Origin of the sequence: Eubacterium callanderi, from assembly GCF_900142645.1 — a bacterium.
GTDB classification, from domain to species: domain Bacteria; phylum Bacillota; class Clostridia; order Eubacteriales; family Eubacteriaceae; genus Eubacterium; species Eubacterium callanderi.
The window spans coordinates 114157-228740 of the sequence record NZ_FRBP01000008.1; the positions used below are offsets into that span (position 1 = coordinate 114157).

Sequence of the window (114584 nt, forward strand, 5' to 3'; positions counted from 1 at the left end):
TATAGTTGTTGAAAATAGTAAAAAGTTAATACGGGATCTGTATTTGTTATTAAAAGATAATAAGGATTTGAATCTGGAAGAACCTGCAGATCAGGAAGAAGAACAGAAAATCAGACGTAAAAAGTATTCACTTTACAAGGAGATGAATAAAAGCGTTAAAGATTTTTTAGTGAATTTGGTAAATTTTGAGGACAAAAAAGATGAAGAAAAACAGGAGGAAAAAATGGAATATAATCAGAATGTTTCAGTGAAGCAGACGATGTTACTAGAAAATGTCAATGATAATCTGGAAAAGAATATCGAGGCTTGTAAGGTGATCAATCAAAATATAAAAGAGTTGATCGAGTCGCTTCCAGACTGTGAGATCGAAAAATCCATTCAATCACTCAATGATACATTCGGCATTGTTAAAGAGAATATGAAGGAGAATAAAATGGATTTTAAAGAGGTTTTGACAGATCTTAAGAATCAGAATAAGGAAATGGAAGCTGTTTCAAACCGGATCAGAGAAGAGGCGGCGGATACAATCCGTAGAGAAGGCTGGAAACAGACACTAGTGTATGGCGGCTCAATAATATCATTGATCAACTTGATTTTACTTTTAATCGTGCTCTTTTTACGATGAGAGAGGTGGAAAATGATTCTATATATTTGTGGAAATAAAAAAAACGCCCATGATATGGACTTCCTAAATGATTTTGATAAAGTAGACTGTAAAACTACATCTGAGTTTTCAGTGCGACGCTTTTTAGATGAAGCAAATACATATGTGAACCTTGAATATTTAATTTTGGATATCATGGTCGTTCATGACACACAGGAGGAATTAATCAACAGCTTAATTAATCTGCATTCATTTTGTGGCACCACGCCGGTTGTTTATCTGCCGAGCGCAAATGATAAAGACCTATCGGGTACCCTGGCAGAGATAAAGAAGCACGGTATTGATGTATTTAGTAAAAAAGACTATAAAGGAAAACTCACCAAAATTATAAATTCACACTATATGAAAACAGCAAAGCCCGCTCATGAGAACGCGGATGCGAAGCCGATCCGCACAGTGTCACAGGAAAATAATAAGGAAAGCTTATTAACACGAGAAGATCAGATGATTATTGATAAACTTAGAAAGACAATATTACATGAGGTTCAAAATGAACGATAAAAAAGCAATAATACTGTACAGCATCCTTGGCTTAATCGTCATATTTTCTACGCTTGTAACGAGTGCTTTGTTAATGAACAAGGACTCTGATCATTCTGAAGACACGAGTAAGGCAGCAATTACGACTGAAGTTCAGGGAAATGTCACCTTTACTTTTATGAATAACGGCGAAGGCATGGCGTCCGTGATCGAGACTTCAAAGGGAGGAATTGCGGTTATTGACACTGGGACTGGAGAGAATCCTTTTTTGCAGGACTACATACAAGGGAGGAAAGTCGATATTCTTTTACTAACCAGTCTGGACGTTGGCCATATTGGCGGATTGACATCCTTGCTGGACACTTGCCCGGTCGAAAAATGCTTCTTTCCCGGTAGCAGTGGTCTTGCCGCATATGATGATGTTTCAGCGTTAATTTCAGCGCATGAGATTTCGATCTCAAATGATGAGCAATATGAAATGGATGATGTGGTCATAAAACCCATTGATTTTACAGAAAATAACATTGCATATATGGTTGTTCACGGAAGTGACCGCTTAATTTACCAGGGGGATCAAACGCCTGAGAATGCAACGAAAATGCTGCTCTCTGATGACTTGAAGTATTCAAGTATTACAGGGATCGTTGCAGCTAAGAATGGCGAAAATGCTTATTTTTGCAGCGATTTATTGCGAAAACATCCAAAGTTTGTCGTTGCTAATATTACAGAAAACAATGATGGAAATAATCAATTAACCACATATTGTAAAGAAAATAATACCGATCTTTATACCTTCGTGGCAAATCCGATGATACCACTTCATTTTTCATCATCAGGAAATGAAATGAGGTTAGTTGGATTTGAATAAGAATGGAGCAGACACACTAATTTCTTGACTATTCTATTCTAATCGATATAATAGGATCATAAAGTAATTGACAAGCTGAGAGCAAGTGGTTTCACAAAAGCAAACCACAGTTTGAATGGAGGCTAAAATATGGATGAACACATTCCCTACACTTACGAAGAAAAACATGAAAGCTATGATACCTGTGAAAAACAGCTTTATTGGGATGTTGCAATTGGGTTGAATCAAGTGGATGCCTTAAAACCATCACAATACTTAAAGAAACTCATTCCTAAAAATATTTATGGCGCAGCATCAAATAAGGAAGTCGAAGATTCTTTAAAAGCCTATTACCGTGAAAAGAGCATTGTCAATCATGACGAAATGGAATGTGATTTAGTTTCTGCGAGAATCGTTTCATTGCTGGAAACAGGCGGTTTTTCGTTTTCGCCCGCAGCCCTTAAGAGTATACACAGAATTTTATTTGATAGTATTTATGATTTCAATGGCATTTTTAGGGATACAAATATCTGGAAAAAAGAGCCAATCCTCGGTGGAGAATCCGTAACCTATGGAGATTTCCGTATGCTTGAGGATACCTTGGATTATGATTTTGCACAGGAAAAAAAGCAAAATTACGTATCAATGGACAACGAATCGGCCATCCGCCGTATTTCGGAATTTATAAATTCGATCTGGCAGGTGCACCCCTTCAGGGAGGGAAACACGCGGACTATCGCAGTTTTTTTAATACAATATTTAAACCATTTAGGTTTTTCTGTGAACAACGAGCCCTTCAAAGAAGGTTCCCTGTATTTTAGAAATGCCTTGGTGAGGGCAAACTATTATAATATGGATGAAGGGATTCAGCCAACAAGCGAGTACCTTGAAAAATTTCTCACAACGGTTCTTTCCGGCGATACGGTCAAAGATTTAGACAGTTGGGAAATGGCTGTAGACATCGGAGAAAACAAAGAAAAAGCCGAGTATGAAGCTGATCGTTGATCAAAATAATATTTTACAGAAATAAGCCATTAGAGTTATCTAGTGGCTTTTTTATATTGGAAAACGGAAGATGTTTTTGAGTAAAAATAATGAATGGAGAGTGCAATGGAAAATTTTAATCCTGCATTAATGACGACTAAACAGTTTATTGAATATCTTGGTATTAAAGAAAGAATGGGAAGACTTTGCATTTTTCCTCAACTGGTAATGGCTTAAAATTAGTTGGTTACAAATAAGGTAAAAGCTATGAATCGAAATAATGATAGACAAACTTGTGAAAATACTAAACTTCAAAACAACATGTTTAAAGATCTTGATGATGTTGTAAATGTTAAAGATATACAAAAAATGCTTCATAATGTAAGCAGACAATATGTATGTAAATTAATAAGAACTGGCAGGATTCCAGGTAAAAAAATTGGCAAGGGATACTTGGTTCCCAAAATATATGTTATTAAATATATCTTAGAAAACGAAGAAAATGCATAGACAAATAGACCATATTCATATAAAATTTTAGATATTAACAAGTATCTGTTTGTCCATGAGTTGGAGGTAATTTCATGGTAGCAGGACATTTAGAAGAAAAAAACGGATTGTATTATTGTGTTATTAGTTATTATGAGCGACCAGGTAAAAGGATCAGAAAGTGGATACCAACTGGTTTAAGAGTAAAGGGGAATAAGAAAAAGGCAGAAAAGAAGCTACTGGAAGTAAGAAGTAAATACATTATTCCAAATGCGGCGAATGATCTCAATACGGAGATGCTTTTTGGTGACTATTTAAGAAAGTGGCTGGAATACAGAAAATCGGCTATTGCGATTACAACTTACCACGCGTATAAAACTAGGATCGAAAGAAAAATTGCCCCGTATTTTGATGAGCGCAAGATGAAACTGGGGTCTTTAAAAGCTGCGCATGTGCAGGAGTTTTATATTCATTTAGAAAATGAAAAATTGAAACCTTGTACAATTAAGTGTTATCATGAATTAATGAATACCGCACTAAATTACGCAGTTCGTTCTGAGCTGATTTTGGCTAACCCGCTTCGTCTGGTATATAGACCTGCTGTTAGAAAAGCAATTGAACCACATAGCTGTTATAATGAGCTTGAACTTGAAAAATTATTCAAAGTAAGTGAAGGTACATTACTGGAGATACCGATATTATTAGGTGCATTTTATGGCCTGAGAAGATCAGAAATTATAGGGTTAAAATGGAGTGCAGTTGACTTTGAGAATAACTTAATTAATATTAACCATACGATTGTTCCGGTATATAGTGAGTCAAGTTATATCTACGTCAAGGAAAACAGGACAAAAACGATTAGCAGTAGAAGGACACTTCCTTTGATTGATCCTGTAAAGGGAAAGTTGATTAAGCTAAAAACGATCCAAATGAATAATCGATTGGTGTGTGGAAATGCTTATGAAGATACGGAAGGATATATATGCGTAAATGAAGTAGGAAAATTGTATACTCCAAACTGGCTTACGACCTCTTTTGGAAAACTTTTAAAAAAACATGGATTACGTCACATTCGGTTTCATGATCTCAGGCATAGTTGTGCAAGTATTCTTTTAAGAAAAGGTGTTCAAATGAAATACATACAGGAATGGCTTGGGCACAGCAATATCGCAACAACAGCAGATATTTATTCGCATTTGGAAGTATCCGATATGATCCCACTGGCATCAACGATTGAAAAAGCGATGCAGGTTCCGGATAATCCAGAAAGCAGTAACCTGTTATCATTTGTTTGATAAAAACAGGAAAAGATGTTAGAATATATGAAATAAATATTTGGGCAGAAATCTTGGGCAGAAAAAGATTGATATCGCTTGAAACTTTCAGTCAAGGCTAGTTGATTTTAAAATGTAGCAAAAGAAAAATAGAAAATAAAATATCAAAAAACCCTAAAAAAATCAAGCTTTTTTAAATATGATTGCATCTGCAACATACATTTTCGTTGCAGATGGGTATACTTGATAACAAGTCAAAGAAATAAGTTATCAAGGAGGAATACAAATGTCCATGTTTTGTTTTCAATGCGAACAGACTGCTTTAGGAAAGGGCTGTACCAAGCACCAGGGAGTTTGCGGCAAGAAGGATCACACCGCGCATCTGCAGGATGAGCTGACAGGCGCTATGATCGGTCTGGCGCGGGTGATGGAAAAGGAAGAAGCACCCAATGATGAAGTCAGCAGGCTGGTGATGAAGGGGTTATTTACCACTGTGACCAATGTTAATTTTAACGATCCCACCATTAAAAAACAGGTGGAGGACCTGCACAATCTGCAAAAGGCCATTGGCGGTGAGATCTGTGATTTTGATATGCAGGAGCTTTGGAGCGCCAATGAAGATATCCGTTCCTTAAAATCGCTGATCCTGTTTGGTCTGCGCGGTATGGCAGCCTACGCCTATCACGCCGATGTACTGGGGTATCACAATGAGGATGTCAACGCTTTTTTCCTGACTGCGCTGCGCGCCATTGGCGGTGAAGAGGATATGGACATGCTGCTGGCGCTGGTCATGGATACTGGCAATGTCAATCTGCAGTGTATGGCCATGCTGGACAAAGCCAACACAGAAACCTACGGGACACCTGAGCCCACAGAGGTTTCCATGACCATTGAGAAGGGGCCGTTTATCATCATCACAGGCCATGACCTGCATGATCTTTATCTGCTTCTGGAACAGACAAAGGACAAGGGAATCAACATTTATACTCACGGTGAAATGCTGCCCACCCATGCATATCCCAAGCTCAAGGCTTACGCACACCTTAAGGGAAACTTTGGTACCGCATGGCAGAATCAGCAAAAGGAATTTGACGGTGTACCAGCGCCCATTCTCTACACGACCAACTGTCTGATGCCAGTCAAGGATTCCTACAGTGATCGTGTTTTCACCACCGAAGTGGTTTCTTATCCTGAAATGGTGCACATCGGACCAGATAAAGATTTTACACCTGTTATTGAAAAGGCACTGGAGCTTGGCGGTTATCCGGAAGATCACAAAATGACCGGCATCAACGGCGGCTCTGTATTGACAACGGGCTTTGCAAGGGGAACTGTGCTGTCTGTGGCCGATAAGGTTGTGGAGGCTGTAAAAAGTGGCAGCATCTCCCATTTCTTCCTGGTTGGCGGCTGTGACGGTGCGAAGCCAGGACGGAACTACTACACAGAGTTTGTTAAGCAGACACCGGATGATTCCATTGTCCTGACACTGGCCTGCGGCAAATACCGGTTCAACGATTTAGATCTTGGAACCATCGCTGGCCTGCCAAGAATCATGGATGTTGGACAGTGCAATGACGCTTACTCGGCCATCCAGATCGCTCTAGCCCTGGCAGATGCCTTTGACTGCACCGTCAACGAGCTTCCGCTTACACTGGTATTGTCCTGGTACGAACAGAAGGCTGTCTGTGTGCTGCTGACGCTGTTGTCCCTTGGCATCAAAAATATCTACCTTGGACCAACACTGCCGGCTTTTGTATCTCCGAATGTATTAAATGTGCTCGTTGAGCGTTTTGGCCTGACACCAATCTCCACGCCGGAAGAAGACCTGAAAAAAATTCTTGAAAAATAAGTGGCACGTCTAAAGCCCGGATATTCATCCGGGTTTCAGGCGGTCAAAGAAGTGGCGCAGGCCAAGACTGCGCCTTTTATCCAGATAAGAAAAAGGTTCAGGCGCTGCGGTAAACGGCGGGGAATCATGCCTCTTTACCGGAAATGCCGGACACAGGAGAGATCAAAAATCATTTTTATTGAAGAAGATACAAATGTTAAGGCAGTGCCCGCAGAACACTTTTTTCTTCCTTAGGTAAAAGACTCCGTCTCTTGAGGTTTTTTTGACACACTGAAGCCCGGATATTTATCCGGGTTTTCCTTTGTGGGCTGGCAATGTCATGACATATGGACATTTTGTAAAAAATGCGCTATACTAGATGGTAATGACATAGGAAAGGCGATTATAATATGGGATTATTTGATCATCAACTCGATAAAAATATACCGGTGCCGCTCTATTACCAGCTCAAAACATTGCTGGAGGAGTATATTGAAAAGGAACATACCAGCTATGAAGAACCCATTCCAACAGAAATGGAGATCAGTGAGGCTTTTGGAATCAGCCGTCCAACGGTACGTCAGGCGATCAACTCGCTGGTGGTGGAGGGAAGGCTCTACCGCAAAAAGAGCAAGGGCACTTTTGTGACCCGGCCTAAGATTCACCAGAATTTTCTGGAGTCGATCCAGAGCTTTAATGAGGAAATGGAGGAAAAGGGCCTGACGCCTAAAACTGAAGTGCTCGGCCTGGAAGTAGTGGCCTGTGACGAAGAGGTGGGGCGCGCTCTGCAGCTGGAGGTGGGGACAGAGGTCGTGCGGCTTGAGCGCCTGCGCTACGCCAACGATGAGCCCATCGTCCATGTGGTCAGCCATCTGCCGCACAGCCTGTGCAGTGAAATGCTGGAAAAAGACTTTACCAGGGTTTCCATGTATCATGTGATGGAGACAGAGCTGGGGTTGACCATTGATTATGCCACCAGGAGGCTTGAAGCCATACTGGCTGACAGCACTACAGCTAAAACCTTGAGCATCAGCAAGGGCTCCGCGATCCAGTATATTCAGACCATCGCCTACCTGACTGACGAGACGCCGGTAGAGTACTCCAAAGCCCATTACCGCGGGGACAGGAGCCATTTTACGTTTAGATTAAAACGCAAGTAACCTTAAAAAGACCAGCATCCGCTGGTTTTTTCTTTTTTGCTCTTGACACTTATACAATAGGATGTTATTATGTAAATACATAAGAACAATAAATGAAGTGAGGATTTACATGAAAACACTAACTGTTAAAGAACTGGCAGGCTATTTTGATCATACACTCTTAAAGGCCTTTGTCACTAATGAGGATTTTAAGAAGCTGTGTGATGATGCCGATAAGTACGGCTTTAAGATGGTTGCCATCAACTCGGCTCCGGTAGCGCTGTGTAAGGAGTACCTGAAGGATTCACCTGTGCATGTGGGCGCAGCCATCAGCTTCCCCCTCGGACAGACAACCATTGAAACCAAGGTTTTTGAGACTAAAAATGCCATTGAAAACGGCGCGGACGAAATTGATTATGTCATCAATATCGTGGAGCTGAAAAACAAGAATTATGATTATATAAAACGTGAAATGGAAGCCATTGTGGCAGTCTGCCGTGAAAACGGCGTGCTGTCAAAGGTTATTTTTGAAAACTGCTATCTGACAAAGGATGAAATTGCAAAGGTAGCCGAGATCGCCAGAGAAGTGAAGCCGGATTTTATCAAGACTTCAACAGGCTTTGGTACAGGCGGAGCGACTGTGGAGGATGTAAAGCTCATGAAATCCATTGTCGGCGACGACGTGAAGGTCAAAGCCGCTGGCGGCATCCGCGATCTTGAAACCTGCCTGGCCATGATCGAAGCCGGCGCAGAACGGATCGGCAGCAGCAGCAGTATTGAAATTACAGAAGCTTACGCAAAAACATTATAACAATCATTTTTGAGGAGAGGTTAAAATGAAAAAATATTTACTGGCACACGATTTGGGAACATCTGGAAACAAGGCGACGCTGTACAGCACAGAAGGGGAACTGGTCAAAAGCTGTGTTCACAGCTATGACATGCTTGTCAGCAATAACAACTGGGTTGAACAGCGTCCGGAGGATTTTTGGAACGCTGTCTGCATCTCCACAAAAGAGCTGGTACAGGACATCGACGTGAATGACATTGCCGCCATATCCTTCAGCGGCCAGATGATGGGGTGCATCTGTGTGGATAAAGAGGGCAGGGCGCTTAGAAACGCTTTGATCTGGGCAGACATGCGCGCTACTAGAGAAGAAGAAATGATCCGTGAGCGCATCAGCGAGGAAGATTTTTATCATCTCACAGGCCATAAGATCAGCCCGTCCTACGGCGGACAGAAGCTAATGTGGGTTAAAAATAACGAGCCTGAAATTTATGAAAATACCTATAAAATGCTCAACTGCAAGGATTATATCATCCTGAAGCTTACCGGTGAATTCGTCACGGAGTATACCGACGCTTCTTCCACCAACCTGTTGGATTTAAACAAGCTGGAATGGTCTGACCGCCTTCTGGAAGTCATGGGGATTGACCGTGAAAAAATGCCGGCACTATTAAAATCCACAGACGTTGCGGGGACCGTCACAGACGAAGCGGCAAAGGCCTGCGGACTGGTTTCAGGAATTCCTGTTGTCTGCGGCGGTGGCGACGGTGTCTGCGCGGCCGTTGGCACGGGCTGTACCAAGGAAGGCATTGCCCACAGCTGTATGGGTACATCCTCATGGATTTCCATCACAACAGAAAAACCAATCTACGATGAAGAAATGCGCACCTTTACCTGGGCGCACATTGTGCCAGGCTATGTACTGCCAACAGGAACCATGCAGTGCGGAGGCGGCTCCTACAGCTGGTTTACAAAGGAGCTGTGTAAGTACGAAAGCCTGCTGGGCGAACAGCAGGGGGTCAGCAAATATGACCTTCTGGAACAGGAAATTGGCGATTCTAAGCCAGGAGCCAATGGACTGCTGTTCTTACCTTACTTGATCGGCGAGAGAAGCCCGCGCTGGAATCCAAAGGCAAAGGGCGCCTTTATCGGTCTTAAAATGGAAACCGAAAAGAAGGATATGGTGCGCGCGGTGCAGGAAGGCGTTGCCTTTAACCTGGGCGTGGTCATGGATGTTTTCAAGGGTAAGGGCGTTGCGATTGACGACATGATCGTCATTGGCGGCGGTGCACAGAGCGATGCATGGCTCCAGATTTTAGCGGATGTTTACAACATCAATATCCAGAAACCAAACTACCTGGAAGAGGCGACCTCCATGGGTGCAGCCATTACGGCAGGTGTGGGCGTCGGCGTCTTTGAAAACTTTGACGTCATTGATAAATTCCTGAAAATTGAAGAGACAAAGACACCAAATACAGATAATCAACCGGTTTACAGTGCCATGAAACCAATTTTCGACGAAGCTTATTTTGCGCTGACCGGGGTATTTGACAAGCTTTCTGAATTCACGAAATAAATAAAGAGAAATATAAAGCAGCACACAGGCAAAGCCGTGCTGCTTTTTTGTGTGCAGAGACATGATACCGCTTGCATTTGAGATGAATTCGCGGTAAACTGGTAGAGTATTATGAGGATTGGAGTAAAGAAAATGGCAGTAGATAAGGTAAAGGCATATTTTAAACAGTACGGTATGGAGGAACAGGTTAAGGAGCTGACCGCTTCAACTGCGACCGTTGAGCTGGCCGCAGAGGCTGTAGGTGTGATCCCTGCCCGCATCGCAAAAACACTGTCCTTTAAACGGTATGACGAGTGCGTTCTCGTCGTGGCGGCAGGCGACACAAAGATTGATAATCGAAAATTCAAGGAAGCGTTTGGCGTAAAAGCAAAAATGCTGTCGCCGGATGAGGTTTTGGAATTTACAGGCCACGCAGTTGGCGGTGTATGCCCCTTTGGCATTGAAAACCCGGATGTGGAGGTCTATCTGGACGACTCCCTCAAGCGCTTCGATACAGTATTTCCGGCCGCTGGCAGCAGCAATTCCATGATCGAGCTTTCCTGTGACGACCTGTTTCAGTATTCCGGCGCACTGAGCTGGGTGGATGTGTGCAGGCTTAAGGAGTGAGCATGAAAGAAAATAAATACGATGATGATGTGTTTTTTAAAAAATACAGCGAAATGAACCGCTCCCGTCAGGGCTTGGCAGGCGCAGGGGAATGGTCTGAGCTGCAAAAGCTTTTGCCGGATTTTAAGGATAAGCGCGTGCTGGACTTAGGCTGTGGCTATGGCTGGCACTGTCTGTATGCCGCAGAGCACGGCGCAGCCAGCGTGATGGGCGTGGACATTTCTGAGAAGATGCTGAATACAGCTAGGGAAAAGAACAGCCACGAGCGAATCTGCTACAGACAGTGTGCTATGGAGGATCTGGATTTTGCAGAAAACTCCTTTGATGTGGTGCTCAGCTCGCTGGCGTTTCATTATATACAGGATTTTTCTGCGCTGGCGGAGAAAATAAGCCGTTTTACGGCCCCGGGCGGCGATTTTATCTTTTCGGTGGAGCACCCGGTGTTTACCGCTTACGGCACACAGGACTGGTATTATGATGACGCGGGTGAAATTTTACATTTTCCGGTAGACAATTATTATTATGAAGGTAAGAGGAAGGCTGTTTTTCTGGGGGAAGAGGTGACCAAATACCATCGGACACTCACCACCTATCTTGATACATTGCTGCGAAATGGCTTTGAGCTGCAGCACATTGTCGAACCCCAGCCTCCGGCGGAAATGCTTGATTTACCGGGTATGAAGGATGAAATGCGGCGCCCTATGATGCTGTTGGTGTCCGCAAAAAGAAATAAGCTGCCAATGTGCTGAACCTTCTGCCAACCGTTCTTTATATCGGCCCGGAAGGAAGCCGTTCTTTACATTGATTTGGGCAAATGCCCAAAAAGTAGTTAACAAAACCTGAAAGATATGTTATAATAAGGCTCAAATGAGTTTAACCATTGCCGTCAGGAAGCTCTTTCTGACGGCGATGTCATTTTATAAGATTTTGTTTGAAGGAGTGAATGAAATGGTTGATGAAGAAAACTGCACCCATGACTGCAGCACCTGCGGATCAGACTGTGCTGACCGCGAAGGCGGGGCACCGGACTTTTCAGTCAAGGCGCATCCCTGGAGTCAGGTTAAAAAAGTAATCGGCGTTGTCAGCGGTAAGGGGGGCGTTGGTAAATCCCTCGTAACCTCCACAATGGCGGTACTGCTCAGACGCAGAGGCCTGTCCACCGGTATTCTGGACGCCGATATCACAGGCCCGTCCATTCCCAAGGCTTTTGGAATTACCCAGAAGGCCCAGGGGAGCGACAAGGGTATTTATCCGGTTAAGACAAAAACCGGCATTGATTTAATGTCTATGAACCTGCTTTTGGAAAACGACACCGATCCTGTTGTTTGGAGAGGCCCGGTAATCGCCGGCGCGGTAAAGCAGTTCTGGAGTGATGTTATCTGGGAATACGAAGATTATCTGTTTGTGGATATGCCGCCAGGAACAGGCGATGTGCCGCTCACGGTATTTCAGTCACTGCCCATCAATGGAATCATCATTGTGACATCTCCGCAGGAGCTGGTATCCATGATCGTTGAAAAGGCTGTAAACATGGCAAACATGATGGACATTCCTATTTTAGGCGTTGTTGAAAACATGAGCTATGTGGAATGCCCGGACTGTGGTAAAAAGATTGCTGTTTTTGGCGATAGCCATATTGACGAAGTCGCAGCGGAAAAGGGCCTGAAGGTTCTGGCCAAGCTGCCAATCGACCCGGAAACCGCCTCACTGGTGGATGCCGGAAAAATCGAAGACTTTAAGGGAAACTGGCTGGACAGCGCCGCAGACGTTGTCGCAGCTTTATAAAAACATCTGAGCAACGGGGCCTGAGGGTCTCGTTGTTTTTCTCTATCCTGAAAAATGCGGAGGGCATATGAAAAAAACACTTGAAAGCGCCTTTGTCACCACCCTTCCTGTCCTGTTTGGCTATCTGTTTACCGGCATTGCCTTTGGTCTGCTTTTAAGTAAGGCCGGCTACGGCGTGCTGTGGGCAGCGCTCATCAGCACGGTGGTATACGCGGGCTCCATGCAGTTTGTACTGGTAACCTTTTTTGACGGCGGTCTGAGCCTGTTCACCATGGCCATGATGACTTTTGCCATCAATATCCGCCATTCCTTTTACGGGCTGTCCTTTATTCAGAAGTTTAAGGAAATGGGGAAAAAACGCCTGTACATGATCTTTTCACTGACCGACGAAACCTATTCGCTGCTTTGTTCGGCAAAGACACCGGAGGGGGTGGATGAAAAGCGGTATTACATGGCCATCGCTCTGATGGACCAGATTTACTGGATTATCGGCAGTGTGCTGGGCTCGGTGGCTGGCGCGCTCATCACCTTTGACACCACAGGGATCGACTTTGCCATGACCGCCCTGTTCATTGTTATTTTTGTTGAGCAGTGGCTGGAGGCGAGAAACCATCTCCCGGCCCTGGTCGGCCTGGCAGCTGGGATTATCTGCCTTTTGATCTTTGGCCCCGGCAATTTTATTCTGCCTTCTCTTTTGAGCTCAGTGCTTTTGCTGATGCTGCTCAAGGCGCGGCTGGATGTAACAGAGGAAGCCGATAAGGCAGATAAAGAACAGGAGGATGTGCAATGATTGGAACCTCACAGGCTTTTTTGATCATGGCGGTGGTGGCAGTCTGCACCTTTATCACCAGAGTGCTGCCCTTTGCGCTTTTTGGGCGTAAGGACCCGCCGGAGTGGGTGCTGTACCTTGGCAGGATTCTGCCGCCGGCAGTCATTGCGATTCTGGTGGTATACTGTTACCGCAACGTCACCCTGAACGTGTGGCCCTTCGGACTGCCCGAGTTTATTGCCATGGCAGCCGTGGTGGCGCTGCATGTCTGGAAGCGGAATAATCTTATCAGCATTGGTGTGGGAACCGTTTTGTATATGGTTTTAATTCAGGCTGTTTTTGTATAATAAGGAAAACAGCGATAAGGGGTAGAATAAATGAGAAAATTTGTCGAATTTAACGATGTATATAAACGCTATAAAATGGGCGAGGTGACCATCAACGCTGCCAATGGCATTTCCTTTGGCATCGAGGAGGGGGAGTTCGCTATTGTGGTTGGCCCCAGCGGCGCCGGAAAGACAACCGTGCTCAACATATTGGGCGGTATGTCCGGGTGTGACGAGGGCCAGGTGTTTGTGGGCGATAAGGAGGTCTCATCGCTGAGCGCCAGAGAGCTGGCAACCTACAGGCGCTATGATACCGGCTTTGTCTTTCAGTTTTATAACCTAATCCAGAATCTGACGGCTGTGGAAAATGTTGAGCTGGCAACCCAGATCTGCAAGGACCCAATGGACGCGCGGGAAACGCTGGCGAGTGTTGGGCTTGAGGACCGTATGGATAATTTTCCATCTCAGCTGTCCGGCGGGGAACAGCAGCGTGTGGCCATTGCGAGGGCGCTGGCAAAGCGGCCAAAGCTGCTGCTCTGTGATGAACCCACCGGAGCCCTGGATTACAACACTGGTAAAAATATTCTGAAGCTTTTGCAGGATACCTGCCGGCGGGAAAAAATGACCGTTGCCCTTATTACACATAATCAGGCCATCACCCCCATGGCAGACCGGGTTATTAAGATGAAAAACGGCAAGGTTGAGGACATGTACCTGAATGCTGAGCCTATGCCGGTGGAACGGATCGAATGGTAAAAAACAAGGTACGTCGAAACGACGTACCTTGTTTTTTTAGTCTTCCTCTGTATTCTTAATGTCGATGGCTTTTTGCACCTCGGTCACAAAATCCTCAATAAAGCTCATATGGGTGAGCATGGCGCGGGCGGCGGCATCAGGGTCGTGCTTACGGATACTGGCGACGATGTCGCGGTGCTGTTTGTTGATGGCCGAGGCGCTCACTTCCTCCATGAGGATAAGGGTGCGCATGTCCTTGATCAGCTCTTCGATCAGGGTAGAGGCTGAGTTTAAGACATCTTTGATGAGCTTGTTGCGGGAGTACAGTGCAATGGAGTCATGGAGCTTTTTATCCAGCTCAGCGCTTTTAGCTTCGTTTGGCTCACTCTCGATGGCAGCGCAGATTTCCTCCAGGCGCAGGATATCCTCCTTGGTGGCGTGGAGGGCAGCCAGCTTGGCAGCCTCGGTTTCCAGAGAGCGCCTGAGCTCGTGGATTTCTGTGACCTTTCCGTCGTTCAGCCAGAACATAATGGATAAGGGCTGGGTGAGGGTGTTGTCAAAATCCTCAGTGATAAAGTTGCCCTCGCCCTGGCGGCAGTGTACCAGGCCGATCATTTCCAGAGCGCGGATGGCCTCCCGCACAGTTGCGCGGGAAACACCCAGTTGTTCGGACAGCTGGCGTTCGGAGGGGAGGCGGTCGCCACTTTTTAACTGCTTTGTGACGATGTTATTTTTTATCTGCTCTAAAATCTGCAAATATATTTTTTTCTGTGGTATCTCAGTATACATCATTCATTCTCCTAAGTTTATCAATTTATTCTATCATAGGAGCAATTATTTTACAAATATTAAAAGAAAATAAAAATGCCTGAAAACGGCTAAATCATGGGGATTTTTGTGATTTTATTTCGTAAAAACAAAAGATTGTTAAAAAATAAACATGAAAACGAGTAAAAAAGTCTTGACATTCCTTTACAAAGATCCTATAATGAAATCAACTTAAGTGGTCAGACCACTTACCATTAAAAGTTTAAAAAGGAGTAATTAAGGAGTCATTATGAAAACTTTAGTGTGTATCAAACAGGTGCCGGGCACTTCCAATGTCGAAGTCGATCCGGAAACAGGTGTATTAATCCGTGATGGTATTGAATCAAAAATGAATCCCTATGATTTGTACGCTTTGGAAACAGCGCTGCGTCTGCGTGAAGACCTTGGGGGGACAATCACCACATTGTCCATGGGACCCATGCAGACAAAAGAAGTGATTTATGAATCCTTCTACATGGGCGCCGATGATGGCTGCCTCTTGTCAGACCGTAAATTCGGCGGCGCCGATGTGGTAGCCACCAGCTATACACTGGCCCAGGGAGCCAAGAAGCTGGGCGATTTTGACCTGATCATCTGCGGTAAGCAGACAACGGATGGCGACACTGCACAGGTTGGCCCGGAAATGGCTGAGTTCCTGAGCATCCCGCATGTTACCAACGTTGGTAAAATACTACAGGCCGATGAAAAGGGCCTGACGGTTCAGATGAACATGGAGGACACGGTTGAGATCCAGCATGTGCCGTATCCTTGCCTGATCACCGTTGACAAAGACATTTATACACCAAGACTGCCCTCCTACAAGCGCAAGCTTGATCTTGAAAAAACACAGGAAATCAAGGTTCTGACCCTTAAAGATATGTATGACACCGATGAAAAGAACTATGGCTTAAACGGCTCCGCCACCCAGGTTGAACGGATTTTCCCACCGGAAAGCAATGTGGAAAAAACAACCTATGAGGGTGCTGGAAAAGAAGTTGCCAAGGCGCTGTATGGCATTTTGGCTGAAAAGAAATACGTATAAAAGGGGAGAGATAAAATGGCTGGAATTAAAGTAATCAATGAAAACTGCGGACAGGAGATTTTCGATCAGTTTAATGAAATCTGTCCCTTCGGCGCCTTTACTTTTGAAAATAACAAGATGGAAGTAACCGCTGCCTGTAAAATGTGTAAGCTATGCCTGAAAAAAGGCCCTGAAGGCTATGTAGAGCTGGAAGAGGATGAAAAGGAAGAGATTGACAAAAGCAAATACCGCGGCGTTACCGTCTATGTAGATCATGTGGAAGGCAAGATTCATCCGGTAACCCTGGAGCTGATCGGAAAAGCCAAGGAGCTGGCTTCTGTCATCGACCATCCGGTATATGCCCTGTTCATCGGCCATAATATCGGTGAAAAGGCCAAAGAGCTGTTACACTACGGCGTGGACAAGGTTTTTGTGTACGACGACGCCCGGCTGGCCCATTTTTCCATCGAGCCGTACACCAATGCTTTTGAGGACTTCATCCGCAAGGAAAACCCATCCTCCATCCTGGTGGGCGCTACCAACGTTGGCCGTTCGCTGGCCCCACGTGTCGCGGCCCGCTTCCGCACGGGCTTAACCGCAGACTGTACCATCCTGGAAATGAAGGAAAATACCGATTTGGTCCAGATAAGACCTGCTTTCGGCGGGAATATCATGGCTCAGATCGTCACCGAAAACAACCGCCCGCAGTTCTGCACAGTGCGCTACAAGATTTTCTCAGCGCCAGAACGCTCTGAAGAGGCCAAGGGTGAGATTGTGAATATGGCATTAGAAGAAAAACGTTTTGCCTCAGCCATCGAGGTTCTTGAAATCATCAAGAAGGAAAAAGGCTTTGACATCTCCGAGGCCGATGTCATCGTCGCTGTTGGCCGTGGGGTCAAGAGTGAAAAAGACCTGCCGATGGTGCAGGAATTCGCGGACGCCATCGGCGCGAAAATGGCCTGTACCCGCCCGAACATTGAAAACGGCTGGTTTGACCCGCGCCTGCAGATCGGCCTGAGCGGCCGTACCGTTAAGCCTAAGCTGATTATCGCAGTGGGTGTGTCCGGCTCAGTCCAGTTCGCCGCTGGTATGCAGAACTCCGAATACATTGTGGCCATTAATAATGATAAGAACGCATCCATCTTTAATATTGCCCACTGTGGTATTGTCGGGGATTTGTACGAAGTCATCCCTGAGCTGATGGAAGAAATACGAAACAATAAAAATGTGAACGAAACCCTGGAAAGTGAGGCTGTATAACCATGGATTACAAAAAAGTTGATGAAAAGGACGTTGAATATTTAAGAACCCTGGTGGACGCGGACCGCATCCTGGTAGGGGATGAAATCTCTGAGGATTACAGCCATGACGAGCTGGGCACTGTCGCCAATTATCCGGAAGTGCTGATGCGCGTGCTCTCCACCGAGGAGGTTTCCGCCATCATGAAATATGCTTATGAACAGAATATTCCTGTGGTGGTCAGAGGCTCCGGCACTGGTCTGGTGGGCGCGTGCGTGCCGATCTATGGCGGCATCATGCTGGAAACCACACTGATGAACCATATCCTTGAGCTGGATACTGAAAACCTGACAGTGACCGTCGAACCCGGCGTTCTGCTCATGGAGCTTTCCAAATTTGTGGAAGAAAACGACCTGTTCTACCCACCGGACCCAGGTGAAAAATCAGCGACCATTGCGGGCAATATCTCCACCAACGCCGGCGGTATGCGCGCGGTAAAATACGGCGTCACCCGTGATTATGTCCGCGGGCTTACGGTGGTCATGCCAAATGGGGAAGTGCTGGAGCTTGGCGGCAAGATTGTTAAAAACAGCTCTGGCTACAGCTTGAAGGATCTGGTCATCGGCTCTGAGGGAACCCTGTGTGTGATTACCAGGGCTGTGCTCAAGCTGCTGCCCCTGCCTAAAAAAACCCTGAGCCTTCTAGTGCCCTTCGATACCTTTACAGAAGCGGCTGCCGTAGTGCCAAAGATCATCAAATCCAAGGCTATTCCAACAGCCATTGAGTTCATGGAACGCCAGACCATTCTCTTTGCCGAAGACTTCTTGGGCAAGAAATTCCCAGATACCAAGAGCAATGCCTACATCCTGCTTACTTTTGACGGCAACACCAAAGAACAGGTGGAAGCAGAGTACGAAGTGGTGGCAGACCTCTGTCTGAGTGAAGGGGCAAAGGATGTATATATTGTCGATACTGACGAGCGTAAGGACTCTGTCTGGAGCGCCCGCGGCGCTTTCCTAGAAGCCATCAAGGCATCTACCACTGAAATGGACGAATGTGACGTGGTGGTCCCGAGAAACCGTGTGGCAGAATTTATCAACTACACCCACGACCTTGAAAAGGAACTGAATATCCGAATCCCGAGCTTTGGCCATGCCGGCGACGGCAACCTGCACCTCTACATCTGCCGTGATGAGCTGGGCCAGAAGGAATGGGAAGAAATGCTGGATACTGCCATGGATAAGCTCTACGCTAAATCCCTTGAGTTTGACGGGCTTGTCTCGGGCGAGCACGGCATCGGCTATGCTAAACGAAAATACCTCTTTAACGATTATGGCGAATATGAAATGGGTCTGATGGACGGCATCAAGCATGCCTTTGACCCGAAGAATATTCTGAACCCTAAAAAAGTCTGCCAGATGTAAGGGGGTATGGAGATGGACAACATTTATGTTCTTTTCATATTGGCGCTCATCCCCATCATTTGGTTAATTGTTTCACTGGGTGTGATGAAAATACCAGGGCATAAGGCCTGTCCCGTGGCCCTGGTGATCACTCTGGCTCTCAGTATAATTGTCTGGAAAATGCCGGCGCTTGACAGCTTTACCGGTGCCCTTGAGGGCATCGTCATGGGGCTTTGGCCCATTGTCTACATCATCATTGCGGCGGTGTTTACCTACAACCTTACCACTTATTCGGGAAGTATGGAAACCATTAAAAACATGATGACCGGCGTATCCTCAGATAAACGCATCCTCGTACTCATACTGGCCTGGGGCTTCGGCGGCTTTCTGGAAGCCATTGCAGGCTTTGGCACTGCGGTGGCCATCCCTGCCGGCATTATGGCATCCCTTGGCTTTAACCCGGTCTCGGCAGCGGTCATGTGCCTGATTGCGAATACCACGCCGACTGCCTTTGGGGCCATCGGCCTGCCAGTCACCACGCTGGCCCAGGTAACAGACCTGAACGTTATGCAGCTGTCCTATACGGTTTCCATTCAGCTTTTTGTGCTCATACTCATCATCCCGTTTGTGCTGGTCATGCTTACCGGCGGGGGATTCAAGGCCATTAAGGGTGTGTTCGGCATCACGCTGATCTCCGGCCTGTCCTTTGCGGTTCCTCAGATTTTTGTGGCGAAGTTCCTTGGAGCAGAGCTTCCTGCCATTGTGGGATCGCTGATCTGTATGGGCGTGACCGTACTGGTCGCCAAAAAATTCTATAACAGAGAGGAAGCTGCCGGGGCTGTGAAGGTCCCCCTGAAAACTGCCTTCATGGCCTGGCTGCCCTTTATTCTGGTTTTTCTTTTTATCATTCTCTGCTCATCGCTGTTCCCGTTTATCAGTGAGCCGCTGGGCAGCATTAAAACTTCAATCCCCATTTATACCGGAGAGGGCGCGAAGCCCAACACCTTTGCATGGATCGCCTGTCCGGGAACCCTGATCATCCTCGCCACCTATCTGGGCGGCCTGCTGCAGGGGTTAAAATTCAGAGAAATTTCCGTTGTGTTTGGTAAAACCATCAAGCAGATGGGAAAGACAGCGATCACAGTTTGTTCCATTGTAGGCCTGGCCAAGGTTATGGGCTACAGCGGAATGATTACTTCCATCGCCATGGTACTGGTGGCCGTGACAGGCAGTTTTTATCCCCTTATCGCGCCCATCATCGGTGCGCTCGGTACCTTTGTGACAGGGAGTGATACCTCAGCCAACGTCCTTTTCGGCGAGCTGCAGGTACAGGCTGCGGGTTCCATTGGGGCAGACCCCTTCTGGATCGCGGCAGCCAATATGGCTGGCGCCACAGCCGGAAAAATGATTTCACCCCAGAGTATCGCTGTTGCTACAGCGGCCACTGGGTTAATTGGTCAGGAGGGCAAGATCCTAACCTCGACCATGAAGTTCTGCGCGGTGTATGTCGTGATTATCGGCATCGTAGCATTCTTCGGAGGCCCACTCTTAGGCTTCTGATAAAATCGTATGACAAATTTTACCTGAGAGAAGGAACCGTCAAGCGCAACTGACGGTTCCTTTTCTTTTTAGAACTTTTTAATGCGGCGCCCCAGATTTTAATCCCATCTTTACAGAGAAGACCCTATAATAAGAAACAACAAAAATCTTATCAAAGTGAGGAAGTATCAAGTTGAAAACAAGCGTGAAGAAAACAGCTGTCATTGTGGGGTGCAGCCAGATGGGCGCCCGCCTGGCAATGTCTTTATCGGACAAAGGCTATAAGGTTGTGATCATGGACAAGGATTACCACGCCTTTGAAAGGATTGACCGGCATTTTCTGGGAACAGAGTTCCTGGGCGATGGCCAGGATCTGGCAGCGCTTCGTTCTTTAGGGGTTGACAATATTAAGCTTTTCGTGGCCGCGACCGGAAACGATGCCGACAACCTTACCTTGTCACGCAAGGCCGAAAAGCTTTATCACCTGGGCCGCGTCTACGCAAGGCTGAGTGGAAACCAGAGCCGTGAACAGCTGAAACGCTGTTCCGCAGACCATGCTTCGGCAATATAGCCCAGTGGACGATAAGAGGAAAAATCATGAAAGCTAAAATTTTTAAGGGGGCAGCCACCGCGCTGGTAACCCCGATGAAGCCCGACGGGTCCATTTCCTACGAGACCCTGTCAGGACTGATCGACTACCAGCTTAAGCACCATGCCGACGCGGTGGTTATCGGTGGTACCACGGGTGAGTCCGCATCTCTTTCGGAAAGGGAACTGCTTGAACTGACGGCGTTTACCGTTAAGGCGGTGAGAGGGCATATCCCTGTCATTGCCAATATGGGCAGCAACAATACTGCCCACAGCGTGGAGCTGGCCGGCAAAATGGAAAAGCTCGGAGCCGATGCTCTGCTTTCGGTAACACCCTACTACAACAAGGCGTCACAGCAGGGACTTTACGAGCATTTTAAGGCAGGGGCCACGGCTACCGGACTGCCCATCATTCTCTACAATGTGCCCTCCCGCACTGGCGTCAATATCGCTGTGGATACCTATAAGCGTTTGTCTGAGATTGACAACATTGCCGCGGTCAAGGAAGCCAGCGGCAATTTCAATCAGATGGCGCAGATCGCTGCTGAGTGCGGCGATGCCCTGGACATTTATTCCGGCAATGACGACCAGATTGTCCCGGCGCTGGCGCTGGGAGCAGCGGGCGTCATCTCGGTGCTGTCCAACCTGATCCCCGGCCAGGTTCATCAAATCTGCGCCAGCTATTTTGAGGGTAATGTGGGTAAAAGCCGTTATTTCCAGCTTTACTATCTGGAGCTGGCAGAGGCGCTGTTTTCAGACATCAATCCCATTCCGGTCAAGCAGGCCTTGAACTTTATGGGGCTGGATGTGGGAGGCTGCCGTCTGCCGCTGTGCGACATGGCCCCCGCCGAGGCGGCCAGGCTGCTAAAGTGCATACAGAAGTATGGGCTCTGCCGCTTTCCGGAAAGGCCAAAAGAAAAGCGCTTCCATGCGAATCGGCGTTTATCTCTAATATCTGATGTGTTTTAAAAACGAGCGCTCCGGGGTATAATAGAGGCATTAAATAATGCCAAGCCGGAGGATAAAACAATGAACGCAATAGATGGCTACATCGACCAGTTTACAGGTGATAAGCGAAAAAAGCTGGAGGAAATCCGCGCGCTCATCAGAGAGAACGCGCCAGAGGCCAGTGAAAAAATCAGCTGGAATATGCCTACCTTTTTCCTGAACGGTAACCTGGTGCACTTTGCCATGAACAAAGCGCACCTTGGCTTTTATCCCACACCCAGCGGGGTAGAGAACTTTGAGAAAGAGCTGAAGGACTACCGGCATTCCAGGGGAGCGATCCAGTTTCCGCTGGACAAACCCTTACCAAAGGATCTGATCGCAGCGATTGTCCAGTTCAGGGTAGCGGAAAACACAAAGAAAAAATAAGATAAAAAACGCCCGCTGCTGTGAAGGCAGCGGGCGTTTTTATTATATTATGAAGGGTTGGCCGGCTTTTTCTTTTTACCGGCGGAAAGGTTTTTAACGGCCAAGACAACCAAAATGGCTGCGATTATTAACATCAGGCTTGCGATAAAATTGGCACGGACAAAGCCGATGATATAGCCGATAATGGGGATATGGCCGCGGACTACACCGATGACCGCCGCTGCCGGAACATTGGTGTCCACCGTGTCTGCGGCGTCACCTTTTGTGCTGAAAACAGTCTGGCCTTCGGAGTCTGTGGTTTTATCCACCACGCGGTGTGTGACGACTGTTGTGCCATCGGGACTGACGGCGTATGTGACAATGTCGCCAACCGCGATGTCCTGAGGCGGGATGATTTGAACCAGTGCCAGTTCGCCGGTGCGTAAGGCGGGTGTCATGCTGCCAGAGAGCACTTCATACATGCGGTAGCCAAAAATAGATTTGGCAGGGCTTGGATTTAATGCAAAGGCCAGGGCGCCGCCAAGGATGATAATCATGGACAGAAGCCATATGGTAGTGCCGAGACCTTTTTTAACGCTTGCTTTCATGAAGGGGTTCCTTTCATTTTTGATGTTTTTTTCTGCTTACCAGCCATAGCGGCAGTGATAATATCAGAGCCAGCGCGGCGATCAGCAGGGGATAGCCCATTTTGGAAAGGCCAGTGTCAGGGCTTTTACCGTTAGAATTCAGAAGGTTAGCAGGCCCGGAGGTATTGTCGGGAGCAGTATCATCTTTTCCATTTGGCGCTTCGGCTCTTCTGGCTGTAAAAATCCAGCGAACCTGTGCGCGGGCTTTCTGATGCCTCGTGTCAAGATCAACACCTGTGAGTGTAAACATCGCATCTAAACGATGCGCGCTTTCAGAAGTGATCCGGCCAAGGTAAATATCCTTTCCCATGCTTCGGTTTTTGCTGTCTGTTTCGCCAGCGGCGGTGCCATTGTACAGCTCGTGCCCATCCAGCGACAGATGGAGCCGGATATGGCGGATCAGATCAAGATCGGGTGGATTGCTTTCAGGACTTTCTGCCCTGAGCCACAAGTCATAGTAATTGAGGGATCGGTTGGTCACGTTGTAAGAACGCTTGAGTGTGTCTCCTGGAATGAGCTGCTCCTCATGGATAAAGGCGCGGTCAGTGTCGGATTGGACAAAAAATCCTGAGGGATTCCCCTCAATGCTGAAATCCGAATAGTCAAATTCCCGGGCCAGGACGGGTTGGCCTGACGCCAGTAAAACCAGCGCCAGGAGGGTTATGAGGATTCTTGTTTTGATATGAATCCCTCCCTTTCTGTGTGCGAGTGATTAAACGCCTAAAATAGTACCGAACAATTTAGCTTTTGCATCGGAGGCGGAGGTTTTGTCAGGGGTGAAGCCCCAGCCGCCAAAGTTAGCGTCAAGGCTTCCTTCTGCGTAATCATTATGGGTTACGGCTACAGCGTCTTTATCAGCCTGGATAGCTTCCATATAAGGCGTAACAGTGTAGGTGGAGCCAGTAACGCTTAATGGAAGATTTTTGGCGAAGGAAATCGAGCTTAGCAAATCAGCAGTTTGTCCGCCGGTCAGCTTGGCGCCATAGTAAAACCAGCCTGTTGTGGAGTCGTAATACCAGGTGTTGGGGGCGACGGCTGCTGTTGTGTTTAATGTCTTGATGTTTGCCGGTGTGGCAAAATTAAATTTTGAAAAGCAGCCAGTCATGGTGTTGTCTGATGGAGCAGCGGCAGAAAAGCCATAGGTTGCGTGGCTGGCAGGGTAATGAAAAGGGGTTGAGCTGGCTGTAGAAGCTTCTGGTGTGTTTCCATTCCCGGTGCCGGGTATAAATTTGATCTGATCACTGCCGAAAGCAGTATTGTTGCTCTGGCCTGCTGTTATGGAAGCTGGCGCATTTTGTGCCAGATAGCCCTGCACATTGGTGCCATCCTGGCTGTAAGCATAGGTAACGGTGTAAACTGTTGGCACTAATGGCCCGATATAGGTTTCCGTCACGCGGATTTCTTCATTAATGCCTCCGTTGATATAGTAACCGGCAATGGTGGAGCCGTTTGAGAACAGTTTCAGTTTGCTGGACAGACCACCATTAATATTCAGTGTTTTACCATTTACAATAAGATTAAGGTTGTTTAACAGGTCGCCGCTGATTGTGAGAGGGGACCATGGAGCGCTTTCATACTGCGCTTTCACACTGTCTTTAATCGGTACAATGGTGGTTGAAGGGAGATTGGCCTGTAAAAGTGTGCCATACTGCACCACATTGCCGCCGCTTAATTTTTTAGTGTTTAGCTTTTCATCAAAACGGACACGGATAAGCATATCAGCGTCCCCGTTGTTGACGACACTTACATTTTTTTCAAGGGTCTGGCCAGGTGTAATGGCTGGATTAGGAAGCTCATCTACCAGATCGACAGAGGTAACGCCCATCATAAAAACATTTTTAACCTGTTTTTGGAAAGTAAACCATGCCCAGGTACTGAGAAGGATAAGGGCTGCTGCAACAAGTAAAATAATACCAGTTGCTTTTTTCTTGTTAAACGCTTTTTTGCCGGAATCGGATTCTTTTTGTGCTTTCATAATATTCTCCTTAAGGCTGCTCTATATTGTGAGCAGATGTTGTTTGTGCTTCTGAGTCTGTAATCAAAGCTCTAAGCGAAACGGGCAGATCTGCGCCCCATAGGGTTTTGATCCGCTCTGGGTCCGAAAGGGGTAAGGCCTCTGCGTCAAGATCAAGATTAAGGCTTGGGTTTTTACCTAAGGTCTCGACCATGGAAGGGTCAGCCTGGATTCGGTCGAAAAGGACCGCGGTGCTTTCTCCGGGAGCTAAAATTTTGGTGGCATAAAACCATCCGATGCGGGGAATATCCGGCTCGTTTTCATATTGCCAGGAAGTCTGTCCTTTAACAAAGGCATCAGAAGTACCATTATTCCAAAGAGAGGAAAGGGGCAGAAAATTCGTATTATCACCAGCAGCGTTTAAGGAAAAACGAACCGCTCCCAGGTCGTAAGCCTCTGGTGTGTCATCAGTGAACTGCCATCTTTCAGTCACACGGATACGGACTGCTACAGGTATTGTTCCGGTGTTTGTAACAGATGGCTGTTGTTGTTCGCCGTTCCAGGCCAAAGTGATGACAGGTGCTTTCGTCTCCGTTGTAGGAGCCGGGCTGGGAACAGCAGGGGCCAGGGCTGGCGTATCAAGGGCCAGCGTCTTGTCTGTTTTAATATGGTAAGGCATTTGTAAAACGTTTTTGCGGGACAGCTGTTTTGTATAAACCGCCAGAGTGCCTGAACTGCACAGGATAAAGCTGATAAGCACTAATAGAGCGGTCAGTGTTTTTTTGAATGTCATGCAATCACCGCCTTATTCAGAAGCAGGCTTTGAAACTGGCAGCGTGTAGGAAATGGATACGCCGTTATCAGAAAGGCCTTCGGCTGATAAAGTGAGCTTGTACTGGGTACCGGCAGATAAATCAATGGCTTGCCCGCTGTCTGTTTTTTCAGGCAGACTGCTGGGTTCAGGACTTTCCTGTGCCAGCACCATTGTTTTAATCTGAAGCCCAAAGGCAGGTTCTTTGTATATGCGGTAGGTTCCAGGCTTCAGACTGAGTTTAAGCGTCTGTCCATCTAAGGGTAATGGGATTCTGCGCACAGACACAGCACCTGAAGCGTCTTTACCAATAAGACTGACCAGTACGCGTTTAGGCTTTTGTTTTAAAAGAAGATCATCCATCTCAAGAACGATGGAAATCCGCGCTTCAGAATCATTAGGTCTGTTCTGTGTTTCCGAAGAAGTAGAGGATGCGGAATCCTCGCTTTTTGACGAATCGTTTACAGGATTGGTTAGGGAATTATTTTCATTTGGATTTTCTGTGGGATTTTTGTCAGGGGTTTGGGTGGATAGGGTAGTGGGAGATGGATCAGGTGGGCTGGCGGGCAGAGTACCAGAGATGGGACCCTCCGCAAAAACAACGGCAGAAGATGAAAACAAAAGAACAGAAGATAAGAACAGAACTGCCGATAACAGAAGAATACTTCCAAATTTCTTTAAGGGTATCAAAATAAATGCACCCCTTTCGTAAGGTTTCTTTTCTTAAAATATAAACTCAATACGCAATCCGTATTTTAACTTAGCTAAAGTATACCCGGTGTTAATCCAAGATAACCAGCCTTAAAAGTTACTTAAATAAAATTCACACATGTGTCACATTGTAAATCGAAGCAATCTTGGGGATTAGAAAGCTATGATCTGGAAATACGATTGATGAAAAACCAGGGTTGTCTCTTGGATAATCGGGCAAAATATTGGAAGGAAAAGAATAGCGAAGAAAGAGATATTTTAACGTTTTTAAATTTATTTTGAGAGGTGCTTTTTTGATTAGAAAAATTTAAAAAGACTCGCAGACTATTCATGGTCTGCGAGTCTTTTTGACTTCCAAATTCTTTTATAATTTAACTGCGTTACCTATTATAACATTGCCTAATGAAAAAAGCATCAACTTTTTTATAAAAAATTAAATATTTTTCTTCAAAGGCAATTTATAATTATATTTTACCAATAAATCAAATTTTCGTCAAACAAATCTTCTTAATTATATAAGAGTAAATTTGGTCTGAAATCTGGTCAAATTTGTTTATAAAACCGCTATTTTACTGGACTTTTTTTACTTTTGGCTGCATCTTAATGTGATTGTAATCTGGTCATCAAAATGGTCAGAATGTGTTTATACTTATGGTAAATTCTAACCTTTCAGGCTCCTACTCGCAGACCATGAATAGTCTGCGAAGAACAGAGGAGCTAAAAATGAAAGCCGGATACGCCATCACGACGTACAAAATACAGCTGAATTACAAGCATTTAGACTGGTTTAAGCAAACCCAGTCTCTCTTTGACGCTGTTCTGGCATTCTACTATAAACTGCTCGAGAAGCAGCCCGAAATCCTCGAACTGTCCAATCAGAATTTACTGCGCCATTTAGAGCTACAGACAATAAAACAGCGTGATGGCACCAAGCCAGAAATACCGCTGCCCTTTGAAAAAATACCTCTGTATTTTAGACGTGCTGCCATCAACGCAGCCATCAGTATGTACAGAAGTTATATGGGCAAGCTAAAAACCTGGGCAGAAAAACAAATTAAAAATGAAAAGCCAAGCCCGCCAAAGCGCCTGCACATGTCCATGCTCTACTACAAAGGCATGTATAAGGACTTTGACGAGAAAAGCATTCTGCTCAAGCTCTACACTGGCAGAGCCTGGGTCTGGGCCAAGCACTGGTATACGGGAAGGCCTTTTCCTGAAAATGCCGAGCTTATGAGCCCGACTGTTGTCATCAAGAAGAAAAAAGTCATGCTCCATATCCCCGTCAAGGAGATCGTGGAGGATGGCCGAACCGCCAAAGAGCGCGTAAAACAGCACGAAAGCTTTGTCGCTGTGGCACTCACCACCTCCGACACCCTTGCCGTTTGTACCACCATACAAGCTGACGGTAGCGCTAGTCACCCTTATTTTATCAAGGGGGGAAAAGAACTGGCACACCGTAGGAAGCAGCTTCTGGGATATACCAAACGCAGCAGCGCACCAGAGAATGTGAATGGCCGCCCAAACGCGAAATATTATCAGAAAATCACCCGCGTCACCGACCACTATGCCCATGAGGTCTCAAGGAAAATCGTTGACTACGCCGTCCGTCAGGGCGCCAAACTCATCGTCATGCCCGGCTACAGCAATAGCTTCGCCAAAGGCACACTGCCATACCTCAAGACAAACGTCATGGACTTCATCGGCCGTCGGATCATCCGCTACACCAGTTATAAAGCCTGGCAGGCTGGCATTGTCGTCACCTTTAACAGTGTGGGGAATGCCAAAAAAGAATGCTACCACTGCGGCAGCGTGATCTATAAATACAATACCGAGTACCAGCCGCCCAGCCAGAACTTTTATGGCGGCAAGAACTTCCGGTGTAAGGAAGGCCATAAGGGCAGCACCGCCCTGAACACTGCCAGAAATATCGGCAAAAGTTTTTATGGGGCTTTTTATGAAAAAGCTGGTTGATGGTCTTATTTATATAAATAGATGAGTATTGTTTTAATAATGAAATATTAGTTGTTGTTTAAATCCTGTGGAGAAATTCATGGGTGTACTTGTCGCCTATAAGGCCAAAAGTACGGGTTTAGCATCGCCTGTTTTTATTTCGCACCGCATTGTGTTTTCTTTACATATAAATGAAAGAAAACACAATGCGATGAAAGTAAAGGCTAAAGGATCAAATTTTGATCATGAGTGCTACGAGTTTTAAATTAAATGAAAAGTAATGATGTAATTTAGGGAACGGTGTCCTCACCGTTCTGCAAAAAGGAACAACTATGGAAAAAGAAGAAAAGAAAGAAGAGAGAGCATGGGAAGATGAACTGGAAGAAGACCCAGAATACAGCTTTGAAATAGGAGTGTAAAATGATCTATCAAAAATTTATCAAGCGTATCCTGGACTTTTCACTATCCACCGTTGGACTGGTCATTCTTTCACCCATCTACGGCATCCTCGTGATTGCTATCAAAGCCGATTCCAAAGGTCCGATCCTTTTCAAACAAAAACGTGTTGGAATCCATAAGCAGCACTTTAATATTTATAAATTCCGGACCATGTCCATTGACACCCCAAAGGATACCCCCACTCATATGCTTAAGAACCCCGATCAGTACATTACAAAGGTCGGCAGGTTTTTGAGAAAGACCAGCCTCGATGAGCTGCCACAGATTTTCAACATCATCAAAGGCGAGATGAGCATCATCGGCCCACGCCCGGCACTCTGGAATCAGGAAGATTTGATTGCCGAGCGGGACCAGTACGGTGCCAATGACGTGCGGCCTGGTCTCACCGGTCTGGCACAGATCAGCGGCCGGGATGAGCTGGAAATCCCAATCAAAGCCAAGCTGGATGGACAATATGTAAAAAACATCAGCTTTCCCTTTGACTGCAAAATGTTCTTTAAAACCATCACCTCCGTCTTGAAAAACGAAGGCGTACAGGAAGGCGGCACTGGGGCCATGGGCATTAAGGAGGATTTGAAATGAAGCGGATTTTAATCACCGGAAAAGACAGCTATATCGGCACCTCCTTTGAGAAATGGGTGCGTCAGTGGCCGAATGACTATCAAATCGATACCCTTGATACCAAGGGGGACTGGCAGTCCTATGATTTCAGCCCATACGACGTTGTCTTTCACGTCGCCGGTATTGCCCATGTGGACGCCAAAGCCAACATGGAGGATCTATATTATCGGGTTAACCGTGATCTGACCATCGAAGCCGCACAAAAAGCTAAAGCCGAGGGCGTGAAGCAGTTCATCTTCATGAGCAGCATCATTGTCTACGGCGACAGCAGCAAGCTGGGAGAAAAGCGTGTGATCACAAAAGACACCATTCCCATACCGACAAATTTCTACGGCAACAGCAAGCTGCAGGCCGAACAGGGCATCCTGCCCCTTCAGGATGAGCACTTTAAGGTTGTGATCCTCAGACCACCCATGATCTACGGCAAAGGCTCCAAAGGGAATTACCCAAAGCTTGCCCGATTAGCACAGAAAATACCGATCTTTCCCGATATCGAGAACGAGCGAAGCATGCTCTACATTGAGAATCTTTGCGAATTTATTCGCCTGATGATCGACAATGAGGAGAAAGGCATTTTCTTTCCAGAAAACAAGGAATACGTCAAAACAAGAGATATTGTTTCAGAAATTGCAGAGACTTATGAAAAAAAGATAGTATTGATAAAAGTTTTCAATCCGCTAATTCGTTTTTTATCGAATAAATTTTTTAAAATTAATAAACTATTTGGATCATTGACATATGATAAAGAAATTTCTGATATTAGTAAAGAAATTTATAATGTAATTGATTTTAAAACTTCAATTAAATTAACAGAGATGAGATAAATTGATGACAGATATAACTGTAATAATCTTAACTAAAAATGAAGAAAAAAATATTGGTGATTGTATAGAATCGATTAATAGTTTTGCTAAAAGAATTGTACTAATCGATAGTGGTAGTGAAGATAAGACGATTGAAATAGCACAAAAATATAGTGTGGATATTTTTTCGCATCCTTTTGAGAATTATGCTAAACAATTTAATTGGGGAATAGATAACACTAATATTACCACAAAATGGATTTTACGTTTAGATGCAGATGAAAGATTTACACCATTACTGTGCAAAGAGATAGAAAAACTAACAAAAGATCATATGAATGATAATGTCAATGGGATAACATTAGAGGCCGAATTTTACTTTTTAGGAAAGAAAATAAAGTATGGTGGAAGTAAAAAAAGAAAACTAATGGTATTCAAAACAGGTATTGGAAGAATCGAAAATAGAAAAATGGATGAACATACTATTTTATCAAAGGGATGTACAATATCTGCAAAAAATCGTTTTATTCATTATGATTTTAGAAACATAAATTATTTTATTAACAAGTTAAACTGGTACGCTACACGGGAAATGCAAGATTATTTTGAAATAAGTTGTCAAAATTCGGCTGAAGTTAATTATGATGAAAAAATTGCGAAAACACGAAAACGAAAGTTTGAATTTTATTATAAATTACCAATGTTTTTCCGTAGTTGGCTTTTATTTATCTATTTTTATATTTTTAAGTTAGGGTTTTTAGATGGAAAAGAAGGATTTATATATCATTATATGTACCAACGATGGTACCGTTGTTTAGTAGATGCAAAAATATACGAACATTTAAAGACAAATGCATCATTTGAAAAAACAGGAGATTTGAAATCATATTAATAGATTTTGGAGATTTTATGCTGAAAATTTTAATAGTAACCACAACACCTATAAATTTAAATGGTATAACTAATGTTATTTTCAATCTTATACAGAATATCGACCATAAAAAAATGATATTTGATCTTGTAACCCCCAAATGGTTATTAGATAAAAGTCCAGAAAAAATCGAAATTTTTAGAAAGGTGTATGAAATACCGTGGAGAAATAAAAATCCATTGGCATATATACAACAATTAAAAAAAATACTAAAAAAAAATAATTATGAAATTATCCATGCTAATGGTAATAGTAGCACACTTTTTTTAGAAATGTATGCTGCATCTACTATTCAAATTCCAGTAAGAATCGCTCATTCGCATGCTAGTTTTAGTAAGCATCATTTAGTGCATAAACTATTGAAAAAAAAATTTAACACTATGTACACGGCAGCTCTCGCCTGTAGTGAAGCAGCTGGAAAATGGATGTTTGATAATAATTGTTTTGAAATAATAAGCAATGGAATAGATATAGAAAAATATAGGTTTAGTGAAAGTACAAGGGAAGAATATAGAAAAAAGTTAAAATTAGAAGACAAATATGTTATAGGTCATGTTGGTTATTTCGCAGATCCTAAAAATCAAAAATTTTTAGTTGAAGTATTTAATGAAATCATTAATATTGAAGAGAAAGCCTTTTTGCTTCTTGTAGGAGATGGTCCCCAGCGAAAAGAAGTTGTCAACACCATCAAAAATTTAGGTATAACTGAAAAAGTATTACTAACAGGTGACAGAAATGATGTTGCTAATATACTACAGGCAATGGATGTTTTTGTTTTTCCATCTTTATATGAAGGATTGGGATTAGTAACAATAGAATCCCAAGCCGCAGGTTTAAAAACAATATGTTCAGAAAATATACCTAGCGAAGTAAAAATTACCGATCTGGTTGAATTTTTACCATTAGATGCAGATATTAATATTTGGGCAAATAGAATACTAAGAAAAACAAAAAGAAAAGATGAAATGGAAAAAATAAAATCTTCTGAGTATAATATAAAAAACTCAGCAAAAAAATTAGAATTGTTTTATGAAAATATGTATATGAAAAGTTTTACAGGAGAAACATGAAAAGCATTTTAACTCACAAAAAGTATTCAATAGATTTTATGTTAATAGAAATACTTATGGCTTTAATATTCCTTTCTATTTTTAATCAAATTAATGTCGGTATTCATATAGTGATTTTTGTTTTGATTGTTTTTTTATCTTCTAACTATATTCCGATAAAACAGATTATTCCAATTTTAATAATTGATCTAGTTGTAGGAGTAATGTTTATTTCTGCTGGAAATTATGGAACAGGTTTTAATGATCCACTTATCAATTTTCTAAAGTTTTATAATTACACACAAGCTTATACTATTTATTTAATTATGTGTAATATGGATCTTCAATTAAAGAAAGTAGTGCTTGAAAGCATAATCTTTTGTGTAGTGGTTACAGCATTAATATCAATGTTTTACAATGTTTTTGTAAGTGATATTGCAATAAGATTTCGACCACCAGAAATGAAATTTATATGTACTTTTGGGCAATATTATGTAACGATGTTTATAATTGCAGCTTTATCTTGTAAATTATTAAGAGAACAAGAGTATGCAGTTAACAGAACTCTTATCATTATAATCGGAATAGTATTACTTTTATTAAATATTATCGGAAATTTAGTTACAGGTTTAGTCTTATGCGTATGTGGAATTCTTTTTGCTCTTGTATTTACTCGTACTAAAAACATTAAAAAGAGTATTGTCTTAGTAATACTGATTTTTCTATTAGGATTAATGTTCAAGTCATGGATAGCCTTTGTGGTTTATCGGATTTCAGATTTAGGAATTTTTAATGAAATTACTTCAAATAAAATAGAAGCAATCGGAAATATTTTGATAGGTAATGGTCAAGTTGATACTTTGAATTCTAGAGAAAAGTTATCAGAATTTTCTATGAATAGTTTTTATAATAGCCCTTATATTGGAATAGGATATAAGAATTATAAATTTGGAACAGTTGGATGCCATCAAGAATGGTCCGATTTTCTTGCTGTTTTTGGGATAATCGGGTCATTAATATTTCTTTTGGTAATAATAAAAAATAGTATCAACATTTATAAACATCTTGATGATCAGGTTGATAAAGATAGCTTTATTATAGCTTTGATATTACTTATTATGCTTGGATTTTTTAATCCAGCTTTAATGGAAGAAACATTAATTGGAGTTTTTGTTGTAGCTCCTAATATATCACTTATATTTAACGAAAGGAATTTATCAAAGATATAAAACAAATATATCTTTGAATTATTAGGATGAAAAATATACTTTTATATGCACATGGTGGAAGTGGTAATCATGGTTGTGAAGCATTGGCAAAAACAATACATAGTTTTTTACCATATAATTATAATAAGATCTTATGTACTTTTAATAAAAAAGAAGATGATTATTATAAAACAACAAATCTGTTTGATTGCGTTATAGAACAAACTTCCTTTCCTAAAGGGTCATTACGATATTATATTGATGGTGTTCAAAGAAAAATATTTAAAAGCAAAGGAATAGCTTTGAATCAAACATTTAAAATTTTGAAAAATAAAATGTCAAAAGGAGATTATGCAATTTCTATTGGAGGAGATAATTATTGTTATAAAAATACGCAGTGGTTAGAAAAATATAATTCTTTCTTCCAAGAAAATAAAATAAAAACGATTTTATTAGGATGTTCAATTGAACCTTCAATATTAAAAAAAGAGAATATTATTAATGATTTAAAAAAATATTCAGTAATTATAGCTCGTGAGTCAATTACTTATAATGCTTTAAAAGAAGCAAAGATAAAAAATATATATTTAATTCCAGACCCCGCTTTTACTTTAGAAAAGAGAGAATGTAAATTACCAGATAAGTTTTTAGAAAATAATACAGTAGGAATAAATATTAGCCCTTTAATAGAAAGTTGTGAAAATAGACCCAATATTACATTTAAAAATTATGTTAAATTAATAGAGAAATTAATAGAGAATACTGAGATGCAGATTGCATTAATACCGCATGTAATATGGGAAAAAGACAATGATCTTAAAGTACTAAAAAAATTATACGAGATGTTTAAAAATACAAATAGGGTGATGTTAATACAAGATAAAGGATGTGAAGAACTAAAATATATAATATCAAAGTGTCGTTTTATGATAGCAGCTAGAACACATGCTAGTATAGCTGCTTATTCTTCATTTGTACCAACTCTAGTAATAGGATACTCAGTTAAAGCTGAAGGTATAGCTAAAGATATTTTTGGTGAAGCTTATCACTATGTTTTACCAGTACAAAAATTGGCGGGCGAAGAAGATCTATTTGATGCTTTTAAATGGTTGTTTAAACATGAAAATAAAATCACGAAAAAATTATACAATGTGGTTCCTGTTTATATCCAAGAAGCAAATAATACAACTGCCCTTTTCAAGGAGATATTTATTAATGATAAATAAAATACAGATAAAAGAATGCTGTGGATGTACAGCATGTAAAAGTATTTGTCCTCAAAATGCTATACAAATGAAACAAAATAAAGAAGGTTTTTTTTATCCTGTTATCAATGAAAATAATTGTATTGAATGTGGTTTTTGTACAAAAGTTTGTCAAAAAACTATTAAGACTTCTTCAAATTATCCAATAGAAACATATGCTGCTTTTAGTAAAAACGAAAAAATAAGGTCGATTTCTTCTTCGGGTGGGATATTTGGTTCAATTGCTGATTATTATTTAAAAAATGGTTATTTAGTATATGGAGCACGGTTTAATGAATCATTTGAAGTTATACATGCAAAAGTAAACAAAGATGTTGAGTCTTTTTATGGATCAAAATATGTCCAGAGTAATTTAGAAAATGTTTATATAAGTATAAAAAATGAGCTTAAAGATGGAAAGAAGATTTTATTTATAGGTACACCTTGTCAAGTTTTGGGATTAAATAATTTTTTGAAACAAAAAAATTGCAATAAAGAAAATTTGCTTTTATTAGATTTTATCTGTCATGGAGTTCCCTCTCCTCTTATTTTAAAAAATTATTTACTAGAATTAGAAAAAAAATATAATTCAAAAATAAGAAAAGTTTCGTTTAGAAACAAAACTTATGGATGGAATTTGTTCTCTTTAAAAATAGAATTTTATAACAATAATACATATATTAAGAATTTAAAAGAAGATGCATATTTACAGGGATTTTTAAAAAATTTAACATTAGGAGAATCCTGTTATAAATGCAAAGCTAATAACTTTAGAAGCAACAGCGACATTACTTTAGGTGATTATTGGGGAGTAGAAAAATTTTTAAAGGACTATAATTATAATGATGATAAAGGTGTTTCATTGCTTTTAATAAATACATTGAAAGGAAAAAAATTAATAAATATTCTATCAAATAAAATAGTAAAAAAAGATATAAACTTACAGGATGCAATTAAATACAACCCTTGCATTATAAAATCAGTAAAAAGAAATAAGAAACGTAATAAATTTTTTAACGATATAAATAATAAAAAAATTAGTGTCACTTCACTAATGAAATTTTATACCCAAATAACATTTAAAGAAAAAATAACTAAACATATGAAACAAACAATAAAAAATATGTTAGAAGGTTAAAAAATGCAATCTAGTAAAAAAGATCAAATACTATTTTCTGTAATAATCTTGACTTATAATAATACTGAATATCTTTTTGGATTGTTGGATTCTTTGTTTAAACAGACTTATAATAACATCGAACTAATTATTTCAGATGATGCTTCTACCTCTTTTGATATGAATAAAATAGATAATTATATCAAGAGCAATAAAAAAAATAATATAGTAAGTTATCAAATAATTATAAGAAAAAAAAATGGGGGAACGGTAAAAAATATTAACGGTGCATTAAAAAGATGTAATGGAGAAATAATTAAGCTTATTGCAGCCGATGATGCATTTTATAATGATAATGTTATAGAAAATTTTGTTGAGTACTATAAAGAAAACTCAGCTTTAATTTATATTACTAGAATAGAAATATGTGATATAGCTTTAAATATAATAAATAAAAATAATGCTTTTTCCTATGATGAAATAAAAAAATTATTAATAGTAAATAAATATGAAAGATTTGATTACGCATGTCGTTTTGAAGTTCAACCACCATTTCCGGGACTTTTTTTTACAAAAAAGTTTTTTGATTTAAATGGATATTTGGATGAAGAATATATATTGTCGGATGGTGCTGCATTATGGTACAAATTGATTAGAGAAAATTATGATATTGATTATTGTGATATTGTAAGTGTCAGGTATAGAACCGGATCGGGTATATCAACGCAAAAGAAAAAAAATCCGAGGATGGAAAAAGATTTGAAACTTTTATATGAAAAAGAAATTCTAAAATACAAAAAAATGTTAAGTAAAAAAACTTTGAAAAAATGTATGTTCACTTATTGTAGACGGTATCAGTTTGAAAATTATACATTTGTAAATAAAATAGAATTTATTATAAAAAATTTCAACTTTTATTTTGTTTTAATATTTAAAATTTTGAAAAATAAATTATTAACGTTATGAAAAATAGAATAAAATTATTTTTAGAAAATTTTTTTGCCTATGGTTTTATTAATATATTAAACAAAATTGTACCCCTTTTAATGTTACCCATCGTTACACGGATGCTTCCAAATACTAGTGATTTCGGGCGTTTTGATTTGTTTAACATGATTATCAACTTCGGCTCATCCTTTGCCGTCCTAGGTATTTATGACGCCATCTTCCGCGAATACTTCGAAAAAGACGACCTACAATACAAAATGAAAGTCACCTCAACTGGTATGCAGATTGTGCTTCTGTCCTCCTTTGTGGTCATGCTCATTCTGATCATCTTTAACAAAGCATTTTCACAAATCTTTTTGGGAGATGCAAACAGCACCTTTATCATTGTGACAGCAGCGATCGGCGTCTTTTTATCCGCCAACCGGAACATTATTTCAGCGCCCACACGCATGCAAAACCGCCGCACCATCTACGTGGTCTCAGGTTTATCCAATTCGATTGCATACTACGGGCTTGCGATTTTATTAGTCTATATTGGTTTAGGTTATCAAGGATTAATCTACGGCAATTTAATTGCCAGTCTGGGCATCCTGCTATTCTTCTGGATCCTCAACAAAAAAGAGTTTCACTTTAAATTGTATGATAAAGAGATCGCTAAAACTTTATTGAAAATTGGTCTGCCACTTTTACCGGTTTTTGTTATCTACTGGGCCTTCAACTCAACAGACAAAATTATGATTACCCATATGCTGGATGTGGCACAGGTTGGCATTTATTCTATTGGCGCCCGAGTGGCTTCCATTAGCCAGTTTATCTACCAGGCCTTCGCAGGCGGCTGGCAGTACTTTGCTTTTTCAACCATGCGGGATGATGATCAGGTGCAGTTAACCTCTAAGATATTTGAGTACTTAGGTATTATTTCATTTTTGGCGTTTATTATTTTAATCCCTTTTAACCAGTGGATATTCAACCTATTGTTTACCGGAGATTATACCAAAGGTGCAGAAGTATTCCCTTACTTATTTCTATCACCTTTGCTGCTGATGCTTGTTCAAACCGCTGGCAACCAGTTTTTAGTGGTTAAAAAAAGTTTCTACATGACATTAGCCCTTGCTGTTGGCGTTATTGTCAATATCATCATGAACTTTTTCATGATACGTGCTTACGGTATTGTCGGCTGTTCACTTTCAACCTTAGTCGGTTATGCCGTCTCTGTTTTGATGGTGGTGATTGTCACCTCAAAAATGAAGCTGCTCAAGCTCAGTAAAAAGTTTGTGATCCTTTCGGTTTTAATGACGACTGTTGTTTTAAGTTTGTTTTTCAAACTTTATTGGGCTTTGTGCATTTTAGTCATACTGGCACTTGGTCTGATCCTTATCGGTTACGGTAAAGACGTCCTTCGCCTATTAAAGAGCTTTAAAAAGAAAAGGTAGGTTTTTAAATGATCAATACAAAAATCATTGAATTCAATGACATCATCGATGCAAAAAATATTGAGCGTCCTATGGGGCATCTCACCCCTATTGAAGGGTTTAAAGATGTCCCCTTTGACATCAAACGCATCTACTACTTGACAAGGGTGCCAGAAAACACCATCCGGGGCTTTCACTCCCATAAAGAACTTCAGCAGGTGTTGGTTTGCCTGAACGGCAGTGTGCAGATCAGCGTGAGCACGCCCTACGAAAAAGAATTTATTACTTTAGATGATCCAGCTAAAGGGCTTTATATTGGGCCGATGATTTGGCGGGAAATGTATAATTTTTCCCCCGGAAGTGTTCTGATGGTTATTGCTTCCGAGTATTATGATGAAGGGGATTATATTCGAGATTACCGGACATACTGTGAGGAAGCGCAGGATTTTTTTAAAAATAATATTGGGGAAAGTTAAAATGAAACAAAAGGGGATTGACAGGAGAGATGGAGAAAAACATAATCATTACAGACAGACAGACAGACAGACAGACAGACAGACAGACAGACAGACAGACAGACAGACAGACAGACAGACAGACAGACAGACTTTATGGTCTTGATCTATTAAGAATTTTAGCAGCGTTGTTTATTTTCTTTTTTCATTCTAATGTGCATATGAAATTGACCTATGGATGGCTGACGCCTTTTATAAAAAATGGAGCAATTTTTATGATAGCTTTTTTTGAGCTGTCGGGGTTTACGCTTTACTATTTATATGCCCAAAATAAAATGGAAACACTTGATACTATTAAAATATTTTATAAAAAACGCTTTGCGAATATCTACCCTTTGTACATTGTCATCTATATTCTATATTTGATTGTGTATAATCAACTAACGCTAAAAGAAAATATCATACTCGCACCGATAGAACTAACTCTCACACAAACATTTTTTGGAAGTCTGTTTACGATATCACATAATGATGGAACTTGGTTTATTTCATGTATTGCTTTTTGTTATTTGTTATTTCCATACTTTAGCAAACTTTTTTCTCAAATAAAAAGCAAGAACCTAATTATTATTGCATTGATGATGTATGGTCTTGACAGCATTGCACCTTTTGTTGCCCATATGTTTAAATTAAATAATGTTTACTCCAATCCGTTTTTTCGGTTGATGGAATTTTTATTGGGATTAATGATTGCACATTATTTTATGAATACCTCAAAAAAAGAATGTAAACAAGGAATATTATTTTTCAGTATCGTAGCACTTATTAGCGGTATTTCTTTAATGAGTTATCTAGGAATAGGAAATTACAGTTATTATGGCTTTTGGACAATCCCTTTTTTTACAATTATTATTTTTTATATGGGAACACTCAAAAACAAAACGTTTATTAAAATTTTAGGATCAAAATTGATTCAATATTTAAGCAAAATATCCTATGCTTTCTTCTTAGCTCAATTTTTTGTTTGGGATATTTTAAGATTTGCACAAAAGTATTTGGAAATACTTAAAATAAATAGTATGGCAATTGTTTTTTCGTTGTTTGTGTGTAGTTTAATTGCGATTATTTTGTATGAAATCATAGAAAAACCCTGTAAAAAATGGCTTTTAAATAAAATATTATGACCCTCTTTAGAAATAAAAAGTATGTCATGTTTACTTGAAAGGAAATTAAAAAATGAACATACCCTTTAGTACCTTCACCCCCATGCACAATGAAATCAAAGCAGACATGCAGGCATGCTTCGAGCGTGTATATGATAAAAGCTGGTTTATTGACGGGGAAGAGTGCTGTCAATTTGAAAAAGAATTTGCGGAATATTGCGAGACGGAATACTGCGTCGGATGCGGCAATGGTTTAGAAGGACTCTACCTTTTGTTAAGAGCCTTTGACATTGGAGAAGGGGATGAAGTCATCGTCCCGTCCAACACATTTATTGCGACCGCTTTAGCCATTTCCTATACAGGAGCGACACCTGTTTTTGTCGAGCCGGAGCTCAAAACCTATAATATTAATCCGGATGAAATTGAAAAGGTTATTACAAAGCAGACGAAAGCGATTATCGCGGTCCATCTTTATGGACAGTGCGCTGATATGGATCCCATTCTTGGGATTGCAAAAAAATATGACTTAAAGGTGATTGAAGACGCCGCCCAGTCCCATGGCGCAACCTATAAAGGAAAAAAAGCAGGTTCTCTGGGTCATGCCGCGGCCTTCAGTTTTTATCCCGGAAAAAATTTAGGATGCCTCGGTGATGGGGGATGCATCACCACCAATGATCCAGAAATCGCTGGAAAGGCAAGAGCCATCGGGAATTATGGGTCTGATCAGAAATACCATCATATTTACAAAGGAATCAATTCACGCCTCGATGAATTACAGGCGGGATTTTTAAGAATAAAGCTCCAGGAATTAGACCGATGGACCAAAGAACGGCAGAGGATCAGCCAGCGGTATTTGAATGAAATCAAGAACTCGAAAATCACTTTGCCCTCTGTGGATGATAAAAACATCCATGTCTGGCATATTTTTCCAATTCTTATTGAGAAACGAGAAGATTTCAAAAATTATCTTCAGGAAAATGGCATCAGAACGGTTATTCATTATCCCCTTGCCATCCATTTGCAGGAGGCTTATGAAGATTTAGGTTACAAAAAGGGTGCTTATCCCATTGCAGAAAAAATTGCGAGAAGGGAATTGAGCCTGCCTTTATATTATGGGATGGAAGAGGATGAGATTGATTATGTCATTGAAATGATCAATCGGTTTTAAAAAGTAAGATTTAGAATATTATAGGAGAAGATATTATGGTTATGATACCAAAGGAAATAAATATCGGTAAAAATGTAACGATCAAGGAGAGTGTTAGTATTGGCAACAATGTAACGATTGAAGATAATGTTTATATTGATGATGGCTGTATTATTCGAGATAATGTTACGATTAAAAAAAACAGCACGATTGGAGCCCGCTGTATTTTAGGAGAATACTTAGTTGATTTTTATGAAAATCACACAGAACAAAACCATCCACTCACTATCGGTGAAAATGCGCTGATTCGAAGTGAAACCATTATTTATGGAAATAATGAAATTGGAGATCATTTTCAAACTGGCCATCGGGTTACAATAAGAGAAGGAGCAAAAATTGGAGATCATGTCCGAATTGGGACATTGAGCGATATACAGGGACACTGTGAAATTGGGAACTATGTCAATATGCACAGCAATGTGCATATTGGACAAAAGAGTATTATTAAAGATTATGTATGGATATTTCCATATGTTGTATTGACCAATGACCCTACACCACCATCTGAAAATTTAGTGGGCGTTATCATTGAATCCTTTGCGATCATTTCGACTGGAAGCATCATTTTGCCTGGTGTTCATATTGGTGAGGATGCACTTATTGGAGCAGGCGCGATTGTCAATAAAGACGTCGAAAATGAAAAGGTAGTGGTTGGTAATCCAGCAAAACCGATTAGCGATGTAAGGAAAATAAAAAACAAAGTAACGGGAGAATCAATTTATCCATGGCGGTATACTTTTGATCGGGGAATGCCGTGGGAAGGAGAAGGTTATACAAGTTGGCATGAAAAGTGTACCAACCAGCATCAAGAAAGTGAATGATTAAAGATAGTAAAGAAATGTTAAATTGGATGAAAGATAAAAAATCATCCGATTTTTCAATGTAATAAGGTCAAGTTACAATAGTATTGAGAAAAAAGCAGGCCAAATCGCGAATATCGTGAAAAAACAGCACACGATAACGACACTGCTTACATAGCAACAAAAACAATTTAAAAGTATTTTTCTGAATCGAAACTGGAAAAGGTCTATCTGAATGTTCTTTTTAATAATAAAAAAGTTATAAACTTTTATCAAGAATTTGGTTTTCAGTTTTTAGATGAAGTGAAAAATAATATGAAAATAAGAAATCAATATTTTAATTTGCCGTAGTATAAAATGCTAAGTCCATTATCTGATCAGTATTAAGTTAAGACAGGATATTTTTAATCAATTACCCGGCAGGCGGCATCTCCCGCCTGCCGGTTTTTTCATCATATGTAAACCGTTTACCCCACAGGGTTTTCAGGTTTCAAATAAATATTATATTTTTGGAGGATCAAAAAATGTACAATTACAGCAATCTTAACTGCTTTCCGGGCATTGATCTGGAGCATGCGGCTTTTGGGCTGGGGGACGGGCAGTTTTACCTGACGGAGGAGCAGCTGGAGCGTTTGGTGCGCGATCCACAGCTTGGGCTGCCCGTGGCGTATATCAACCTCAGCAGTCTCACCGAGCCCATGACGGGCATTGTGTACATGAACGGCTCGGTCACGCTCTGGCCCTGTACGCCCAGGCGTCTGATTAACCTTGTCGGGCGTCTTTTTAAGAAGGATATGGGGGCCTGCGGACGGGCCAACGCCAAACGTTTTAACACAAAGCGGAACCTCTGCTTTTATATTGGCAAAAACCTTCAGGTCATGCCTGCTCACACGAGTCTCCCCGGTGACGGAACGGGAAACAGTTACGTCGACCGGATTTTTTTTAATTAAAGAGCACGACCGAGAGCGTGGGTGTGTTGTGGCTGAGAGCGGAATGGCGGTCTGTTATGCCGGCACCAGTATGGCCATGGAGAGGAAGATCGAGCAGGGTTCTGCGCTGTGCAGAGCGCTTTTGCCAGCCCAGGTCCTGCTGACAGGCAGTGGGTTTTCCGTTGTGCGAGACAGGGAATGCCTGCGGTGTGAGTATTTTAATGTTTGCCTTCAGGAAGAGAAAAAGCTCAAAAAGACCGCTTTTTAGACAAAATAATATCTTTTCAAAGCAAAAAAGTCTCAGAAATGGGGCTTTTTTGTGTTTTAGAGGCCTTTTTGGGGGCTGAATGAAAGGTGACGGCGGAGGAGCAATTTCGTATAATGATCTCAACCTCAGCGGTGAGCGCTGAAGAAATATTTTAAGGAGGTTCTGATATGAACCAAAACAAACCATCATCCACCACGGCAGCTGCGAGCGAAGGGAAAAAGACCCATATACCAGCCAGAGAGCTGACACCGCTTCCGAGCTTTTTAAAGTACCTGGGTCTTTCGAGTACAGAGGAAGTACCGGGCTTTATCCCGCCGGTCTTTTCGGTGGACAACCCCAGGGTCTGCCGTCCGGAGGGCTGGAAGCCTGAGGCGACGCCGCCGTTTTTAGAGGGGATGAACCTGGTGCGGGAAATCTCAAAGGTTCGCATGTTTGTGAGCAGCAATCCTTATGATTTATATGTGACGGCCCCTGGCGGCGGGTGTGTTCTGGAAACCGTAAAGCCTGACGGCAGCCGGGAGTGCTGTACGGTTACCGAGGTGCCGGGCACAGAGACAAATCATCTTTTTGAAAAGGACTGGGAGGCGCTTCGAAACCCTGCTCTGCGGGCCACCACCGACGTAGAGCTGCTGCTGGACAGCGTCGAAATGGGGCGCATGGTATTTAAGACAATCCTCGACCATGAGGAGCAGTATTTTGTCATGATCGAAAAGGAGGAAATGTAAAATGGCCGCGGCAATCTTTACCCAGACCTTTGAGAGCGCCCTTTTCGGAAAAATCCGCACGCTGGTGGAGCGGGAGGCTGCAGACGGCGCGGAGGCCCGGGAATGGCTGGTGGCCGCGGATGTGTGCGCTGCCCTGGGCTACAGCAAAGACGCTTCAAGCATTGTAAAGCGCCATGTCAACCCGGCAGATACGTCGAAACGGCGTATCTGCGACGCCAACGGGCATCATCAGAGCATGCTGGTCGTCAACGAGAGCGGCCTGTACGCGTTGATCTTTGGTAGCACAAGACCGGAAGCCCAGACCTTCAAGCGCTATGTGACCGCGGTCATTCTGCCCAGCATCCGCAGGCACGGGGCCTATATGGAGGATGACGTGATGGACCGGGTGCAGGACGACCCCGGGGCCATGCGGGAGCTGATGGACATGCTGAGGGCGGAGACCGCTAAAAACAAGGCTTTGGGCGCAAAAGTGGACAAGCTGGAGATGCGGATAAAGGCGCTTACGCCAAACGCCGTATTCGGCGAGGCCATCACAGCCTCAGAGGGCAGCATCTCCATGGGAGATATGGCTAAGCTCCTGCGCCAGAACGGCGTGAACATCGGGCGGAACCGCCTATTTACAAAGCTGCGCGAAGGCGGTTTTTTAAGCACCCAGAAAGGCAGCTGGAACAAGCCGCTTCAATGGACCATGGAGCAGGGCTATTTTGAGATTGAGGAGGGTTTCTTTGACAGGCCCCTGGGCGGGGAGGGCAAAATGCTCTGGTCGGTGACCCGTGTCACACCTGTGGGCCAGGCCTGCCTGGTAGACTGGTTTGTAGCCCAGGACAGGGAGGCGGCGTTATAAACTATTTCACAGAGCTCGACGCCTTTTATGAATGGCACGCCAGTCTGCCCGACGAGAAAAAGCTGTCGCCCGGGGCCATTGCTCTGTGGCATTACCTGCTGTACCGCTGCAATGCCTGCGCGCTGCCGTCCTTAGACGGGCGGTGGCTGTGGCGGGTGGCATTCTGGGTGCGGCCTGAGCAGCTGGAAAGGGTATTAAAATGCTCTGAACGCCATATCCGCCGCTATCGCAGTGAGCTGGAGGCCTCGGGCCGTCTGAAATACCAGCGGGCCGTTAAAAACAAACAGGTAGGATTTTATACCCTGATTCCCTTTGCCGACAACGTGGCCCCTGTAATCCTTGAAAATCTTTCCGGTGAGCAGGTGTCCGTTTATGGGCATGTGGATAAGTCGGGCTGAAAATTTCACAAAACAGGATTCGGGGACATTTATGTCCGCAATATTGTTAAAAAAGCAAAAGTGGCGGCAGAATCACGGACGCCCGTGTCCGCCATTAATAATATATTAAATAATATACTATATTAATCTTTTATTATTCAGGAGGTGCAGTTTGTCCACAAATCGTTACGGTATCGGAGGAAGTCTGGTGAGGCGGAAAAGAGACTACGTGGTCACAGCAGAGTGCCGTGTCCGGGTTGGCTTTCACGCCAGAGATGCGGAGGACGCGGAGGATCAGTTCAACGATTACCTGGCCGCCCTGCAGGGCACCCATCCCGAGGTGGTGTTTGCCATACAGGATGTCCGGGAGGATGACGTGCTGTTTTAAACGAACAGCCCAAAAGGGGGAATTACTTGAAGGATGAAAAATACAGCGCCCTGGACGAGTGGGTGCGCATGGCCGGCGAGGGCGACCAGACCGCCAGGGAAATGCTGCTCATGAGCTTTAAGCCGCTGATTTATAAGCAGGCCGCCAAATACAGGCACCATCACGACAGCCTGGAGGACGCTGTGCAGTACGGGGGTGTGATCCTGCTGGAAGCCACAGCCGATTACCGGGCCGGGAGCAGCCAGCCCTTTCCGGCCTTTTTAAGCGCCCGCCTGCGTTACCGCTTTGCCGACGCGGGCCGCAGAGCGGCCAGAAGCGGCAGGATGGAGACAAGGCCGCTTCTGCCGGAGGACGAAGCCATCCCAGACCCGGGCCCCACGCCCGAGGAATGCCTGCTTGACAAGGCGTCTGACCGCAGCGCCCGGCTTCGGGCCATGGTGGACGCCCTGCCGCCAGAGCGGGCTGAGGTGCTGCGCCTGCACTACTATGGCGGCAAAAGCCTGAAGGCCATCGCCGGTATTCAGGGTGTTGCGCCCGCCACCGTCAAAACCCGGCTTCACCGTGGGCTTCAGGCTCTTCGGCGGCAGCGGGATGCGCTGGAATAGCTGAAAAAGCCGGAGCGTGTGGCTCCGGCTTTTTCAGCGGATTTTGATTCGTGTAAAATAGTCTGTCGAATTGTGGTGGTGGATGGTAGCACCATTCTTGAGCATAACCCTCAGGGAGGCCGTGTTGTCGAGATAGCAGGACAGGTAGATTTCATCCTCCCCGGGAGGCAGCAGGCCCTTACAGACCTCCACTGCCAGTGCCAGACCCTTTGTGCCATAGCCCCGGCCCCTGTATTCTGGCAGAATGGCATAAGCGAGGTGTCCCCAGTCTTTTTTTAAAAAATCATTCAGGTAATGGCGGATTTTAAACAAACCGACGATTTGTGTATCCTCCCACAGAAAGAAATAAGTGTCCGGGACAAGGCCTTCGGCCACACCAATGCCTCTGGAGGCATCAATGCGCTCTGGAACCGCCTGATGGACAAAATCGCTGTAGGAAATGCCGTGGTATGGGTTTAAAAAGCCGCTTTCACTCTGGATTTCCTGAAAAAACTGGTATTCCTGCCGGGTATCTGCTGTGTTCAGTGCCTTTAAATAGAGCATGACTGCTGCCTCCAATTCATAGCGTTTGTATTTATTTTTAATCATACCACAGATTTATAAAAAGAATATAAAAAAACAATGGTATTCTTCGTGTTGAGCAGAATTTTTAAATTTTTTTTAAAATCCGGGAACCTTTTTGATTTTTGAGCGATTGTATTAAGTGTAAGGCAAAAACGCCAAATCAAAAATCAGGAGGTACAGCAAATGGCAACCATTGAAAAAAACATTGAATCTGTAGGGATGAAGATCACCGTGAACCACGGCGAAAGGGAAGGAAAGATCGTCAAGTCCTCAAAGACCTATGGGGATATTGATCCCGCCGTCACCGATGCGTCCTTTGTGGGCACTGCCAAAGCCATCGCCGACATGCAGGAGCCCATCCGGGAAAAGCAGGTGAAGGTGACCGCGGAAGAGATGGTTGAAATCGCATAGCGATTTCAACAATGGAGAATGAAGAATTGAGAATTGAGAATTAAAGGGCCAAACCGGCAGAGCCGGTTTGATTTTCATTAAAATCGCATCGCGATTTTGTTCCGAAATTCTCCATTCTGCATTCTCAATTCTCCATTAAAAAAGAATACAGGTAAACCAGAACCCCAAAATTAAAAATAAGAAGGAGACTACAAAAATGCCAACAACCAACAAAGATTTAACCATCTATTTTCAGCGCGCGGACGGGAAGGAGTTTAAAATCACCATTCCCGATTATAAGGAGGGCATCACCGATGCCGAGATCAGGACAGGGGCGAAAGCTGTTTTAGACCAGGGCGCTTTTCTGCCCGACGGCTTTGGTCTGGTCAAGGTGACCGGAGCCGTGAAGGTCGACACCATCAAAACCGATGTGGCCATTGAGGAAACAGCGTAAAAAAGGGGCGAAAGCCCCTTTTCAGGCTGTCGACAAAGTTGAAAGTCTGCGGCAAAGCTAAAGCAGGAAACAGTTTCAGGTGGAGGGTTGAAGGTGGAAGGTTCATGACCCCTTTGGCTGATGCCAAAGCGATTAAAAACGCGGCCGCAGGCCGCATCTGATCAAATCGGCCAACGGCAGATTTGCACCTGAACTTTCCACTATCCACTTTCAACTTTCAACTGAACAGCCCTCTCTTTAACCCTTTGGCTGTTCATGACAGCATTTGTCTACACTCTGAAAAAGGGGCGAAAGCCCCTTTTTTATTGATCAAACAGAGAGGAAAACATGAAAAGATTGAAAAAAACATTTATCATCGGGCTGGTCATGGTTTGCGCGGTGGTTTCAATGATGTTTCTGGGAAGCCTTGGCCCCAAAAGAGCTGAGAATGCCGTCATCCCAGAGGACCCGCCTGCAGGGATAACAGACGCTCCCGCAACGGAAAAGTCCAGGGAACCGGTATTTCCGCCGCCTCAGGACAGTGACAGCGCCCTGCCTGATGGAGATGCAGAAGCGCGGATGCCCCTCATGGCAACGCCCCACTTTGCCATGGAAGAATACCAGTGTGACTGCGCGGGCTACTGCGACGGCTGGCCCTGCGTTGTGGAGCCCGAGCTTTTAGAGAAGATCGAAGCCCTGCGGTGCTATTTTGGACGGCCGGTCATCATCACCTCAGGCGTGCGGTGCGAAGCCCGCAATGAGGAGGTTGGAGGCGTCAGCTGGTCCTTTCACAAACGGGGCTGTGCGGCGGACCTGTACTGCCCGGGGGTGGGTGTCGGGGATCTGGCCGCCGGGGCAAAGGACTGCGGGCTGAACGTGCTGCCCTATTACAGCAGCGGCTATATCCATGTGGAAATTTAATTCTTCAGAAATATTTCAGAATTTATTCACAGAAAGATCACAATGATTTGTTATACTAAGCACATACTTAGGAAATAAACCTTGGGGGTGTACGAAATGACGAAGACAAAAAAGACAGACCGGCTGACCATTATGGTCCTCGCGCTGTTGGTTTTAATGACCGCTGCCCTTGCAGGGCTGTTTCAATCCACACAGTCGCTTATTCAGAGCCATGGAAGCGCGGCCGCCTCTGCGGTGACAGCGGTTCAGAGCCTGGCGCAGGAACGCCCTGTGTCCGGCAACAGTGTCATGGTGAAGCGCGTCTGCGATTTTATCTGAAAAAAACGGCTTGAAATTTAAAAATTTTCATTTCCTTTTTTGAATTTGGGTATATAATAGTTATAATAGCTTAACACATAGGAGGATATGATATGAACGAGATTTTTAATCGCGCCAGCGTCAGAGTGTTTAAAGATGCGCCGGTCGAAAAGGAAAAAATAGAAATGCTGTTAAAGGCCGCCATGCAGGCGCCGTCTGCCGGAAACCAGCGGCCATGGGAATTCATTGTGGTTGAGGACAAAAAGACACTGGAACAGCTGTCCGAAACCGACCCTTACGCCAAATTTGTGGCCAAGGTGCCGGCGGCCATCGTGGCGCTTGGCAACACCGATGAAATGCGTTTCCCGGAACACTGGGAACAGGATCTGGGCGCTGCCTGCGAAAACATTCTGCTGGAGGCCGTGAGTCAGGATCTGGGCGCGGTATGGCTGGGTGTGGCCCCGCTTAAGGAACGCATGGACCACATCACAAAGGTCTTTGACCTGCCGGATAACATCCGTCCCTACGCCATCATTCCCTTTGGCTATGCCAAACGGCCCTACGAGGTGGAAGAACGCTACGATGCCGGCCGGGTTCATTTTGAAAAATACACACAAAAATAAACAGAAATTTGATTCAATCAGGCGGTAAAAGACCAGAGTGTCTTTTACCGCTTTTTCCATGCCATGAAGGAAGCACAAAATAGTACAGAAAATGACAAGAAATTTCCTATCCACAGCGCGTTTTTTGTTATATAACTATATATAGAAAGATAGCGGCAGATGAAAACGAACACAAGGAGGCGTGAAAATGAGAAACAGCGTTGCAGGGGAAGGAGGGAACAGGCCCTCCACACGGGCGTATCTTTTGCAGCTGGTGGATAAAAATCTGCTGGTCGAGATCCTGAACGCCTTTACGAATGTGACAGGCCTGACCGCCAACATCGTGGACACAGAGGGACGCTCGATTTTCTCAAAGGCTGACGCCCAGATCAACTGCAGCTTCTGCCAGCTGATCTGGAAGCTGGAAAAGCAGAAGGGCGTCCAGCGCTGCAAGGGCGCCTACGCCCGCGCGGGCAAGCAGGCAGCCCTGTTTAACGAGCCCTATATTTTCAGATGTCCAGGCGGCCTGGTGGAATGGGCGGCACCCATCATCGTGGACGGCGAGCATCTGGGCAGTGTTATCTGCGGGCAGGTGCTCATGTGGGAGCCCGAGGAGTTTTTCTGGATCGAGCTTGAGGAAATGAACCGCGTGCTCACCGATGATTTTGAGCCGCTGTTTAAGGCCGCTAAGGAGCTTCAGGTGGTGTCGGGTGAAAAGGTGCAGAGCGCCGCTTCACTGCTGTCGATCATGGCTAATTACATTGTGAACGCGGCCTGGCAGAGCATGCAGCGCAAAAAAGAGCTTGAGCTTCAACAGACGCTCTTAAATGATGAGATCGCCACCCGCAAAAGCCTGGAGGAAAAGCTGAACAGCCAGAGCCTAAACTATTACATCGAAAAGGAAAAGAGCCTGGTCGGCAAGATCCGGCTGGGTGATCTGGACGAATGCCGCAGGATTTTCAAGGTCATGCTGGCCGACATCCTCGCCGATACCGTGCAGAGTAACCTGGCCGTGGTCCGGGCGCGGGTCTTTGAGCTGGTGGTGGTGGTGTCCAGAGCCTCGGTGGAGGCCGGAGTCAACTCGGAGCGGCCCATGGGCATCAACGCGGCTTTCATGCAGGAGCTTGGCACCTGCTACTCGACCGAGGAGATCAACACCGCGGCGCTGAAGGTGCTGGAGCGCTATTTTAAAGAGATTCAGACCAACAGCAAGACCAAGAACCGCCTGGCCATTGAGGGCATCAAGGGCTTTATCCGCAACAATTATAACCGCAACCTGACCCTTGAAGAAATCGCGGATTCGGTTTATCTGAGCCCGTACTATGTGAGCCGGATCTTCAAGGAGAGCCAGAGCATCACTGTCATGGACTATGTGACCCGGGTCAAGCTGGACGAGGCCAAGAAGATGCTGGGCAACACACGGTATAAAATCGACGAGATCGCTGTGCGGCTGGGCTATAGTGACGCGAGCTATTTCTCAAAGGTGTTTTAAAAAAATGAAGGCATGACGCCGACGCAGTTCAGGCAGAGCCGGTAGGCGTGCAGAGCATATGGATAGGGGGGAGAAGCGCATGGATCAGATTATTATGGAAATACAGCAGGGCCTGGTGGACGGCGACGCAGAGTATGTGAAGGATAAAACCGAGGCGGCCTTGGGGCTCGAAATCGGCCCGGAGGCCATCATTAAAAAGGCGCTGATTCCGACCATGGACAAAATCGGCCAGGAGTTCAGGGAAGGGGAGATCTATATCCCCGATGTGCTGATGTCGTCCCGGGCCATGCACGCCAGCCTTTATGTGATCAAGCCGCTGCTCACAAAGGCCATGAGCCATCACAAGGGTAAGGTGGTCATCGGCACTGTGGCCGGCGATCTGCATGATATCGGGAAGAACATGGTCACCTGGAGCCTTCAGGGCGAGGGCTATGAGGTCATCGACCTGGGCATTGATGTGCCGCCCGCCAGCTTTGTGGCCGCCATCCGGAAGTGCCAGCCGGATATTTTAGCCATGTCTGCCCTGCTGACCACCACCATCGGTGAGATGCGCAATGTGATCCAGGAGGTGACCGATGAAGGCCTCCGGGACAAGGTGAAGATCATTGTGGGCGGCGGGCCTGTCACCCAGGACTTTGCCGATGAGGTGGGCGCCAACGGCTACGGTAAGGATATCTTTGGGGCCATCGACGTGGTCAACCATATTCTTGGCAGGGGCAGCGGCTATTTTGGGACAAGTGAGGTGTGAGAAATGTGTGAAAAAAAGCCGGATATCATCCTTTTTACCGGGTTTTTAGGCTCAGGCAAGACAACCATGCTGCTTAAAACCATCGAGCTGCTGGCAGCAGAAAATAAAAAGTGCGCCATCATTGTCAATGAGATTGGCGAGGTGGGCATCGACAACCGGCAGATGCGCAGGCTGGGCTATGACGTGCACGATCTCTTCGGCGGCTGTGTTTGCTGCACGCTGAAGGTAACCCTGGAGGCCACCATCAACCATCTGCTGACAGAATACGACGGCCTTGACTACATCCTGTTTGAACCGTCCGGCATGGCCGATCCGGCCTCCATGTACCCGTCCATGGAAAACTGCGGGTACACGTCCGAGGATATCTGCAATGTGTTTATCTTTGACCCGCTGCGGGTGGATCTGTACCGCGTGCGGCTGAACAGCCTGCTCATGAGCTCTCTGGGGCTGGCCCGGGCGGTGGTGATCAACAAGATAGATGAAGCCCCCGAGTGCGCTGTGCGCGAGGCGGAGGGCATGGTCCGGGAGCTTGGGGACAGGCTGCCGGTCTTTAAAATGGATGTCAGCACTGGGCTGACACCGGCATTCAAGACATATTTAGTCCGTTAGGCAGGAGAAAATAATGTATCAAAATGAGTTTATTCCAGCGGTTTTCAAGCTTCAGTTTAAATCCGACAGCCCCATGACGCCAGAGGAGTGGGAGGAAATGATTGGCAGCCTGATGGGCGTGTACGCCAAACGCATCTCTGAAAAGGAAAAGACCTTTATCGGCCATATCAAGGGGCTGGCAGAGCTTTCGGACACAGCCTTTATCAAGTTCAGCTGTGTCAACGCCCTGACCGGCGTCCATCACGAGTATACCGGCGGAAATGAAACGTCGGGCCAGGCGGAGATGGTCATCAATTCCCTGGTCAGCGGCATCAACGCCGGGGAGAGCCGGAAGCTTTTAAACCTTTCCTGGCTGCTTGTCGAGAAGGACTACAGCCAGGTGGTCATGCGGGTGACAGAAACCTTTACCGAGGAAGCCCATGAACACCATCACCACGATGGAGAGGCCTGTCCCATCTGCCACGGCCACCACCATAAAAATGGAAAATTAAAAATGGAAAATGGAAAATTTCGAAATGTTTCTGTTAAAAGCAAAAGCCATTAAAGCTGCGGATACAAGACTGTTTGCATGGTTTATATTCTTAAAAAGACGATGTTTTAAAATAGCAGCGTCTTTTTTTGATGGTATATTAGCATAATAATCATAAAAAGCAAGATATTACCAAAAAGTATATAAATCGTCCAAGGACAGAAAGCCATGCCGGGTGTATTATAATAACATAAATAATTATTTAATAAGTCCCGCGGGGTTATAAAAATGTATATTTTAATAAAGAGGAGTGCATTAAAGAGTTAAAGAGATATTTTAAAAAGAATATTTTAGGATTAGGGAGGCTCTTATGGAATTTAAAGGAATCACAAATCTGATGGCAGATCTGGAAGAAGAAAAGCTCATGGTGTGTGTCGATGAAATTTTATCTTTAGATCCATCGAGGGAAGAAGGATTAGGTGTGATTGAAGCCTGCCGGCGGGGAACGGAGAAGGTCGGAACACTCTTTGAGGCTGGGGAATACTTTGCCGGGGATCTGTTACTGGCGGGACAGCTCTTTAAAGAGGTCAAAAAACGGTTGGAACCTGTGGTCGGCAGCAAAATGGATGACCTGAAGTCCGGCGCCATTGCCTTGGGCCCTGTCTATGGAGATGGACAGGGAGACGGAAATGAGATTTTCCGGCACCTGGTGGAAATGGCCGGGTTCATTGTCATCAACCCTTGTTACAAAGACTCCCTTCAGCATTCAACGAACTAAAAAGTGGAGGATACAAAAATGGCAAAGAAATTTGATAAACTGGCAATTAATAATCTGGACGATTTTATTTATGGCTCTTGTCCGAACCCTGTCACCACCAGGAGCGGCATGGTCATCGGCGGCGGCACCATCTATCCGGAAATCAACTTCACACTGCCGGGCATGGATGTCAATGATCAGACCATTGACAAGGCCTTGGGCATTTATTCCAATATCATCGACGGTGTGCTCAAGAGAGCGGCAGAGCTCTACGCGCCCGGCGTGCTGGTAGAATTTGAAACCGTGCCGGACTTTACCGAGCATCCAAAATATGGGATTGACGCCAACCGCATTTTATTAAATGGCATCAAGGAAGCCGCAGACAAGTACGGCCTCAAGGCCGCCCTGCGGACCACCCCCAACGACCTGCGCGAAATGAGCCGTCCTCCGGTTATGCGCGGCGGCAAGTACTGGGATACCATGCTGGAGCTGTACGAACAGTGCGCCAAGGATGGTTCAGACTTTTTATCCATCGAATCGACCGGGGGCAAGGAAATCAATGACGAAGCCCTCGTAAAGGCCGATATCCGCAAAGCCATCTTCGCCATGGGCGTGCTGGGCTGCCGCGACATGGAATACCTCTGGGGCAATCTGGTTAAATTATCCGATGCTAATGGCTGCTTCGCCGCTGGCGACTCTGCCTGTGGCTTTGCCAACACCGCCATGGTTCTGGCCGAAAAAGGCTTTATCCCCCATGTGTTCGCAGCGGTTATGCGTGTTGTGGCAGTGCCGAGAGCCCTGGTGGCCTTTGAACAGGGCGCGGTTGGCCCGAGCAAGGACTGCGCCTATGAAGGCCCATACCTCAAGGCCATTACCGGCAGTCCCATCGCCATGGAAGGTAAGAGCGCGGCTGGCGCCCATTTAAGCCCAGTTGGCAACATCGCGGCAGCCGTGGCCGATACCTGGAGTAATGAATCCATCCAGCAGGTCAAGCTCTTATCCGAGATGGCCCCTGTGGTGGGCATGGAACAGCTGGTATATGACTGCCGTCTCATGAACGTGGCCAAGGAAAAAGGCCAGGGCCTTATGATGCGCGACCTGCTCGTTGAATCTGACGCGCCGCTGGATGTCCAGGCATGGGTTTTAAGACCCGATGTTGTGCTTAAGATCGCCGGCGAGCTGGTGAAAGAGCAGGATAACTTCCTGAGAACCAAACTGGCCGCCAAATTAACCATTAACGAGCTGCGCGACGCCATCAAGGCCGAAAAGGTTAAGGCTGACCGCCGCGACATGAAATGGCTCGACAAGATGGAAAAAGCAGTGGACAAGATTCCAGACGATCCGGAACAGTTCTACGCAGAAATCAAGCCCGAGCTGGACATGGACAAGTGGCATCCTAAAGGCTATGGCTTAAAGGCCTGATCTTAATATTCTTAAAACAGAAATTCACTGTTAAAAATTATAAAAATTTGGACAATTCCCTCCGGTGCGGCTCAGTACACACTGCGCGCCGGAAGAGCAGGTAAACAGCTTTAATCAGGAATAAAAAAATCGGAGGATATAAAAATGGCAATTTTAGAAGATATTCAAAACTGTGTGTTGGACGGCGAACTGGATGAGATCAAGGACTTGGTGCAGAAGGCAGTGGATGAGGGGATCGACCCCGCCGCCATCATCAACGACGGCCTCATCGGCGGCATGAACATTGTGGCCCCGCTGTTTAAGAGCGGTGAAATGTTTGTCCCGGAAGTTATGGAATCCGCGGATACCATGAACGAAGGCATGCAGGTGGTTAAGCCCCTGATCACCGACGCGGATATGCCCACCAAGGGCAAGGTCATCATCGGCACTGTCAACGGTGACCTGCACGATATCGGTAAAAACCTGGTGGTCTTAATGATGGAAAGCCGCGGCTACACAGTTATTGACATGGGCGTAGATGTGAAGGAAGAACAGTTTGTGGAAGCCATCAAAGAACACAAGCCAGACATTGTGGGCATGTCCTCACTGCTCACCACCACCATGATGAAGATTGACGATACCATCAAGATGATTAACGAGTCCGGCCTGCGTGACCAGGTTAAGATCATCATCGGCGGCGCACCCATCTCTCAGGAATTCGCCGATGATATCGGGGCGGACGGCTATTCAGAGGACGCCTCCACCGCGGTTGAGCTCTGCGACCGCATGATGGCCATGTAGCAGACAGCGAATAAAATTTTGACGAACAGGAGGCATTTCAGATGCTGACAATTGTTGGTGAACTCATTAACACCAGCCGCCCTCCGGTCAAGGAGGCGGTACAGAATAAAGACGAAGCGTTCATCCGGGAGCTTGCCAAAAAACAGGCAGACGCCGGCGCGACCTATATCGACGTAAACTGCGGCAATATGGTCAAGAATGAACTGGAAATAATGGAATGGCTTGTGAACATTGTTCAGGACGAGGTCGACACCCCCCTGTGCATTGACAGCCCCAACGCCAAAGCACTGGACGTGGGTCTGGCCCTGTGCAGGAACGGCCGTCCCATGATCAATTCCATCTCCGACGAGGACGGGCGTTATGAATCCGTTCTTCCCTTAATTAAAAAATATAACGCCAAAATCGTTGTATTGTGCATGGACTCCACTGGTATGCCCGAAACCTCAGCCGACCGCATGAAGGTGGTCAATAACCTTTATGCCAAGCTGAAGGCCGAGGGCATCGCCGATGACGACATGTACTTTGACCCGCTGGTCAAGCCCATCAGCAGCGTGACCAGTGCCGGAGCAGAGGTGCTCGACACCATCCGCCAGATCAAGCAGGATTACCCCGATGTACACTTCATGTGCGGTTTGAGCAACATTTCCTATGGCCTGCCGAACCGCAGCATCCTCAATCGGCTGTTTGTTGTCCAGACAATGACCCTGGGGATGGACGGCTACGTCCTTGACCCCACCAATGGCAAAATGATGGCGGACATCATCACCGCCACCGCGCTCCTGGGCAGAGACAGCTATTGCAGTAAATACATTAAAGCCCATAGAAAGGGCAAACTTGACGCATCGTCTGATGCGTAACCCGATGATTTCATTCTCCAAGTGAAATGATCACCCCTCTGGCCGGCGGTACTCTGCCGCCGGCTGCTCATCAAATGAATAAATAATTCAAGAAAATAACCCTTCCAAAAAATTTTTAACATTTTGCAGTAAATATTTTAACAGTAAGTAAGGATGCACCCTTTTTAGGAGCATCCTTTTTCAGCATTTAATGGAGGTACGTCGAAACGGCGTACCTCCAGGCGGAGTGTATCAATCCCTTACAGAACCCTTGCTCTGATGGTTTAATTAATCCTTGCCCCAGGCGTAAAAGCACTGTATAATAGATACAACGAGAAACTGAGGAGCCTGTATATGAAAAAGATTGAGGAAAAGGCAGTCGCCTTTGCAAAATCCATATGGGAGGATTATCTCATCAACCGCGATCTGCTGAAGCTGACCAGTGTATTTGATGACAACGCTTCCTATATCGGCACCGGAGACGGCGAAATCTGTTATAGTCTTGAGCAGGTTCGCACAGCGATCTTAGGCGAGACTGAGGAGTGGAACGGCCATTTTACCATTGATGACCAGTGGTATGAGGTACGGGTCATGAGTGACGAATTTGTCGTTGTTTTTGGAGGCTTTGACGCCCATGAGGCCAGTGACAACCCATTGGTTGCGGCCATGCACACCCGATTTTCCCTGACACTGCGGGTAAGCGGGGATACCTTTAAGATTATCCACCTGCACCACTCAGTCCCAAACTTTGAACAGCTGGAGGGAGAGTTCTTTCCTAAGACCATCACGGAAAAACGCAACGAGGAATTCCGTCATGCCCTTGAGCAGAAAACCAACGAACTCAGGCGGCTGGCTCAGTTGGACTCTCTGACCGGCCTTTTAAACCGGGTCAGTGTCGAGCAGGAGATCAACACCCGCCTTGAGCAAGGCACCGGGGGAGTGCTGATGATGATTGATATTGATGATTTTAAGGAGATTAACGACGTGTTCGGCCATCTGGCCGGCGATACGGTGCTCAAAGTTCTGTCCGACCGGATACGCGAGAGCTTTGGCGGCCAGAGCATCATGGGCCGTGTGGGCGGCGATGAGTTTGTGGTCTTTGCGGAAAAGATGGCCGACCGGGCAGGCATCGGCCAGACTGCCCAGCAGTTCTGTGAGATTGTCACGCAGCCAGTTATGGATATTCCCGACTGCAGCATTACTGTGAGCATTGGCATTTCCCAGTCACCCGATAATGGCAGTAGCTACAGCGCACTGGTGCGTTCGGCCGACCAGGCCCTGTATGCGCGTAAGAAAAACAGTAAAAATGGCTATGTATTCGCCGGTTAAACGGCAGTAAGAGCGGCTTAGAGGCTGCTCTTTTTATTTAGGCGCCAAAAAAGCGAAAAAAATACTTAAATTTTGTCACAGCTGACTTTTCTTGTCGTCTAATTCTGTATAAGCATAAAGGAGGAAACATTATGGTTTCAGAAAAAGAGATGAACATTTTTATCCGACGCGCCGTAGAAGGGGATAAAGACGCACTGGGGACAGTGCTGGAATCGGTTCAGGATATGGTTTTTAACCTGTCGCTGCGCATGATGGGGATGATTGAGGACGCCGAGGACGCCACCCAGGAGATCATGATCCGTGTTATGACAAGCCTGTCGTCTTTTAAGGGAGAGAGCCTTTTCTCCACCTGGGTTTACCGCATCGCCAAAAACTATCTGGTGGATTACCGCCGTTCGTGTTTCGACCGCCAGCCCCTCACCTTTGATTTTTACGCCCGCGATATTGAGCAGGGCATGGCCGAGCGCTGCCCGGACCCCCAGGCCGGAGTGGACGCCGAGCTTCTGGCCGAGGAGCTGAAGCTTTCCTGTACCAATGTCATGCTGCAATGCCTGGACGCGGAAAGCCGCTGCATCTATGTGCTGGGCGCCATGTTCAGAATTGACAGCGCCATGGGAGCGGATATTTTTGACACAACGCCGGAAAACTACCGCCAGAGGCTCTCCCGCATCCGCAGGCAGGTTAATGACTTTCTGAAAAAATACTGCGGCCTCAGCGGAAGCGGTATGTGCGCCTGCAGCAAGCGCCTTGGCTACGCCGTGGGACAGAAGCGCCTGGACCCTGCGCGTCTGGAGTACAGCGCTTTAGAGGTCTGTAAACAGGAAATGGAAAATATGGACGCTCTGGCCGGTGTGTTTGAAAGCCTGCCAGAGTACCGCGTGCCGGAAAAAGCCCGGGCCTTTATCGACAGCCTGGTGGCTTCAGATTCAATGGTCTCGATTCAGAAAGCGGGGAGAATATAAGATGAACGACTGTGAAAAAATGCTGGATTTCCTGGCACAGCTTCGGGATAACAACTCGCTGGAATGGATGCACAGCCACCAGCCAGAGTACAAGGCCGCCCGCGCCGCCTTTGTCAGCCTTGTGTCCGATTTAATGGAAAAAATGCTGCCAGACGAACCCGGTCTGGGCCTCATAAACCCCAGCGACCTGGTTTTCAGGCTCAACAGGGACACCCGCTTCGGCAAGGATAAAAGCCCTTACGCGCCGTCTTTCCGCGCGCATATTTCGCCGGAGGGCAGGGGCATGGTGCCGGTGGGGGATTACCTCTTTGTGTCGCCGGATCAGATTTTTCTGGGCGGCGGCGTCTTTCATGCCAAAATGCCCGAGATCACCCGGCGTATAAGAGACCAGATTGTGTCGCAGGGCAGCAGCTTTGAGGCTGTTTTAGCGGCGCCTGCCTTCTGTGAAAAACTAACGCTCCAGGGTGAAAAGCTTAAAAATGTGCCGCGCGGTTATGATAAAGAACATCCTTATGGCGAACTTTTAAAGCATAAATCCTGGTATGTGGAGTATCCTGTAGAGAAAGACCTGTTTTTGGACCGTGAGGCCTTCTTGGCGGAGGCTGTGGATGTGTTCAGACGGATAAAGCCCTTTAATGACTTTATCAATAAGGCTTTGGAGGGCCTTGAAATGCCCGGAAAAAGATAGGAATGAGCATTTAAAAATCCCACGAATGATTCGTGGGATTTTTTGTGCTCAGCGCAGGATACCGCGTTCCTTTAAGCGCTGCCGCACGGTGGGGTAGAGGCTCAGATCGGTGTGGGGCAGAAAGCGCGCGGCGAACATGCGGGTCAGAAAATCTGATGCCGCGCCAAATTCCAGATATTGGATGTTGTGCTGAAGCGCGCCCACAGTATCAAAAAGGGTGTAGTCCAGCAGCAGCGCTCTGGCGCCGGTCAGGGAGCTGTTGCCCAGAACTGTAAAGCGCCCGGCTGGCAGGTCGGGGTACAGACCAATGTTGATCGCTGCCTCCAGGTTGATATGAGCGCAGAAAGCTCCGGCGATAAAGACCTGGTCAATGTCCTCAGGCCCAAGACCTGCGGCTTCCAGAAGGTAGGCCACCATGGTGTTGGCAGCAGCCTTGGTGTCCAGATACTGCGTGATATCTGTCTGGTTGAAAAAAAGCGGGGCGCCGTCGGCGGTTTCCTCCCCGTCAGCGTACCGCAGGGCATAGCCGTCCTCAGTGGGCACGATACAGTCTGTGGCGTCAGGATTAAACTTTCCGGAAAAGTCAATCCAGCCATTCAGCAGCATTTCGGACAGCAGATCCACGATGCCAGAGCCGCAGATGCCTTTAGGCCGCGCGTTATCAATTGTGGTGCAGCTCAAAACACCATCTGTGATGGACACATGGTCGATGGCGCCCGGTCCGGCCTTCATGCCGCTCTTGCTGATACCGCCCTCCAGTGCCGGCCCGGCTGCGCCCGCCCCGGCGATCAGGAAGTTTTCATCGCCCAGCACCATCTCACCATTGGTGCCAATGTCGATAAAGAGGGAGGGCTTTTTCTGTTTATCAAGCCGGGCGGCCAGCAGGCCGCTGATGATGTCGCCGCCCAGGTAGTTGGCGGCTGAGGGCATACAGTAAACCAGTCCGCCGATGGGCAGGCTCAGGTCGTCAGCGGGTATAAAGCCCGTATGGTTGAACATGGGGGTAAAAGGAACCTCAAAAATGGGCCAGGGGTCAATGCCGAGGAAAAGGTGGGTCATGGTAGTGTTGCCGGACACAATCATCATGCTGTAGGCTTCTGGCGCGATGCCGGTTTGGGCGGCGAGGTCATCCAGTAAGTCGCAGAAAGTACGGACAGTGCTGGCCTGAAGCTCGTCCAGATGGTCAGGCCTGCCCTTGGTGTAAAAAATGCGGCTCAATATCTCATCGCCGTAGTCAATCTGCCTGTTAAAGCGGCTTTTCTCCGCCAGCACCTGTCCGGTATTTAAGTCAATGGACTGCATGATCACTGTGGTGCTGCCCAGATCCACGGCCAGTCCGTAGTTTTGTGCGGTGGTGTCACCGGCTTCAATGCGCGTCAGCTCCCAGTGGGTTCCGGCGTAAACCAGGGTGCAGGTTACCCTGAAACCGGCTTTCCGGCAGACGGCAGCATATTTTTTATAGGTTTTATAGGAGACCGCCAGCGGTGAAAAGGTAGCTTCAAGGCCCTGCAGAAGCCGTTCACGGTCTGCTGTGATGTCGCCCTGGCCCGGTGCCGGCAGCTCTAAATAAATTTTTTGGCTGAAAGCGTTCAAAAGGTCATCTCCTGTCTTTGTATTCCGTTTCATTATAATGGAAAAGAGATGGATAAGCAAGTGTGAAACAGCGCTAAAGTATCCTTTAATCATATACCCAAATAGGGATAGTTGCCCCAAATTTTACCGAAACGGGTAATTTTTTACCGTAATATTTTACAATAAGATGACTTGAAGTGCTATAATTTAGTTGTCCGATGGATCACAAAAGGAAGAGCCCCATATGCTCACGCCTTTTGAGATAAGCACACCCTGCCATTCCAGAGGTTTGACTATATTTGTGAAAGCAAGTATAAAATCCTCTCATCCATACCAATTCAAATCTCTGGTATGGCTGTAGACGCTCCATTTGTGCTGTTTATTTTCATTTTTATAATGAAAACAAGTTTTTCGCTGTGTTCTTGTAAAAAAATACAGCAAATTGTTTTTGATGGGGAGATGAGGTTCTCGCTAAGAGGTCTCATGACACATCAGCTGTTTCTGATTTTTCTGATGGCGCCGGTAAAAATGACTGTGCTATGGAACACAGTCATGAGGGGTAGTCCTGCCGAACCAGCGGGGCTGTGATTTTGGGACTCCTCCAGACAGCTTCATCACCTTGAAGCCATAGAACTGGTTCAAAAATAACACGCTTTTAACATTATCATTTTCACCACTGCGGCCGGCGGACCGGCCCCCCTTGGCCATACACCACAATCTCAAACTGGGGGGCGGCATCAGAAAATAACAGCAGAATTATTTTAAAAATTCCGATTTTTGGCAGCCAGGACAGGTGCATCAATCCGATTGAAAGCGTTGGTCCGATTCATTTTAATCATCTTCCAAAGCGTGCCTCCATATATGATGCTTTTGGAAGGCCGGCGTTATCCAGAGCGCCGGTCACTGATCTTTGATGTTGTGCCTTTTCCATAAAACGGGGAATTTTCATGGAAAGGGCAGATATGCTTTCCTCCTGATGTGTTTTGCCTGGTTCATCTGAAGCCATAAATAAAAAAACTCCTGCGGCTGCAGGAGTTTTTTATTTGCTTTTGCTGTCCGGCATCAGTAAAACAGAGACTTTAAAAATATGATCGGCGTAGTCAAAATGGGCAAAGCCCTGATGCTTTTCAGCAATATGGCGGACAGAGGTGAGGCCAATGCCTTCTCCGGCGCGCTTGGTGGAATAAAATTTTCCTTTTTCCTGCCGGATTTCATTTTCGTAGCTGTTTTTCACATTAATGGCTACCATCCGCTTTCCGGCAATACCGATGCTGACATGGATAAAACGGTGCAGCCTTGTCTGGAGCAGGCAGGCCTCCAGCGCGTTTTCCAAAAGGTTTCCCAGAACCACGCAGGTGTCCATCTCGGTGACTGGCAGCTCCTTTGGCAGATTGACCGTAATACCAGCCTCGATGCCGGACTTATGCGCCAGCAGGTAGTAATGGCGGAGGATGGTGTCGACCGCGTAGTTTTCACAAAAGGAAGTCACCTCATCGGTGTCCAGTATTTTCAGGTAGTGGTTAATATACCGGAGAAGTCCGTCGGTGTCTCTCTGGTCAGCGTAGCCCTTGAGGGCCAGCAGGTTATGCCGGAGGTCGTGCCTTGCGGCCCGCGTGCTCTCAATGTTTTTCTGGAGCTGTTCATACTGCTCTTTCTGAAGCTCGATCTGAAGATCCATAACACTCAGCTGTGACTGCAGTCTGGAATTAGTGAAGCTCTCTAACAGGGTGCGCATGACAATATAGTAGGTCATGATGGTTCCGATAATCCACGCGACAGGCAGCAGGAAAAGGCTGTTGTGCCAGACAAGACAGGCATCGCTGAATGTCGGAAAGAGGCCGATTCGGAAAATACAGTAAAAGGATATGGGAATAATCCAAAGATAGCGCCATGCACGCATGGCGCTGGTCTGCTCGATGACAGGCTTGATGATTTTCTGCATAAACCAGAACAAAAACGGAAAAGCGGCCAGCTCTAGCAGCACAATGGTGATGGCATAGTCGGCAGAGGGATTAAAAAAGCCGATCCTGTTTTTCCAGACAATATTAAAAATTTTTGCCAGAAGCTGGATATAGTCATTGTAATTGGTCAGAAAGCATAAAACAAAAAGGTTTGTAAAATAATTATCCCGGATGCAGAAAAGGGCCGCTGCAATGACAAAGAGCAGAAATATAAACGTCAGACCACCTCGGATGTTATAGAAGCTGCTGTCAGGCGTGAAGTAGATCCTTGTAATAAACACGCTGAAAGCAAGAACCAGGATAATCGCTGCAAACCAAATCCATTTAGGAACCCGTGAATGCTCGATAAAAACAGCAAAAAAACAAAAAAAACAGGGGACAAGCTGGGCAAGACAGATGACAACAGCGATTCGGACATCCAAAATCAAGACCTCCTGTTTAATTTGTCAAATTCATAGTTGGCATAGCGCTGCCGGATTTCTGTGCGAAGCCCGCGGTTAATGGGCACCCGCTCTCCTGTGAGCATGACAAAATCCTTTTCGTCAAGCACATCGACCTCATCCATATTCACAATACAGTTCCGGTAACAGTTCACAAACTGTGGGTAGGGCAGCAGCAGCGCCGAAAAATCTGCGAAAGGCATATAGCATTTGACAATGCGCCGTTTAGTATGGATGTAGATATAATGGTTCGAGTAATCCGTATAAACGATATCCTTTAAGAAGATTTTTACATGGGTTCGCCCTTCCTTTACCTCAATGTACCGGCTCTGCTTGAACAGCGTTTCGTCGCAATAGCGCATGGTTTCCTCAAAAACCTCATAGTTGTAAGGCTTGACCAGATAGTCGAAAGCCCGGACCCTGAATCCCTTTACCGCGTGAAACTGGCTGGTGGTTGAAAAAATGAGGAGACAGTCACTGTCTTTCTCCCGTATTCTTTCAGCCGTTTCAATGCCATTCAAACCATCCATGTAAATATCCAAAAAAATAAGATCATAGGTGTGCGGAGCAAAGCGCTCAAGAAAATGGCTGCCGCTTTCAAAGAGTGTAATCTCCGCATCAAGCTGGTGATCGGCGCAGTAACGGTGGATGTATTCGGAGAGCAGTTCACATTCTGTTCTTAGATCGTCGATAATCGCGATTTTCATAAAGACATCCCCCTTTCATAATTATTGCAATCAAATTTTATCATATTATGTTAAAAAAGACTGGAAATTTAAAACGCAAAATTGGTAAAAAAAAGACGTTTTCGGTAAGAATGTTGATTCTGCTTTTTTAGACAGTTATGATTATAGTGATATTTAATAAGGTCTTAAGAAAATGAAAAGCAGAGGCTTTCCATTCATTAAGATAGCAGCGCGGCGCTTTGTTTTTGCATTACACCAATATGCTTTCACAGTGTGAACACATATCCTCTCATCCAATCGTAATGCAGTAAGCCCTGCCCGCGCTGCACGAAGTTAGAAACAGCGAGACAGCGGCGTTCCGTTTCCGTTATGCGGCAGACAGGAAAGGTTGTCTCCCTTTTTATGTTTGATATACCCAGATGGTATTCAAAATAGACTTTAGAAGACGAGAGGAGAGAGAAATGAAATTCGGCGAATTGAAAAGTTGGCAGAAAAAAAGACTGCTTTTCAGTTTTTTAACCTATGTCATCGTCATTGTTGTTTTTCTGGCGTATGCTTCGGTTACCATGTACACCGACAAAAAAGCAGAAGACGACTACTGGGTTTCAATGCTGCAGACGCCAAAAGACATTGAGGAGAGGGCGGCTCAGTTTGATCAGAACGCGACCAGGGTGCAGGTTGGCACCTATGTGGAAAACCTGAAGGAAGTCAACCTGAAAACCTCAAGCTTCCGCATGGTGGTTTTAATCTGGTTTAAATGGGAGGGAAATGATAATCTGGATATGGCCAAACATTTCCGCATTTATAAAGGCACCATTAACAAGACAGAAGTTGTTAAAAACTATCATGAAAATGGCGTGAATTACCAGGCCGTCCGGTGCGATGTGTCCATTACCAAAAACTACTGGAACCGCCGTTTCCCGTTGGAATCCCATCAGCTCCGCATGTATGTGGAATCCGAGCTGCCAGTGGATGACGTTGTATTTGTGAATGACAGGGAAAACAGCGGCATAAATGATTCACTTGGGATTTCCGGCTACGATTTGAGGCGTAATGAAACCGGGACAACTATGGTCGAATACGACAATAACCACGGCGATCCGGAAATACCGGGTGGCATCATCAATTCCGAGCATATTACCGCGCTGGAGCTCAACCGTGACAGTATGGGCCTGTATGTCAAATGCTTTATCGCCCTGGTCGGAACCATTACCTGGGTGCTTATCACCCTGTTTATCTGTACCTATCACCGTGTCGACCCACTCAGCATGATTCCCGCAGCCCTTTTTGGGACGGTTACCAACATTATGGTCGGGGCAAATCTGCTTCCGGACGCCCTGCAGCTTGGCCTGCTGGAGTTCGTTAATATTTTTGGCATTGTGACCATTCTGGCAGTGGCGATGACAATCATCAATATCAACCGGATACGTAACAAATATGAGGATCGTGATTTCGCAAGCTTCTACGGGCGTGTCATGTTCTATACCATTTTAGTCCTTGTCGTGGCAGGGAATATCATTCTTCCCATGTCTGCGTATATGTTCTAGGGACGGGGCGTTAATCTATGCGTGAACAGATATATAAAGTTGTAAAAAAAGCGGAGCCGGGAGATGTCATCAGCAAATATTATGATGTGTTCATCATGGTGGTGGCCTTTATCAGTGTCTGTCCGCTTATGTTTAAGGAATCCAATTCAATGTTGGTGATGATTGACACCATCACCGTCTATATTCTTTTTACCGATTATATTTTTAACTGGATTACCTATGATTATAAGATTAAAAAAGATTCACCCTGGGTGTTTGTGGCCTATCCCTTTACTCCCTTTGCGCTGATCGACCTGGTGTCAATCCTGCCGTCTCTTGGGCTTCTGGGCGCGGGCTTCCGTATTCTGCGTGTGCTGCGTGTGTTTAAGGTGCTGTATTATTCCAAAACCTTTTCCTATGTAGCCAATGTTTTCAAAAACGAACGCAAAACCCTGGGCTATGTGCTCATCATCGCGCTGGCCTATATCTTTGTATCTGCGCTGGCCATGTTTGCCTATGAGCCGGATACTTTTGATAATTTTTTTGAAGCGCTTTACTGGGCAACCACTGCTCTGACCACTGTTGGCTATGGGGATGTCTACCCTGTAACCGAGGTGGGGCGTTTGATCAGCATGATTTCATCGCTCTTTGGGATCGCGGTGATCGCAATGCCAGCTGGTGTTGTTACGGCTGGGTTTATGGATGAAATCGGACGCGCAAAAGAGCTGGAACGCCTTGAAAAGGCAAAAAAAGAAGGGAAGAATCTCGATGAAGTCATCGAGGAGGAACTGGAGGAACAGAATGAGTAATAAGACACGCTATTTAATCATCATGGTTTTGGGCGTTGTAATGAACCGGCTGCTCTATGTTCTGTCAATGCATTTTGGCCTGCCCTTCTGGCTGGACATGTCTGGCACCATTCTGGCAGCACTGCTGCTTGAGCCCACCGCCGGGCTGCTGGTAGGGCTTGTGAATAATTTTGGACTGGCAGTGTTTAACTACAGCAGCAGCTCGCTGATCTTCTATGCGGTCAGTGCCGCCGCCGCCCTGGTGGTGGGGGTGAATATGCGCCGTAATGGACAGATCGACTGGAAGCAGACAGTGCCAACCATGGGCCTGCTGATTTTAGTCACTGGTGTCTTGTCTGCTCTGCTCAGTATCTGGCAGACCGGCGGGACACTTACCCATCCGTGGGAGGTTTATTTTTACGACCTGGCCATATCCGCCGGTGTTCCCTGGGTGCTGGCCTGTTTCATCGGCACCATGGTTATCAAAGTTTTTGATGTGATTGCCACAGCCGGCATCATCGCGCTGCTTTACTTTGTTTTGCCAAATAGCCTGAAATATCCGCCAGAAACACTTATGGAAAAAGAAAAGGTTTAGAAAATACAGTTGAAATAAAAAACATAAAAAAACAGAAACGGTGCTGCACAGCGCCGTTTCTGTTTTTTTTATTGTCCGAAGACTTTGCTGTTTTTATGATGTTTACCGGCGGCCTGCTGTCTGTGCGGCAGGGTTGAGAAGAACAGAGGCTTCAAATACATGAGGGTCATAATTAAATTTTGCAAAGCCGCTGTATTTTTCAGTTATCCGTCGAACCGAATGAATACCGATCCCTTCTGCATGGCGTTTGGAGGACATGAAGACATCGTCCTTTTTACAGATTATATGATCATAGCTGTTTTTAATGGAAATCACCACCGAACCTTTACCCGAGATGCCAAGCTTTACAGAAATAAAGGGATTTGCTCCGTTCTGGCGCAGGCAGGCCTCAACGGCGTTTTCAAACAGGTTGCCAAAAACCACACAGAGATCACCCTCAGAGAAAAGCAGCGGCTCAGGAAGCTTGATGTCAATCCGCAGGTCAATGGCGTTTTGGCGTGCGAGAGCGGCGTAATGCTGGGCGATGGCATCAATGGCAGCGTTGCTGCACAGAGGCAGCACCCTGTCCGATTCTACAGACTGCAGGCTGGCGCTGAGGCAGGTGTTTATCTGCTCGAGGGCGCTGTTTTCCGCATAGCCCTTGAGCATGAGCAGGGTATGCTTCAGGTTATGGCAGGCCTTCTCATTCTCCTCGATATTATTTTTCAGACGGTTATACTGCTCTTGCTGCATACTGGCCTGATAATCCGATATTTCCAGCTTGTTTTGGAGCTCAGCAGCGCGTTGGTTTTCCTGAATCAGCCTTAAAATAACATAATAGGTTAGAAAAGTACCGATAAACCAGACAAAAGGCAAAAGATAAGCGGGGACAGAGGTTAGATTCAGGGAACCCGGATAGATACAGAAGCGGTACAGCAAAAAAAAGCAGACAGGAACAACCCATAGATACCGCCAGTAAGGCATCTTGCCCGTCTCAAGAACAGTGGGTTTAATGACTTTTACAGTGAAGAACCCAACAAAGGGGAGTGTGAACACAAAAATTAAAGACTGAATAAAGGCAGAAAGAGGCGGGTTAGCAAACAGAGAAGGCTTACAGAATATCTGGCTGAAGAATACCACGATATCCAGATAGTTTTTAATAATAAATACCACAAAAAGGTTAAGGAAAAAATTTTCTTTAACGCTTAACAGAAAGATCAGGCCGATGGTGACATTAAACAAAACACTGATAATGATGCGCGCATTGCCGGAATCGGGCATGGTGTCAAGTGTGAACACAGCAGCATAGGTAACAGTGCTTGAAATCAGAAGTACAGCAGCCATCAGAATATTAACGCCAGTGCCAAACCGGAAATTGCCTTTAAAAACAGCCCGGTATAAAAAGAGCGCCGGCAGGAGCTGAATAAATGAAAGCAGTGCAGCAAAAGCTAATTGATCCAAAACTATCCTCCGCGATTTACATGAGTTGATCTCATTTTACCATAGAACAGAAGCTTTTGTATAGCGTACTGTTTAGCGGGACAGGAAAATTAAAAGAGCCGGAGCAATCCGGATTTTTTTATGGGGAGTCCCTTAATAACGACAGAATTAAATTATGAAATCGGCATGTTTTTGACAGGAGGTATTTTACGTACTATAGAAAAAGACAGATTAAAAGTATATAGATAAAAATTAATACGGAGTTATCTTTTAGTATAAAACAATCCATATGAAGTGTATGTAAGCAAAAAAATAAAGATCGTAGAATACCATATTCTACGTCATTTTTTTACTTTTTATGGATTCTATTATATCATTTATAAATTGCTATTACTAGCAAAATTCTAATTAATTTTTAGTAGGGAGGCACGATTATGAAAAAAACATTTTTAATGTGGTCAGAATCAATTCGTCATTTTTTCTCAAAAAGGTCAGTAACGCTGGAAGCGTTCAGCCGCGAATGGATAAGAAAGCGTGGCGATGAAGGAAAGATTAAGGAGTCTACACTCACCAATTACCAGCGGATTATTGAACGCTATTTGTTGCCAGAACTGGGTGATCTCCGCTTGGATACTATAACCGTTGAAGTAGTGCAGGATTTTGTAAAAACGCTGGAGAGAAGAGCGCTTAATACATCTACGATTCGGGGTATTATCGGCAGGTTATCATCAATTATGGAAAAGGCAGTGGAAGCTGGATTGATTAATAAAAATCCCTGCGGGCACATCGTTATTCAGAAAAAATGGCAGACCACAACAGGGAAAATTCTGACAATCGAAGACCAAAAAGCCCTGACACACTGGCTTTTAGCACATGAGCATAACCTGAGCCTGGCCGTACAGCTCGGCCTCTTCGCTGGGATGCGCATCAGCGAGATTGCGGCGCTGCAATGGAAAGATATTGATCTGAAAAATGGGTTTATTCAAGTTCGCAGAAATGTTCAGCGTGTAAAAAATCATGATGCCGGTCAGCGCAAAACCATTAACCAGATAGGCACGCCAAAATCCCCGAAGGCTTTTCGATCAATTCCCATTACATCTATTTTAATGAAGTCACTCAAAGGATACGAAAAAAGCACTGTAAAACCAGAGGCTTTTGTAATTGCAAAAAAAGGTGGGTCAGCCTATGATGTGAGAACCATACAGCGCTATTTTAAAAAGATTATTTCTGTTCTAAAACTAGATAATTATCGTTTTCATGATCTCCGGCACACCTTTGCGACCAGAGCAAAAGAAAGTGGAATGGACATACAGATCATCAGTGAAATTTTGGGCCATTCAGAAACAGCCGTCACCATGAACATCTATCTGCACATTACAGATCTCCATAAAAAACAGGAAATGGTACTTTTAGACAAGTTAAACTCAACAATATATGGAAAAGCGGCATAAATTGTCGTGAAATATGGTATTCTACGAACTTTCATTAAAAAATATACCCTGTATTCTAAGGAATCACAATAAAGGTAGAGAGCATGCAAGCATTGATTAAGACTCAGTTTGAGCGCTGTTCGGAAAGCGTTCGGCAGCATTGCCTGCGTACAGGCAGCTGGATAAGGAAAATAATAAAAGAATTGGGGCGTGAAGAACTGCTTTCAATCTGGCAGTTGGAAGAAATGTCTCCGGTGGATTATCACGACATTGGAAAAGCGGAAACAGAAGACACTCCTGGCCATTGTACAATGGGCGCACAGTTTTTTAGAAATCTTTATGAAACAAAAACGACTTGTTTCGCGGAACAGATTTTCTGCAGTGTCGCTGCAGATCTCTGCCGGTTTCATCACTATCGTTATGACGGTAAGGATAACCCCAAAATGGTAAGCGGACAGGATATACCAGTTATTGCCAGAGTCTGTGCTGTCGCCAATGCTTTTGACCATTTGCAGGAGTCGGGCAGGCAGCCGGATGAAGCGTACGAAAACATCTGTAAGGAAAGCGGCATCCTGTATGATCCGGCGGTTGTTCAGGCCTTGGGTGAAGCGATCCATCAATGATATAAAAAAGTATGGAAAAAGACATTTTCCCAGTTGTACTCTGTGGAAAATGTCTTTTTTCTATCAGCGGTGTATATGTCAAATAAGTTTAAAGCTCTTCAGCTGCTCCGGTCTTGTTCAGGACAATAACCGCGAGAATCACGACGGCAATGCCAATGATTTGCGGGAATGAGATAACCTGTCCAAAGATAAAATAACCGAGAATAGAGGCCGTGATCGGCGAGAAAGCATTCATCATGTTGGTGATGGCAGGATCGACCAGCGAAAAAGATTTTACCCAGACATAAGATGAAAGAATCTGTGTCAGCAGTCCATAGGCGATAATGATCAGAATAAGAAGCAGGACATTCTGAGCGGAAGCGATCTGGCCAATGACGGCCCAGGGAGGGCAGACAACCCAGTAGATCAGAGCCGCTCCAAGGTTATAATAAGTGATGACCACATCATTGTCAATCTCGTTATTTAAAGCCCATTTGATGATCAGGGCAATCGCGCAGTTGGCTACCCAGTTAAGCGCCATCCACATAATACCTGAGGGTGCGATAAAAGCATCGGGTGAAAAGACATTCAGAACCAGTGCCAGACCGATAATGGCCAGTCCCAGCGAGGCGATCTTGCCCTTGGTTATTTTGTATTTAAAAATAAAGGAGGACAGAAGCATCAGAATAAAAACATGGGAAAACTCAAGGATGGAAAAAACACCGGTGCTCAGATAATTGAGAGCTCGTGCGTAGGAGTAGTAGAGCACTGCGTTGGCAATTCCGCCGCCCACCAGGACAATCAGTACGCGTCTCCACCCAATGTTAAAGGCTTTTGGGTTTTTGATCAGGGTTTTTATCCCATAGAACAAGATAACAATCATTGGCCCCATGGAGGAGACCGCCACATCGTTCAGCCCCAGATTTTGGAGTAATGCGATAAAAACGCCGAGGGTTCCCCATAAAACACCCGCAATCCCGCCATAGATAATTCCTTTTGTAAAATTATTTTTATTTACTTCGTTCATTTTATAGACTCCCTACATAATTAAGCTTAGAATAAAGGTTTCAAATTCTTTTTCCGTTTCGGTCATACAATCTCGAATCAGCGTTTGATACCGTTCATCATACTCACTGACCAGGGCTTCAATTTTTTCTTTTTCTTTAAGCATTTGTCTAATCTCCTTAATATTTTCCATACGCATTGACAAAATCAATCACTGCTTTCATTTTTTCGGGCGGTGCGTCCTTAAAACTGAAAGCAGGTTTGTTAAAACCGAAGTAAAATCGTTTGGTTTCCATGCCAATATCCATGAGCTCACGGGCTTTGTCCAGACATTCCTCTGTAGAATAATTTGTCAGATAATCCAGAGGATAAGAGCAGCAGACCATATTTTTAGAGCCGAGAATGTCCAGCGTCTTTTTAAAGTCCTGGTGCTCCACGGCCAAAATAACCTTTCCCTCAGGGAGCTCGGAATAATAGTCAAAATAGCGTCCATCTGTGTAATCGCCCTGGAACTGCAAATACAGGGTATGCCCCTTTGCAGCCAGCGTGTCACAAACCTTTTTAAAGGTAGGCCAGAAAAATTTCTCAAAATGTCTGGGGCTGATCATTGGCGGTAAGTGCACCCAGGAGCAGGCGCAGGAAATACCATCGGCGTCAACGGGCAGGGTATTTTCGACATAGTCGGTCATAACCGGCGCAAGCGCCTCACAGGCGGCTTCCAATTCGCGCTTTTTCCGCCGAAGATCCATAGAAATCTGAGTAATACCGCGCAGATGGTCGCCCAGCAGATCAAAGGGAGCATAAAACATGGTGCCATAGTAAATGGGAACACCTTTAGCGTAAGTAAGGTCATAGAGCTTATTATAAAAATCTGTGACCTGCCTTTTTTCAAACAGTAAAGCCTTGGAAATGGCTGTAATGTCCTTGACGCTGTCCTTACCTAGGGCGCTGTACATACCGGGGAGTACTCTTTCAACAATGCAGCGCAGGGGGTCTTCGATCAGTGCCGGATAATCATCCGCACTCAGGCTCATGACCTCGGGATGCTGCATGGTTCCGTTTCGCCGGTTTTGAATCCACGTTTTGCTTCCTAAAATTTCGTTGCGCTGGGGAGGAAGCCACCCCATACCCAGGTTGGCACCCATTTCAAAAGTGTCTAAAATTTTTTCATAGGCTTCAATGATTTTATCATAATTCCAGGTTGCTTCCAGAAAATCAATGCCCGCGTACTCACAGGCATAGCTGATTTCAAAATCCAGTATCACTGGCACACGGTCGGTTGGTTTTCCGGCCATGGTACTTTTTATCCGCTCAATTTTTTCTTCCATCTCAAATTTTCCCTTCATGTTTTGTACACATACAATATTGTATGATTACAATATATAGTATGTGTACAAATTTGTCAAGCCTTTTTTAAATTTATCTTTTTTTTACAAAAAGTCATGCTATAATAAACATGAGGTGGATTATGGCAAACTATAAAAATGGAACTGAGACAAAGACTTCGCTGTACAGCAGTGCAAAAAAACTTTTTTACTTGAAGGGTTATGGCGCGACAACCATTAAAGATATTATTACAGACGCCGAATCGAAGTTAGGCTTGTTCACTTATTATTTTGAGGGCAAGGAATCTGTGGCAATCAGTATTTTTAAGGATTTTGTCAATGATATTGCGCTGGTGCTTGAGGAGCCTTTGAAGGATTATACGGCTAAAAATGATTATCTGCTCGTAGATATGATTGAGTACCGCGCTTATTTTGAGTGCATAAACGCCAATGAGCAGATAAAGCAGTTTTATAAAGACATTTCGATTCTCGAAAGTTTTGCGCAGATGACCATTGATTTGAAAGATTATTTCATACAGAAGCGCTTCGAGAACGGGCTGAAGTTTGAGACCAGCGCGATGATTAAGGATAAGACCTACTTTGACGCCATCGCCTCTCTGACATCGGGAATGGAGATTCAGTTTTTCAGAGATGTGCTTGGGAAAAAGATTGATATTGCCTATGGCGACGCGATTGATATTTTTTTGACAGAGTATTACCGATTTCTGGTGCTGGATAAAAAGCGGATTCAGGATAACCTGCGAAAATCCAGAAAAGTCGTTGAAACACTGCATTTTGAAATCGGCGACTGCTTCAGCGTTCAGCTGGCAGGTCTTAACCCATAGGATAAAAAATATAATAAGAATTTTAAACATACAAATCAGGAAAGAAGGTTATCATATGATTGTTACTTTTAGAGAAATTGGCGCGTTGAATCAGCTTTTACAGGAAAAACATCTGGATTATAAAATTCATCTGAGCGATGCCTGCGGTTCCCAAAGCATGTGGATTGAGAGCCTGAACAATGCTGGTAATCCCAAGGCGAATGAAGCCCTGTATGAAGTGATCAATACTTTTTTTGAGAAAATGGGGACAGAGCTGGAATACACCTGGGATAAAAAATCCTTCTGGTTCAAGGACCGGTCCCTGGTATTCTAAAATTTTACAAGTAATAAAAAGCACAAATGCCTGAGTGTAAAAGCTCAGAGCATCTGTGCTTTTTTATTGCCATAAGCGACTTTATGCGACTTTATGCCTGGAAGTGTTTGATTATGAAACATGATCCGGATTGAAAAAGAATGCGGAATCCGATAGTATAAAAACCAGAAAAGAATATATTTGGAAGTGTTTGATATTTGAACAGATAAAAAAGGGGGAAGAAGGATATGAAGCCTATTTTAGGGATTACAATTGGCGATCCGGCAGGTATTGGACCAGAGATCACGCTGAAAGCAATGGCCTGTCAGAAGATTTTGGAAGTGTGCAGCCCGGTGGCTGTCGGGGATAAAAAAGTACTGGAAAATGCTCTGAAAATCACGAAAATTAAAAAGAAACTGATTGCCGTCAAGGAGGGTAGCCTAAAGGAAACCCTGGCTCATCTTGAGAAAGACGCGCTGCCATATATTGATATGGAAATTTTTAAGGAAGATAACTGGGAGTTCGGTAAGGTTGACGCGGGCTGCGGCGATGCGGGATTCCAATTTATAAAAAAGGGTATTACACTTGCAATGGAGGGCGTTCTCGGCGGTGTGGTGACTGGCCCGATTAACAAGGAAGCGCTGAACCTCGCAGGGCATCATTTTTCAGGGCATACTGAAATTTTCGCCCATTATACTGGCGCGAAAACATACCGTATGGTCTTGACGGGTGAAAAGCTGCGGGTGATCCACGTGACTACCCATGCGTCAATCCGCAAGGTGTGCGACATGGTCAAAAAAGACCGGATTTACGACACAATCTGTCTGGCGGATGAAACGCTGCGGCTTCTGGGGATTGATTCCCCCAGAATAGGGGTGGCAGGCTTTAACCCGCACTGTTCAGAAGGCGGTCTTTTTGGCGATGAGGAAGCCCTTGAGATTATTCCGGCCATAGAGGCGGCTCAGAAGGCAGGCATAAGGGTCATTGGCCCAGTTTCGCCGGACACGGTTTTTGTAAAAGCGCTTGGCGGCGCCTATGATATGGTTGTGGCCATGTATCATGACCAGGGGCATATTCCGCTTAAGCTCTGTGGGTTTAAGATGGACGCTGAAACTGGCGCTTTTACCAGTATGAGCGGTGTGAACTGTACGGTTGGCCTGCCGATCATAAGAACCTCTGTGGACCACGGAACCGCCTTCGAGATGGCAGGGACAGGAAAAGCCAATGAGGAATCCATGATTGATGCCCTGCACATGGCGGCAGTTATGGCGCGCGGCAGGGAGAAACGGCAATGATCAGGCTTGTCGTGCTGGCGGATGATTTTACCGGAGCGCTCGATACAGGCATACAGTTTGGCAAACTGGGAATCAATACCGTTGTAACACAGCAGATTGATGGCTGCATGTGTACAGCCGGTGACTGTGAGGTGCTGGTCATCAATACAGAGTCCAGACATTTAACAAAGGAAAAGGCTGGTCAAAAGCTTTGTGAGATATCCGAGACGATTAAAAAAGCAGGGGTTCCCTTTCTTTATAAAAAAATAGACTCGACCCTCAGGGGAAACATTGGGGCAGAGCTGTACGGCTGTATGAAGGGAATGAAAGCAGAACAGGTAATGCTGGCGCCAGCCTATCCGGAAAACAAAAGGTACACACGGGGTGGCCTGCAGTATATTGACAAGACGCCGCTTTCAGAGACAACCTTTGCGCAGGATCCTTTTAATCCAGTCATTTCCAGTCGTATTTCTGAGATCATACACAGCCAGTGCGCGATTCCAGTTTATGAAGTTCCAGTCACTGGGCTCGCACACCTTGATCTGGAAGCAGAGGGGATCTATGTTTTTGATGCCGGGAGCCAGAGAGATATGGAAAAGATTGCCGGACAGTTAAACGCCTTCAGCCATCTCAGTGTTTTTTCCGGCTGCGCAGGCTTTGCAGCATTTCTGCCTTCCCTTTTGGAGATGAAGATACAGGAGACAAAGGCTTTGAAGATACCAGGGCCTTTACTGTTAATGTGCGGCAGTATCTGCCCGGTTTCGGCACGCCAGCTTGAAAAAGCGAAGGCCCTGGGCATTCCCCTTTTCAAGCTTTCGGATTATCTTGAGCTGAGTGAAAATGGGTATCAGGGTTTGAATCGGCTGCTGAGGGATATGGAAAGCCAGGCTGGGCATACAATGATTCTGGCGAGCTCTGATGTTGAAAGTAAGAGCCCGTTCCGGCCTGAGCGCAGTGCCGAGAGAGCGCGGATTGCAGACCGTCTGGGTTACATTACAAAGCGCGCGGCTGAAACATTTGGCTATAAGGATCTTGCTGTTTTTGGCGGGGATACACTTCTGGCAGTGCTTAACCATTTAAAGCTCAGCGAGCTGAGGCCAGTCGAGGAGATTGAGCCAGGGGTGGTATTGTCCGAGACAGGAGGCTACCGCGTCATTTCAAAGGCAGGTGGATTGGGAAGAGAAGATGTGGTTGAAAGAATGTTAGCTTATACAGGAGCAGTTTTATGAAAATTCTTGGAATTTTGCCTTACAAAGGCCTCATGAAAACAGTGGCGGAAGTCCTTGGGCAGGAGCCGGATATTTCGGCCGATCTTTTTGTCGGGGATATGTATGAAGGCCTGAAAATTTTTAAGGAGCATTATCAGGATGACACTTATGATTTTGTGCTCTCCCGGGGGCGCACCGCTGGTCTGATTGAGGAGGCGACCCATATCCCGGTTGTTTATATCGATATTTCCGGTTATGATATGGTGCGTCTGATCCGTCTGCTTCAGACCTATACGGGAAAAACCGCTGTGGTGGGGTTTTCGGCCATTATCAAAAGTATTTATGTGCTGTGCGATTTGCTCCAGTATGAAATTGACTGTTTTGAGATCAACAGCGAAAATGAGCTTTTTCCCATGCTTTCCAGTCTGCAGAGCCAGGGCTATAATTTTGTTGCCGGCGATGTGATCACAGCAAAAGCAGCGGACAGCATCGGCCTGAACCATGCCATGATCACCTCTGGCCGAGAAAGTGTTTCCAAGGCGCTGGAGCAGGCAAAGAAAATGTATGGACAGCTTTCCTATCTCCGCGAAGAGCGCAATTTTTATAAAAAGCTCATCGCCAATGAGGCAGTCCGCATTGATGTGTTTGATGAGGACGGAAATATCTTTTTTACCAATGACAAAGCAAAGATGTTCGAAGGGATCAGAGCACATTCAGATATTCAGCGCTACAAGGACCAGATCGACCTGAAAGGGCATGTTGTTTTTAATCTGACGATGGGCGATGAGCTGTGGCATGTCGAGGGATCTTTGATCGAGGGGAAAGAAAAGCGCTATCTCTTGTATGGAAAACGCTACCTGAGCCAGCGGCTGAAAGAAAAGAATATCATCAAGCTGGATAATGATTTTGGCAGGAATACAATGATTCTGTCCCGGTTTGAGAGCAGCAACGCTTTGATGAAAAGGGCCATACAGACAGCACAGGCAAATTGCGAGAACTATAAGCCGATTTTAATTTATGGTGAGCAGGGCACTGGCCGGGAGGATTTTGCCCTGTCCATTCATCGTGAAAAACAGCAAAAAAATAAAGAATTCATCCAGGTAAACTGTATGGCCCTGAACTGCAGTGAGAGCGACGAAGTCTTTGACACGTTGTTTTCACTCATTGATAACAAAAAATCTAAAATTATTTTTTTTAATGACATTGACCATCTGGATCTGTCCACCCAGCTTCTTCTGTTGTCCTTTTTGCACCAGGCCGCCTCGATTAAGAGACTGAAGCTCCTGGCGTCCTCAGAAATAGCCCTTGAGGAAATGATCCAAAAGGGGATTCTCCACTCTGAAATGTATACTTTTTTCAGCGGTATTCAGATCTTCTTGCCGCCATTGCGGAACCGTAAGGAAGATATCCGCAATCTCAGCAGTCTTTTTATAACACAATTTAACAGCGAATATGGCAAAGAGATTGTCGGGTTTCAGGAGGAAGCCTACAGTCTTTTAGAGACACTTCCGTGGCATTTTAATATTAAGGAGCTTCGGAATCTGGTCAAGGAGCTGGTTTTAGAGTCCAATACCCTCTATATCTCAAAAGACAGGCTTGGGTATCTTTTAAAAAACCAAAACCGATATCCGGCAGAAAAAGAAAAAAAAGATACAGGGTTAAATCTCGACCAGCCTCTGGAAGACATTGAGCGGGATATTATTACGATTTTGCTGAAGCAGGAAAACCATAACCAGTCCAAGGTGGCAAAAAGGCTTGGGATCAGCCGAAGTACACTCTGGCGAAAACTGAAAAATGATTTATAATAAAACACTTTCGACTCTTTACTTTCTTGAAGTCCCTGAATCATGGTGATAGAATACGTCTGACCTAAGGGAGTAAGAGTAGAGAACAAAATATGTTCTGAAATGAAACATCTTCTCCTGAAAACAACGTACAGATAAAGGAGGGGATGCGTTGATTGAATTTGGACCGTCATTAATACCAGAGCTATACCGCATACGGCAAAAATGGAAAACTGCTTTTTTAGAGGATCCTGAGGATACGGTTGCGCGCCAGATGAGCCGCTATAAAGAGCGGATCAAGCCAGGCAGCCGGATTGGTATCGCGGCAGGGAGCCGTGGAATTTATCACTATAGCCGGATTGTAAAGGCAGTAGTGGATTGTGTAAGGGAAAGAAAGGCAGAGCCTTTTATCATTCCTGCAATGGGAAGCCATGGCGGCGCGACAGCAGAAGGACAGCTGGAAGTTCTGGAAGGCTATGGCATTACTGAAGAGAGCATGGGCGCGCCTTTTTTGTCCTCAATGGAAACGAATACGATTGGTTATACAAAAGAGGGGGTACCGGTACATTTTGATCAAAATGCCTGCTCAATGGATGGTATCATCATGGTCAACCGGATTAAGCCACACACAGATTTTCATGGTGAAATCGAGAGCGGTATCATGAAGCAGATGGTCATTGGGCTTGGAAAACAGCGCGGCGCATCCACCATCCACCGCCGGGGCGTCTATGGCCTGAGTATTCTCATGCCCGAATCGGCCCGGATTATCATGGATAAAATGCCGATTTTGATGGGGATAGCCATTTTGGAAAACCAGCAGGACCGGACAGCTAAAATTGAGGTGCTGCCTGTGGAGCGTATTGAAGCGCGTGAGCGTGAGCTGCTGAAGGAAGCAAAGGCACTTCTGCCCGCGCTTCCCTGTGATAAGCTGGATGTTCTGGTTTTACAGGAAATGGGTAAAAACATCAGCGGAACAGGGATTGATCCTAACATTGTCGGCCGTTACCTTATTCGGAATATGTCGGACCAGCTTCCAGATATTTACCGCATTGTCTGCCTGGATCTGACCGAGGAAAGCCACCACAATGCCATCGGTGTGGGAATCGCGGATTTAATTACCCGCAGAATGTATGAAAAGATTGATCTTGAGCCTACCTATGTCAACACAATGACGTCAGGGTTTCTGGAACGTGGATTTATGCCGGTTGTCGCCCAAAATGACCGGGAGGCGATTGAAACTGCGCTGAACTGCTGTAACCGGTATGTCACAGCTCAAAATGCGAGAATGGCCCTGGCTAAAAACACATTGGAGCTGCAGGAGCTTATCGTTTCAGAAGCACTGCTGCCAGAGCTTGAGGGCAGGGTTGAGATCATGGGAAAAGTGCAGATCAACTGGGATCAACAGGGATATATGAAAAATTTATTTTAAACAGAGATAGAGGAGAGAAGTAAAATGAAAGATTACTATGATAACAGCTGGATGGAAAGCAACCGTTGGGGTGAATGGGGCGAAGAAGACGAAGTCGGCGTCATGAATGATCTGACACCAGAGCTTGTCCTGAAGGCAGTCCAGTATATTAAAAAGGGGAAAATATATGATTTGGAGACCGAACGTTTTAAGGGCATGCCTGTCTGGGCAGGACACTGCGGCTTCGATATATTAGCCTACGCATCGCCGTCTGGCCGTAAAAATATGAAGGGCAGCGGGCTGAGCCCAGAGTTCAACTGGTCTGAGGACGGGGGAATGCTGGACAGCAGCAAGGACGCCTATAAAATGGGGCTAAACACAGAAATGCTCATTGCGCCGCTTCATGCAGGCACCCATATTGACGCACTGTGCCACTGGACAACCGGCGAGGATAACCATTGGTATAATGGCTACTCCGCCGACCGTTACAGCACCAATTATGGCCCGGTCAAATGCGATATTTCCAAGATTCCGCCAATGGTGATGCGGGGCGTGCTTTTGGACATTGCAGGCTATAAAGGAGTAGAGCGGCTGGACCCCAACTATATTATTACCGCTGAGGACTGCGATGGCTGCGCAAAATGGGAAGGCGTTGAGCTGAAAAAAGGCGACGCCGTGCTGCTGAGAACCGGTGAAAACTGGCCGGGACCTGAAGCCTGCTGTGATGCCGGCCTGGGTATTTCCGCCGCCCGGTACCTGGTAGAAGGCAATGGCGCTTTCCTGGTTGGCGATGATATGGCTTGTATTGACGGTTTTAACGCAGATGGTTCATCCTCTGTGCCGGAGCACCCGCAGCCAGTGCACCACTATCTGTTGATCCAGCAGGCCGTTCATATTATTGAATACCTGCAGCTGGACCAGCTGGCAAAGGATAAATGCTATGAATTCTGCTTTATCTGCCTGCCCGCAAAAGTTAAATGTGCGACGGGAATGTATGTCAGGCCTATCGCGATGGTCTAGAGGCTTTTAAAAGTTTATAAATGTTCATCTCGAAAGGGTACAGCTGGTAAAAAGGCTGTACCCTTTATTGCGATATAAAGATTAAAGTTTACAGAAATTGCCAAAGCTTAAGGAGATTTTTTTATTGGTGTGATATATTAAAAAGAAAAAAGAGGTGTTGAAGATGTCTGTGCTTGGTGCTTTTATTGTGCCGCATCCGCCCATTATTTTGCCGGAAGTGGGGCGCGGCGAGGAACAGAAGATTGAAAAAACAGCCAGAGCTTACAGAGCTGTGGCAGAACATATTGCAGAGCTGAAGCCGGATACCATCGTGATTACCTCTCCCCATTCAATCATGTATGCCGATTATTTTCATATTTCACCGGGGAGCGGGGCACAGGGTGATCTGCGTGACTTTGGTGTCAGCGGTGTTACGGTAGAAGCCTCTTATGACGAAGTGCTTGCAAAGGCCATTGGCATTCAGGCTGAGGAAGATGGTATTCCAGCCGGGACGCTCGGCGAAAAGGATTCAAGGCTTGACCACGGCACGCTGATTCCGCTGCGTTTTCTTGAAGCCTTTAACCTTTCTTTTGAGGTGGTGCGCATAGGCCTTTCAGGCTTGCCGATGATTGACCACTACCGCTTTGGCGAGAGTATTGCAAAGGTGGCCGACAAGCTTGACCGCCGGATTGTGATCATTGCCAGCGGCGATTTGTCCCATAAATTAAAACAGGAAGGGCCTTACGGTTTTGCCCCTGAAGGGCCAGCGTTTGACGCAGATGTGACGTCAGCCATGGAGCATGCGGATTTTTTGAAGCTTTTGACCTACGAGCCAGGTTTTTATGAAAGGGCGGCCGAATGCGGGCTTGGTTCTTTTGCTATCATGGCCGGAGCCCTGGATGGAATGGCAGTAGACCCAGAGCTTTTGTCCTATGAAGGCCCCTTTGGGGTAGGCTATGCGGTAGCGGCCTTTTATCCAGCAGGCAAGGCTTCAGACCGCCATTTTGAAAAACAATATGAAAGGTGGGAGGAAACTCGGCTGAAAGACCTGAAAAGCCAGGAGGATGCTTATGTCCGTCTGGCGCGTTATGCGCTCGAAGCCTACATAAAGACCGGCGTGCCGGCCCAGCTGCCAAATGACCTGCCAGAAGAGCTGACAAGCCGGCAGGCAGGTGTTTTTGTTTCCCTGAAAAAACATGGAAAGCTTCGTGGCTGCATTGGAACAATTTCTCCTGTAACGGCCAGTGTGGCAGAAGAAATTTTGAGGAATGCTGTCAGCGCAGGACTGTCAGACCCTCGGTTTCCGCAGGTTAAGGCTTCAGAGCTGAATGAACTTGCCTACAGTGTGGATGTGTTGAGTCCGCCGGAGGCCATTGATTCGCCCGATGCTCTTGATCCCCACCGCTATGGGGTGATCGTTACAAAAGGGCAGAAGCGGGGATTACTCCTGCCGAATCTTGATGGCGTAGACAGTGTGGAACAGCAGATCGCCATTGCGAAACAAAAAGCCGGAATACCAGCCGATGAAGCCTGCGGGCTGGAGCGGTTTGAGGTGGTGCGTCATTTATGAAAATAACCTGTGATTTATGCCCGCACCATTGTGTTATTGAGGAAGGCCGGACAGGCTTTTGCCAGGCCCGGTGCAATAATGGCGGCCGGATTGTCAGTGAAAATTACGGCTGGCTTACCGCAGTAGCTGTGGATGCCATTGAAAAGAAACCCCTGAAGCGTTTTTTTCCAGGAAGCTCCATTCTTTCGGTGGGCAGCTATGGCTGTAACCTCCGGTGTTCATTTTGCCAGAACAGCTCGATTTCAATGAATGGACTTGACAACCGAACGATCCAAGTCACGCCGGAAATGCTGGCGGACAAGGCGGAAAGCCTGAAGGAAAAAGGAAATATCGGTCTTGCCTATACCTACAATGAACCGCTGATCGGCTATGAGTTTGTGCGGGACTGCGCAACGCTTATTCATGAAAAAGGCATGAAAAATGTGGTAGTGACCAATGGCAATATCTGTTCAAACTATTTTGAAGCGCTTTTCCCTCTGATCGACGCCATGAATATTGATTTAAAGGCTTTTAATGAATCCTTTTATGAGGTGGTGAGCGGCGATTTTAGCACAGTTAAGACAAATATCCGCCTGGCGGCAGAACACTGCCATGTTGAGGTAACAACGCTGATCATTCCCGGAGAAAATGACAGTGATGCAGAAATGGATGCGCTGGCAGAGTGGCTGGCCGGTATTAATCCTGAAATCCCACTGCATGTGTCGCGGTTTTTCCCATGCTATCAAATGCTGGACAGAGGACCGACTGAGATCGAAACAGTTTACCGGCTGGCTGAGATCGCAGAGAATCATCTGAAATATGTTTATACAGGCAATTGCTGAGCTTAAAGGCTGATTTGACATCAATATTATATATGAATATAATGTTAATGCAGATTAAAGGTATATTATGAAGTGAAAATCCCCATAAAGGAAAAGTTCATAGTGTATATAAGACGAATAGAAACAGTGATCCAGGGGGGATGTTTTTAGAACATTCCCTTTTTTGTAATGAGGTGAAAAATGAAAATAACGATTTTTAATTTTGATGATCTTTACAGAGAGCAGGATTTTTATACCGGGCGGCCATACCAATGAATTGATCTGACAGGCTTAACAGGAACAAACGCCTATTGCGACAAAGCCGCGGCTGCTGAACTGCGAAAGGTTGTAAGGGAAGAAAACATAGGGCTGGTACGCTTTATTGGCTCTGGCAATTATCATTATCTGTCCTGCTTTTTTCTTGAACAGATTAAAGAGCCCTGCTCAGTGGTGATCTGTGACCATCATACAGATATGCTGCCTGCCAGATTTCCAGAGCTTCTCTCCTGTGGCTGCTGGGTAAAACGGGCGCTGGACGAATGCCCGAATATTCGCGAGGTGCTTATTGTCGGCGCCCGGGAGGATTTGATTTGCGCAATTGAGAAAAAATACAGAAGCCGGGTTTTTTGCTATAGCGATAAAAGGATCGGAGGAAGCGATGACTGGATGCCCTTTGCGCTCAGCCATGTACATTATCCCGCTTATCTGTCCCTGGACAAGGATGTTTTTACCACTGCCGCAGTCGATACGAACTGGGACCAGGGGAGTCTGACCCTGGAACAATTTCAAAAAATAACAAGCTGTCTTTTTAACAGGCAGACTGTCCTCGGAGTAGATATTTGTGGTGAGAATCCAAGGGCAGATCAAAAAAAGAATAATGATTTTAACAGAATACTGCTGCGTTATCTTGAAGATGAGAATAAACCCTTATCGATGGCGGTTTAGGAAAAATAGAGAATTGTGAAACAACAGTATTTGAAAATTTTAAGAAGAATAATTTATAAGCGCCTTTAAAAAAATATTTTTCTTAAAGGTATAAATTTACCCTTGACGTATTTTTTGCCAATATAAATATATTCAAACAAAAACTTAATAAATTCTTAATTATAATCAATATAAAAAATGGGTTTGAAATTTAACAAATTAATAAAAAAATATTGAAAAGCCTTTGCTAAAGCGGCTGTAAACGCATTATCAAGAAAAAAACAGCAATCGCCTTTTTACGCATCTTTGTAAAAAAATGTAACAAATTGTAAATAAGTGAAAATGATGCTTGACCAAAAGCGGGATAAAGTGTAAACTAGAATCAGTTAATAAAGCAAAGAAAAAATGGTGCTTTGAGAAAGGAGAGATTTTATTATGATGTTCTATAGTTTTATCGCTGCTGATTTAGCTGCAAAAGCACTTGCAAAATGTGATGATTAATAAGCAATTTTATTTAAATAATCAATAAGAGCCAGGATTCTCATCAAGAGATATCCTGGCTTTTCGTTTATGAGATCAAATAGTTTGCAAAAGAGAAAAACATTTCCTCGAGCGACTGCATCGGGTCAGCCGCAAATTCGACTGCTTCCGGCGGAATATCATATTTTTCCATGGTTTCCTTAAGGTCTGTATAATATTCGGATTTGAAATCTTCCATAATAAACCCTCCTTAGTATTTTCCGTATTCTTTTACAAAATTCAGAACTGCTTTTAGATTTTCAGGATTAATATCCCGGGCTTTGAGCAGGTTTTTATCGAGCGCAAAGATGTACTGTCCTCCTGGAGCCAGAATGTCGATTAATTCCTTTGCCTTGTCAATACACTGCTGTTCTGTTCCTGTTTTCAACAGCGTAAGCGGGTACAGGCCGGAGATAACATGGCGTTTTCCAACCTTTTCGGCGATCAGCTTGGGGTCGCCGAACTCAAAGCTCATGTGTGTCAGCGGCGGCAGCTCGTTAAGATAGTCAAGATAGCGCATCCAGTCATGCTCAACAAACAGGTTTGCGCCGATACCTCTTGCGTCCAGCGCCTCAACATAGGCTTTAAAGGTTGGCCAGTAGAAGCGTTTAAAATCTTTTTCACGCATATATGGCGCCATATGGAGAGGAATAAAGGTCCGTACATAGCGGTTGGCGTTTGGCCCGGAGCCGGCCTTGATCGCGACAGGAAGCAGTGCGTTGCAGGCAGCCTCTACCTTTTCGGGACGGCGGCGCATATCCGTGCTGATACCTGAGAAGGAGCGCAGCTGGTCGGAAAGAATGTCGAGTGGCGTGCAGGAAGCGGCAGGGGCCATAGAATAGATGGATTTGTCATACTTTTCGGCAATTTTTCCAAAGCCCTGCTGCATGACACCCATGGAGGTAAAGAAGGTATAGAACGCCTTAGACAAAGCCTTCTGGCCTTCAAAACCCGGTTTCGCCAAAGCGGGGTACAGTCTTGGCAGCACCTTGTCCCAAAGTGTTTTAATGGGATCAGCGATAAAGTCGTCATACTCATCATCTTTTAAGCCCTGCACCTCAGGATGCTGGATAAAGCCGTCTGTGCCCATTACAAAGTTAATGGCTTCCAGCATTTTGTAAAGATGCGGCATTCTCAAAAACATGCCAAAAACAACATCGGAATCAAAATCTTTTGTTGCCAGATCGATGGCATCCAGATTTTTTACCAGACTGTACTGTTCTTTTCTCAGATCATAGCCGGCATACTCAAGACAGAAAGCGTTGTCACCAAAGACAAGGCGTGGTACACGTTCCGGAACCTTTCCATCAAACACGTCTTCAAAAAGCTTATTTTTTGAAAGTACTCCAGCAGATAATTGATTTTCACTCATATGGAAGAACCCTCCTAGATTATTTACTGTACGCGTTCAGTTTTATTATAAAACAATAATAACATTATTTTTTACTAAAGTCAATGATTTTTGAACGCGTCCAGTTCTTTGGATAAAGACTTGATTAAGGATCAAAAATATGTTTAAATTAAATCACAGAGACACCGAGGGAGGTTGCCGGAATGAAGGGAAAAAAAAGCAAGCAGAAAATATATGAAACAGCCAAAAGGCTGTTTCTGGAGGAAGGCTATCTCATTGGCAACCGCCGCATTGCCACAGAGGCTAACGTCAGCCTTGGACTGATCGCCTATCATTTTAGCAGCAAACGCAATATTGCTGTCGCCATTCTGAAAGAAGACTACACCATTTTATCAGCCCATCTCAAAAATTATTTAACACCGGATCAGGATATTCTGCTTTATGTCCTTTGTTTTACCAACATGACGCTGAGAATCCGTGAGCACGACTATAAGATGGCGCGCTTCACAACTGAGATTATGAAAGATGATATTCTGGAGGCCTCTATTTATGATGGAAACCAGAAGCATGAGTATGCAGCGCTGATGGAACTGATGGAGGAGGATATCCCCTATGAAAAGAAACTTAAGCTGGCTCTTGGAACAATTTTTGGCGTTCAGAGGGCCCTGCAGTGGAATATTAATGACGGGATGGACCTGAGCTATCAGGATTATTTTGAATATATGGTAAAAACCTACAGCTTTGCGCTGGATTTAAACTATGAGAAACCAAAAATCAAAGAGATTGTGAAAAAATCCAACACCATTGTCGATGAGGTGTTTAAGGATTACAGGCACCTGCTGGATACTTCGAGGTATCTGTACGGTCAGGTGGAAATTGAAAAATAAAGGAGGTACGTCGAAACGGCGTACCTCGAGTGGGTCAGGCTTCACAGAGGGCAAAGCATCTTGCCGGAAAGCCGGACGCGTTCTTTGCCTTGGGGAAGGTACAGAAGATGATTGCACCAGCTGGCGGGACCTTGTCAAGATTTGCCATGACCTCAATCTGAATGCGGTTCTGGCTTAAAATATAGGTTTCGCTTTCCATGGGTTTGTCCTCTTCAAGGGCTGGCGGTGCGGTGTCAAAGGCTTCGTGGCCAATGGCGCCCACGTTGCGTTCTTCAACAAGGAATTTAATGGCTTCAAGGCTCCAGCCCGGATAGTGGACATTGCCCTTTTCGTCAAATTCCATGCAGCCTTTTTCGTCCGGCCAGCGTTTACACCAGTCCGAGCGCATGGCGACAAAGGCACCGTCCGGAATTTGTCCGTAGCTTTCTTCAAAAGTTTTGATATCCGCGATGCTCAGCGCATAGTCGGGATTGGCGGCGACCTGGTTATGCACGTCAATGACGCATAAGGGATAGGTGAACTCGGTCACCTCAATTTCATCCAGTGTCCGGCCTTCCGGATAGAAATGAATGGGTGCGTCTACGTGGGTGCCATACTGGCCGACAACAGTAAACTGCTGAGTTTGAAAAATGTCACCGTTTTTGTAATCATAGACAAGCTTGGTTGTCATGGCCGGGAAGCCTTGCCAATGCGGGCTGTCATCATCAAAAGCATGGGTCAGGTCTACCCATTTGTAGGACGGAGATTTTAGTTCTGCAAGCAGAGACCATAATTTTGGTGTTGCCATTCTGAATCCTCCTTTAAAGCTCTAAAGCTTATTTTTCTTATATTTTATAATAGGAAGTTGTATACGTCAACATTTAGAATTGTTCCCCGACTGCAATCTTTTGTGCTATAATAGTCACAAAAAACATTTTATGAAAAATCAGGACAGAGCAATGCTAAAAAAAATGACAAAAACAGGAAAAATCTTTTTCTTTATCAGCTTGATAAGCGTTCTTTACGCGGCTTTTTTAGTTTATGCCAAAATGGCAGGAATGGTCATCAAGGATTATGGTGATTTACTATTTTTATATTATACCATTCAGGTTATCGTGCTGGTGGTGCCCATGGGGCTCCATGTTTTTCAGGGGTGGATGAATGAAGAAGACCTCAGAGCCGTCACGACCGCTGCCTTTATTAATATTATTATTTACTCGGTTATCAGTATCTGCTTCGGCCTTTTTTATACATATGTGGCCGATATGGCTGCAATGCTGGCAGATATCTTAAACGGCGTTTTTCTGGTATGTGTTATTTTCTGGTACCGGCAGATGATGGGGTAAAGGATTGTGCACATGAGAGAATATAAACTGGCAACCGGCGATAGGGCGCGTCTTGACCACCGGGCCGCCATTATCAGTCTTGAGGATGAGCGGCGGGTACTCAGCAGCTCGCTTTTAAATGGCGGGCTGAGAAGTGATTTGAGCTTTGTGTTCAACTATGATGAGCAGGAAGAAAAAACCAAGCGTTGTGAAATGCTGGCCCCTACCCATGAGGAGCATTTGAAAATTGTGGCGGAAAGTATTTTAAAATTGCCGCCGTGCCAGACTACCGGGCTGACTACCGCAGCACAGATGCGCAACGCGGCATTCTGTGAGGCCGCCTACGGTGCGATGGCGGTATCGGCGCTGGTGACAGCAGGCGTGTCGGGGAATGCGCTGCGGGCGGGTGACCGGGCAACCCTCGACCAGAAGAACGGCCGTCCATTCATGATTGGCGGCACCATCAATGTGATTCTTGCAATCGACGCAGATTTACCGGACGGCACCATGCTTCAGGCTTTTATGACCTGTACCGAGGCTAAAACAGCTGCGCTTGAACGTCTGGGCTGCAAAAGTGTGGTTTCGGACGGCGGGGCGACCGGCACCGGTACTGACGGCGTCGTCATTATTGCACGGCCAGACTCGGAGCTGCGTATGACAGATGCCGGAAAGCATTTTAAGCTTGGAGAGCTGATCGGCCAGACCGTTGAAACAGCGGTGCGGAAAGCTCTGTACCTGCAGGAAGGATGGACGAGTTAGCCGGAGAAATAGAGACCAAGGTACATTTTTGAGGAATCAAAGGGGCGCTTTAGCCTCTTTTTTCATCAGCCTTATTCGGTTTTTTTCTTCTGGAGAAACCTGTCTGGATTCAATGATTTTCTGCAGGGTCTTATTATAGGTGAAAGGGTCTAATGCCGTCTCACCTAAAAGATAGGACATGGTAATATCCGGAAAGCGGACATAACACATGGACAACGCCCAGGCCACTGCCATTTTCACATAGTAATCCTCATGGCGGACTGTGTCCAAAAGTTTGATGACCTGATGGATATGGGCTTTGTCGATGTAATAGAACAAAAGCATTACGATGCCGAAGCGGAGTGTAAAAGCGTCTGAGGCTGTAAGCTTGGATAAGATGAACGTCCAGAATTGCTCCGGGTAGACTTTAGCATATTTTAAACCGCTGCAAAAACTGTCGCAAACAGACCAGTTGTCAATTTTGGGTATAAAAAAATTGATGGACTCCAGAATAGAATCCAGTCCTGTATTTTCAGGGTTCAGGTAGCCGACTACCATTCCTTTCAGCATTTTTTCTTCAAAATAATCTTCAGGACCCTGAGTCAAAAAAAGCAAATAATCCTCTTTTGCAATACGTTTCGCAATTTTTCTCAGCGTAGGGAGACGAACTCCTATCAATTCGCAATGATCTGGCAGTAATTTTTGCTGAAATCTGCGATAATCCTCCTCTGCCAGTAAAAACAGTTCTTCGCGTATGGTCATGTACTCCTCCTTATAGCGTTTATATTATAGCATAACCCCAAGAGAATAAAAGATGATTAAACCTTAAAAAAATTAAGAAAACTCTCTGCATTTTTACGTTTTAAAAAAAGTTATTCTTTTTTAAAGGATATTCATGTAAAAAAAAGAATAATAATTAAAGTACCCTTTGGTACAAATATGAGATATTACAGGGAAAGTGGTGAGAAGATGGCGCCTCGTTATAGTGAAGAGGTTATTAACCAGGTGCTGCAGGCCAACGATATTGTCGACGTTGTATCAGAATATGTGACACTGAAAAAAGCCGGAAGCTCCTATAAGGGCAAGTGTCCCTTTCATAACGAAAAGACCGCTTCTTTTACAGTGTCGCCGGATAAGCAGCTGTATCACTGCTTTGGCTGCGGCGTAGGAGGGAATGTTATTGGCTTTGTCATGGCCATTGAAAATCTTCCTTTTGTGGATGCGCTGAAATTTTTAGCAAGACGGGCGCATATTATTCTGCCAGAAAACGGCAGCAGTGCTGAGGATAGTGAACGATACCGAAAAAAAGAACGCCTCTATGAGCTGCACCGTGAGCTGGCCAACTATTATTATCTTTGCCTTAAAAAAAATCGAAACGCGCAGTACTATCTGGCGGGCCGGAAAATTACGCCGGAAACCATTAAGGCTTATGGCCTGGGTCTGGCGCCAGACGGCTGGCAGAACGCTCTGGGGTTCCTGCGGCAAAAGGGGTATACTGATCAGGAGATGCTGGATTCCGGACTTGTGATGCGCAGTGAAAATGGGCGCATGTACGATCGCTTCAGAAACCGCATCATGTTTCCGATTCTGAACGCAACAGGCCGGATTATCGGCTTTGGCGGCAGGCGGATCAACGAGGATGATCATGGACCAAAGTATTTGAACTCACCGGAAACCATGATTTTTTCAAAGGGAACCGAGCTTTTTAATATGAATCACGCCAAGAGCAGCATCGTCGGCGGGCAGATGCTCATCGTCGAGGGCTATATGGATGTGATCTCACTTTATCAATATGGCGTGCGCAATACGGTAGCTGCACTCGGCACGGCTTTTACGGCTTATCATGCCGCCCTTTTGGGGCGTTATGTGGGCGAGGTAGTGCTCTGCTTTGACGGCGACGCTGCCGGAGAAAGCGCGACGCAAAAAGCCATAGCGATCTTGAAAAATACACCGTTGAATGTTAAAATATTAAGGTTACCCATTGAGGATGACCCAGACACCTATATCCAGAAGCATGGAAAAGATGCCTTTGAAAAAAAAATCACTGAAGCCATCACCATCGTCGAGTACGAAATTGGCCTTCTGAGAAAGAAATTTGATCTCAGCCAGACCGATGGCCGGATTAAATATATCAATCAGGCCATCGCGGTACTCAGACAGCTCTCCGATGAGGTTCAGATTGATCTCTACAGCAAACGCCTTGCCAGAGAAACCGGGATTGACCTGAAGGTCATCAGACGGGAAGTATACCGCAAAAAGCCCGTGGATCTGACAGAAGAGGATGTTGGTGAAAAGATCGACTACTGGCAGAAAATGCCAAAAGCTTATGAGGAAGCTCAGATTCTTTTTCTGAGAAAGGGCATGATGGAGCCAGATGTCTTTAAATCCGGGAGGCTGAGGGCAGAGCACTTCAGCCCGGGGTTTTTCAGAGAGCTTTATGAGCTTATTACAGGGCTGCTTGAAAAAGGAGAGCAGCTGTCACCGGCAGCGCTCATGAATCATTTTGAGGATGTGGAGCAGGTGAAGCCGGTATCCGCTATTTTGATGGACGATACCCCCATCGAAAGCGCAAAGCTGGAGGAATGTGTCAAAACCATCATGCATTTTCACCGTTTAAAAGAAATCGAGCGGATCAAACAGGAAATCAGTAAAGCGAGCGAGGAAGAAGCCGCCGTTTTAATGGATAAAATGATCACATTGAAAAAAGAAATGTAGCAAGTTATGATCGAAAGTCAGGAGGATATAAATGGCTGAAGCAAAGAAGAAAAAAGTAAAACCAGATATGGAGGAATTGCTCGACGAGGTTGATGCAATCGCTGATCTGGAGGCAATGCCGGAAGTTCAGACACTGATCAAGCGCGGCAAGGAAAAGGGTTCCTTAAACAACGCCGATTTTGAGGAAGTGCTTGAAAAGACCGATCTGGATCCGGAAGAGATCGATTCCATCTATCTGCTTTTGCAGAAGGAAGGCATTGACCTGACCTTCCAGGATATGGAAATTGAAACCGATGATATTGATCTGGACATTGACATTGATGTGGCAGAGCTGGAAGAAATTGAGATTGAGGAGGATCCCGTCAAGGATATAGACCTGGGCGACAGCGTCAGTGTCAATGATCCTGTCCGCTTGTATTTAAAGGAAATCGGCAAGGTGCCGCTCTTGACTGCGGAACAGGAAATGGGCATTGCCAAGCGTATGGAAGCCGGTGATGATGAAGCCAAGAAAGAACTGGCTGAGGCCAATCTGCGCCTGGTTGTCAGCATTGCCAAACGCTATGTGGGGCGCGGCATGTCCTTTCTGGATCTCATTCAGGAAGGAAACCTTGGTCTGATCAAGGCAGTAGAAAAATTTGACTATACCAAGGGCTTTAAGTTCAGTACCTATGCGACCTGGTGGATTCGACAGGCCATCACCCGCGCCATTGCGGATCAGGCCAGAACCATTCGTATTCCCGTGCATATGGTTGAGACCATCAACAAGCTCATTCGGGTGTCCAGACAGCTGCTTCAGGAGCTTGGACGTGAACCCACGCCGGCAGAAATCGGCAAAGAGATGGGCTTTTCGGAAGAAAAGGTTCGAGAAATTCAGAAAATTGCTCAGGACCCGGTATCCCTGGAAACCCCAATCGGTGAGGAAGAGGACAGCCATCTGGGGGACTTCATTGAGGATGACAATGCCCCGGCGCCATCAGAAGCAGCGTCCTATGCGCTTTTGAAAGAACAGCTCATGGAAGTGCTCAACACGCTGACCGAGCGTGAAGAAAAAGTACTGCGCCTGCGTTTTGGACTGGATGACGGACGCGCCCGTACCCTCGAAGAGGTTGGCAAGGAGTTCAATGTTACCAGAGAACGTATCCGTCAGATTGAAGCCAAGGCGCTCAGAAAGCTGAGACACCCGAGCAGAAGTAAAAAATTAAAGGATTATTTGACCTAAAATGATGACACCACGTTTGCAGGTGATTGCAGATAATGTATTAAAAAATGAAAGCATGGCAGATATCGGTACAGACCACGGATATCTGCCTGTTTATCTAATGGCGCAGGGCTTTATTCCGCGCGCCGTCGCGGCGGATATCAATGAGAAGCCTCTCAGGAAAGCAGAGCAGCTTGTGGCCCGGTCAGGCTATGAGAAGCAGATTGAAACGCGTTTGGGTTCAGGCCTTTCCGTGCTGAGCCCCGGAGAAGCCGGCACGATTGTCATGGCAGGTATGGGCGGCTACCTGATAAGAGATCTTCTGACAGAATCTCCAGAGGTGGCGGCCTCGGCAAAACGCCTGGTGCTCCAGCCCATGAACAATGCTTTTATTGTCAGGCATTTTCTGGAGGACAATGGTTTCTTGATCATAAATGAGGATCTGGCAAAAGAAGAACGCAGGGTCTATGAAATCATAGTAGCAGAAAAGGGTGAAATGTCCATTGAAAACGATCTGGATTACCTGATCGGCTATGAGGCCAAAAGGCGTAAACACCCGCTTCTGCCAGAACTGATCGACCGTAAGCTGGAGCTTGAAAATAAAATAATTGAGCATACAAAAAACAAGCAGACAGAAATGGCCAGAGAACAGTATCAGAAAAGCACAGCCATTGCGGCTGCGCTGATGGAGGTAAAAAATGGCTGTAAAATGCAGTGAAATAACAAAAGTGATTGAGGCTGTCGCTCCGAGAAACCTTGCGGAGTCATGGGATAACGTCGGCCTTCAGATCGGCTCTTTTCAGAAAAGAGTAAAGAAAGTACTGCTGACGCTGGATGTGACCGAGGCTGTCGTGCGGGAAGCCGTTATGGAAAAAGCGGATATGATTATTGCACACCACCCTTTTATTTTTAATGGCATCAAATCCATTTGTACCGATGAACTGAAGGGAAAGATTGTGGCAGAGCTGATCCGCAATGACATCAGCCTGTATGTAGCGCACACCAATCTGGATAAGGCAGAGCTCGGCCTCAATGATTATATCGCAAAAACACTTGGCATTGAGAAACGCCAGCCCCTGGACCCTTCCGATGAGGATAAGCTCTATAAAATCGTAGTTTATGTGCCGGTGGATTACACGGATAAAATTGTTGAAGTGATGGGGGACAGCGGCGCTGGCTTTATCGGCAATTACAGCCACTGCACCTACCGCACCGTAGGTCAGGGAACCTTCAAGCCCCTTGAAGGTACAGATCCTTTCATTGGTGAGGAGGGTGAGGTGGCAACCGTCAAAGAGGATCGTGTGGAAACCATTATCGACGGTAAGATGATGAAAACCCTCATTCAAAAGCTTAAAAAAGTCCATCCCTATGAGGAGATGGCTTATGATTTATATCCCCTTGAGAACGGTTTGCTTTTAAACCAGAATGGTCTTGGCAAAATTGGCACCTTAAAAGAAGCCATGGCGCCCGATGCCTTTATTGAGCATGTAAAAAAAGCGTTGAACCTTTCCCATGTAAGGGTTGCGGGGAATGAGCCTGCAAAGGTCAAAAAGGTGGCCCTGTGCACGGGCAGCGGAGCAGAGTTTATCGGACTGGCAAAGGTCAAAAAGGCGGATGTTTACATTACCGGCGATCTGAAATACCACGACGCCCAGAGAGCGGCTGAAAATAACCTGTGGGTCATTGACGCCGGTCACTTCGGGACAGAAAAAATGGTCGTGGGACTGCTTAAAAACCTGCTTCGGGAAAATGTGAACGATCCGGAGATTGAGTATGTCCGGTCAAATTTCAATGAAGATTTTATGCGCTATTATTAAGCAGAATGGACAGAGTATAAGGAGACAGATAGATGAAAGTTTTAGTTTGCGGCGGGGCCGGCTATATCGGGTCCCATGTAGTCCGGGCGCTTCTGGACAAAGGTTACGGGGTAGTGGTACTGGATAATCTGTCCACCGGACACCGTCAGTCGGTTCCGGAAGGAGCGGCGCTGGAGGTTGGCGATATTCGTGATGCGGCCTGTCTTGAGAGACTGTTTTTGCGCCACGAGGTTGACTGTGTCATGCACTTCTGCGCGAATTCACTGGTGGGTGAGAGCATGGAAAAGCCCATTGAGTATTATGACAATAATGTTTACGGGACACTGTGCCTGCTGCGTTCCATGGTCAACAATGACATTAAGCATTTTATTTTCTCATCGACCGCGGCGACCTACGGTGAGCCGGAACGACTGCCCATTGATGAGGACACACCCAAGCATCCCACCAACACCTACGGCGAGACAAAGCTGGCTGTTGAGAAAATGCTGCATTGGATGGAGGTGGCCTACGGACTTCACTACAAGGTGTTCCGCTATTTCAACGCTTCCGGAGCACACCCAAGCGGAGAGATCGGCGAGGACCACGCGCCGGAAACCCACCTGATCCCGCTGATTTTAAAAACAGCCCAGGGCATTCGCGATAAGATTTATGTCTTTGGCGATGACTATGATACCCCAGACGGCAGCTGTATCCGCGATTATATCCATGTCATGGACATTGCGGAGGCCCATATTCTGGGCATGGAGGATCTGGTTAAATCCGAAACCAGTGATGTTTATAATCTTGGCAACGGCAATGGCTTCTCAGTTCTGGAAGTCATTGAAAAGGTTAAAGCGGTTACCGGAAAAGACTTTGAGGTTGAAATCACAGACCGCCGGGCAGGCGACCCGGGAGTCTTAATTGCCAGTTCAGAAAAAGCACAAAAAGCACTGGGCTGGTCACCGGTCAATTCATCACTTGAATACATCATCGAAACTGCCTGGAAATGGCATCAGGGGCATCCCGAGGGCTACGGCCTTGTCTGATGTGCCTTATAAAAAACATGAAACAGCCATTGATTCTTTGAATTCGTGTATGGTTTAGTGTATAATTATAAAAATAAGTTATGAAACAGTAAAATTTTATTCTGTCACAAGGACGGGCGGTTCCCGCCCTTACAGGAGAGGAGAGAATATGAAGAAATTATTAACAGGCAATGAAGCCATTGCCCGTGGGGCCTGGGAGGCCGGCGTTAAATTTGCCACTGCTTATCCAGGAACACCCAGCACAGAAATCCTTGAGAATGTAGCGACCTATGACGGCATTGTTTCCGAATGGGCGCCAAATGAAAAAGTAGCGGTTGAAGCGGCTGCAGGCGCTTCGATTGCCGGTATCCGAACCCTTGCTGCAATGAAACATGTTGGGGTAAACGTTGCGGCTGACCCGATTTTTACTTTCGCTTATCTTGGCGTTAACGGAGGCTCTGTTATCATAACCGCCGATGAGCCTGGTATGCACTCATCCCAGAATGAGCAGGATAACCGCAATTATGCGCGCCATGCCAAGATGCCAATGTTCGAACCATCTGACAGCCAGGAAGCCAAGGATATGCTTAAGGACGCTTATGAGGTAAGTGAAACCTATGACTGTCCGGTGCTTTACCGCATGACTACCCGCGTCTGCCATTCCAAATCCATTGTCCAATGTGAAGACCGTGTGGAAGTGGACGATAAAGAATATGTAAAAGATATTATGAAAAACTGCCCGCTGCCAGCTCATGCCCGCGTTATGCAGGTTAAGCTTGCCAAAAATTTTGAAAAGCTGGCAGAATATACCGAAACTTCTAAATGGAACTATATCGAAGACAATCAGAAGGAAATTGGCGTTATCGCGTCTGGCGTAGCTTTTCGCTATGCTAAGGAAGTTTTTGGCGATAGTGCCTCTTACCTGAAACTAGGCTTCTCATATCCACTGCCCAAAAAGCTGATCGCTGAATTTGCAGATAAGGTTAAGAAGATTTATGTCCTTGAAGAAAATGATCCGATTCTCGAAACTGAAATCAAGGCCATGGGCATTGACGTTATTGGAAAAGACGTGTTCCCGGCCATGGGAGAGCTGACACCGGAACGTATCCGTGAAGCACTTTACGGTAAAAGCGAAGTGACCCTTGCACCCGACCCCGAAAAGATTGTCGGCCGTCCGCCGGCATTTTGTGCAGGCTGTCCTCACCGCGGTATTTTCTATGAGCTGGGGCGCCGTAAAAATATTATGATTTTCAGTGATATCGGATGCTATTCATTAGGTTTGACACCGCCGTACAACGCGACTGACGCCATGATCTGTATGGGCGCCAGCATCAGCGGAGGACACGGTGTGGCAAAGGCCATGAGTATTAAAAATAATGACATGAAAGTCGTTTCTGTCATCGGCGATTCAACCTTCTTCCACTCCGGAATGACCAGTCTCATGGATGTTACCTACAATAAGAGCAATGTTCTGACTGTTATCCTGGACAACCGCATCACCGGCATGACCGGCCATCAGGAAAATCCAGGCAGCGGCTATGACTTAAAAGGCGAACCGGCACCGATTATGGATATCGAAACCATTGTCCGCGCACTTGGCGTTAAAAATGTCCGCACTGTCGATCCAAACAATCTTGAGGAAACTGACGCGGCCCTTGACTGGGGGCTGTCCAACGATGAAGCTTCTGTCATTATCACACGCTGGCCGTGTGCCCTCAAACGTTTTTCTCAGGCCGATAAAGAAGAGTTCCCAGAAGCCTTCAAACGCCACTGCAAGGTCGATACCGATCTCTGTATTGGCTGTAAGAAATGCCTGAAATCTGGCTGTCCTGCTTTAGCCTTTAACTCTACCGTACCGAAAAAATCCGGTATTCTGGAAGAATCATGTCTGGGCTGTGAAGTTTGCCTGCAAATCTGCCCGAAACATGCCATTTATGTAGAGGAGGAAAAGTAGAATGAAAACAAAAAATATATTATTGGTTGGTGTCGGCGGCCAGGGAACCATCACAGCTGCAAAGCTGCTGACCACTGGCTTGATGGAAGCCGGCTATGACGTAAAGATGAGTGAGATCCACGGCATGAGCCAGCGCGGCGGCTCTGTTTCTTCTCAGGTTCGCTATGGGGATGACGTTCAGTCACCGGTTATCGAGATGGGAACAGCGGATATCATTGTCGCTTTTGAAAAAATGGAAGCACTGCGTTATATTGACTTTTTAAAGGAAGACGGAAAGATTATTGTCAATGATGCAGAAATCTGGCCACTGCCGGTCGTTATCGGCAAAGCGACTTACCCGGAAAAAATTCTGGAAACATTGCAGGAAAAGGCCAATGTCCGTGTGATGAACGCTTCTGCCCTGGCAGAGGAAATGGGCAACCTCAAGGTTATGAATGTGATTCTGCTGGGCGCTATCATTAAATCCATGGGGCTTCAGGATATTAACTGGGATGAGATCATCCGGAATAATGTAAAACCCAAATTTGTTGAGTTAAATATTAAAGCGATGGCTGTCGGAATGGACGCTGTCAACTAAAAAGCTATGTGTAAAAAAGAATTTGAAACAGAAAACTTTAAATTTTTCCAGAACAGGGACTGTGAGTACTTCCCCTGTCACAAAACGGAAAACCCGGATGAGTTTAACTGTTTGTTTTGTTACTGTCCTTTATATGCGCTGGGAAGGGACTGCGGCGGTGGTTTTGAATACACGGAAAAGGGTATAAAGAACTGTACAAATTGCCTTGTTCCCCATAAAAAAGAGAACTATGACCGGATCATTGAAAAACTCCTGATCCTTATTGAGCGCGTTAGAGAGCAGTAGCTCAGGATTATGTGTGAGGAGAGTTTAGTATGAGTATACTTATTGGCTTGATTTTGGTTGTGGCGGCCTATTTTATCGGTAATCTTGACTTTGCCTATATTATGGTTCGCGCTGTAAAGGGTGAGGATGTCCGTAATTACGGAAGCGGCAACGCGGGTACAACAAATGTACTCCGGACAATGGGCCTGAAATATGCCATTCCTGTTTTTGTTCTGGATGCGCTTAAAGGCTCTGTCGTGATTCTTGCTGCCAGACTGCTCGGCTTCAGTGAAGCCTGGGTCGTAGCTGCGGGGATCGCAGTAGTCTGCGGCCATAACTGGCCTGTCTGTCTCGGCTTTAGAGGCGGAAAGGGGACAGCTACCTCCATCGGCGTTTTTATTGTCTTTGACTGGCCAGTTGCCCTGATCTGTATTGCTGTTGGTCTGATCTTCCTGGCCATTTTCAGAATGATGTCACTGACTTCCATTATCGGGATGGTATCCCTTCCGATTGCGGTTCTTATTAAAAGTATTTTTATTACACATGGGGCTGTTTTTACACCCGAACTGGTTTTTGCCTTGTTTCTCTGCTGCTCAACCGTATTCCAGCACCGCGCCAACATCAAGCGGATTGCAGCTGGTACTGAGAGCAAGGTAGGGCAGAAGGTTAAAATGGGTGGAGACGATAAGAAAGGCAACTAAACTTTGAAAGGAGACATGAAAATGTCAAATCATAAAAAAGTCGTTGTTGCTGGACAGGAAAAATCCATTTGTGAAGCGGAGCCTGAGGTCAGACGTCAATCCCTGACAGATGATGCAATGGAATCAGTCTCGGTGGAGGAAACCCATGAAGCCGGTACCTTTGAAAAAGATGTTATCGGAACTGAAGAAGCGGCGACCAACGCTGCTGTAGATTTAGATGTTTTAGAAGAACAGGAAGAAAATCAAAAATCCTGATTCTGACTGGTGTTTCAAGGAGACTCTCAAAGCAGAGAGTCTCTTTTTACTGTTTCTATTTTCTTTTTACAAGAAAGTTGATGTGGATTACAAGAATTTATTTCACGTATTATACCAGATATATGTTATAATAGAAATCGGCGCCGCACATCTTGTGGACGCCTTTACAAACCGATTTTATAAGGAGTTTAAGATTGAAAGAGCTGAAAGATCTATTTAAAAGACATTTTACGAAGGAACTGGAAGGCAGTGATAAGACTGTCTACGATCTTTTCGAGTGGCAGAATGTTGACGTCAATTTAACAAATTATCAGACGGGCGCGACCATTTTATCCATGGAAGATCTTGAATTTCCAGTTGATTATTCGCAAAATGCCTGTAATATTATAGCCAGCAAGTATTTCAGACGGCGGGGAATCCCTAACGGTCTGGGCTATGAACACAGCATGCGCGAGGTTGCTGACCGGATGGTTGGCTTCTGGGCAGATGCTTTGAAAGAAGAAGGCATTATTGAGACTGAGGAAGAGTGGCAGATTTTTTACGATGAGATGGTTTACGCCCTTCTGAAACAGATGTGGGCGCCAAATTCACCGCAGTGGTTTAATACTGGTCTGTCCAGAAGCTATGGTATCAAGGGTGATAAGGACGATCTTTATTACTATGACGAGGCAGCCGGTGAGGTTAAAGAATCAGACGACCGCTATACCCGGACACAATCCAGCGCCTGTTTTATTTTATCTATTGAGGATAAGCTGCTCGGCCATCACTCCATTTCTGAGCACTATGTCAGTGAGACCAAGCTGTTTAAAGGCGGATCCGGTGTTGGTACGAACTTTTCATCGCTTCGCGGTGTGAATGAAAAATTGTCAAGCGGCGGGCAGTCCTCAGGAATGATGAGTTTTCTGCAGGGGCTTGACCGCAATGCGGGTGCCATTAAGTCCGGCGGCACCACAAGACGCGCGGCTAAAATGGTCATTGTAGATGTTGATCATCCTGAGATTGAAGAATTTGTAGACTGGAAGGTTAAGGAAGAAGATAAAGTCCGCGCCCTTGGAAAGATGGGCTATGATATTTCTATGGATGGTGAGGCATACCGCACGGTTGCAGGGCAGAACTCAAATAACTCCGTCCGTTTAAATAAAGAATTCATGGACGCTGTCATCAATCTTGAGCACGAGCCAGATCACAAGATGACCTTGAAGGGACGTGTGGACTTCGCGGTTAACCGCGAAGTATCTGTCAAAGAACTCTGGCAGAAAATTAATACAGCCTCATGGGCCTGCGCCGATCCAGGGCTTCAGTTCGACGACCTGTTTAACGCCTGGCACACCTGCCCCGGCGGCGAAGACGGCGATACCTCCAAAAAAGAAAACCGGATCAACGCGACAAACCCATGCTCAGAGTATGCTTTTTTAAATGATACTGCCTGTAACCTGGCATCCATCAATATTTTCCGTTTCTTTGACCCGGAAACCAACAAAATTGATATTGAACGCTTTTCACATTTAGCGGGACTGATCCAGCTGGTGCTGGAGGCTTCCATTTACTGGGGACAGTTCCCAACAGAAGATGTGGCGAGAAAAAGCTACCTTTTCCGCACCACCGGCCTGGGCCTTGCCAATGCTGCGTCATTGATTCTGGCGCTGGGCTATCCCTATGATTCCGATGAAGCGCGAAACCTGATCGCGGCCTTATGCGGCATTATGACGGGACATTCCTACTATGTTTCAGCAATGATGGCAGGAAAAGTTGGTCCTTTTGTGAAATATGAGATTAACAGCCCTTATATGAAGCGTGTTATCCGTAATCACAGCCGTGTCGCGGGCTATCTGGCCGATGATTATGAAGAAATGACTTATGAGCCTCTTAAAATCAATCATGAGCTTTTAGAAGAGATGGGTTTCTTGAATATCAGCAGCCGTATCAAGGACGCGTGGAAGGATGCCATTGATTATGGTGAAGCAAACGGCTACCGCAACGCACAGGTTAGTGTTATCGCACCGACTGGTACGATTTCCTTTGCCATGGACTGCGGCGCCACCTCTGTCGAGCCCTTTTACAATCATGTGGTATTCAAAAAGCTGGTAGGCGGCGGCTCCATGGAAATTGTGAATCCTGTGATGGAGATTGCCCTCAGGAATCTGGGCTATAAGCCAAAAGAAATCTCCGATATTCTCGGCTACATGCTGGATAAGGACGAAAAGGGTTATCTGCGTCATGACAGCCTGTCCGGCGCTCCGCATATCAAGCCTGAACATATTCCGGTTTTTGATACAGCGAATACTATCCGCCCAGAGGGCCATGTGCTCATGGTTTCAGCCATCACGCCAATGATCAGCGGCTCTGTTTCCAAGACCGTTAATCTGCCGTCAGATGCTGAGATAGAGGATGTTAAGAAAATTCATCTTCTGGCCTACACGACCGGCGCTAAGGCCATTGCCGTTTACCGCGATGGCTGTAAGGCCTCACAGCCCTTAAGCTCCGGTAAGCAGGAGGAAGGCGAAAAGCATCTGGAGGATTGTTCTTATAAAGAGCTCCTGGAATTTGCAAGAGACTGTAACCAGGGTGTGCCTAACCGGCGCAAGCCAGACGGTATGCGTATGAGCCGTACCCATGCCGCTAAGATCGGCGATATTGAGCTTTATATCACCATCGGTTTCTACGACGATGGTAAAATTGCAGAAATTTTTGTCTCTACCGATAAGGATGGCACAGTGGTTAAGGGCCTGCTGGCTTCATTGTCCAAGTCCATCTCCAATATGCTTCAGTACAATATCCCGCCGGAAAAAATTTCCATTATGCTGAGAGGCCAGAAGTACGAGCCGTCAGGCTTTGTACAGAGGCACCCATACATTAAATACGCGTCCTCGATTTCTGACTTGATTTCAAAAGTGATTGATATTGAATGCGGCGATTACTCAAAATGTCAGGTAAAACCAAAGGCGCCTCTTGCCAAGGTAGATGCCAGCACAGCGGCTCCGACGCCGGAAACAGTGCCGCTTCAGATGGAAATGGAAATTGAGGGTGAAAAACTCTATGGGGAAGTGTGCAGCCAGTGCGGCAGTGACCGCATGGTCCGCAATGGTACCTGTAAGGTTTGCATGGACTGTGGAACCACCACAGGCTGTAGTTGATTAAATTAAACATCAAAAAATAAATAAACCGGGATATTCAACTTGGAATATCCCGGTTTTTTATATCAAGGTTTTATTTATTCAGACGATCTTTTACATCATCTGCGACATCTTTTGCTTTTTCTTTTACGTCATTTGCCTTTTCTTTGATTTTTCCGGCAGCTTTGTCCATCATGCCCTCAGCCTGCATGCCTTTGTCGCCAGTTGCACCGCCGACACGGTCTTTCACTTCGCCTTTTGCCTGATCGACAAAACCTGTTTTATCATTGCTCATTGTAAAGCCTCCTTAATAAGAATTGTTAGTTCTTATATACCCCCTAGTCAGATGATAAAAACAATCTCCGGCCTATTCCTAAGAAAAGCTTTAGTTTTGTATGGATAAGCGGAGAGAAAAAAGAATGATTTTTGATTGAGTATAAGAAGTTTAAAGGTCATGATACAATAAATAAGTATAAAACGCATGGAAAAACAGCAGGAATCCCCGGTATAGTATGATAAAACAAACTTGCAAAATTAAGTTAAGTTTGATATGATAATATTTCAGAATAGTCACCCGACTGACGGCAAAAGTCATTCATTAAAAAGGTTAGACCAAGCCGCCTGAGTGGAAGACAACAGTAGACAAATGGAGGCGCATTAAATGCGACAGACAATTAAGGAAGCAGAGACCATTGTCATAAAAATGGGAACCACCTCGGTAACCCATGCCAATGGTACCCTCAATTTAAAAAAGCTTGATCAGCTGGCAAGGGTTTTGACAGATCTTGAAAACAGTGGGAGAAAGATGGTTTTGGTATCTTCGGGTGCCATCGGCTGTGGAATGAACCGCTTAGGGTTAAAGGAACGGCCAAAGACACTGGAGGCTAAACAGGCCACCGCTTCGGTAGGACAAGGACTTTTGATGGAGATCTACCATAAGTTTTTTGACGAATACCACCAGAATGTGGGGCAGATCCTGCTGACTAAAGATGTGTTTAAGCATTCTATTAAAAGAAACAATGCCATCAACACCTTCAAGGCGCTCAAAAACCGCAGCATCATCCCAATCGTCAATGAAAATGACTGTATCGCTACGGATGAAATTCAGGAGGAGTGTTTTGGGGATAATGATATTCTGTCTGCCATGACTGCCGATATTGTGGATGCTGACCTTTTGATTATTCTCTCAGACGTGGATGGGCTGTACGACTCAAATCCCAATGAAAATGAGGATGCCAGACTGCTCCAGACCGTTGAGACGATTGATTCCGATATTTTGAGCAGTGCGGGATGTTCTACCTCCGGCCTTGGAACAGGCGGCATGGTGACTAAAATCGGAGCGGCAAAATACGCCACAGATCGCGGAATCGACACGATCATCGCATCCGGTGAGGATGTCAAAGTGATTTATGATATTTTAGAAGGCAATGAAATAGGAACATTTTTTATTAAACAGGATTTACAGGAGGTCCAAAATGTTAAAAAAAGTAATGATTAGTTTGTCTGCAGTAGCAGCTGGTATGCTGACCGTATTGGGGGCTTTTTATGTGGCGGAAAAACGTCGTGAAAAGGCAGTCGGCGGCAAGTTAATGAAGGTGCAGTACCGTTTCACTAAGGATTTTGACGACTAAAATCAAGCGTTAAATAAAATAAAACAGACAAAAAATTGGAGGGGTCAATGTCTAAGATCTTTATTTTTACAGCATCCACTGGTGCGGGACACAACCTGGCGGCAAAATCCATTGCACAGGCTTTATCCGAATATGGTTTTGAGGTAGACGTTTATGATGCCTTCAAGGAAAGCAGCGCCGTTTTAGATAAAATTGTAACAAAGGGCTATAAGCAGCTGGTTGAAAATGTGCCAAAGCTTTATGAGCAGATTTACAACCAGTTTAATCACATGACGCCTTTTCAGCAGAATATCTTTAAAATGATGACAAAGGTAATGAATCCGGAGATCGTTCCCATGATTCAGAAGGAGCAGCCACATCTGCTGATTTCAACCCACCCCTTTGTCACCAATATTTTAGGAACCTTAAAAGAGCACGGGGCCTTTGACCTGCCAGTGCTCTCTTTTGTGACAGATTATAAGATCCACAGCGTATACCTGCACAAAAAAATCAATGCCTATGTGGTGGGTAGTGAGTATACAAAGGAAACCATGATCGAAAAGGGTGTAAACCCGGATATCATTTATCCCTTTGGCATTCCCATAAGACAGGAATTTGTGGAGGAGACCAGGAAAAAGGCCGAGATCGAAGATCCGGCCATCCGCGGTACAATCCTGCTCATGGCGGGCAGCATGGGTACCAGACAGATGGAAAAGGCCTTTGTCGCGCTGATGAAGGCTCAGGAAAAAATTAAAATTATTGTGGTCTGCGGCAACAATAAAAAGGTCGAGCGCTCCATAGAGTTTTTAAACAAGGTCTATGAGACCGAGGATAAAGTAGTGGAGATTCATGGCTTTGTCGACAATATCCCTGAGCTTATGGATGAGTCAGACGCCATCATCTCCAAGCCAGGCGGCCTGACGAGCACAGAGGCGATCGTCAAATGTATTCCGATGATCATCCCGTATTATTATCCGGGACAGGAAGAGGAAAATGCGGATTATCTGGTGGAAAGCGGCATGGCGATCAAGGTAGACAAGATCAAGGAACTGACCTCCATGGTCGACTTTCTTATTGAGAATAAATACATTATTCAGCAGATGGCTGAAAATATGTCTGAGGAAGCAAGAAACCATTCGATGGAAAAAACCATTGAGCTTTGTAAAAAACTGATTTCAGAATATGAAGCAGGAGAAATAATCCCAGAACTCTGATAAAAAAACTTTACACCGTTCTGCGGTTATGGTATCATTATTACGTTAAGCCCGTTCTCTTGGTTTTTCGAAACTCCAACGAAATACTGTGATTACGGAGTCTATTTATAATTTAAGGAGAAATGACACAAATGATTTCAAAAGAAGAAAAAGAACGCATTATTGCAGAGTACCAGACACACGAAGGTGACACTGGTTCTCCAGAAGTACAGATTGCTATTTTAACAGCAAGAATCAATGGTTTAAATGAACACTTTGCCGTTCATAAAAAAGACCATCACTCAAGAAGAGGTCTTCTGAAAATGGTCGGTCAGCGTAGAGGTTTATTAAACTATCTCAAAAAGAAAGATATCATGCGCTATCGTGAATTAATTCAGAGATTAGGCTTGAGAAAATAGTACTGTAAGGCGGAGTATTCCGCCTTTTTTCTTTGAATTTTCGAACATCTGTGCAGATGGTTTTGAAATAAACGGAGTCCAGCCGCTTCGTAAATCGGCTGATATCATTGGAGGTATTAATGAGAATATTTGAAACAGAAATTGCCGGCCGCCCTTTTAGAGTGGAAATCGGCGAGGTTGCACAGCTTGCTAAGGGCTCTGCAATGATCCGCTATGGTGAAACCAGTGTTCTGGCCATAGCCGCTGCATCTAAAAAACCCCGTGAAGGCATGGATTTTTTTCCGCTGAGCGTGGATTATGAAGAAAAACAATACGCGGTTGGTAAGATACCAGGAGGCTTCCTGAAAAGAGAAGGCCGTCCTTCTGAAAAAGCAATTTTAAACTCACGTTTAATTGACCGCCCGATTCGTCCGCTGTTCCCAAAGGGCTTCCGCAACGATGTCCAGGTGGTTACTACAGTTATGTCTGTTGAACAGGATAACGCGCCGGAAATCGCCGCGATGATCGGCGCATCCATTGCCCTCAGCATTTCAGACATTCCTTTTGACGGCCCTACCGGTTCAGTAGCTGTCGGGTTGATCGACGGCGAGTTCATTCTGAACCCGACCGAAGCCCAGCGTGAAGTCAGCGATTTAAGCCTGACCGTCGCCGGTACCAAGGACGCCATCATGATGGTAGAAGCCGGCGCCAACGAAGTTTCTGAAGAAACCATGCTGGAAGCGATTTTATTCGCGCATGAAGAAATCAAGAAAATCGTCGCTTTTCAGGAAGAGATCGTCGCAGCCGTCGGCGTGGAAAAAAAGGATTATACGCTTTATCTGCCAACGGACGAGCTGACTGCAGAGGTAGAAGCTTTTGTGGGCGGTAAAATGCATGAAGCGGTTCACACTGAAGATAAAACAGAACGGCTTGAAAATATTGACGCGGTTAAGACTGAAGTTGTTGAACATTTTGGCGAGCTTTATCCTGAACAGTTAAATGATATTGACACTATTTTAACCGCTCTTCAGAAAAAAGAAGTCCGCAGTCTGATTCTGGTAGACCGTATCCGTCCCGATAACCGTAAGATGGATGAAGTTCGTCCGATCACTGCGAAAATCGATTATATCCCGAGAGTGCATGGTTCCGGCCTCTTCACCAGAGGGGAAACCCAGGTGCTTTCCATCGCGACTTTAGGTGTCCTGAGAGATGCTCAGGTACTGGATGGCTTATCCAACGATACGGAAAAACGCTATATGCACCAGTATAACTTCCCTGGCTACAGCGTTGGTGAAGCACGACCAATGAGAAGCCCGGGCCGCCGCGAAATCGGCCACGGCGCACTGGCAGAGCGCGCGCTGCTGCCAATGATTCCGCCGGAAGAAGAATTCCCCTATGCTATCCGTGTCGTGTCTGAGGTTTTAAGCTCAAACGGTTCGACCTCTCAGGCCAGCGTATGCGGCAGCAGCCTTGCCCTGATGGCAGCGGGTGTACCGCTTAAGAAGCCGGTTGCCGGTGTGGCAATGGGGCTGATCAAGGAAGATGAAAAGCTGGCCATTTTAACCGATATCCAGGGCATGGAAGACTTCCTTGGGGACATGGACTTTAAGGTTGCCGGTACTAAAGACGGGATCACCGCGATTCAGATGGATATCAAGATCCACGGTATCGACAGAGAGATTTTAACCCAGGCACTGGAACAGGCCCGCATTGGCCGTATGCATATTCTGGGGATCATGAATGAAGAAATTTCTGAACCACGCGCTGAGTTATCACCATACGCACCGCGTATTATGACCATGACCATCAACCCTGACAAGATTCGTGACGTTATCGGCTCAGGCGGAAAGGTCATCAATAAGATTATTGAGGAAACCGGCGTTAAGATTGATATTGAGGACGATGGTACCATCTATATCGCTTCTGAAGACGGCGTTGCCGCAGATAAAGCAAAGGCGATTATTGAAGATATTGTCAAAGAAGTGGAAGTCGGAGAGGTTTATACAGGTGAAGTCGTTCGTATTATGAACTTCGGTGCCTTTGTATCTTTACCTGGCGGTAAAGACGGCCTGATCCATATTTCCAAGCTTGCCAAGGAACGCGTGAAATCCGTAGAGGATGTTGTAAAGCTTGGTGACGTCGTAACCGTCAAAGTTGTTGAAATTGACGATAAGGGCCGTATCAATTTATCAAGAAAAGCGTGCTTACCTAAGGATTGAGTGTTATAATATGGAAAAGTGCAAGGTAAAAATATACAACGCATCCAAATACCCGCTGCCGGAGTATCAGAGCTCCGGTGCTGCCGGGGTGGATTTATACGCGGATATAGACGAACCGATTGAGATTTCAAACCAGAATATTTACACAATTCCGACGGGAATTTATCTAGAACTGCCGCCGGGATACGAAGCTCAGATCCGGGCGCGTTCGGGTCTGGCCATGAAGCACGGCATTGCCTTGGTCAATGGGATTGGTACCATTGATTCAGACTACCGTGGTGAAATAAAGGTTATTTTAACAAATCTGAAGGCCTTTTCCCATACCATTCATCCCGGTGACCGCATCGCGCAAATGGTAATAAAATCCTATGTGACTGCTGATTTTGTAGAGGTCGACAGTGTAGAGGCTCTGACAGAAACAGAACGCAGTGACGGCGGATTTGGACATTCCGGTATGTAGGAATACAAGGTACAGAGGATCTGTGCCTTTTTTTATTAAGTAAGTGAGGTGATAATAAGGTGGCAACAGCAAGCAAAAAGAAACCGGCTAAAAAGCGCGCAGGCACATCAAAGGCCCGTGCGGGCAGCCGGGCCAAAAAGCAGGCTGGCATGAGCCCGATGGTCAAGCAGCGGATAACCGGCGCGGTGCTGGCCGTTCTGGGCCTTTATGTCGGATATGCTTTTTTGACAGCAACGCCCGGAATTTTAGATAAAATTGTGGGGAAGGTTATTTTTACCTACATGTTTGGCAATACAACCATCATGATTGCCCTTTATATGATCGCCTGGGGAATCATGCTGTTTTTTGACAAACACAGGGGAAACATACAGACACTGGTCATGGTGTTTTTACTGCTGGTTAATCTGATGGTGGTCTTTAGCCTGAATATTCCAAGGCTCATGACCTATAGCGTCCTGGATCTTTTCAGTGTGGCCAGTTATGGCGGCTACGGTGGAATCATAGGCATATTGCTTTCCTATTTCCTTCAGATGCTGGTGACCAAGGTCGGTACGATTGTCTTTCTGATACTGGCGTCTATCGCCGAAGCCCTGTTGATTGTACGGGCAAATTTTAACGAGTATTATCAGAAAATGAAGGAAAATAAATTTGGTGTCGCTCCTCTGAAAAACAAGGTTGACGATCTGGTCGAGGAACGGAAGCTTTCAAAAGAGCTGAGTGAAAAGAGCAAAGCTGCCAAGAGGAATAAGGAAAAACAGGAAGAGCCAGCGAGTGACAGCTATGACGGCCTGTTTCAGCGCTCAGAGACCGGAAAGGTTTCGATTGATACAGAGATTCTTGATTTTATTGATGATGTCAATAAGGAGCTGGATGAATCGGAACCCCTGGAGGATTCCAACGAGACACTGCCAGAGGAGGAGCAGGAAAGCCTTTTTATGCTTCCTGAAAAGAAGCAGAAGCAGAATAAAATTGTGGATGAGCTTCTGGATTTATCCGATGATGGGGAGAACCCTGTAAACCCTCAAATGGAGGCTGACGAGGTTTATCATTTTCCGGAAACGACTTTGTTAAATCCGCCAGCCTCCGGCTCTAAAAACAGAAAGGACGCAGTGGTTAAAAAGGCGAAGATTATCGAGGAAACACTTTCTAATTTTGGCGTACATGCCAAAATCATCGGGGTGGATGTTGGCCCGAGTATTACCCGGTTTGAGCTTCAGCCAGACCCGGGTGTCAAGGTCAATAAGATTGTTAATCTGGCAGATGACCTGGCGTTGAATCTGGCAACCTCGGATATTCGTATTGAGGCGCCCATTCCAGGAAAAGCTGCGGTCGGCATTGAGGTGCCTAACGAGGAGAGCGTCATTGTCGGGCTGCGGGAGATCATTGAGACACCAGCCTTTGAAAATTTCAAAGGGCCCTTGCCCTTCGCGCTCGGCAAAACGCTGTCTGGCCAGAACATTATCGGGGACATCAGCAAAATGCCCCATGTACTTATCGCGGGTGCCACAGGCTCTGGTAAGAGTGTGTGCATCAACAGTATTATCATCAGTCTTTTGTACAAGGCTTCACCCGAGGATTTACGCTTTATCATGATTGACCCCAAAATGGTCGAGCTGAACCAGTACAACGCCATACCGCACCTTCTGATTCCAGTGGTGACAGACCCCAAGAAGGCATCCTATGCCTTGAACTGGGGCATTAAGGAAATGACAGACCGCTATCAGCTGTTTAAGGAAAACGGCGTGCGTGACATTGATGGGTATAATGAGCTGATGGCTGGCCAAGGCGGGGAAAAGCTGCCGCGGATCGTCATTGTGGTTGACGAGCTGGCCGACCTGATGATGACATCACCCAAGGAATGTGAAAATGCGATCTGCCGTATTGCCCAGCTGGCCAGAGCCTGTGGGATTCATCTGATTATCGCGACACAGAGACCCTCGGTGGATGTGATCACCGGGCTGATCAAGGCGAACATTCCATCCCGTATTGCCTTTTCGGTGGCGTCTAATACAGACTCCCGAACCATTCTTGATATGGCCGGGGCTGAAAAGCTGCTGGGCAAGGGGGATATGCTTTATTACCCCGTCGGAAAATCAAAACCGCTGCGTGTACAGTGTACCTTTGTATCTGACGCGGAGATCAATCGCGTAATCAATGCGGTCAAACCGAAAAAACAGCCAACCTATAATGATGAGATTGAAGAGGCGATTAACGAGCCACAGGAAGAAGAGGAAGCCAAAGAGGATGACCTGGACCCGCTGTTTGACCAGGCAGTGGAGACCGCTTTTACCTATAATCAGGTATCGACCTCCATGCTTCAGCGCAAGCTGAAGGTTGGCTATGCCCGGGCAGGAAGGCTTATTGATTCCCTTGAGCAAAAGGGCATTATCTCAGGGCCAAACGGCAGCAAACCGCGAACCCTGCTGATGACACAGGAAGAATACTACAGGAGGTGACAGAGTGAAGAAAATCCATATCACAACCCTGGGCTGTGATAAAAATACCGTAGACGCTCAGCAGATGCTGGGAATGCTCGCGGAAAACGGCTATACCATTGAACCCGACCCGGCACGGGCTGAAGTGATTGTGGTCAATACCTGCTGCTTTATCCAGGCGGCCAAGGAGGAATCCATCGAGTATATTCTTGAATACGCCGGCTATAAGGAAAGCGGGCCGTGTGAGATCCTGATAGCAGCAGGCTGTATGGCAGAGCGCTATCATAAAGAGCTTGCGGAGGAAATGCCTGAGGTTGACGGCTTTTTAGGCGTGGGGCATATTGACAACATCATTGACCTGATTAAAGATATTGAAGGCGGAAGGGGAAGAGAAGCGCTCTCTGGAAATATCGACCGCCCTTATGTGGAAGAAATGCCCCGCTATATCGAGGACAACACCGTTACAGCCTATCTGAAAATCAGTGAAGGCTGTGACCATCACTGCACCTACTGTGTGATTCCCAAAATTCGTGGAAGACACCGGAGCCGCAGTCCAGAGGCTATTTATAAAGAAGCGGCGTATCTGGAGAAAAAGGGTGTCAGGGAGCTGATCATTATCGCCCAGGACATCACCCAGTATGGGAACGACCTGGAGGGAGAGATAAATCTGGCAGGGCTGCTGACGCGGCTGTCGGAGGATTTTTCCTTCCGTTGGATACGTCTGCTCTATATGTATCCTGAGGGCATCACAGAAGAGCTTCTGGATGTGATCGCCAGCCATGACAACCTCTGCCATTATTTTGATATTCCCATCCAGCATACTGAGGATAAAATTTTAAAACGCATGGGGCGTCCAGTTAACAAAAAGCATCTTTTTGAACAGATCGGGCTGATCCGCGAAAAGCTGCCTGACGCGGTACTCAGGACCGCGATTATCACTGGTTTTCCCGGTGAGACAGAGGAAGACCATGAGGGGCTGCTCGCCTCGCTAAGAGCGCTTAAAATCAACCGATTGGGTGTGTTCAAATACTCGCAGGAGGAAGGAACCCCTGCGGCGGAGTTTCCGGATCAGGTGGATGAAGCGGTTATGGAAAGACGTTGGAATGAAATATACGGACAGCAGGAGGGCATAACAGCTGAAGCCAATGAAGCCTTTGTCGGCAGAAGCCTGGACGTTTTAATAGAGGAAATGGAGGCGCCGGGAACCTATTCCGGGCGAACCTATGGTGATGCACCAGAAATTGATTGTATGGTTTTTGCCAATAGCGGGGAAGAGGTATTAGACATTGGCAATTTCTATAAAGTAAAAATAATCCAGACACTGGATTATGATTTGATAGGAGATGTAGAAAATGAACTTACCTAACAAAATTACCATGGCCCGAATTATTATGATTCCATTCTTTATTATTGCCCTGCTGGTCAATTTCCCATTCCACGAGCCCATTGCGGTGGTGATTTTTATTGTCGCCTCTGCCTCTGACGCGGTGGACGGGCATCTTGCCAGAAGCCGGAATCTGATTACGGATTTTGGAAAATTTATGGATCCGCTGGCAGATAAGCTGCTGACCTGCTCAGCGTTTATCTGTCTGGTTGAGCTGCAGATGATCCCGTCCTGGGTGGTTATCATCATCATTGCCCGCGAATTCGCCATTACAGGTCTCCGGACGCTGGCGGCTTCCGACGGCATTGTCATTGCTGCCAGCAAATGGGGCAAGGCCAAGACCATTTCCCAGATGATTGCAATCATCGCATTGCTGCTGGTCAACTGGCCGGTTATGGCATTCCCCGCCTTGCTGCTATTCGGTAACATCATGGTTTATGTTGCCCTGGCCCTGACCCTTATTTCAGGTATTGATTATTTCAGACTGAACAAGGGTGTCTTTAGAAGTATGTAGGCATTTGAAAGTAAATAAATGAGAATAACAAACGAGCGCGGCGGAAGCCGCGCTTTTGTGTGAGGAGTTTTTATGGAAATTGACGTTCATGTAAAAAGAGCAATTTTACACATTCTGGATACGGGCGCGGGGATTCCGGTGCTTTCGGATACACTGCTGGGGCTGCCCATCGGTATTCAGGAATACTTGTATAAACATCTGACCCGGGCGATGAAGGATCCGGATATTAAGAGAACCCAGTTTGTGGACCCGCCAAGCCGTTTTTGTGAGCTGGTACAGCAGTATAAAAAGGATGACGAAAGCTTTACATCTGTCAGCCAGGAAATCGCGAGCCTGCTCTTTGATTTTATGGTGGAGAATGTCGGGGTGCCGTCGGCAGATCTGCTGGTGGTCGATTTTATTGGCGACGGAGAGCCTTATTTGGGTGTTTTAAAGCTGAATTACAAGCACAGCTATATCCACTATGTCGATCACGAGGACGGCCGTTTAAATGATATTCTTCGTCAGCCCTGCTCACTGCCCACAGAAGGGCAGCGGCTGGATGAGTTTGTGATCATCAATTTAAATACCGGTCAGATTTTTCTAAAGGAAAAAAAGTTTGAGATTGATGACAAAAAGGAGTACTATCTCTCCAACCGTCTGGTTTTATGTGAGGATGTGCTCTCCGAAAAACAGACATTTGATATTGTGGAAAAGACCGTTAAAAAAATTATTGCCAGCGAATATAACGGCGACATTGAAAAGCTGAATACCGTCAAGCGGGTCATCGCCGACGACTACGAATCGGACTCGGTCATTGATATGGACAGTATTGCCCAAGCCACCTTTGGCGATGATTTTACAGTGAAGGAACGCTTTAGGGAGGAGGCTGCCAAAAAAGGGCTTACCCAGCGCAAAGTAGAGGTAAGCGATAATATTGAGAGCAAAATTTTTAAGAAACAAAAGTTTGTTACTGACTCAGGCATAGAGCTCTCGATTCCAACGGACTACCTCATGCGGGAGGACATTGTAGAATTCAGAAATAATCCAGATGGTACCATCTCGGTGGAGATAAAAAATATAGAAGGATTTGTACCGAAGTAAGAAGGTGTGTGGATGCGATAAGATTCACAGAGTATCAGGATCAGGGCATCTAGAGAAGAATTCTTTGTCATTATTCAGATAAACAACTCTGAATCAAAGTTTAATAACATTGCAGAATTTTACCAGAAACAGTATAATGATAAGGGCCGGAGTTTTATGAATCCCGGCTGAATTGACATAAGGAGATGGAATTATGAATTGTGAGCTCGTTTCAGTTGGAACAGAACTTTTAACGGGAGACACCTTAAATACCAATGTTATGTTTTTGTCCAAGGAATTGTCTATAAATGGCTTTTCGGTGCTTTATCATACCACGGTGGGTGATAACCCGGGGCGTCTGAAATCTGTCATTATGCGGGCCCTGACCCGCAGTGACCTGATTATCACGACTGGCGGCCTCGGACCGACCCAGGATGATCTGACAAAGGAGACCATTGCGGAAATTTTCGGTATGGAAATGGAACAGCGGCCAGAAATTGTCGAGAAGCTCAAAGCGTTTTTTGACCGCCGCGGGGTAGAAATGACAGAGAATAACCTGCGTCAGTCTTACGTGCCAAAGGGGGGCGTCATGCTGCCCAACCCCAGAGGTACCGCTCCGGGAATTATGATTGAGAAGGACGGAAAAACTGTAATCATGCTGCCGGGACCACCACATGAAATGATGGGCATGTATGAGGACTGTGTGGAACCCATCCTGCACCAGCTGAAAAACCAGCTCGTGATTTCACGCTATTACAATCTTTCGGATATTGGTGAATCCACTGTGGAGGACACCATCATGGACATCATTGACCGGCAGGATAATCCCACGGTTGCCACCTATGCCAAGCTGGGCGAGGTGATGATCCGCCTGACGGCCAACGGGGATGATCCTGAAACCATTAACGCTTTGCTGGACCGGTATGAGAAGATCATCATTGAACGTTTTGGCGGCCATATTTTCACACATTCCCAGGACAGCCTGGATGTGACGGTCGGTAAACTTTTAATGGAAAAGGGCCTGACTGTCGCTCTGGCAGAATCCTGCACCGGAGGTCTCGTGGCTTCAAAGCTGGCAGAGATTCCCGGAATTTCAGCGGCGTTAAAAATGGGACTGGTTACCTACTCCAATGAAGCTAAAATGCAGCTTTTAAAGGTGAGGGCCGAAACGCTTGAACGCTATGGCGCAGTCAGTGAGCAGACCGCACGGGAGATGTGCGAGCACCTTAAGGAAATTTCAGGCTGTGATATTACCGCGTCTGTCACTGGTATTGCCGGGCCTGGCGGCGGATCGC

Annotated in this window: 120 protein-coding genes (2 of these 120 only partly in view); 100 read left to right on the forward strand and 20 right to left on the reverse strand. The window is 45.4% G+C overall.

The genetic code is table 11. The annotated features are described in order from the left end of the window. From BUC22_RS12280 to BUC22_RS12360, 16 genes are all read left to right on the forward strand, one after another. A protein-coding gene (locus BUC22_RS12280) for a hypothetical protein (RefSeq protein WP_013380236.1) crosses the window boundary here: on the forward strand, positions 1–625 show its 3' portion. Its footprint begins 5 nt before the window's first position; only the last 625 of its 630 coding nucleotides appear in the window; the start codon falls outside the window, past its left edge; it ends in the stop codon at positions 623–625. Between the two features lie 12 nt (positions 626–637). Continuing rightward, positions 638–1165: a hypothetical protein gene (locus BUC22_RS12285; protein ID WP_013380237.1), complete on the forward strand. Its 528-nt coding sequence runs from the start codon at positions 638–640 to the stop codon at positions 1163–1165. Then, the gene (locus BUC22_RS12290; protein WP_013380238.1) at positions 1155–2012 is read left to right on the forward strand and encodes an MBL fold metallo-hydrolase; all 858 of its coding nucleotides are present in this window, start codon (positions 1155–1157) and stop codon (positions 2010–2012) included. Before BUC22_RS12285 ends, BUC22_RS12290 begins: the two co-directional genes overlap by 11 nt. Before the next feature lie 129 nt (positions 2013–2141). Continuing rightward, positions 2142–2996: a Fic/DOC family protein gene (locus BUC22_RS12295; protein WP_013380239.1), complete on the forward strand. Its 855-nt coding sequence runs from the start codon at positions 2142–2144 to the stop codon at positions 2994–2996. Between the two features lie 246 nt (positions 2997–3242). Then, complete coding sequence (locus BUC22_RS12300; protein WP_013380241.1) at positions 3243–3485, forward strand: helix-turn-helix domain-containing protein; 243 nt, start codon at positions 3243–3245, stop codon at positions 3483–3485. Between the two features lie 74 nt (positions 3486–3559). After that, positions 3560–4759, forward strand: a complete 1200-nt coding sequence (locus BUC22_RS12305) for a tyrosine-type recombinase/integrase (RefSeq protein WP_013380242.1) — start codon at positions 3560–3562, stop codon at positions 4757–4759. A 265-nt stretch (positions 4760–5024) separates the two neighbouring features. After that, positions 5025–6587, forward strand: coding sequence for a hydroxylamine reductase (hcp, locus tag BUC22_RS12310; protein ID WP_013380243.1), 1563 nt, complete (start codon positions 5025–5027; stop codon positions 6585–6587). Positions 6588–6976: 389 nt separating this feature from the next. Then, positions 6977–7726, forward strand: a complete 750-nt coding sequence (locus tag BUC22_RS12320) for a GntR family transcriptional regulator (protein WP_013380245.1) — start codon at positions 6977–6979, stop codon at positions 7724–7726. Positions 7727–7835: 109 nt separating this feature from the next. Beyond that, positions 7836–8516: a deoxyribose-phosphate aldolase gene (gene deoC, locus BUC22_RS12325; protein WP_013380246.1), complete on the forward strand. Its 681-nt coding sequence runs from the start codon at positions 7836–7838 to the stop codon at positions 8514–8516. A 25-nt stretch (positions 8517–8541) separates the two neighbouring features. Continuing rightward, positions 8542–10068, forward strand: coding sequence for a xylulokinase (gene xylB / locus BUC22_RS12330; protein WP_013380247.1), 1527 nt, complete (start codon positions 8542–8544; stop codon positions 10066–10068). A gap of 132 nt (positions 10069–10200) precedes the next feature. Next, positions 10201–10674, forward strand: a complete 474-nt coding sequence (locus BUC22_RS12335; protein ID WP_013380248.1) for a YbaK/EbsC family protein — start codon at positions 10201–10203, stop codon at positions 10672–10674. A gap of 2 nt (positions 10675–10676) precedes the next feature. After that, positions 10677–11423 (forward strand): class I SAM-dependent methyltransferase, encoded by a 747-nt coding sequence (locus BUC22_RS12340; RefSeq protein WP_013380249.1) that lies wholly within the window; start codon positions 10677–10679, stop codon positions 11421–11423. A gap of 199 nt (positions 11424–11622) precedes the next feature. Then, entirely contained in the window at positions 11623–12459 is an 837-nt protein-coding gene (locus BUC22_RS12345; RefSeq protein ID WP_041690188.1) for an Mrp/NBP35 family ATP-binding protein, read from the forward strand. Between the two features lie 67 nt (positions 12460–12526). Continuing rightward, positions 12527–13249: an AzlC family ABC transporter permease gene (locus tag BUC22_RS12350; protein ID WP_013380251.1), complete on the forward strand. Its 723-nt coding sequence runs from the start codon at positions 12527–12529 to the stop codon at positions 13247–13249. Further along, positions 13246–13575 (forward strand): branched-chain amino acid transporter permease, encoded by a 330-nt coding sequence (locus BUC22_RS12355; RefSeq protein WP_073383027.1) that lies wholly within the window; start codon positions 13246–13248, stop codon positions 13573–13575. Before BUC22_RS12350 ends, BUC22_RS12355 begins: the two co-directional genes overlap by 4 nt. Positions 13576–13605: 30 nt before the next feature. Continuing rightward, on the forward strand, positions 13606–14310 hold the full coding sequence (locus BUC22_RS12360; RefSeq protein ID WP_013380253.1) for an ABC transporter ATP-binding protein: 705 nt from the start codon (positions 13606–13608) through the stop codon (positions 14308–14310). A 36-nt stretch (positions 14311–14346) separates the two neighbouring features. Here the strand turns inward: BUC22_RS12360 and BUC22_RS12365 are convergent, their stop codons facing one another. Beyond that, a complete protein-coding gene (locus tag BUC22_RS12365) occupies positions 14347–15081 on the reverse strand; it encodes a FadR/GntR family transcriptional regulator (RefSeq protein WP_013380254.1) in 735 nt (244 codons plus the stop codon). Between the two features lie 265 nt (positions 15082–15346). Between BUC22_RS12365 and lctB the strand changes: the two genes are divergently transcribed. The 7 genes from lctB to BUC22_RS12400 all read left to right on the forward strand — a co-directional run bounded on the left by lctB (position 15347) and on the right by BUC22_RS12400 (position 22260). Then, positions 15347–16138 (forward strand): lactate dehydrogenase subunit LctB, encoded by a 792-nt coding sequence (gene lctB, locus BUC22_RS12370; protein ID WP_013380255.1) that lies wholly within the window; start codon positions 15347–15349, stop codon positions 16136–16138. Between the two features lie 15 nt (positions 16139–16153). Next, on the forward strand, positions 16154–17377 hold the full coding sequence (gene lctC, locus BUC22_RS12375; protein WP_013380256.1) for a lactate dehydrogenase subunit LctC: 1224 nt from the start codon (positions 16154–16156) through the stop codon (positions 17375–17377). A gap of 2 nt (positions 17378–17379) precedes the next feature. Further along, on the forward strand, positions 17380–18780 hold the full coding sequence (gene lctD / locus BUC22_RS12380) for a lactate dehydrogenase subunit LctD (RefSeq protein ID WP_013380257.1): 1401 nt from the start codon (positions 17380–17382) through the stop codon (positions 18778–18780). A gap of 12 nt (positions 18781–18792) precedes the next feature. Continuing rightward, positions 18793–20319 carry an L-lactate permease gene (locus BUC22_RS12385; RefSeq protein WP_013380258.1) on the forward strand — a complete coding sequence of 509 codons (1527 nt, stop codon included), beginning with the start codon at positions 18793–18795 and terminating at the stop codon, positions 20317–20319. Between the two features lie 172 nt (positions 20320–20491). Next, complete coding sequence (locus BUC22_RS12390; protein WP_013380259.1) at positions 20492–20869, forward strand: potassium channel family protein; 378 nt, start codon at positions 20492–20494, stop codon at positions 20867–20869. Between the two features lie 26 nt (positions 20870–20895). Continuing rightward, positions 20896–21855 (forward strand): 4-hydroxy-tetrahydrodipicolinate synthase, encoded by a 960-nt coding sequence (gene dapA, locus BUC22_RS12395; protein WP_013380260.1) that lies wholly within the window; start codon positions 20896–20898, stop codon positions 21853–21855. Positions 21856–21915: 60 nt separating this feature from the next. Beyond that, a complete protein-coding gene (locus BUC22_RS12400; RefSeq protein WP_013380261.1) occupies positions 21916–22260 on the forward strand; it encodes an iron chaperone in 345 nt (114 codons plus the stop codon). 47 nt (positions 22261–22307) lie between these two features. Here BUC22_RS12400 and BUC22_RS12405 read toward each other — a convergent pair whose 3' ends face one another. The 5 genes from BUC22_RS12405 to BUC22_RS22215 form a co-directional block, all read right to left on the reverse strand. Further along, on the reverse strand, positions 22308–22847 hold the full coding sequence (locus tag BUC22_RS12405; protein WP_013380262.1) for a signal peptidase I: 540 nt from the start codon (positions 22845–22847) through the stop codon (positions 22308–22310). Between the two features lie 13 nt (positions 22848–22860). Next, positions 22861–23367 (reverse strand): LPXTG cell wall anchor domain-containing protein, encoded by a 507-nt coding sequence (locus BUC22_RS12410; RefSeq protein ID WP_013380263.1) that lies wholly within the window; start codon positions 23365–23367, stop codon positions 22861–22863. A gap of 231 nt (positions 23368–23598) precedes the next feature. Beyond that, on the reverse strand, positions 23599–24861 hold the full coding sequence (locus BUC22_RS12415; protein ID WP_013380264.1) for a hypothetical protein: 1263 nt from the start codon (positions 24859–24861) through the stop codon (positions 23599–23601). Between the two features lie 10 nt (positions 24862–24871). Then, complete coding sequence (locus BUC22_RS12420) at positions 24872–25633, reverse strand: hypothetical protein (protein ID WP_013380265.1); 762 nt, start codon at positions 25631–25633, stop codon at positions 24872–24874. Between the two features lie 12 nt (positions 25634–25645). Continuing rightward, the gene (locus BUC22_RS22215) at positions 25646–26341 is read right to left on the reverse strand and encodes a hypothetical protein (protein WP_013380266.1); all 696 of its coding nucleotides are present in this window, start codon (positions 26339–26341) and stop codon (positions 25646–25648) included. A 744-nt stretch (positions 26342–27085) separates the two neighbouring features. On the opposite strand from BUC22_RS22215, the gene BUC22_RS12430 reads away from it, so the two are divergent. The 21 genes from BUC22_RS12430 to BUC22_RS12535 all read left to right on the forward strand — a co-directional run bounded on the left by BUC22_RS12430 (position 27086) and on the right by BUC22_RS12535 (position 45865). Continuing rightward, positions 27086–28333, forward strand: coding sequence for a hypothetical protein (locus tag BUC22_RS12430; RefSeq protein WP_013380268.1), 1248 nt, complete (start codon positions 27086–27088; stop codon positions 28331–28333). A gap of 399 nt (positions 28334–28732) precedes the next feature. Next, on the forward strand, positions 28733–29353 hold the full coding sequence (locus tag BUC22_RS12435; protein WP_013380271.1) for a sugar transferase: 621 nt from the start codon (positions 28733–28735) through the stop codon (positions 29351–29353). Further along, the gene (locus BUC22_RS12440; RefSeq protein WP_013380272.1) at positions 29350–30216 is read left to right on the forward strand and encodes an NAD-dependent epimerase/dehydratase family protein; all 867 of its coding nucleotides are present in this window, start codon (positions 29350–29352) and stop codon (positions 30214–30216) included. Before BUC22_RS12435 ends, BUC22_RS12440 begins: the two co-directional genes overlap by 4 nt. Positions 30217–30220: 4 nt before the next feature. Continuing rightward, positions 30221–31087 (forward strand): glycosyltransferase family 2 protein, encoded by an 867-nt coding sequence (locus BUC22_RS12445; protein ID WP_013380273.1) that lies wholly within the window; start codon positions 30221–30223, stop codon positions 31085–31087. Between the two features lie 17 nt (positions 31088–31104). Continuing rightward, positions 31105–32196 (forward strand): glycosyltransferase, encoded by a 1092-nt coding sequence (locus BUC22_RS12450; protein ID WP_070081120.1) that lies wholly within the window; start codon positions 31105–31107, stop codon positions 32194–32196. Next, the gene (locus BUC22_RS12455) at positions 32193–33404 is read left to right on the forward strand and encodes a hypothetical protein (RefSeq protein WP_013380276.1); all 1212 of its coding nucleotides are present in this window, start codon (positions 32193–32195) and stop codon (positions 33402–33404) included. The genes BUC22_RS12450 and BUC22_RS12455 overlap by 4 nt, the downstream gene beginning before the upstream one ends. 26 nt (positions 33405–33430) lie before the next feature. Then, positions 33431–34609: a polysaccharide pyruvyl transferase family protein gene (locus BUC22_RS12460; protein ID WP_013380277.1), complete on the forward strand. Its 1179-nt coding sequence runs from the start codon at positions 33431–33433 to the stop codon at positions 34607–34609. Next, positions 34599–35765 (forward strand): Coenzyme F420 hydrogenase/dehydrogenase, beta subunit C-terminal domain, encoded by a 1167-nt coding sequence (locus tag BUC22_RS12465; RefSeq protein ID WP_013380278.1) that lies wholly within the window; start codon positions 34599–34601, stop codon positions 35763–35765. The genes BUC22_RS12460 and BUC22_RS12465 overlap by 11 nt, the downstream gene beginning before the upstream one ends. Positions 35766–35768: 3 nt before the next feature. After that, positions 35769–36710, forward strand: a complete 942-nt coding sequence (locus BUC22_RS12470) for a glycosyltransferase (RefSeq protein ID WP_013380279.1) — start codon at positions 35769–35771, stop codon at positions 36708–36710. Then, complete coding sequence (locus BUC22_RS12475; protein ID WP_013380280.1) at positions 36707–38125, forward strand: oligosaccharide flippase family protein; 1419 nt, start codon at positions 36707–36709, stop codon at positions 38123–38125. The genes BUC22_RS12470 and BUC22_RS12475 overlap by 4 nt, the downstream gene beginning before the upstream one ends. Positions 38126–38133: 8 nt before the next feature. After that, positions 38134–38580, forward strand: coding sequence for a sugar 3,4-ketoisomerase (locus BUC22_RS12480; protein ID WP_070081219.1), 447 nt, complete (start codon positions 38134–38136; stop codon positions 38578–38580). A 29-nt stretch (positions 38581–38609) separates the two neighbouring features. After that, positions 38610–39743 carry an acyltransferase family protein gene (locus BUC22_RS12490; protein ID WP_083591139.1) on the forward strand — a complete coding sequence of 378 codons (1134 nt, stop codon included), beginning with the start codon at positions 38610–38612 and terminating at the stop codon, positions 39741–39743. Between the two features lie 52 nt (positions 39744–39795). Continuing rightward, positions 39796–40890 (forward strand): DegT/DnrJ/EryC1/StrS family aminotransferase, encoded by a 1095-nt coding sequence (locus tag BUC22_RS12495; protein ID WP_013380283.1) that lies wholly within the window; start codon positions 39796–39798, stop codon positions 40888–40890. Positions 40891–40925: 35 nt separating this feature from the next. Further along, entirely contained in the window at positions 40926–41750 is an 825-nt protein-coding gene (locus tag BUC22_RS12500) for an N-acetyltransferase (protein WP_013380284.1), read from the forward strand. A 503-nt stretch (positions 41751–42253) separates the two neighbouring features. Next, the gene (locus BUC22_RS12505; protein WP_013380285.1) at positions 42254–42679 is read left to right on the forward strand and encodes a hypothetical protein; all 426 of its coding nucleotides are present in this window, start codon (positions 42254–42256) and stop codon (positions 42677–42679) included. A gap of 28 nt (positions 42680–42707) precedes the next feature. Beyond that, entirely contained in the window at positions 42708–42926 is a 219-nt protein-coding gene (locus BUC22_RS12510) for a hypothetical protein (RefSeq protein WP_123876057.1), read from the forward strand. A 167-nt stretch (positions 42927–43093) separates the two neighbouring features. Next, entirely contained in the window at positions 43094–43651 is a 558-nt protein-coding gene (locus BUC22_RS12515; RefSeq protein WP_013380288.1) for a hypothetical protein, read from the forward strand. A gap of 1 nt (position 43652) precedes the next feature. After that, positions 43653–44495: a phage antirepressor KilAC domain-containing protein gene (locus BUC22_RS12520; protein ID WP_013380289.1), complete on the forward strand. Its 843-nt coding sequence runs from the start codon at positions 43653–43655 to the stop codon at positions 44493–44495. Positions 44496–44650: 155 nt separating this feature from the next. Beyond that, positions 44651–44893 (forward strand): hypothetical protein, encoded by a 243-nt coding sequence (locus BUC22_RS12525; RefSeq protein ID WP_123876058.1) that lies wholly within the window; start codon positions 44651–44653, stop codon positions 44891–44893. Between the two features lie 151 nt (positions 44894–45044). After that, positions 45045–45260 (forward strand): hypothetical protein, encoded by a 216-nt coding sequence (locus BUC22_RS12530; RefSeq protein ID WP_013380291.1) that lies wholly within the window; start codon positions 45045–45047, stop codon positions 45258–45260. A gap of 26 nt (positions 45261–45286) precedes the next feature. Then, positions 45287–45865, forward strand: coding sequence for an RNA polymerase sigma factor (locus BUC22_RS12535; RefSeq protein ID WP_013380292.1), 579 nt, complete (start codon positions 45287–45289; stop codon positions 45863–45865). A gap of 33 nt (positions 45866–45898) precedes the next feature. On the opposite strand, the gene BUC22_RS12540 is transcribed toward BUC22_RS12535, so the two are convergent. Then, on the reverse strand, positions 45899–46408 hold the full coding sequence (locus BUC22_RS12540; protein ID WP_041689857.1) for a GNAT family N-acetyltransferase: 510 nt from the start codon (positions 46406–46408) through the stop codon (positions 45899–45901). A 204-nt stretch (positions 46409–46612) separates the two neighbouring features. On the opposite strand from BUC22_RS12540, the gene BUC22_RS12545 reads away from it, so the two are divergent. The 16 genes from BUC22_RS12545 (at position 46613) to BUC22_RS12620 (ending at position 59164) form a co-directional block, all read left to right on the forward strand. Next, positions 46613–46840: a DUF1659 domain-containing protein gene (locus BUC22_RS12545; RefSeq protein WP_013380295.1), complete on the forward strand. Its 228-nt coding sequence runs from the start codon at positions 46613–46615 to the stop codon at positions 46838–46840. Between the two features lie 196 nt (positions 46841–47036). Further along, positions 47037–47273 (forward strand): DUF2922 domain-containing protein, encoded by a 237-nt coding sequence (locus BUC22_RS12550; RefSeq protein ID WP_013380296.1) that lies wholly within the window; start codon positions 47037–47039, stop codon positions 47271–47273. 327 nt (positions 47274–47600) lie between these two features. Then, on the forward strand, positions 47601–48173 hold the full coding sequence (locus BUC22_RS12555; RefSeq protein ID WP_013380298.1) for a YcbK family protein: 573 nt from the start codon (positions 47601–47603) through the stop codon (positions 48171–48173). A gap of 96 nt (positions 48174–48269) precedes the next feature. Next, entirely contained in the window at positions 48270–48491 is a 222-nt protein-coding gene (locus BUC22_RS12560) for a hypothetical protein (protein ID WP_013380299.1), read from the forward strand. Between the two features lie 92 nt (positions 48492–48583). After that, the gene (locus BUC22_RS12565) at positions 48584–49093 is read left to right on the forward strand and encodes a nitroreductase family protein (RefSeq protein ID WP_013380300.1); all 510 of its coding nucleotides are present in this window, start codon (positions 48584–48586) and stop codon (positions 49091–49093) included. Between the two features lie 187 nt (positions 49094–49280). Next, entirely contained in the window at positions 49281–50564 is a 1284-nt protein-coding gene (locus BUC22_RS12570) for a PocR ligand-binding domain-containing protein (RefSeq protein WP_073383029.1), read from the forward strand. Between the two features lie 79 nt (positions 50565–50643). Next, the gene (locus BUC22_RS12575) at positions 50644–51312 is read left to right on the forward strand and encodes a cobalamin B12-binding domain-containing protein (protein ID WP_073383032.1); all 669 of its coding nucleotides are present in this window, start codon (positions 50644–50646) and stop codon (positions 51310–51312) included. Between the two features lie 3 nt (positions 51313–51315). Then, complete coding sequence (locus BUC22_RS12580) at positions 51316–51921, forward strand: GTP-binding protein (RefSeq protein ID WP_013380303.1); 606 nt, start codon at positions 51316–51318, stop codon at positions 51919–51921. Positions 51922–51934: 13 nt separating this feature from the next. Then, entirely contained in the window at positions 51935–52465 is a 531-nt protein-coding gene (locus tag BUC22_RS12585; RefSeq protein ID WP_013380304.1) for a hypothetical protein, read from the forward strand. A gap of 295 nt (positions 52466–52760) precedes the next feature. Then, positions 52761–53168, forward strand: a complete 408-nt coding sequence (locus BUC22_RS12590) for a B12-binding domain-containing protein (protein ID WP_013380306.1) — start codon at positions 52761–52763, stop codon at positions 53166–53168. Positions 53169–53186: 18 nt separating this feature from the next. Beyond that, positions 53187–54569 carry a methyltransferase MtaB domain-containing protein gene (locus BUC22_RS12595; RefSeq protein WP_013380307.1) on the forward strand — a complete coding sequence of 461 codons (1383 nt, stop codon included), beginning with the start codon at positions 53187–53189 and terminating at the stop codon, positions 54567–54569. Between the two features lie 144 nt (positions 54570–54713). Continuing rightward, complete coding sequence (locus BUC22_RS12600) at positions 54714–55349, forward strand: cobalamin B12-binding domain-containing protein (RefSeq protein WP_013380308.1); 636 nt, start codon at positions 54714–54716, stop codon at positions 55347–55349. Positions 55350–55393: 44 nt separating this feature from the next. Continuing rightward, positions 55394–56206 carry a methyltetrahydrofolate cobalamin methyltransferase gene (locus tag BUC22_RS12605; protein ID WP_041690197.1) on the forward strand — a complete coding sequence of 271 codons (813 nt, stop codon included), beginning with the start codon at positions 55394–55396 and terminating at the stop codon, positions 56204–56206. A 333-nt stretch (positions 56207–56539) separates the two neighbouring features. Continuing rightward, a complete protein-coding gene (locus tag BUC22_RS12610; protein WP_073383033.1) occupies positions 56540–57514 on the forward strand; it encodes a GGDEF domain-containing protein in 975 nt (324 codons plus the stop codon). A gap of 131 nt (positions 57515–57645) precedes the next feature. Continuing rightward, positions 57646–58476, forward strand: coding sequence for an RNA polymerase sigma factor (locus BUC22_RS12615; protein ID WP_013380311.1), 831 nt, complete (start codon positions 57646–57648; stop codon positions 58474–58476). Position 58477: 1 nt separating this feature from the next. Further along, positions 58478–59164, forward strand: coding sequence for a DUF2461 domain-containing protein (locus tag BUC22_RS12620; RefSeq protein ID WP_013380312.1), 687 nt, complete (start codon positions 58478–58480; stop codon positions 59162–59164). 48 nt (positions 59165–59212) lie between these two features. Here the strand turns inward: BUC22_RS12620 and BUC22_RS12625 are convergent, their stop codons facing one another. The 4 genes from BUC22_RS12625 to BUC22_RS12635 form a co-directional block, all read right to left on the reverse strand. Beyond that, positions 59213–60757, reverse strand: a complete 1545-nt coding sequence (locus BUC22_RS12625) for an ASKHA domain-containing protein (protein ID WP_013380313.1) — start codon at positions 60755–60757, stop codon at positions 59213–59215. A gap of 814 nt (positions 60758–61571) precedes the next feature. Further along, positions 61572–61742, reverse strand: a complete 171-nt coding sequence (locus BUC22_RS21900; RefSeq protein ID WP_013380316.1) for a hypothetical protein — start codon at positions 61740–61742, stop codon at positions 61572–61574. Positions 61743–61775: 33 nt separating this feature from the next. Beyond that, positions 61776–63119 carry an ATP-binding protein gene (locus BUC22_RS12630; RefSeq protein ID WP_070081223.1) on the reverse strand — a complete coding sequence of 448 codons (1344 nt, stop codon included), beginning with the start codon at positions 63117–63119 and terminating at the stop codon, positions 61776–61778. A 2-nt stretch (positions 63120–63121) separates the two neighbouring features. After that, the gene (locus BUC22_RS12635; protein ID WP_013380318.1) at positions 63122–63844 is read right to left on the reverse strand and encodes a LytR/AlgR family response regulator transcription factor; all 723 of its coding nucleotides are present in this window, start codon (positions 63842–63844) and stop codon (positions 63122–63124) included. Between the two features lie 440 nt (positions 63845–64284). Here BUC22_RS12635 and BUC22_RS12640 point away from each other — a divergent pair, with 440 nt between their 5' ends. The 3 genes from BUC22_RS12640 to BUC22_RS12650 are packed head-to-tail and all read left to right on the forward strand — an operon-like array spanning position 64285 to position 66732. Then, entirely contained in the window at positions 64285–65370 is a 1086-nt protein-coding gene (locus tag BUC22_RS12640) for a ligand-gated ion channel (protein ID WP_073383037.1), read from the forward strand. A 17-nt stretch (positions 65371–65387) separates the two neighbouring features. Continuing rightward, positions 65388–66158 (forward strand): ion transporter, encoded by a 771-nt coding sequence (locus BUC22_RS12645; protein WP_070081224.1) that lies wholly within the window; start codon positions 65388–65390, stop codon positions 66156–66158. Next, positions 66151–66732 (forward strand): hypothetical protein, encoded by a 582-nt coding sequence (locus BUC22_RS12650; RefSeq protein ID WP_070081225.1) that lies wholly within the window; start codon positions 66151–66153, stop codon positions 66730–66732. The genes BUC22_RS12645 and BUC22_RS12650 overlap by 8 nt, the downstream gene beginning before the upstream one ends. 102 nt (positions 66733–66834) lie before the next feature. Here BUC22_RS12650 and BUC22_RS12655 read toward each other — a convergent pair whose 3' ends face one another. Further along, the gene (locus BUC22_RS12655) at positions 66835–68172 is read right to left on the reverse strand and encodes a sensor histidine kinase (protein ID WP_013380324.1); all 1338 of its coding nucleotides are present in this window, start codon (positions 68170–68172) and stop codon (positions 66835–66837) included. 413 nt (positions 68173–68585) lie between these two features. Between BUC22_RS12655 and BUC22_RS12660 the strand changes: the two genes are divergently transcribed. After that, positions 68586–69602, forward strand: coding sequence for a tyrosine-type recombinase/integrase (locus tag BUC22_RS12660; protein WP_013380325.1), 1017 nt, complete (start codon positions 68586–68588; stop codon positions 69600–69602). An 83-nt stretch (positions 69603–69685) separates the two neighbouring features. Next, positions 69686–70204: an HD-GYP domain-containing protein gene (locus BUC22_RS12665; protein WP_073383040.1), complete on the forward strand. Its 519-nt coding sequence runs from the start codon at positions 69686–69688 to the stop codon at positions 70202–70204. A gap of 88 nt (positions 70205–70292) precedes the next feature. On the opposite strand, the gene BUC22_RS12670 is transcribed toward BUC22_RS12665, so the two are convergent. The 3 genes from BUC22_RS12670 to BUC22_RS12675 are packed head-to-tail and all read right to left on the reverse strand — an operon-like array spanning position 70293 to position 72516. Then, on the reverse strand, positions 70293–71210 hold the full coding sequence (locus tag BUC22_RS12670) for a DMT family transporter (protein WP_013380327.1): 918 nt from the start codon (positions 71208–71210) through the stop codon (positions 70293–70295). Between the two features lie 12 nt (positions 71211–71222). After that, a complete protein-coding gene (locus tag BUC22_RS22465; RefSeq protein ID WP_013380328.1) occupies positions 71223–71354 on the reverse strand; it encodes a hypothetical protein in 132 nt (43 codons plus the stop codon). A 13-nt stretch (positions 71355–71367) separates the two neighbouring features. Continuing rightward, the gene (locus BUC22_RS12675; protein WP_242946563.1) at positions 71368–72516 is read right to left on the reverse strand and encodes a uroporphyrinogen decarboxylase family protein; all 1149 of its coding nucleotides are present in this window, start codon (positions 72514–72516) and stop codon (positions 71368–71370) included. 140 nt (positions 72517–72656) lie between these two features. On the opposite strand from BUC22_RS12675, the gene BUC22_RS12680 reads away from it, so the two are divergent. The 10 genes from BUC22_RS12680 to BUC22_RS12725 all read left to right on the forward strand — a co-directional run bounded on the left by BUC22_RS12680 (position 72657) and on the right by BUC22_RS12725 (position 83638). Further along, entirely contained in the window at positions 72657–73358 is a 702-nt protein-coding gene (locus BUC22_RS12680; protein ID WP_013380330.1) for a TetR/AcrR family transcriptional regulator, read from the forward strand. 55 nt (positions 73359–73413) lie between these two features. Continuing rightward, the gene (locus BUC22_RS12685) at positions 73414–73671 is read left to right on the forward strand and encodes an RDAC family protein (RefSeq protein WP_013380331.1); all 258 of its coding nucleotides are present in this window, start codon (positions 73414–73416) and stop codon (positions 73669–73671) included. 227 nt (positions 73672–73898) lie between these two features. Further along, the gene (gene pdxA / locus BUC22_RS12690; RefSeq protein ID WP_013380332.1) at positions 73899–74945 is read left to right on the forward strand and encodes a 4-hydroxythreonine-4-phosphate dehydrogenase PdxA; all 1047 of its coding nucleotides are present in this window, start codon (positions 73899–73901) and stop codon (positions 74943–74945) included. Further along, a complete protein-coding gene (locus tag BUC22_RS12695) occupies positions 74942–76153 on the forward strand; it encodes a four-carbon acid sugar kinase family protein (RefSeq protein ID WP_013380333.1) in 1212 nt (403 codons plus the stop codon). The genes pdxA and BUC22_RS12695 overlap by 4 nt, the downstream gene beginning before the upstream one ends. After that, positions 76150–77937 (forward strand): sigma-54-dependent Fis family transcriptional regulator, encoded by a 1788-nt coding sequence (locus BUC22_RS12700; RefSeq protein ID WP_013380334.1) that lies wholly within the window; start codon positions 76150–76152, stop codon positions 77935–77937. Before BUC22_RS12695 ends, BUC22_RS12700 begins: the two co-directional genes overlap by 4 nt. Positions 77938–78088: 151 nt before the next feature. Continuing rightward, positions 78089–79345, forward strand: a complete 1257-nt coding sequence (locus BUC22_RS12705; RefSeq protein ID WP_013380335.1) for a nickel pincer cofactor-dependent isomerase, group 22 — start codon at positions 78089–78091, stop codon at positions 79343–79345. Positions 79346–79369: 24 nt separating this feature from the next. Continuing rightward, positions 79370–80344, forward strand: a complete 975-nt coding sequence (locus BUC22_RS12710; protein ID WP_013380336.1) for a cyclase family protein — start codon at positions 79370–79372, stop codon at positions 80342–80344. A 163-nt stretch (positions 80345–80507) separates the two neighbouring features. Continuing rightward, positions 80508–81893, forward strand: coding sequence for an AmmeMemoRadiSam system protein A (gene amrA / locus BUC22_RS12715; RefSeq protein WP_013380338.1), 1386 nt, complete (start codon positions 80508–80510; stop codon positions 81891–81893). Continuing rightward, entirely contained in the window at positions 81890–82714 is an 825-nt protein-coding gene (amrS, locus tag BUC22_RS12720; RefSeq protein WP_073383045.1) for an AmmeMemoRadiSam system radical SAM enzyme, read from the forward strand. Before amrA ends, amrS begins: the two co-directional genes overlap by 4 nt. A 408-nt stretch (positions 82715–83122) precedes the next feature. Next, positions 83123–83638 (forward strand): arginase family protein, encoded by a 516-nt coding sequence (locus BUC22_RS12725; protein ID WP_227162788.1) that lies wholly within the window; start codon positions 83123–83125, stop codon positions 83636–83638. 547 nt (positions 83639–84185) lie between these two features. Here BUC22_RS12725 and BUC22_RS22120 read toward each other — a convergent pair. Then, complete coding sequence (locus BUC22_RS22120) at positions 84186–84335, reverse strand: hypothetical protein (RefSeq protein WP_013380344.1); 150 nt, start codon at positions 84333–84335, stop codon at positions 84186–84188. Between the two features lie 12 nt (positions 84336–84347). Then, positions 84348–85508 carry a uroporphyrinogen decarboxylase family protein gene (locus BUC22_RS12730; RefSeq protein WP_013380345.1) on the reverse strand — a complete coding sequence of 387 codons (1161 nt, stop codon included), beginning with the start codon at positions 85506–85508 and terminating at the stop codon, positions 84348–84350. Between the two features lie 182 nt (positions 85509–85690). On the opposite strand from BUC22_RS12730, the gene BUC22_RS12735 reads away from it, so the two are divergent. After that, positions 85691–86374: a TetR/AcrR family transcriptional regulator gene (locus BUC22_RS12735; protein ID WP_013380346.1), complete on the forward strand. Its 684-nt coding sequence runs from the start codon at positions 85691–85693 to the stop codon at positions 86372–86374. Between the two features lie 34 nt (positions 86375–86408). Here BUC22_RS12735 and BUC22_RS12740 read toward each other — a convergent pair whose 3' ends face one another. Continuing rightward, the gene (locus BUC22_RS12740; protein ID WP_013380347.1) at positions 86409–87161 is read right to left on the reverse strand and encodes a cyclase family protein; all 753 of its coding nucleotides are present in this window, start codon (positions 87159–87161) and stop codon (positions 86409–86411) included. Between the two features lie 151 nt (positions 87162–87312). Here BUC22_RS12740 and BUC22_RS12745 point away from each other — a divergent pair, with 151 nt between their 5' ends. Both BUC22_RS12745 and BUC22_RS12750 read left to right on the forward strand, forming a co-directional pair. Then, entirely contained in the window at positions 87313–87699 is a 387-nt protein-coding gene (locus BUC22_RS12745) for a hypothetical protein (protein WP_041689858.1), read from the forward strand. Between the two features lie 12 nt (positions 87700–87711). Further along, positions 87712–88437, forward strand: a complete 726-nt coding sequence (locus BUC22_RS12750; RefSeq protein ID WP_013380349.1) for an adenosylcobinamide amidohydrolase — start codon at positions 87712–87714, stop codon at positions 88435–88437. A 36-nt stretch (positions 88438–88473) separates the two neighbouring features. Here BUC22_RS12750 and BUC22_RS12755 read toward each other — a convergent pair whose 3' ends face one another. Beyond that, complete coding sequence (locus BUC22_RS12755; RefSeq protein WP_013380350.1) at positions 88474–89178, reverse strand: DNA alkylation repair protein; 705 nt, start codon at positions 89176–89178, stop codon at positions 88474–88476. Between the two features lie 207 nt (positions 89179–89385). Here BUC22_RS12755 and dnaG point away from each other — a divergent pair, with 207 nt between their 5' ends. The 11 genes from dnaG (at position 89386) to BUC22_RS12810 (ending at position 102035) form a co-directional block, all read left to right on the forward strand. Continuing rightward, a complete protein-coding gene (gene dnaG / locus BUC22_RS12760; RefSeq protein WP_041689859.1) occupies positions 89386–91131 on the forward strand; it encodes a DNA primase in 1746 nt (581 codons plus the stop codon). 115 nt (positions 91132–91246) lie between these two features. Beyond that, positions 91247–92350 carry an RNA polymerase sigma factor RpoD gene (rpoD, locus tag BUC22_RS12765; protein ID WP_394806800.1) on the forward strand — a complete coding sequence of 368 codons (1104 nt, stop codon included), beginning with the start codon at positions 91247–91249 and terminating at the stop codon, positions 92348–92350. Between the two features lies 1 nt (position 92351). After that, entirely contained in the window at positions 92352–93047 is a 696-nt protein-coding gene (locus BUC22_RS12770; RefSeq protein WP_073383047.1) for a tRNA (adenine(22)-N(1))-methyltransferase, read from the forward strand. Continuing rightward, positions 93028–94146 (forward strand): Nif3-like dinuclear metal center hexameric protein, encoded by a 1119-nt coding sequence (locus BUC22_RS12775; protein ID WP_013380354.1) that lies wholly within the window; start codon positions 93028–93030, stop codon positions 94144–94146. The genes BUC22_RS12770 and BUC22_RS12775 overlap by 20 nt, the downstream gene beginning before the upstream one ends. A gap of 32 nt (positions 94147–94178) precedes the next feature. Continuing rightward, positions 94179–95171, forward strand: coding sequence for a UDP-glucose 4-epimerase GalE (galE, locus tag BUC22_RS12780; RefSeq protein ID WP_013380355.1), 993 nt, complete (start codon positions 94179–94181; stop codon positions 95169–95171). Positions 95172–95319: 148 nt separating this feature from the next. Then, positions 95320–97104, forward strand: a complete 1785-nt coding sequence (gene iorA / locus BUC22_RS12785; RefSeq protein ID WP_013380356.1) for an indolepyruvate ferredoxin oxidoreductase subunit alpha — start codon at positions 95320–95322, stop codon at positions 97102–97104. A gap of 1 nt (position 97105) precedes the next feature. After that, the gene (locus tag BUC22_RS12790) at positions 97106–97681 is read left to right on the forward strand and encodes an indolepyruvate oxidoreductase subunit beta (RefSeq protein WP_013380357.1); all 576 of its coding nucleotides are present in this window, start codon (positions 97106–97108) and stop codon (positions 97679–97681) included. 6 nt (positions 97682–97687) lie between these two features. Further along, complete coding sequence (locus BUC22_RS12795; protein WP_013380358.1) at positions 97688–97966, forward strand: cysteine-rich small domain-containing protein; 279 nt, start codon at positions 97688–97690, stop codon at positions 97964–97966. Between the two features lie 29 nt (positions 97967–97995). After that, a complete protein-coding gene (gene plsY, locus BUC22_RS12800; RefSeq protein WP_013380359.1) occupies positions 97996–98646 on the forward strand; it encodes a glycerol-3-phosphate 1-O-acyltransferase PlsY in 651 nt (216 codons plus the stop codon). A gap of 21 nt (positions 98647–98667) precedes the next feature. Further along, a complete protein-coding gene (locus BUC22_RS12805; protein WP_013380360.1) occupies positions 98668–98901 on the forward strand; it encodes a hypothetical protein in 234 nt (77 codons plus the stop codon). 194 nt (positions 98902–99095) lie between these two features. Beyond that, the gene (locus BUC22_RS12810) at positions 99096–102035 is read left to right on the forward strand and encodes a vitamin B12-dependent ribonucleotide reductase (protein WP_013380361.1); all 2940 of its coding nucleotides are present in this window, start codon (positions 99096–99098) and stop codon (positions 102033–102035) included. Between the two features lie 73 nt (positions 102036–102108). Here the strand turns inward: BUC22_RS12810 and BUC22_RS12815 are convergent, their stop codons facing one another. Next, positions 102109–102309: a CsbD family protein gene (locus BUC22_RS12815; RefSeq protein WP_013380362.1), complete on the reverse strand. Its 201-nt coding sequence runs from the start codon at positions 102307–102309 to the stop codon at positions 102109–102111. A gap of 366 nt (positions 102310–102675) precedes the next feature. Here BUC22_RS12815 and proB point away from each other — a divergent pair, with 366 nt between their 5' ends. The 11 genes from proB to BUC22_RS12870 all read left to right on the forward strand — a co-directional run. Next, entirely contained in the window at positions 102676–103512 is an 837-nt protein-coding gene (gene proB / locus BUC22_RS12820) for a glutamate 5-kinase (protein WP_013380363.1), read from the forward strand. After that, a complete protein-coding gene (locus BUC22_RS12825) occupies positions 103490–103645 on the forward strand; it encodes a hypothetical protein (RefSeq protein ID WP_013380364.1) in 156 nt (51 codons plus the stop codon). Before proB ends, BUC22_RS12825 begins: the two co-directional genes overlap by 23 nt. Positions 103646–103692: 47 nt before the next feature. Further along, positions 103693–104838 (forward strand): MGDG synthase family glycosyltransferase, encoded by a 1146-nt coding sequence (locus tag BUC22_RS12830; RefSeq protein WP_013380365.1) that lies wholly within the window; start codon positions 103693–103695, stop codon positions 104836–104838. 131 nt (positions 104839–104969) lie between these two features. Then, a complete protein-coding gene (gene rpsO, locus BUC22_RS12835; protein WP_013380366.1) occupies positions 104970–105236 on the forward strand; it encodes a 30S ribosomal protein S15 in 267 nt (88 codons plus the stop codon). 119 nt (positions 105237–105355) lie between these two features. Next, on the forward strand, positions 105356–107434 hold the full coding sequence (locus BUC22_RS12840) for a polyribonucleotide nucleotidyltransferase (RefSeq protein ID WP_013380367.1): 2079 nt from the start codon (positions 105356–105358) through the stop codon (positions 107432–107434). Positions 107435–107444: 10 nt separating this feature from the next. Next, a complete protein-coding gene (gene dut / locus BUC22_RS12845; protein WP_013380368.1) occupies positions 107445–107894 on the forward strand; it encodes a dUTP diphosphatase in 450 nt (149 codons plus the stop codon). Positions 107895–107953: 59 nt separating this feature from the next. Next, on the forward strand, positions 107954–110350 hold the full coding sequence (locus BUC22_RS12850) for a DNA translocase FtsK (protein ID WP_013380369.1): 2397 nt from the start codon (positions 107954–107956) through the stop codon (positions 110348–110350). Positions 110351–110354: 4 nt separating this feature from the next. Continuing rightward, positions 110355–111695, forward strand: coding sequence for a 30S ribosomal protein S12 methylthiotransferase RimO (gene rimO / locus BUC22_RS12855; RefSeq protein WP_073383050.1), 1341 nt, complete (start codon positions 110355–110357; stop codon positions 111693–111695). Further along, entirely contained in the window at positions 111682–112227 is a 546-nt protein-coding gene (gene pgsA, locus BUC22_RS12860; RefSeq protein ID WP_013380371.1) for a CDP-diacylglycerol--glycerol-3-phosphate 3-phosphatidyltransferase, read from the forward strand. Before rimO ends, pgsA begins: the two co-directional genes overlap by 14 nt. A gap of 72 nt (positions 112228–112299) precedes the next feature. Beyond that, positions 112300–113310, forward strand: a complete 1011-nt coding sequence (locus BUC22_RS12865) for a nucleoid-associated protein (RefSeq protein ID WP_013380372.1) — start codon at positions 112300–112302, stop codon at positions 113308–113310. Positions 113311–113503: 193 nt separating this feature from the next. Beyond that, a protein-coding gene (locus tag BUC22_RS12870) for a competence/damage-inducible protein A (protein WP_013380373.1) crosses the window boundary here: on the forward strand, positions 113504–114584 show its 5' portion. 161 nt of this gene lie beyond the right edge of the window; the window shows 1081 of its 1242 coding nt (coding positions 1–1081); it begins with the start codon at positions 113504–113506; its stop codon lies off the right edge, out of view.

Excerpts from the sequence above, each read along its gene's own strand:
- BUC22_RS12285 (WP_013380237.1), top strand. The coding sequence starts at position 638 with ATGATTCTATATATTTGTGGAAATAAAAAAAACGCCCATGATATGGAC.
- BUC22_RS12290 (WP_013380238.1), top strand. The coding sequence starts at position 1,155 with ATGAACGATAAAAAAGCAATAATACTGTACAGCATCCTTGGCTTAATC.
- BUC22_RS12295 (WP_013380239.1), top strand. The coding sequence starts at position 2,142 with ATGGATGAACACATTCCCTACACTTACGAAGAAAAACATGAAAGCTAT.
- BUC22_RS12300 (WP_013380241.1), top strand. The coding sequence starts at position 3,243 with ATGAATCGAAATAATGATAGACAAACTTGTGAAAATACTAAACTTCAA.
- BUC22_RS12305 (WP_013380242.1), top strand. The coding sequence starts at position 3,560 with ATGGTAGCAGGACATTTAGAAGAAAAAAACGGATTGTATTATTGTGTT.
- hcp (WP_013380243.1), top strand. The coding sequence starts at position 5,025 with ATGTCCATGTTTTGTTTTCAATGCGAACAGACTGCTTTAGGAAAGGGC.
- BUC22_RS12320 (WP_013380245.1), top strand. The coding sequence starts at position 6,977 with ATGGGATTATTTGATCATCAACTCGATAAAAATATACCGGTGCCGCTC.
- deoC (WP_013380246.1), top strand. The coding sequence starts at position 7,836 with ATGAAAACACTAACTGTTAAAGAACTGGCAGGCTATTTTGATCATACA.
- xylB (WP_013380247.1), top strand. The coding sequence starts at position 8,542 with ATGAAAAAATATTTACTGGCACACGATTTGGGAACATCTGGAAACAAG.
- BUC22_RS12335 (WP_013380248.1), top strand. The coding sequence starts at position 10,201 with ATGGCAGTAGATAAGGTAAAGGCATATTTTAAACAGTACGGTATGGAG.
- BUC22_RS12340 (WP_013380249.1), top strand. The coding sequence starts at position 10,677 with ATGAAAGAAAATAAATACGATGATGATGTGTTTTTTAAAAAATACAGC.
- BUC22_RS12345 (WP_041690188.1), top strand. The coding sequence starts at position 11,623 with ATGGTTGATGAAGAAAACTGCACCCATGACTGCAGCACCTGCGGATCA.
- BUC22_RS12350 (WP_013380251.1), top strand. The coding sequence starts at position 12,527 with ATGAAAAAAACACTTGAAAGCGCCTTTGTCACCACCCTTCCTGTCCTG.
- BUC22_RS12355 (WP_073383027.1), top strand. The coding sequence starts at position 13,246 with ATGATTGGAACCTCACAGGCTTTTTTGATCATGGCGGTGGTGGCAGTC.
- BUC22_RS12360 (WP_013380253.1), top strand. The coding sequence starts at position 13,606 with ATGAGAAAATTTGTCGAATTTAACGATGTATATAAACGCTATAAAATG.
- BUC22_RS12365 (WP_013380254.1), bottom strand. The coding sequence starts at position 15,081 with ATGATGTATACTGAGATACCACAGAAAAAAATATATTTGCAGATTTTA.
- lctB (WP_013380255.1), top strand. The coding sequence starts at position 15,347 with ATGAAAACTTTAGTGTGTATCAAACAGGTGCCGGGCACTTCCAATGTC.
- lctC (WP_013380256.1), top strand. The coding sequence starts at position 16,154 with ATGGCTGGAATTAAAGTAATCAATGAAAACTGCGGACAGGAGATTTTC.
- lctD (WP_013380257.1), top strand. The coding sequence starts at position 17,380 with ATGGATTACAAAAAAGTTGATGAAAAGGACGTTGAATATTTAAGAACC.
- BUC22_RS12385 (WP_013380258.1), top strand. The coding sequence starts at position 18,793 with ATGGACAACATTTATGTTCTTTTCATATTGGCGCTCATCCCCATCATT.
- dapA (WP_013380260.1), top strand. The coding sequence starts at position 20,896 with ATGAAAGCTAAAATTTTTAAGGGGGCAGCCACCGCGCTGGTAACCCCG.
- BUC22_RS12400 (WP_013380261.1), top strand. The coding sequence starts at position 21,916 with ATGAACGCAATAGATGGCTACATCGACCAGTTTACAGGTGATAAGCGA.
- BUC22_RS12405 (WP_013380262.1), bottom strand. The coding sequence starts at position 22,847 with ATGAAAGCAAGCGTTAAAAAAGGTCTCGGCACTACCATATGGCTTCTG.
- BUC22_RS12415 (WP_013380264.1), bottom strand. The coding sequence starts at position 24,861 with ATGAAAGCACAAAAAGAATCCGATTCCGGCAAAAAAGCGTTTAACAAG.
- BUC22_RS12420 (WP_013380265.1), bottom strand. The coding sequence starts at position 25,633 with ATGACATTCAAAAAAACACTGACCGCTCTATTAGTGCTTATCAGCTTT.
- BUC22_RS12430 (WP_013380268.1), top strand. The coding sequence starts at position 27,086 with ATGAAAGCCGGATACGCCATCACGACGTACAAAATACAGCTGAATTAC.
- BUC22_RS12435 (WP_013380271.1), top strand. The coding sequence starts at position 28,733 with ATGATCTATCAAAAATTTATCAAGCGTATCCTGGACTTTTCACTATCC.
- BUC22_RS12440 (WP_013380272.1), top strand. The coding sequence starts at position 29,350 with ATGAAGCGGATTTTAATCACCGGAAAAGACAGCTATATCGGCACCTCC.
- BUC22_RS12445 (WP_013380273.1), top strand. The coding sequence starts at position 30,221 with ATGACAGATATAACTGTAATAATCTTAACTAAAAATGAAGAAAAAAAT.
- BUC22_RS12450 (WP_070081120.1), top strand. The coding sequence starts at position 31,105 with ATGCTGAAAATTTTAATAGTAACCACAACACCTATAAATTTAAATGGT.
- BUC22_RS12455 (WP_013380276.1), top strand. The coding sequence starts at position 32,193 with ATGAAAAGCATTTTAACTCACAAAAAGTATTCAATAGATTTTATGTTA.
- BUC22_RS12460 (WP_013380277.1), top strand. The coding sequence starts at position 33,431 with ATGAAAAATATACTTTTATATGCACATGGTGGAAGTGGTAATCATGGT.
- BUC22_RS12465 (WP_013380278.1), top strand. The coding sequence starts at position 34,599 with ATGATAAATAAAATACAGATAAAAGAATGCTGTGGATGTACAGCATGT.
- BUC22_RS12470 (WP_013380279.1), top strand. The coding sequence starts at position 35,769 with ATGCAATCTAGTAAAAAAGATCAAATACTATTTTCTGTAATAATCTTG.
- BUC22_RS12475 (WP_013380280.1), top strand. The coding sequence starts at position 36,707 with ATGAAAAATAGAATAAAATTATTTTTAGAAAATTTTTTTGCCTATGGT.
- BUC22_RS12480 (WP_070081219.1), top strand. The coding sequence starts at position 38,134 with ATGATCAATACAAAAATCATTGAATTCAATGACATCATCGATGCAAAA.
- BUC22_RS12490 (WP_083591139.1), top strand. The coding sequence starts at position 38,610 with ATGGAGAAAAACATAATCATTACAGACAGACAGACAGACAGACAGACA.
- BUC22_RS12495 (WP_013380283.1), top strand. The coding sequence starts at position 39,796 with ATGAACATACCCTTTAGTACCTTCACCCCCATGCACAATGAAATCAAA.
- BUC22_RS12500 (WP_013380284.1), top strand. The coding sequence starts at position 40,926 with ATGGTTATGATACCAAAGGAAATAAATATCGGTAAAAATGTAACGATC.
- BUC22_RS12505 (WP_013380285.1), top strand. The coding sequence starts at position 42,254 with ATGTACAATTACAGCAATCTTAACTGCTTTCCGGGCATTGATCTGGAG.
- BUC22_RS12515 (WP_013380288.1), top strand. The coding sequence starts at position 43,094 with ATGAACCAAAACAAACCATCATCCACCACGGCAGCTGCGAGCGAAGGG.
- BUC22_RS12520 (WP_013380289.1), top strand. The coding sequence starts at position 43,653 with ATGGCCGCGGCAATCTTTACCCAGACCTTTGAGAGCGCCCTTTTCGGA.
- BUC22_RS12540 (WP_041689857.1), bottom strand. The coding sequence starts at position 46,408 with ATGCTCTATTTAAAGGCACTGAACACAGCAGATACCCGGCAGGAATAC.
- BUC22_RS12545 (WP_013380295.1), top strand. The coding sequence starts at position 46,613 with ATGGCAACCATTGAAAAAAACATTGAATCTGTAGGGATGAAGATCACC.
- BUC22_RS12550 (WP_013380296.1), top strand. The coding sequence starts at position 47,037 with ATGCCAACAACCAACAAAGATTTAACCATCTATTTTCAGCGCGCGGAC.
- BUC22_RS12555 (WP_013380298.1), top strand. The coding sequence starts at position 47,601 with ATGAAAAGATTGAAAAAAACATTTATCATCGGGCTGGTCATGGTTTGC.
- BUC22_RS12560 (WP_013380299.1), top strand. The coding sequence starts at position 48,270 with ATGACGAAGACAAAAAAGACAGACCGGCTGACCATTATGGTCCTCGCG.
- BUC22_RS12565 (WP_013380300.1), top strand. The coding sequence starts at position 48,584 with ATGAACGAGATTTTTAATCGCGCCAGCGTCAGAGTGTTTAAAGATGCG.
- BUC22_RS12570 (WP_073383029.1), top strand. The coding sequence starts at position 49,281 with ATGAGAAACAGCGTTGCAGGGGAAGGAGGGAACAGGCCCTCCACACGG.
- BUC22_RS12575 (WP_073383032.1), top strand. The coding sequence starts at position 50,644 with ATGGATCAGATTATTATGGAAATACAGCAGGGCCTGGTGGACGGCGAC.
- BUC22_RS12580 (WP_013380303.1), top strand. The coding sequence starts at position 51,316 with ATGTGTGAAAAAAAGCCGGATATCATCCTTTTTACCGGGTTTTTAGGC.
- BUC22_RS12585 (WP_013380304.1), top strand. The coding sequence starts at position 51,935 with ATGTATCAAAATGAGTTTATTCCAGCGGTTTTCAAGCTTCAGTTTAAA.
- BUC22_RS12590 (WP_013380306.1), top strand. The coding sequence starts at position 52,761 with ATGGAATTTAAAGGAATCACAAATCTGATGGCAGATCTGGAAGAAGAA.
- BUC22_RS12595 (WP_013380307.1), top strand. The coding sequence starts at position 53,187 with ATGGCAAAGAAATTTGATAAACTGGCAATTAATAATCTGGACGATTTT.
- BUC22_RS12600 (WP_013380308.1), top strand. The coding sequence starts at position 54,714 with ATGGCAATTTTAGAAGATATTCAAAACTGTGTGTTGGACGGCGAACTG.
- BUC22_RS12610 (WP_073383033.1), top strand. The coding sequence starts at position 56,540 with ATGAAAAAGATTGAGGAAAAGGCAGTCGCCTTTGCAAAATCCATATGG.
- BUC22_RS12615 (WP_013380311.1), top strand. The coding sequence starts at position 57,646 with ATGGTTTCAGAAAAAGAGATGAACATTTTTATCCGACGCGCCGTAGAA.
- BUC22_RS12620 (WP_013380312.1), top strand. The coding sequence starts at position 58,478 with ATGAACGACTGTGAAAAAATGCTGGATTTCCTGGCACAGCTTCGGGAT.
- BUC22_RS21900 (WP_013380316.1), bottom strand. The coding sequence starts at position 61,742 with ATGGCTTCAGATGAACCAGGCAAAACACATCAGGAGGAAAGCATATCT.
- BUC22_RS12635 (WP_013380318.1), bottom strand. The coding sequence starts at position 63,844 with ATGAAAATCGCGATTATCGACGATCTAAGAACAGAATGTGAACTGCTC.
- BUC22_RS12640 (WP_073383037.1), top strand. The coding sequence starts at position 64,285 with ATGAAATTCGGCGAATTGAAAAGTTGGCAGAAAAAAAGACTGCTTTTC.
- BUC22_RS12645 (WP_070081224.1), top strand. The coding sequence starts at position 65,388 with ATGCGTGAACAGATATATAAAGTTGTAAAAAAAGCGGAGCCGGGAGAT.
- BUC22_RS12650 (WP_070081225.1), top strand. The coding sequence starts at position 66,151 with ATGAGTAATAAGACACGCTATTTAATCATCATGGTTTTGGGCGTTGTA.
- BUC22_RS12660 (WP_013380325.1), top strand. The coding sequence starts at position 68,586 with ATGAAAAAAACATTTTTAATGTGGTCAGAATCAATTCGTCATTTTTTC.
- BUC22_RS12665 (WP_073383040.1), top strand. The coding sequence starts at position 69,686 with ATGCAAGCATTGATTAAGACTCAGTTTGAGCGCTGTTCGGAAAGCGTT.
- BUC22_RS12670 (WP_013380327.1), bottom strand. The coding sequence starts at position 71,210 with ATGAACGAAGTAAATAAAAATAATTTTACAAAAGGAATTATCTATGGC.
- BUC22_RS22465 (WP_013380328.1), bottom strand. The coding sequence starts at position 71,354 with ATGCTTAAAGAAAAAGAAAAAATTGAAGCCCTGGTCAGTGAGTATGAT.
- BUC22_RS12675 (WP_242946563.1), bottom strand. The coding sequence starts at position 72,516 with ATGGAAGAAAAAATTGAGCGGATAAAAAGTACCATGGCCGGAAAACCA.
- BUC22_RS12680 (WP_013380330.1), top strand. The coding sequence starts at position 72,657 with ATGGCAAACTATAAAAATGGAACTGAGACAAAGACTTCGCTGTACAGC.
- BUC22_RS12685 (WP_013380331.1), top strand. The coding sequence starts at position 73,414 with ATGATTGTTACTTTTAGAGAAATTGGCGCGTTGAATCAGCTTTTACAG.
- pdxA (WP_013380332.1), top strand. The coding sequence starts at position 73,899 with ATGAAGCCTATTTTAGGGATTACAATTGGCGATCCGGCAGGTATTGGA.
- BUC22_RS12695 (WP_013380333.1), top strand. The coding sequence starts at position 74,942 with ATGATCAGGCTTGTCGTGCTGGCGGATGATTTTACCGGAGCGCTCGAT.
- BUC22_RS12700 (WP_013380334.1), top strand. The coding sequence starts at position 76,150 with ATGAAAATTCTTGGAATTTTGCCTTACAAAGGCCTCATGAAAACAGTG.
- BUC22_RS12710 (WP_013380336.1), top strand. The coding sequence starts at position 79,370 with ATGAAAGATTACTATGATAACAGCTGGATGGAAAGCAACCGTTGGGGT.
- amrA (WP_013380338.1), top strand. The coding sequence starts at position 80,508 with ATGTCTGTGCTTGGTGCTTTTATTGTGCCGCATCCGCCCATTATTTTG.
- amrS (WP_073383045.1), top strand. The coding sequence starts at position 81,890 with ATGAAAATAACCTGTGATTTATGCCCGCACCATTGTGTTATTGAGGAA.
- BUC22_RS22120 (WP_013380344.1), bottom strand. The coding sequence starts at position 84,335 with ATGGAAGATTTCAAATCCGAATATTATACAGACCTTAAGGAAACCATG.
- BUC22_RS12730 (WP_013380345.1), bottom strand. The coding sequence starts at position 85,508 with ATGAGTGAAAATCAATTATCTGCTGGAGTACTTTCAAAAAATAAGCTT.
- BUC22_RS12735 (WP_013380346.1), top strand. The coding sequence starts at position 85,691 with ATGAAGGGAAAAAAAAGCAAGCAGAAAATATATGAAACAGCCAAAAGG.
- BUC22_RS12740 (WP_013380347.1), bottom strand. The coding sequence starts at position 87,161 with ATGGCAACACCAAAATTATGGTCTCTGCTTGCAGAACTAAAATCTCCG.
- BUC22_RS12745 (WP_041689858.1), top strand. The coding sequence starts at position 87,313 with ATGCTAAAAAAAATGACAAAAACAGGAAAAATCTTTTTCTTTATCAGC.
- BUC22_RS12750 (WP_013380349.1), top strand. The coding sequence starts at position 87,712 with ATGAGAGAATATAAACTGGCAACCGGCGATAGGGCGCGTCTTGACCAC.
- BUC22_RS12755 (WP_013380350.1), bottom strand. The coding sequence starts at position 89,178 with ATGACCATACGCGAAGAACTGTTTTTACTGGCAGAGGAGGATTATCGC.
- dnaG (WP_041689859.1), top strand. The coding sequence starts at position 89,386 with ATGGCGCCTCGTTATAGTGAAGAGGTTATTAACCAGGTGCTGCAGGCC.
- rpoD (WP_394806800.1), top strand. The coding sequence starts at position 91,247 with ATGCCGGAAGTTCAGACACTGATCAAGCGCGGCAAGGAAAAGGGTTCC.
- BUC22_RS12770 (WP_073383047.1), top strand. The coding sequence starts at position 92,352 with ATGATGACACCACGTTTGCAGGTGATTGCAGATAATGTATTAAAAAAT.
- BUC22_RS12775 (WP_013380354.1), top strand. The coding sequence starts at position 93,028 with ATGGCTGTAAAATGCAGTGAAATAACAAAAGTGATTGAGGCTGTCGCT.
- galE (WP_013380355.1), top strand. The coding sequence starts at position 94,179 with ATGAAAGTTTTAGTTTGCGGCGGGGCCGGCTATATCGGGTCCCATGTA.
- iorA (WP_013380356.1), top strand. The coding sequence starts at position 95,320 with ATGAAGAAATTATTAACAGGCAATGAAGCCATTGCCCGTGGGGCCTGG.
- BUC22_RS12790 (WP_013380357.1), top strand. The coding sequence starts at position 97,106 with ATGAAAACAAAAAATATATTATTGGTTGGTGTCGGCGGCCAGGGAACC.
- BUC22_RS12795 (WP_013380358.1), top strand. The coding sequence starts at position 97,688 with ATGTGTAAAAAAGAATTTGAAACAGAAAACTTTAAATTTTTCCAGAAC.
- plsY (WP_013380359.1), top strand. The coding sequence starts at position 97,996 with ATGAGTATACTTATTGGCTTGATTTTGGTTGTGGCGGCCTATTTTATC.
- BUC22_RS12805 (WP_013380360.1), top strand. The coding sequence starts at position 98,668 with ATGTCAAATCATAAAAAAGTCGTTGTTGCTGGACAGGAAAAATCCATT.
- BUC22_RS12815 (WP_013380362.1), bottom strand. The coding sequence starts at position 102,309 with ATGAGCAATGATAAAACAGGTTTTGTCGATCAGGCAAAAGGCGAAGTG.
- proB (WP_013380363.1), top strand. The coding sequence starts at position 102,676 with ATGCGACAGACAATTAAGGAAGCAGAGACCATTGTCATAAAAATGGGA.
- BUC22_RS12825 (WP_013380364.1), top strand. The coding sequence starts at position 103,490 with ATGTTAAAAAAAGTAATGATTAGTTTGTCTGCAGTAGCAGCTGGTATG.
- BUC22_RS12830 (WP_013380365.1), top strand. The coding sequence starts at position 103,693 with ATGTCTAAGATCTTTATTTTTACAGCATCCACTGGTGCGGGACACAAC.
- rpsO (WP_013380366.1), top strand. The coding sequence starts at position 104,970 with ATGATTTCAAAAGAAGAAAAAGAACGCATTATTGCAGAGTACCAGACA.
- BUC22_RS12840 (WP_013380367.1), top strand. The coding sequence starts at position 105,356 with ATGAGAATATTTGAAACAGAAATTGCCGGCCGCCCTTTTAGAGTGGAA.
- dut (WP_013380368.1), top strand. The coding sequence starts at position 107,445 with ATGGAAAAGTGCAAGGTAAAAATATACAACGCATCCAAATACCCGCTG.
- pgsA (WP_013380371.1), top strand. The coding sequence starts at position 111,682 with ATGAACTTACCTAACAAAATTACCATGGCCCGAATTATTATGATTCCA.
- BUC22_RS12865 (WP_013380372.1), top strand. The coding sequence starts at position 112,300 with ATGGAAATTGACGTTCATGTAAAAAGAGCAATTTTACACATTCTGGAT.